The sequence below is a fragment of the Balneolaceae bacterium genome, from assembly GCA_034521495.1.
In the GTDB taxonomy this organism is placed as follows: Bacteria; Bacteroidota; Rhodothermia; order Balneolales; family Balneolaceae; genus Rhodohalobacter.
On the sequence record JAXHMK010000004.1, the window covers coordinates 346,029 to 461,371 of the forward strand.

111 protein-coding genes and 1 tRNA gene (1 of these 112 only partly in view) are annotated in these 115,343 nt (G+C 42.6%); 63 read left to right on the forward strand and 49 right to left on the reverse strand.

The window, feature by feature from the left end; genetic code table 11:
• Both U5K72_02470 and U5K72_02475 read right to left on the reverse strand, forming a co-directional pair.
• Positions 1–397, reverse strand: partial view of an HAD-IA family hydrolase gene (locus U5K72_02470; GenBank protein ID MDZ7717669.1) — the 5' portion only. Its footprint begins 320 nt before the window's first position; only the first 397 of its 717 coding nucleotides appear in the window; it begins with the start codon at positions 395–397; the stop codon falls past the left edge of the window.
• 363 nt (positions 398–760) lie between these two features.
• Positions 761–1,123: a sodium-independent anion transporter gene (locus tag U5K72_02475; GenBank protein MDZ7717670.1), complete on the reverse strand. Its 363-nt coding sequence runs from the start codon at positions 1,121–1,123 to the stop codon at positions 761–763.
• Positions 1,124–1,404: 281 nt separating this feature from the next.
• On the opposite strand from U5K72_02475, the gene U5K72_02480 reads away from it, so the two are divergent.
• Complete coding sequence (locus U5K72_02480; protein MDZ7717671.1) at positions 1,405–2,961, forward strand: long-chain fatty acid--CoA ligase; 1,557 nt, start codon at positions 1,405–1,407, stop codon at positions 2,959–2,961.
• A gap of 117 nt (positions 2,962–3,078) precedes the next feature.
• Here U5K72_02480 and U5K72_02485 read toward each other — a convergent pair whose 3' ends face one another.
• A complete protein-coding gene (locus U5K72_02485) occupies positions 3,079–5,058 on the reverse strand; it encodes a glycoside hydrolase family 3 N-terminal domain-containing protein (GenBank protein ID MDZ7717672.1) in 1,980 nt (659 codons plus the stop codon).
• A 340-nt stretch (positions 5,059–5,398) separates the two neighbouring features.
• Here U5K72_02485 and U5K72_02490 point away from each other — a divergent pair, with 340 nt between their 5' ends.
• The 3 genes from U5K72_02490 (at position 5,399) to U5K72_02500 (ending at position 8,796) form a co-directional block, all read left to right on the forward strand.
• Positions 5,399–5,596 (forward strand): hypothetical protein, encoded by a 198-nt coding sequence (locus U5K72_02490; GenBank protein MDZ7717673.1) that lies wholly within the window; start codon positions 5,399–5,401, stop codon positions 5,594–5,596.
• Between the two features lie 99 nt (positions 5,597–5,695).
• Positions 5,696–7,153 (forward strand): hypothetical protein, encoded by a 1,458-nt coding sequence (locus U5K72_02495; GenBank protein ID MDZ7717674.1) that lies wholly within the window; start codon positions 5,696–5,698, stop codon positions 7,151–7,153.
• Positions 7,154–7,287: 134 nt separating this feature from the next.
• Positions 7,288–8,796 carry a hypothetical protein gene (locus U5K72_02500; GenBank protein ID MDZ7717675.1) on the forward strand — a complete coding sequence of 503 codons (1,509 nt, stop codon included), beginning with the start codon at positions 7,288–7,290 and terminating at the stop codon, positions 8,794–8,796.
• Positions 8,797–9,367: 571 nt separating this feature from the next.
• On the opposite strand, the gene U5K72_02505 is transcribed toward U5K72_02500, so the two are convergent.
• The 4 genes from U5K72_02505 to U5K72_02520 form a co-directional block, all read right to left on the reverse strand.
• Positions 9,368–9,664, reverse strand: a complete 297-nt coding sequence (locus U5K72_02505; GenBank protein MDZ7717676.1) for a hypothetical protein — start codon at positions 9,662–9,664, stop codon at positions 9,368–9,370.
• Between the two features lie 22 nt (positions 9,665–9,686).
• A complete protein-coding gene (locus U5K72_02510; GenBank protein ID MDZ7717677.1) occupies positions 9,687–10,109 on the reverse strand; it encodes an SDR family NAD(P)-dependent oxidoreductase in 423 nt (140 codons plus the stop codon).
• A 219-nt stretch (positions 10,110–10,328) separates the two neighbouring features.
• Entirely contained in the window at positions 10,329–10,751 is a 423-nt protein-coding gene (locus U5K72_02515) for a DoxX family protein (protein MDZ7717678.1), read from the reverse strand.
• Positions 10,752–10,813: 62 nt separating this feature from the next.
• Positions 10,814–13,372, reverse strand: coding sequence for a DUF5916 domain-containing protein (locus tag U5K72_02520; protein ID MDZ7717679.1), 2,559 nt, complete (start codon positions 13,370–13,372; stop codon positions 10,814–10,816).
• Between the two features lie 808 nt (positions 13,373–14,180).
• Between U5K72_02520 and U5K72_02525 the strand changes: the two genes are divergently transcribed.
• The 6 genes from U5K72_02525 to U5K72_02550 all read left to right on the forward strand — a co-directional run bounded on the left by U5K72_02525 (position 14,181) and on the right by U5K72_02550 (position 22,031).
• Entirely contained in the window at positions 14,181–14,735 is a 555-nt protein-coding gene (locus U5K72_02525) for a hypothetical protein (GenBank protein MDZ7717680.1), read from the forward strand.
• Positions 14,708–17,482, forward strand: coding sequence for a HEAT repeat domain-containing protein (locus U5K72_02530; protein MDZ7717681.1), 2,775 nt, complete (start codon positions 14,708–14,710; stop codon positions 17,480–17,482). The genes U5K72_02525 and U5K72_02530 overlap by 28 nt, the downstream gene beginning before the upstream one ends.
• The gene (locus U5K72_02535) at positions 17,466–17,627 is read left to right on the forward strand and encodes a hypothetical protein (protein MDZ7717682.1); all 162 of its coding nucleotides are present in this window, start codon (positions 17,466–17,468) and stop codon (positions 17,625–17,627) included. The genes U5K72_02530 and U5K72_02535 overlap by 17 nt, the downstream gene beginning before the upstream one ends.
• 23 nt (positions 17,628–17,650) lie before the next feature.
• On the forward strand, positions 17,651–18,472 hold the full coding sequence (locus U5K72_02540) for a DUF1080 domain-containing protein (GenBank protein MDZ7717683.1): 822 nt from the start codon (positions 17,651–17,653) through the stop codon (positions 18,470–18,472).
• A gap of 194 nt (positions 18,473–18,666) precedes the next feature.
• Entirely contained in the window at positions 18,667–19,158 is a 492-nt protein-coding gene (locus U5K72_02545) for a hypothetical protein (GenBank protein ID MDZ7717684.1), read from the forward strand.
• 122 nt (positions 19,159–19,280) lie between these two features.
• The gene (locus U5K72_02550; protein ID MDZ7717685.1) at positions 19,281–22,031 is read left to right on the forward strand and encodes a DUF5916 domain-containing protein; all 2,751 of its coding nucleotides are present in this window, start codon (positions 19,281–19,283) and stop codon (positions 22,029–22,031) included.
• 9 nt (positions 22,032–22,040) lie between these two features.
• On the opposite strand, the gene U5K72_02555 is transcribed toward U5K72_02550, so the two are convergent.
• From U5K72_02555 to U5K72_02600, 10 genes are all read right to left on the reverse strand, one after another.
• Positions 22,041–22,676 carry a methyltransferase domain-containing protein gene (locus tag U5K72_02555; GenBank protein MDZ7717686.1) on the reverse strand — a complete coding sequence of 212 codons (636 nt, stop codon included), beginning with the start codon at positions 22,674–22,676 and terminating at the stop codon, positions 22,041–22,043.
• A 54-nt stretch (positions 22,677–22,730) separates the two neighbouring features.
• Positions 22,731–23,402, reverse strand: coding sequence for an HAD family phosphatase (locus U5K72_02560; GenBank protein MDZ7717687.1), 672 nt, complete (start codon positions 23,400–23,402; stop codon positions 22,731–22,733).
• 132 nt (positions 23,403–23,534) lie between these two features.
• Positions 23,535–24,782 (reverse strand): DEAD/DEAH box helicase, encoded by a 1,248-nt coding sequence (locus U5K72_02565; GenBank protein MDZ7717688.1) that lies wholly within the window; start codon positions 24,780–24,782, stop codon positions 23,535–23,537.
• Between the two features lie 387 nt (positions 24,783–25,169).
• Positions 25,170–25,376 carry a MazE family transcriptional regulator gene (locus U5K72_02570; GenBank protein MDZ7717689.1) on the reverse strand — a complete coding sequence of 69 codons (207 nt, stop codon included), beginning with the start codon at positions 25,374–25,376 and terminating at the stop codon, positions 25,170–25,172.
• A gap of 367 nt (positions 25,377–25,743) precedes the next feature.
• On the reverse strand, positions 25,744–26,691 hold the full coding sequence (locus tag U5K72_02575) for an aldo/keto reductase (protein ID MDZ7717690.1): 948 nt from the start codon (positions 26,689–26,691) through the stop codon (positions 25,744–25,746).
• Positions 26,692–27,843: 1,152 nt separating this feature from the next.
• Positions 27,844–27,999, reverse strand: coding sequence for a hypothetical protein (locus U5K72_02580; protein MDZ7717691.1), 156 nt, complete (start codon positions 27,997–27,999; stop codon positions 27,844–27,846).
• 253 nt (positions 28,000–28,252) lie between these two features.
• On the reverse strand, positions 28,253–28,498 hold the full coding sequence (locus U5K72_02585; GenBank protein ID MDZ7717692.1) for a hypothetical protein: 246 nt from the start codon (positions 28,496–28,498) through the stop codon (positions 28,253–28,255).
• A gap of 299 nt (positions 28,499–28,797) precedes the next feature.
• Positions 28,798–29,091 (reverse strand): hypothetical protein, encoded by a 294-nt coding sequence (locus U5K72_02590; GenBank protein MDZ7717693.1) that lies wholly within the window; start codon positions 29,089–29,091, stop codon positions 28,798–28,800.
• Between the two features lie 171 nt (positions 29,092–29,262).
• Entirely contained in the window at positions 29,263–29,982 is a 720-nt protein-coding gene (locus U5K72_02595) for a hypothetical protein (GenBank protein ID MDZ7717694.1), read from the reverse strand.
• Between the two features lie 243 nt (positions 29,983–30,225).
• On the reverse strand, positions 30,226–31,227 hold the full coding sequence (locus U5K72_02600) for an aldo/keto reductase (GenBank protein ID MDZ7717695.1): 1,002 nt from the start codon (positions 31,225–31,227) through the stop codon (positions 30,226–30,228).
• A 293-nt stretch (positions 31,228–31,520) separates the two neighbouring features.
• Here U5K72_02600 and U5K72_02605 point away from each other — a divergent pair, with 293 nt between their 5' ends.
• The 3 genes from U5K72_02605 (at position 31,521) to U5K72_02615 (ending at position 33,986) form a co-directional block, all read left to right on the forward strand.
• Complete coding sequence (locus tag U5K72_02605; GenBank protein ID MDZ7717696.1) at positions 31,521–32,285, forward strand: Mut7-C RNAse domain-containing protein; 765 nt, start codon at positions 31,521–31,523, stop codon at positions 32,283–32,285.
• Between the two features lie 125 nt (positions 32,286–32,410).
• Entirely contained in the window at positions 32,411–33,223 is an 813-nt protein-coding gene (locus tag U5K72_02610; GenBank protein MDZ7717697.1) for a sulfatase-like hydrolase/transferase, read from the forward strand.
• Positions 33,126–33,986, forward strand: coding sequence for a sulfatase-like hydrolase/transferase (locus tag U5K72_02615; protein ID MDZ7717698.1), 861 nt, complete (start codon positions 33,126–33,128; stop codon positions 33,984–33,986). The genes U5K72_02610 and U5K72_02615 overlap by 98 nt, the downstream gene beginning before the upstream one ends.
• A 42-nt stretch (positions 33,987–34,028) precedes the next feature.
• On the opposite strand, the gene U5K72_02620 is transcribed toward U5K72_02615, so the two are convergent.
• The 6 genes from U5K72_02620 to U5K72_02645 form a co-directional block, all read right to left on the reverse strand.
• Entirely contained in the window at positions 34,029–35,327 is a 1,299-nt protein-coding gene (locus tag U5K72_02620) for a PQQ-dependent sugar dehydrogenase (GenBank protein MDZ7717699.1), read from the reverse strand.
• Positions 35,328–35,333: 6 nt separating this feature from the next.
• Complete coding sequence (locus U5K72_02625) at positions 35,334–36,638, reverse strand: PQQ-dependent sugar dehydrogenase (protein MDZ7717700.1); 1,305 nt, start codon at positions 36,636–36,638, stop codon at positions 35,334–35,336.
• A 249-nt stretch (positions 36,639–36,887) separates the two neighbouring features.
• On the reverse strand, positions 36,888–37,229 hold the full coding sequence (locus U5K72_02630; GenBank protein MDZ7717701.1) for a hypothetical protein: 342 nt from the start codon (positions 37,227–37,229) through the stop codon (positions 36,888–36,890).
• Between the two features lie 168 nt (positions 37,230–37,397).
• Positions 37,398–38,117 (reverse strand): SIMPL domain-containing protein, encoded by a 720-nt coding sequence (locus tag U5K72_02635; protein MDZ7717702.1) that lies wholly within the window; start codon positions 38,115–38,117, stop codon positions 37,398–37,400.
• Between the two features lie 202 nt (positions 38,118–38,319).
• The gene (locus tag U5K72_02640; protein MDZ7717703.1) at positions 38,320–39,600 is read right to left on the reverse strand and encodes a prolyl oligopeptidase family serine peptidase; all 1,281 of its coding nucleotides are present in this window, start codon (positions 39,598–39,600) and stop codon (positions 38,320–38,322) included.
• A 409-nt stretch (positions 39,601–40,009) separates the two neighbouring features.
• A complete protein-coding gene (locus tag U5K72_02645) occupies positions 40,010–40,399 on the reverse strand; it encodes a hypothetical protein (protein ID MDZ7717704.1) in 390 nt (129 codons plus the stop codon).
• Between the two features lie 44 nt (positions 40,400–40,443).
• Here U5K72_02645 and U5K72_02650 point away from each other — a divergent pair, with 44 nt between their 5' ends.
• Positions 40,444–40,671, forward strand: coding sequence for a DUF3820 family protein (locus tag U5K72_02650; GenBank protein ID MDZ7717705.1), 228 nt, complete (start codon positions 40,444–40,446; stop codon positions 40,669–40,671).
• A gap of 75 nt (positions 40,672–40,746) precedes the next feature.
• On the opposite strand, the gene eno is transcribed toward U5K72_02650, so the two are convergent.
• Positions 40,747–42,117 carry a phosphopyruvate hydratase gene (eno, locus tag U5K72_02655; GenBank protein ID MDZ7717706.1) on the reverse strand — a complete coding sequence of 457 codons (1,371 nt, stop codon included), beginning with the start codon at positions 42,115–42,117 and terminating at the stop codon, positions 40,747–40,749.
• Between the two features lie 115 nt (positions 42,118–42,232).
• Complete coding sequence (locus U5K72_02660) at positions 42,233–43,237, reverse strand: aminoglycoside phosphotransferase family protein (protein MDZ7717707.1); 1,005 nt, start codon at positions 43,235–43,237, stop codon at positions 42,233–42,235.
• A 133-nt stretch (positions 43,238–43,370) separates the two neighbouring features.
• Here U5K72_02660 and U5K72_02665 point away from each other — a divergent pair, with 133 nt between their 5' ends.
• Complete coding sequence (locus U5K72_02665) at positions 43,371–43,823, forward strand: hypothetical protein (protein MDZ7717708.1); 453 nt, start codon at positions 43,371–43,373, stop codon at positions 43,821–43,823.
• The gene (locus U5K72_02670) at positions 43,823–44,035 is read left to right on the forward strand and encodes a helix-turn-helix transcriptional regulator (GenBank protein MDZ7717709.1); all 213 of its coding nucleotides are present in this window, start codon (positions 43,823–43,825) and stop codon (positions 44,033–44,035) included. Before U5K72_02665 ends, U5K72_02670 begins: the two co-directional genes overlap by 1 nt.
• Positions 44,036–44,631: 596 nt before the next feature.
• Here the strand turns inward: U5K72_02670 and U5K72_02675 are convergent.
• The 3 genes from U5K72_02675 to U5K72_02685 form a co-directional block, all read right to left on the reverse strand.
• A complete protein-coding gene (locus U5K72_02675; protein MDZ7717710.1) occupies positions 44,632–45,723 on the reverse strand; it encodes a DUF2914 domain-containing protein in 1,092 nt (363 codons plus the stop codon).
• A 45-nt stretch (positions 45,724–45,768) separates the two neighbouring features.
• On the reverse strand, positions 45,769–46,773 hold the full coding sequence (gene purM / locus U5K72_02680) for a phosphoribosylformylglycinamidine cyclo-ligase (protein ID MDZ7717711.1): 1,005 nt from the start codon (positions 46,771–46,773) through the stop codon (positions 45,769–45,771).
• A gap of 61 nt (positions 46,774–46,834) precedes the next feature.
• Positions 46,835–47,539: an endonuclease/exonuclease/phosphatase family protein gene (locus tag U5K72_02685; protein MDZ7717712.1), complete on the reverse strand. Its 705-nt coding sequence runs from the start codon at positions 47,537–47,539 to the stop codon at positions 46,835–46,837.
• Between the two features lie 531 nt (positions 47,540–48,070).
• Between U5K72_02685 and dtd the strand changes: the two genes are divergently transcribed.
• Together dtd and U5K72_02695 are read left to right on the forward strand one after the other, a co-directional pair.
• Complete coding sequence (gene dtd / locus U5K72_02690) at positions 48,071–48,511, forward strand: D-aminoacyl-tRNA deacylase (GenBank protein MDZ7717713.1); 441 nt, start codon at positions 48,071–48,073, stop codon at positions 48,509–48,511.
• On the forward strand, positions 48,511–49,431 hold the full coding sequence (locus tag U5K72_02695; protein MDZ7717714.1) for an alkaline phosphatase family protein: 921 nt from the start codon (positions 48,511–48,513) through the stop codon (positions 49,429–49,431). The genes dtd and U5K72_02695 overlap by 1 nt, the downstream gene beginning before the upstream one ends.
• Before the next feature lie 348 nt (positions 49,432–49,779).
• Here the strand turns inward: U5K72_02695 and U5K72_02700 are convergent, their stop codons facing one another.
• The 7 genes from U5K72_02700 to U5K72_02730 form a co-directional block, all read right to left on the reverse strand.
• A complete protein-coding gene (locus U5K72_02700) occupies positions 49,780–50,334 on the reverse strand; it encodes an adenylate kinase (protein ID MDZ7717715.1) in 555 nt (184 codons plus the stop codon).
• A 61-nt stretch (positions 50,335–50,395) separates the two neighbouring features.
• The gene (gene rplS / locus U5K72_02705) at positions 50,396–50,752 is read right to left on the reverse strand and encodes a 50S ribosomal protein L19 (protein ID MDZ7717716.1); all 357 of its coding nucleotides are present in this window, start codon (positions 50,750–50,752) and stop codon (positions 50,396–50,398) included.
• A gap of 24 nt (positions 50,753–50,776) precedes the next feature.
• Positions 50,777–51,472, reverse strand: a complete 696-nt coding sequence (gene trmD / locus U5K72_02710; protein ID MDZ7717717.1) for a tRNA (guanosine(37)-N1)-methyltransferase TrmD — start codon at positions 51,470–51,472, stop codon at positions 50,777–50,779.
• A gap of 2 nt (positions 51,473–51,474) precedes the next feature.
• Positions 51,475–52,014: a ribosome maturation factor RimM gene (gene rimM / locus U5K72_02715; GenBank protein MDZ7717718.1), complete on the reverse strand. Its 540-nt coding sequence runs from the start codon at positions 52,012–52,014 to the stop codon at positions 51,475–51,477.
• Positions 52,015–52,032: 18 nt separating this feature from the next.
• The gene (rpsP, locus tag U5K72_02720; GenBank protein MDZ7717719.1) at positions 52,033–53,070 is read right to left on the reverse strand and encodes a 30S ribosomal protein S16; all 1,038 of its coding nucleotides are present in this window, start codon (positions 53,068–53,070) and stop codon (positions 52,033–52,035) included.
• Between the two features lie 132 nt (positions 53,071–53,202).
• Positions 53,203–54,627 (reverse strand): signal recognition particle protein, encoded by a 1,425-nt coding sequence (gene ffh / locus U5K72_02725; GenBank protein MDZ7717720.1) that lies wholly within the window; start codon positions 54,625–54,627, stop codon positions 53,203–53,205.
• Positions 54,628–54,886: 259 nt separating this feature from the next.
• Positions 54,887–55,225: a cupin domain-containing protein gene (locus tag U5K72_02730; protein MDZ7717721.1), complete on the reverse strand. Its 339-nt coding sequence runs from the start codon at positions 55,223–55,225 to the stop codon at positions 54,887–54,889.
• A gap of 222 nt (positions 55,226–55,447) precedes the next feature.
• On the opposite strand from U5K72_02730, the gene U5K72_02735 reads away from it, so the two are divergent.
• The 14 genes from U5K72_02735 to U5K72_02800 all read left to right on the forward strand — a co-directional run bounded on the left by U5K72_02735 (position 55,448) and on the right by U5K72_02800 (position 68,328).
• Positions 55,448–56,182: a ferritin-like domain-containing protein gene (locus U5K72_02735; protein ID MDZ7717722.1), complete on the forward strand. Its 735-nt coding sequence runs from the start codon at positions 55,448–55,450 to the stop codon at positions 56,180–56,182.
• Positions 56,183–56,220: 38 nt separating this feature from the next.
• Positions 56,221–57,033 carry a ferritin-like domain-containing protein gene (locus tag U5K72_02740; GenBank protein MDZ7717723.1) on the forward strand — a complete coding sequence of 271 codons (813 nt, stop codon included), beginning with the start codon at positions 56,221–56,223 and terminating at the stop codon, positions 57,031–57,033.
• Positions 57,034–57,965: 932 nt separating this feature from the next.
• Positions 57,966–59,102 (forward strand): aldose epimerase family protein, encoded by a 1,137-nt coding sequence (locus U5K72_02745; protein ID MDZ7717724.1) that lies wholly within the window; start codon positions 57,966–57,968, stop codon positions 59,100–59,102.
• Positions 59,103–59,136: 34 nt separating this feature from the next.
• Positions 59,137–60,687, forward strand: coding sequence for an alpha-L-arabinofuranosidase C-terminal domain-containing protein (locus tag U5K72_02750; GenBank protein ID MDZ7717725.1), 1,551 nt, complete (start codon positions 59,137–59,139; stop codon positions 60,685–60,687).
• Between the two features lie 10 nt (positions 60,688–60,697).
• Positions 60,698–61,066 carry an NUDIX domain-containing protein gene (locus U5K72_02755; protein MDZ7717726.1) on the forward strand — a complete coding sequence of 123 codons (369 nt, stop codon included), beginning with the start codon at positions 60,698–60,700 and terminating at the stop codon, positions 61,064–61,066.
• Positions 61,067–61,070: 4 nt separating this feature from the next.
• Entirely contained in the window at positions 61,071–61,412 is a 342-nt protein-coding gene (locus U5K72_02760; GenBank protein MDZ7717727.1) for a hypothetical protein, read from the forward strand.
• Between the two features lie 5 nt (positions 61,413–61,417).
• Entirely contained in the window at positions 61,418–63,097 is a 1,680-nt protein-coding gene (locus U5K72_02765; GenBank protein ID MDZ7717728.1) for a ribulokinase, read from the forward strand.
• 5 nt (positions 63,098–63,102) lie between these two features.
• A complete protein-coding gene (locus tag U5K72_02770; protein ID MDZ7717729.1) occupies positions 63,103–63,294 on the forward strand; it encodes a class II aldolase/adducin family protein in 192 nt (63 codons plus the stop codon).
• Positions 63,275–63,805, forward strand: a complete 531-nt coding sequence (gene araD / locus U5K72_02775; GenBank protein MDZ7717730.1) for an L-ribulose-5-phosphate 4-epimerase AraD — start codon at positions 63,275–63,277, stop codon at positions 63,803–63,805. The genes U5K72_02770 and araD overlap by 20 nt, the downstream gene beginning before the upstream one ends.
• Positions 63,806–63,832: 27 nt before the next feature.
• On the forward strand, positions 63,833–64,969 hold the full coding sequence (locus tag U5K72_02780; protein ID MDZ7717731.1) for a hypothetical protein: 1,137 nt from the start codon (positions 63,833–63,835) through the stop codon (positions 64,967–64,969).
• On the forward strand, positions 64,962–65,240 hold the full coding sequence (locus U5K72_02785; GenBank protein MDZ7717732.1) for a hypothetical protein: 279 nt from the start codon (positions 64,962–64,964) through the stop codon (positions 65,238–65,240). Before U5K72_02780 ends, U5K72_02785 begins: the two co-directional genes overlap by 8 nt.
• 146 nt (positions 65,241–65,386) lie before the next feature.
• Positions 65,387–67,141 (forward strand): sodium:solute symporter, encoded by a 1,755-nt coding sequence (locus U5K72_02790; GenBank protein ID MDZ7717733.1) that lies wholly within the window; start codon positions 65,387–65,389, stop codon positions 67,139–67,141.
• A gap of 460 nt (positions 67,142–67,601) precedes the next feature.
• Positions 67,602–67,823, forward strand: coding sequence for a cold shock domain-containing protein (locus U5K72_02795; GenBank protein MDZ7717734.1), 222 nt, complete (start codon positions 67,602–67,604; stop codon positions 67,821–67,823).
• Between the two features lie 286 nt (positions 67,824–68,109).
• On the forward strand, positions 68,110–68,328 hold the full coding sequence (locus U5K72_02800; GenBank protein MDZ7717735.1) for a cold shock domain-containing protein: 219 nt from the start codon (positions 68,110–68,112) through the stop codon (positions 68,326–68,328).
• Between the two features lie 109 nt (positions 68,329–68,437).
• Here U5K72_02800 and U5K72_02805 read toward each other — a convergent pair whose 3' ends face one another.
• The 3 genes from U5K72_02805 to U5K72_02815 all read right to left on the reverse strand — a co-directional run bounded on the left by U5K72_02805 (position 68,438) and on the right by U5K72_02815 (position 70,367).
• Positions 68,438–68,806: a hypothetical protein gene (locus U5K72_02805; GenBank protein ID MDZ7717736.1), complete on the reverse strand. Its 369-nt coding sequence runs from the start codon at positions 68,804–68,806 to the stop codon at positions 68,438–68,440.
• A 149-nt stretch (positions 68,807–68,955) separates the two neighbouring features.
• Entirely contained in the window at positions 68,956–69,762 is an 807-nt protein-coding gene (locus U5K72_02810) for an anti-sigma factor (protein MDZ7717737.1), read from the reverse strand.
• On the reverse strand, positions 69,759–70,367 hold the full coding sequence (locus tag U5K72_02815; protein MDZ7717738.1) for a sigma-70 family RNA polymerase sigma factor: 609 nt from the start codon (positions 70,365–70,367) through the stop codon (positions 69,759–69,761). Before U5K72_02815 ends, U5K72_02810 begins: the two co-directional genes overlap by 4 nt.
• Positions 70,368–70,728: 361 nt before the next feature.
• On the opposite strand from U5K72_02815, the gene U5K72_02820 reads away from it, so the two are divergent.
• The 6 genes from U5K72_02820 to U5K72_02845 all read left to right on the forward strand — a co-directional run bounded on the left by U5K72_02820 (position 70,729) and on the right by U5K72_02845 (position 76,411).
• On the forward strand, positions 70,729–71,568 hold the full coding sequence (locus tag U5K72_02820; protein ID MDZ7717739.1) for an enoyl-ACP reductase: 840 nt from the start codon (positions 70,729–70,731) through the stop codon (positions 71,566–71,568).
• 62 nt (positions 71,569–71,630) lie between these two features.
• Positions 71,631–72,203 (forward strand): crossover junction endodeoxyribonuclease RuvC, encoded by a 573-nt coding sequence (ruvC, locus tag U5K72_02825; GenBank protein ID MDZ7717740.1) that lies wholly within the window; start codon positions 71,631–71,633, stop codon positions 72,201–72,203.
• Positions 72,204–72,564: 361 nt separating this feature from the next.
• Positions 72,565–73,155, forward strand: coding sequence for a Holliday junction branch migration protein RuvA (ruvA, locus tag U5K72_02830; GenBank protein ID MDZ7717741.1), 591 nt, complete (start codon positions 72,565–72,567; stop codon positions 73,153–73,155).
• A gap of 85 nt (positions 73,156–73,240) precedes the next feature.
• On the forward strand, positions 73,241–73,918 hold the full coding sequence (locus tag U5K72_02835; protein ID MDZ7717742.1) for a response regulator transcription factor: 678 nt from the start codon (positions 73,241–73,243) through the stop codon (positions 73,916–73,918).
• Entirely contained in the window at positions 73,915–74,997 is a 1,083-nt protein-coding gene (locus tag U5K72_02840) for an ATP-binding protein (protein MDZ7717743.1), read from the forward strand. The genes U5K72_02835 and U5K72_02840 overlap by 4 nt, the downstream gene beginning before the upstream one ends.
• 337 nt (positions 74,998–75,334) lie before the next feature.
• Positions 75,335–76,411, forward strand: a complete 1,077-nt coding sequence (locus U5K72_02845) for a mannose-1-phosphate guanylyltransferase (protein ID MDZ7717744.1) — start codon at positions 75,335–75,337, stop codon at positions 76,409–76,411.
• 278 nt (positions 76,412–76,689) lie between these two features.
• On the opposite strand, the gene U5K72_02850 is transcribed toward U5K72_02845, so the two are convergent.
• From U5K72_02850 to U5K72_02860, 3 genes are read right to left on the reverse strand one after another with little or no spacing between them, the layout of a single operon-like run.
• Positions 76,690–77,448 carry an MBL fold metallo-hydrolase gene (locus U5K72_02850; GenBank protein MDZ7717745.1) on the reverse strand — a complete coding sequence of 253 codons (759 nt, stop codon included), beginning with the start codon at positions 77,446–77,448 and terminating at the stop codon, positions 76,690–76,692.
• A 21-nt stretch (positions 77,449–77,469) separates the two neighbouring features.
• Entirely contained in the window at positions 77,470–77,757 is a 288-nt protein-coding gene (locus U5K72_02855; GenBank protein ID MDZ7717746.1) for a hypothetical protein, read from the reverse strand.
• Positions 77,758–77,760: 3 nt separating this feature from the next.
• Positions 77,761–78,417, reverse strand: coding sequence for a hypothetical protein (locus U5K72_02860; protein ID MDZ7717747.1), 657 nt, complete (start codon positions 78,415–78,417; stop codon positions 77,761–77,763).
• Between the two features lie 183 nt (positions 78,418–78,600).
• Between U5K72_02860 and U5K72_02865 the strand changes: the two genes are divergently transcribed.
• The 15 genes from U5K72_02865 (at position 78,601) to U5K72_02935 (ending at position 90,896) form a co-directional block, all read left to right on the forward strand.
• On the forward strand, positions 78,601–79,101 hold the full coding sequence (locus U5K72_02865; protein ID MDZ7717748.1) for a glutathione peroxidase: 501 nt from the start codon (positions 78,601–78,603) through the stop codon (positions 79,099–79,101).
• A 371-nt stretch (positions 79,102–79,472) separates the two neighbouring features.
• A tRNA-Asp gene (locus tag U5K72_02870) sits at positions 79,473–79,546 on the forward strand.
• Positions 79,547–79,603: 57 nt separating this feature from the next.
• Positions 79,604–79,876, forward strand: coding sequence for a GIY-YIG nuclease family protein (locus tag U5K72_02875; GenBank protein MDZ7717749.1), 273 nt, complete (start codon positions 79,604–79,606; stop codon positions 79,874–79,876).
• Between the two features lie 390 nt (positions 79,877–80,266).
• Positions 80,267–81,619 (forward strand): class I SAM-dependent DNA methyltransferase, encoded by a 1,353-nt coding sequence (locus U5K72_02880; GenBank protein ID MDZ7717750.1) that lies wholly within the window; start codon positions 80,267–80,269, stop codon positions 81,617–81,619.
• A gap of 773 nt (positions 81,620–82,392) precedes the next feature.
• The gene (locus tag U5K72_02885) at positions 82,393–82,632 is read left to right on the forward strand and encodes a hypothetical protein (protein ID MDZ7717751.1); all 240 of its coding nucleotides are present in this window, start codon (positions 82,393–82,395) and stop codon (positions 82,630–82,632) included.
• A gap of 12 nt (positions 82,633–82,644) precedes the next feature.
• Positions 82,645–82,950 carry a hypothetical protein gene (locus U5K72_02890; protein MDZ7717752.1) on the forward strand — a complete coding sequence of 102 codons (306 nt, stop codon included), beginning with the start codon at positions 82,645–82,647 and terminating at the stop codon, positions 82,948–82,950.
• 4 nt (positions 82,951–82,954) lie between these two features.
• Entirely contained in the window at positions 82,955–83,356 is a 402-nt protein-coding gene (locus tag U5K72_02895; GenBank protein MDZ7717753.1) for a hypothetical protein, read from the forward strand.
• Positions 83,301–83,714 (forward strand): hypothetical protein, encoded by a 414-nt coding sequence (locus U5K72_02900; GenBank protein ID MDZ7717754.1) that lies wholly within the window; start codon positions 83,301–83,303, stop codon positions 83,712–83,714. Before U5K72_02895 ends, U5K72_02900 begins: the two co-directional genes overlap by 56 nt.
• Before the next feature lie 245 nt (positions 83,715–83,959).
• Entirely contained in the window at positions 83,960–84,604 is a 645-nt protein-coding gene (locus U5K72_02905; protein ID MDZ7717755.1) for a hypothetical protein, read from the forward strand.
• A 606-nt stretch (positions 84,605–85,210) separates the two neighbouring features.
• Entirely contained in the window at positions 85,211–85,804 is a 594-nt protein-coding gene (locus U5K72_02910) for a hypothetical protein (GenBank protein MDZ7717756.1), read from the forward strand.
• Positions 85,723–85,902: a DUF433 domain-containing protein gene (locus U5K72_02915; GenBank protein MDZ7717757.1), complete on the forward strand. Its 180-nt coding sequence runs from the start codon at positions 85,723–85,725 to the stop codon at positions 85,900–85,902. Before U5K72_02910 ends, U5K72_02915 begins: the two co-directional genes overlap by 82 nt.
• Positions 85,899–86,204: a hypothetical protein gene (locus U5K72_02920; GenBank protein ID MDZ7717758.1), complete on the forward strand. Its 306-nt coding sequence runs from the start codon at positions 85,899–85,901 to the stop codon at positions 86,202–86,204. The genes U5K72_02915 and U5K72_02920 overlap by 4 nt, the downstream gene beginning before the upstream one ends.
• 209 nt (positions 86,205–86,413) lie before the next feature.
• Positions 86,414–87,499 carry a Fic family protein gene (locus tag U5K72_02925; GenBank protein ID MDZ7717759.1) on the forward strand — a complete coding sequence of 362 codons (1,086 nt, stop codon included), beginning with the start codon at positions 86,414–86,416 and terminating at the stop codon, positions 87,497–87,499.
• Positions 87,500–87,505: 6 nt separating this feature from the next.
• Entirely contained in the window at positions 87,506–90,214 is a 2,709-nt protein-coding gene (locus U5K72_02930) for a DEAD/DEAH box helicase family protein (GenBank protein ID MDZ7717760.1), read from the forward strand.
• Positions 90,215–90,233: 19 nt separating this feature from the next.
• Positions 90,234–90,896: a type I restriction-modification enzyme R subunit C-terminal domain-containing protein gene (locus U5K72_02935; protein ID MDZ7717761.1), complete on the forward strand. Its 663-nt coding sequence runs from the start codon at positions 90,234–90,236 to the stop codon at positions 90,894–90,896.
• A 12-nt stretch (positions 90,897–90,908) separates the two neighbouring features.
• Here the strand turns inward: U5K72_02935 and U5K72_02940 are convergent, their stop codons facing one another.
• Positions 90,909–92,858: a M12 family metallo-peptidase gene (locus tag U5K72_02940; protein ID MDZ7717762.1), complete on the reverse strand. Its 1,950-nt coding sequence runs from the start codon at positions 92,856–92,858 to the stop codon at positions 90,909–90,911.
• Between the two features lie 193 nt (positions 92,859–93,051).
• On the reverse strand, positions 93,052–93,330 hold the full coding sequence (locus tag U5K72_02945) for a hypothetical protein (GenBank protein ID MDZ7717763.1): 279 nt from the start codon (positions 93,328–93,330) through the stop codon (positions 93,052–93,054).
• Between the two features lie 288 nt (positions 93,331–93,618).
• Here U5K72_02945 and mnmG point away from each other — a divergent pair, with 288 nt between their 5' ends.
• From mnmG to U5K72_02960, 3 genes are all read left to right on the forward strand, one after another.
• Positions 93,619–95,508, forward strand: coding sequence for a tRNA uridine-5-carboxymethylaminomethyl(34) synthesis enzyme MnmG (gene mnmG, locus U5K72_02950; protein ID MDZ7717764.1), 1,890 nt, complete (start codon positions 93,619–93,621; stop codon positions 95,506–95,508).
• Between the two features lie 6 nt (positions 95,509–95,514).
• Positions 95,515–96,153: an RsmG family class I SAM-dependent methyltransferase gene (locus U5K72_02955; GenBank protein ID MDZ7717765.1), complete on the forward strand. Its 639-nt coding sequence runs from the start codon at positions 95,515–95,517 to the stop codon at positions 96,151–96,153.
• Positions 96,154–96,369: 216 nt separating this feature from the next.
• Positions 96,370–97,326: a YafY family protein gene (locus U5K72_02960; GenBank protein ID MDZ7717766.1), complete on the forward strand. Its 957-nt coding sequence runs from the start codon at positions 96,370–96,372 to the stop codon at positions 97,324–97,326.
• A 36-nt stretch (positions 97,327–97,362) separates the two neighbouring features.
• Here the strand turns inward: U5K72_02960 and U5K72_02965 are convergent, their stop codons facing one another.
• Together U5K72_02965 and U5K72_02970 are read right to left on the reverse strand one after the other, a co-directional pair.
• On the reverse strand, positions 97,363–100,197 hold the full coding sequence (locus tag U5K72_02965) for a tetratricopeptide repeat protein (GenBank protein ID MDZ7717767.1): 2,835 nt from the start codon (positions 100,195–100,197) through the stop codon (positions 97,363–97,365).
• 8 nt (positions 100,198–100,205) lie between these two features.
• Positions 100,206–100,772, reverse strand: a complete 567-nt coding sequence (locus tag U5K72_02970; protein ID MDZ7717768.1) for a sigma-70 family RNA polymerase sigma factor — start codon at positions 100,770–100,772, stop codon at positions 100,206–100,208.
• 169 nt (positions 100,773–100,941) lie between these two features.
• Between U5K72_02970 and U5K72_02975 the strand changes: the two genes are divergently transcribed.
• From U5K72_02975 to U5K72_03005, 7 genes are read left to right on the forward strand one after another with little or no spacing between them, the layout of a single operon-like run.
• The gene (locus U5K72_02975) at positions 100,942–101,394 is read left to right on the forward strand and encodes a cupin domain-containing protein (protein MDZ7717769.1); all 453 of its coding nucleotides are present in this window, start codon (positions 100,942–100,944) and stop codon (positions 101,392–101,394) included.
• Positions 101,395–101,428: 34 nt separating this feature from the next.
• A complete protein-coding gene (locus U5K72_02980) occupies positions 101,429–101,701 on the forward strand; it encodes a DUF4242 domain-containing protein (GenBank protein MDZ7717770.1) in 273 nt (90 codons plus the stop codon).
• Between the two features lie 55 nt (positions 101,702–101,756).
• A complete protein-coding gene (locus tag U5K72_02985) occupies positions 101,757–102,206 on the forward strand; it encodes a hypothetical protein (protein ID MDZ7717771.1) in 450 nt (149 codons plus the stop codon).
• A gap of 50 nt (positions 102,207–102,256) precedes the next feature.
• Entirely contained in the window at positions 102,257–103,891 is a 1,635-nt protein-coding gene (locus U5K72_02990) for a hypothetical protein (GenBank protein MDZ7717772.1), read from the forward strand.
• A 39-nt stretch (positions 103,892–103,930) separates the two neighbouring features.
• The gene (locus U5K72_02995; GenBank protein MDZ7717773.1) at positions 103,931–104,665 is read left to right on the forward strand and encodes an NnrU family protein; all 735 of its coding nucleotides are present in this window, start codon (positions 103,931–103,933) and stop codon (positions 104,663–104,665) included.
• 9 nt (positions 104,666–104,674) lie between these two features.
• Positions 104,675–105,214: an OsmC family protein gene (locus U5K72_03000; GenBank protein MDZ7717774.1), complete on the forward strand. Its 540-nt coding sequence runs from the start codon at positions 104,675–104,677 to the stop codon at positions 105,212–105,214.
• Entirely contained in the window at positions 105,211–106,026 is an 816-nt protein-coding gene (locus U5K72_03005) for a class I SAM-dependent methyltransferase (GenBank protein ID MDZ7717775.1), read from the forward strand. Before U5K72_03000 ends, U5K72_03005 begins: the two co-directional genes overlap by 4 nt.
• Before the next feature lie 65 nt (positions 106,027–106,091).
• On the opposite strand, the gene gyrA (U5K72_03010) is transcribed toward U5K72_03005, so the two are convergent.
• The 4 genes from gyrA (U5K72_03010) to gyrB all read right to left on the reverse strand — a co-directional run bounded on the left by gyrA (U5K72_03010) (position 106,092) and on the right by gyrB (position 115,005).
• Positions 106,092–108,563 (reverse strand): DNA gyrase subunit A, encoded by a 2,472-nt coding sequence (gene gyrA / locus U5K72_03010; GenBank protein MDZ7717776.1) that lies wholly within the window; start codon positions 108,561–108,563, stop codon positions 106,092–106,094.
• Between the two features lie 177 nt (positions 108,564–108,740).
• Positions 108,741–110,450 (reverse strand): DNA topoisomerase subunit B, encoded by a 1,710-nt coding sequence (locus tag U5K72_03015; protein ID MDZ7717777.1) that lies wholly within the window; start codon positions 110,448–110,450, stop codon positions 108,741–108,743.
• Positions 110,395–112,890 (reverse strand): DNA gyrase subunit A, encoded by a 2,496-nt coding sequence (gene gyrA / locus U5K72_03020; protein MDZ7717778.1) that lies wholly within the window; start codon positions 112,888–112,890, stop codon positions 110,395–110,397. The genes U5K72_03015 and gyrA (U5K72_03020) overlap by 56 nt, the downstream gene beginning before the upstream one ends.
• A gap of 177 nt (positions 112,891–113,067) precedes the next feature.
• On the reverse strand, positions 113,068–115,005 hold the full coding sequence (gyrB, locus tag U5K72_03025; GenBank protein ID MDZ7717779.1) for a DNA topoisomerase (ATP-hydrolyzing) subunit B: 1,938 nt from the start codon (positions 115,003–115,005) through the stop codon (positions 113,068–113,070).
• Positions 115,006–115,343 lie beyond the last annotated feature (338 nt).

Genomic DNA, 115,343 nt, shown 5'->3' on the forward strand with positions numbered 1-115,343 from the left:
CAAACGGAGATGGATAGCTCAATCCCGCCAGCATTCTCTCAACTTTACCGGGCAGAGCACTCGTTACCAGGCCAATGCGGATTCCGTTTTCTGAGCACTGTTTTATAAAACGTTCCGCGCCCGGAATCATCGGGTACTCTTCCACAGACGCATCATACTCACCACACTCTTTGATAATCTCTTCGCGCGTCTCTTCAGGCAGACCTGCAAACAGATCGTTAACAGTGGGGCGTGCGGGCCGACCGTGAAATCTCTCCTCTCTTTCATTCTCCGGTATGTCAATGTTGTACTCGTCCAGTTTTTGTAGCCAAAACTCTTCAACATGATCTTTACTGTTGATAATCACACCATCCATATCAAAAATTATGGCTTTGTATCGACCGGTATTATTTTTCATCTATCTATAAATCCTGTCAAATTTTTAATTCGTGTTTTCTGCTGTAATCCCAAAACTCATCAATCTCTACATACTGAGAAGTTACCCCGAAATTTTTACTTCTTGAACTGTAAGTATAATAAAATCAGAAGGATACTTTTTTAAACAAGTGGAAATGCTCTTTGTTTGAAAGAAGACTACATAATAAGCCCCTTTCGGGGCTTTTGATCGCAAAAACTCCTTGGTCCCGACGGTTCGGGACGTTTCAAAAACCGAGACAAATTTCATCGTCATTGCTAATTATTTGCTTAAAAAAATGGGGTAACTCCTCCTACATACTCAATTCACAACCTGTCAAACCAGTTTATGATATTGATTCTGTTTTTACATTATGGAGACCCGATAGTTCTTGATTGAATACCGGGATCGCTGAAAAACATCTCTCACAGGGCCTTTCAGTCCTGTAAAAATTATCTCAATATCCCTCTCCTCGTAACTGTCTGCCAGCTCTTTAAAACCTCGCAGAGCACTTGCATCAACCTCGTTTATGCCGATTGCATCAATAATAATCTGATTTAGATTTTTACCGCTTCCAATTGTAAGTATTTCCAGTTGCTCCCTTAAATAAGGAATATTTGCGAAGTATAAAGCCGCGTCTATTCTTACAATAATTGTATTCGTTTGGGTCAGTGCTTCCGGATAGCGATTTAAATCCCGGTAGGTATCTGTGTCGGGGCCTGCGCGCACATCTCTTTTAAGATCGGGAAGATGAACCTCCCGAATTCAATCAGTTACCGGAATAAAACGGTGTAAAAATGATTTTTTTATGGTTCATTTCCTCTGTCTATGTTGAACAAAATAATTTTTTTCAACCGTTTTTCTGGATCACCATTTTCTATAATACGATAAGATCTTTTTTCATTCCAAATTTTGGAATCCTACGTTTACACAGAACTTTTTTTGTCTTAAATACCTGAATAGCAAGCATTGCTCCTGATCTTTTTAGGAAGCAATTGAACCATATTTACATGCAGATTACCCAATATTTAAAACAAGCTGTGCAGATCCATCCTTTGAGACTGGCCACCATTGATATTAAAAATAACCGCCGGCAAACATGGCTGGAATTTGGCACCCGGGTTACCAAACTTGCCGGTGCCCTTCAATCATTTGGCGTAAAAACCGGGGATCGTGTAGCTATACTTACAATCAACAGCGATGTTCATTTAGAATACTATTTCGCCACCATTTGGACCGGAGGAATCTCTGTGCCATTAAATACCCGTCTGGCTTCGAATGAAATCTGGCATATTTTGGATGACTGTGGCGCTAAATTTTTAATTGTGGATGATTCCACCTATCCAACTTTACATGGAAATTTAGAAAACTCATCTTCCATTACGCATACCATTTTTGCAGGCGCGGGAAAATCGCCTGATGGCCTGGTTGCACATGAAACGTTTTTACAATCCTCTAATCCTGTGCCCGGTAAAGATTGCGGGGATGAAGATATTGCTATGATCACCTACACCGGCGGTACAACCGGTCAGCCAAAAGGAGCGATGCTCACTCACAACAACATCATCCACAATTCCCGCTCTGCACTGGCTATTTTAGATGATGACGAACCCTGGACCTATCTGCATGCCGCGCCGATGTATCACATTGCCGATTGCCAGTGGAACACCGGGGTAACGATGGCGGGAGGGACGCATGTTTTTCTTGATAAATTTGATCCTGAAGACGTTCTCACCGCGATTGATCGGTTCAAAATCACTCACACCGCATTGGTTCCCACGATGATTAAAATGTTGTGTGATCTGTCCGACATCGACTCCTTTGATCTATCCAGCCTGAGAAAAATCAACTTTGGCGGATCGCCGATCTCTCCAGAATTGATCAAAAAAGCCCGACAGAAATTCCCGCAGTGTGAATTTATCCAGGGATATGGGCTGACGGAAACCTCGCCGAATATCTCCATGTTGCCGGATAAATATAACAGGCCGGGAAATCCAAAAATTGAGTCGGCAGGGAGACCGGTTCCCGGAATGGATGTAATGATTATTGATGAAAATGGCGATGAAGTACCTCGCGGAATCATCGGTGAAATCATCACAAAAGGACCGCATGTAATGGCCGGGTACTGGAATGATTCCGAGGAGACCGAACGAGTATTGAGAAACGGCTGGCTTCACACCGGAGATTTGGGATATATGGATGAAGACGGGTTCATTTTTGTTGTGGATCGCCTGAAGGATATGATTATAACAGGCGGAGAGAATGTGTATTCTACTGAAGTGGAACAGGTTATTGAAAAACTGGATGGTGTAGAAGTTTGTGCTGTGATTGGAATTCCTGATGAAAAATGGGGAGAAGCAGTGTATGCAATTGTTCTTCCAAAAATAAATCAGAAGTTGAGTGAGGAAGAGATAAAATCACATTGCAGACAATATCTGGCCCATTATAAATGTCCAAAAAGTATTGAAATTCGCTACGAACCATTGCCGGTGAGTGGACCGGGCAAGATCTTGAAACGAAAACTTCGAAAACCGTTTTGGCCGAAGGACGGTCGACAGGTGAATTAGAACCTTCAAGCGTCCGTAGGTCCTTGAAGCGTTCGATTGTGGTTCCTACAAGATTTTCTAAAACTGGCACAGTGTTCAGCGAAGTGTCACTTGTGCCCTTTTAACTTCGGCAACCAATCATTTATAACTCAATCCATACCCAAATGGAAAGAGCGGATCTTCCGAATCAAACGGAACATCTTCTTTCTGATTCAATACAGCTTCCCATGATGACGGCATTTCAAACGGTAGTTTACCCGTTGGATTGAACTCACCGAAGAGAAGATCAAAAATAGCTTCATTGCTGGATCCAAAATTTGCAAGAATGGCTGATGCCGAATCGGCCAGTTCAGGTATCACAGCCGGTCTCGAGAGGTAGGTTGTAATCACCGTCGGCTTCTGATGAATGATCTCCATCACGGGTGCCAGTTCCTCATCGGTGTAGTATAAACGTCCCATCGGGAAAAGGCTCATCCCTGCAAAACTTCCTATATCGGGGTCTTTGGGGGCTTCCAGGTTCAGGATAGCTACATCCGCTTCCTCAACCGTTTCAACAACTTGTCCATATTCAGAAGCAACCTCAGAATCTAAATTTTCAATGTAAATCTTTGTTCCCTGTTGGAGCGGCAAAATCGACTGGCCGTTCACTTTGTTATTGGTCAAAAGTACTTGCGACCGCAATTGAGACTCATATCCCATTTGCATTGCTTCATCTGTACCGGTCCGTTCGTTAACCATTTCAACATCTACATACGGATCATCAAACAACCCTAACCTGAATTTCAGTGCAAGCAGTTTTCGAACAGATAGATCAAGTCGTGATTCGGGAATACTGCCCTCTTTAACAAGCTGCACCACCAATTCCGGAGTGGATTCTCCTCCAAACTGGTCAACCCCTGCATCCAGTGCTTTTTTCACCCGAAGGACCGGCGCCAGATCTTCAACGCCGTAATTTTTTGTGCCTGCAAACGGAATAATATTCTCAATAGGATATCCCAGGATTGTCGTTGTGTTAATCAATCCCCAGTCGGTACAAACAATACCCTCATACCGCAGAGAATCCTGAAGTAAATCCGTAATGATCTCCTTATTGAATGCAAATCCAACCTCTTCGCTGGTTTGACCAACCGGAACTCCATAGTAAGGCATGATTTGTGAGGTGCCAACCTCTATGGCTGCTTCAAACGGAATCAGGTGATAATCAAAGTTATTGCCAGGGTACACCTGGTCTTTGCCGAATCGAAAATGGGCATCCCAGCCGTCTTCCTGCGGTCCGCCTCCCGGAAAATGCTTGGTCATGGTGGATACGCTGCTTGATGTGAGAGAATCTCCCTGGAAACCATGCACATACGCAGCGGTAAGTTTGGCGGAAAGATCGGCGTCCTCCCCAAAAGTTCCGCTGATTCGGGCCCATCGTGGATCGGTAGCCAAATCAGGCATCGGATGAAGTGCTGTGTGAATCCCAACCGCCCGATATTCCTGCGCGGCAATTTCGCCAAACTTGTGAACGAACGCAGAATCGCCAATTGCAGCAAGGCCAATCGGTTCCGTCCATTTCGAAAAACCCTCGATATTGAAACCAACGGTCGCCAATTTCATCGTGGTGTGGCGGGGATCTGAGCTGATAGTAACCGGAATTCCCAAACGCGTTCTCTCGGCAAGTTCCTGAACCTTGTTTTGCCACTCGGCAAGAAGGGCAGCCTCCGGCACTGCAAACAGGTTAAAGAAGTTCATCTGCTTATCAAGCAATGCTTCTTCCAGCGGTAAAAAATTCATGATATTGAATACACCCGCAAAATCTCCGTCCGAGCCGACGGCTGCCGGACTGTGAAACATCAAACCGGCTTTTTCTTCCACTGTCATCTGTGCCAGCAGATCTTCGACCCGTTCATTTACGGAGAGTCGGTGATCTTCATAGGGGTCCAGTTCAGCATTCTTGTTCAGGTCCCGAAAAGTCTTCCCATCAATAGTAAGCGTATTGACAGGTGGACCGGCTTTTTCCATCGCTGCATTAATTTTACCCGTCTGACTGAAATAGAAATATCCAGCCAGAACGGTAATTAATATGATGATTGCCAGTAATAGAATACCAATTCCCTTGAATACTTTTTTTATCATAACTAACCTCTAATCCAATAACGATTCACCAACCCTTTAAGGTTTAATTTAACACGAAATCTCAATAATAATTGAGACATTTATCTACTACTTTTTTAAGATCTTGCAGCAGTTCAAGCAAAATTATTTTGTTCGCCTGATATCAGCTGCTCAGATATTGTTCAGAATTCTTTGTTATTTTCTCTTATTTGAAACCAAATGCCCCTCCACTTTTATGTAACCGATATTTCTCAGAAAACCCAGATTCATACACTTCCAGCCAATTTTATCTGAAAGAATCATGCTTATCTTATTTTTCTGTTAAATTAGATTGAATGAAAACTATCCAAAAATATCTGCCATGATATCAATACATAAAATGAGAGCTGAATATGCGATCACCATATTACTTTCTGTATTGATTATAGTTTTTATCATTCAGCTTAAACCGGTCCTTGCACAACTTGAATTTGAAGAGATTCCGGTTGAAAAGCCGCAGGTACTTGTGCTTTCGGATATTGCCAATGAGCCGGACGACCAGGAATCACTCATTCGATGACCTGGCGTATAGTTTCTAAAATATCAGAACAATCAGAGTATCATTTTTTGGGTTTTATTGACACTTTAGATTTATGAATCATAATAAACGCAGTTGACCATGAATAGATTAAAAGTACACGTTTATCCCCTATTACTCGCGGGGATTACCCTGTTGAGTATGAATCTTGCATACGCTCAAAGCACAACCATTGATAACGCCATCCAACCCTATCACGAAAACCCCTGGTATTGGCAATATAAAGGAGAACCGATTTTGCTGATTGGGGCGAGTGACGAAGATAATCTGTTTCAGTGGACGGGTGAGCAACTGACTGATCATCTTGATTTGATGGAATCAGTCGGTGGCAACTATGTAAGAAATACCATGTCAGACAGAGATGAGGGAAACCTATTTGCAGTAAGAGAAATTGAAGATGGCAAGTACGATTTGGAACAGTGGAATGATGAATACTGGAACCGATTGGAATTTTTCCTCGATGAAACGGAGAAGAGAGATATTGTGGTGCAGCTAACACTATGGGATTGGTTTGACCTGTTATACGGCCGTTTTCCCATTCACCCGCTGAACCCGGAAAATAATATCAACTGGGAACCCGGTACCATTGAAGATACCCGGGATTTCTATGGCGGTTCGCTCTACGAGAATAACGAATCTGTTTTAGATTTTCAGCATCGATACATTGATAAATTGTTATCAATCACCCTGGCCTATGATCACATTCTTTATAACATCAACAATGAGAGCAGCATAGGGGCTGAATGGGAAAACTACTGGGCAACATATTTGAAAGAGGTTGCCGATTCAAGCAATAAGGATATATACATAACCAGTATGCAGCTAATTCCAAGTAATTCATTACGCCATGTCATGACAAACAGGGATTTGTATGCTTTTGTTGATGTGTCCCAAAACAACCAGGATGCGGCCGGTGCTGTTGGGCACAAGCATTGGGAGAATCTGATCTACTGGCGGAATATGATCGATGCCCAGCAAGATGGCCCCATGCCCATTAACAACATAAAAGTATATGGCGAGAGCGTGGGGAATAATGTGAGAGCCGGTACGGAAAAAGAGGCCGTCGAACGATTTTGGAGAAATATTTTTGCCGGTTCCGCATCCACGAGATTTCACCGGCCGGGCATCATGAGTGTTGAAGCCGGAGGATGGGGCATCGGGCTATCCGATAAAGCACAACACACCCTGCAGACCGTTACGATGTTCCTGGATGAGTTCGATATATTCAATGCTGAACCGTATGCAGGGTGCAAAACAATTGGCCCATCCATTCCCGCTGATTACTGCCTGGCTAACGTTGGCGAAGCTTATGCTGTTTACTTTCCCTCCGGCAGATCTTCTGTTGATATCGATCCCTGGGTTTATCTTGATGAAGTAACGATCAAATGGTTAAATGTTACAAGAGGCGAATGGGTGAAAGAGGAAACTAAAAAGTTAGACTGGACAAAAGAAGTCTCATCCTGGTGGGGACCGGACAGGGTTCTGGTTTTAACACCTGAAGATGAAGAATCGTACATTGCCATTATTAAAGCTAAATAGTGTTTGGTAAGAAAAATCATACGGGTGCAAACAATAACAAAACACTTTTCAATATGATTTTACCGGCAGGTTATTATTAGCAAGATTTTTTAAACGAAAAACAATCAAAGCATAAACATCAAAAAAAAACCGATATGAAACCTCAGTCAGCCGGACCGCACACAAAATTAGGATTCAACCAGATTTACCCGGTGTTGACCTCAGCGCTTTTTACAGTGGTACTTATTTTCTTAGGATACCCACAGTTAAGCAGTGCACAAAATCACGAAAGTGAAGCCATTCGTCCTTTCACCGAAAACCCAATGTATTGGCAGTACAAAGGCGAGCCTTTGATGCTAATTGGCGGAACGGATACGGACAACCTGTTTCAGCTTCTGTACCTCGAAGAGCACCTGGATGAACTTAAAGCCGCCGGCGGGAACTATGTTCGAAACACGATGGCGTTTTCGCGCGAAGAGGATGTATGGCCCTATCAAATAAATGATGAGGGACAGTTCGATCTCGATCAGTTCAATCCTGAGTTCTTCGAACGGTTTGAGAGATTGCTGCGAATGGCTTATGAGCGTGATATCATTGTACAGGTAGAAATATGGGCGACGTGGAATTACTATATGGAAGGAGGTGAAGGATATCCGAAAAGAGGCTGGAATCTGAGTCCGTTCAATCCGCTAAACAATGTAAATTATACTGTTGAAGAATCCGGTCTGCCAACAGAAATTGATTACAGCAAGAGCGAATATCCGGGTGAGCATGCTTTTTTCTACACGCGGCCGTCTGAACTGGATCTTGAGATTGTGAGAAAATACCAGGAAGCGTTTGTCGATAAAATCCTGGAGATCGCTTTTCAGTATCCCAATGTGCTGTACTGTATGAATAACGAGGTAAATGAGGCACATTCCTGGGGACAGTATTGGGCCCAATATATTCAGGATAAGGCAGCCGAAAAGGGGATCGACGTACAAACAGCAGATATGTATGATATCAATGCCCTTACCGATCCGCGCCACCGACAGATTCTGGACGATCCCGTCTACACATTTGTTGATATCTCCCAAAACAATTTTCACACCGGTGAGGTGCATTATGAGCTGGTGCGCTATCTGCGTGAGTACAGTCTCGAAGGCCCTAAAAAGCCGTTAAACAACACCAAAATCTACGGCGGTGTGTGGACGTATGATGAAGGCGGAGTGGATGAAGGTGCTGCCCGGTTTATGCGAAACCTGTTTGCAGGAGCCGCTTCCATGCGATTTCACCGCAGAGATGCCGATCCCTATGCGGATGAACTTCGAAATTACTACGGGCTCGGACTGGGCGATGAGGCGAAAGCGGTCATACAAAGCACAAACATGCTTCTTGAAGAGATCAACCCGTGGGACCTGGAACCAACCTACGATCACTTTTTGGCGCGATACCGGAATGAAGCGTATTTTCTGGCCGATCCCGGGAATACGTATGCCGTCTATTTCCAAAACGGCGGTGTGGTAGAGCTCGATCTCCGCGAGCAAACCGGCACCTACACCATCCAATGGCTGGATGTGATGAACTCCACCTGGGCTGATGAAACCCGCGTTGAAGCCGGAGAACTCACCGAAATTGAAACTCCCGGCCAGGGGGATTGGGTAGCTGTTATTAAAAGAAGATAGAAATTACCTGAGTTCGAGATAAGATTTAAAATCGAAAAGCCCCTTAAAGGGGATTGATGAGATAATCTCCCCTCGAGGGGAGTACTCCGTCAATCGACGGAGGGAGGGGTGTACTTCAAAATCTCGCACGAATGTGAACAACTTGTGCGATTACAACGAATTGGGTTCAAGTTAAAAACTTGCACCCGTTCAGAGGGACAACCGTACTAAAACTTCATTAAACGAGGACAATTGCGCCATCGCAGTTCACTTTTTAAAATAATGTTAGAGGTGCCCAACGAAGAAACCATTTGGGACATGAAATTAAAAAAGAGAGCCAGTTGATAACTTCTGTCACTCAATAACCTCACTTCATCAACCATAACCACATGGACTCAATAAAAGCAGGAATATAAACAGCAACAAAGCTCTTCGCTGGCTCTCTTAATCAAAATAAATTGTCAGATCACTATCAATCTTTCGATCACCTTATAAGAGACACTTATACTCTATTTCTAATCATTTGTTTTTTTTAAAACGTGTAAAATTGAGCGGCGGAATATCGGCCCAAATTAAAGATTTGCAAGAGGGATCAGTTTCTACCGGCCGGAAAATGAATACCGGTAACTTCCTCGCAAACAGCAAGAAATTCTTCCTGCAGTTCAGCATCATCTGCCTTTGAATGATAGTTTGCTTCTCGTTTGTGATAAAAATAGCGTCCGTTGACTTTCGCTTTTTCATCGTCACTCACTGCCAGCCACACCTGTGTTTCATATCCTTTTTGGAGATCATCTGTTGCACCTGAGCCGCCCATTTTTGTTGGAACCCAGCCGGGGTCAACAGCATTGGAAAAGACATCCGGCCATTTTCGGGCCACAGCTTTTGCCAACAACAGATCATGGAATTTGGAATCAGAGTAAGGGACCCCTTTTCCCGATTTTATTCTGTCTAAGTGAAGGATTTCCATGCTTATGCATACCAGAACTCAGGTAAATGAGTCGTTTTGGTTTCTGAATCAGGCAGGTCAGGATGTATGGTGCCAATGTGTTTACAGTCATAATCGTCTGTTGATCCGTCCGATACACTCCGGCGTTGTGAATGACCGCATCAAACCGACCCAAATCATTAACATCTTTGGCCAGCTTTTTTGTCTCTTCAATATTTGAAAGATCACCGGTTGCAACACCTTCAGCATTAGGTACATTATCCATTGTATCTTCTGCTCGTTTTTTATTTCGGGCATGCAGGACAACTTCGTGTCCCTGTTGGATCAGGGATTTTGCTGCCAGTTGTCCGAGTCCGGCGGTTGAGCCGGTGATAAATATTCGTGGCATAATAAACGAAATCTTCGATTTACTTTTACTAATAGGAAAAGAGGATCATACTCTCTTTTCAAAACTGCCCATGTGTCTAAAGAAAATTATATTCATATTTAAATGTTGTTGCAGTAAAGATTGATAACTAATGACTCCCAAGTAAACAGAAAGCCAATGAACCCTAAAATTCTATCTGAAAATTGTTTTAACAAATGCATTTAAAGATTAAACCCTCTGTTATTTTAATCCATCGTTGATTTTTGCATCGATTGAGTATTTACCGGCACCTGTCAAAAACAGTGATAAAAATGCTATCAGAAAGAACAAGGGCAACTCCTTATCCCCAAATGGATCACCGGCGTAAACAATAAATACGATTACTACAAAAGTAAATATTAGCGGAATAGTCGCCAACCGTGTCCATAATCCAATCAGTACAAAGATGGCACATATTACCTCAGCAAATGTTGCTAATAACAGAGAAACCGCAGATCCAAGTCCAAGTGGATCACCAAAGCTAAAATCACCATTAATGATCTTTAAAAGTTTTGGAATTCCATGAGTCATAACCAGACAGGCAGTTCCAATTCTTAGAAGCAGGATAGCCAGATCCGGACTCACAATTTCGTTTAAACGAGGAGAGTTTAGTTTTCTAAACATAGTAAGATTTTATTGAGGTTTTTGTCTGCGAAAGTTCTGAATTTAATCTTCAATCCTAATACCTAATAAAGGAACGTATAGTTGATTTTAAGCAAAATTGAATTATCAGGAAGAATATCGAATGTATCATTGATTTGAGTTCCAATCGGCCGGTCGTATGGAGAGGAGCCATAGGGGGAAAGAGGATTGAGTTCATCCGAGAAATTCCTTCCATGAGACCATACCAGAAAGATGGTTGAACCGGGACGATATTCCCAGCGTATGACCATATTTGAGAGAAAACTATTGAATGAAAACTCATCCCGCTTTGGATAGGAGCTGAAATCAGCAAGATTGTCCCGATCTTGCAGTATCTTGAAATTTTCGTATTTACCTCTTGCAAGAAAAAGCTGGTTGTAGATTTGAAGTGACAAATTTTGCGTAAATGTTACCGTACTTCTGAATGTGAAATCAATGGATCGGGTATCTCTTTCCCCAAACACCGGAACATAGTATGCATTATCACCAAAAGGCTCTTTACTTGATAAAATCGGGCTGAGCTCTCCTCCGTCATCAAATGAGCGATATTCATCATTACTCAACCTGGATGGTGGTGCAGATGTTTCCCCAATGAACCAATCTGATCCACTTCGTCGAAAAGATTCATTTGATGTCCAGGCAGTAACGGCTCTTTCCCATTCTCCCTCTACATTTGCAAACAGATCCAACCTCGAACCTACATTCCAGTTTCCCCGCAATCCAAGGGCATATTCATTGCCCCCATCATCATGGTATGTCCATGCAGCTTCCGGCGAGAGTTGCCAGGGCCTTCTCTCATCTGTTTCAAATTCAAATTCAAATTCAGCACTAAATGGCTGGGCATAAGGGCCTAATCCACGTGTTTCAAAAAGATCATAACCACCGAAGATTTTATCGACATTAACATCTGCCCCAATGGACTGAAACGATTTAAACGTCCAGTTTGATCCGGTTCTTAATCCCAAACCAAGATCCAGGCCTTCATCATATGAAACTGATTGTGTAATAAAGGCATCAAGATCCGCTTGTTGAAAAGCTCCAAACGGGCGGCCACCATTGATTTGGTGTTCTATCCTGCCTATCGCTACTATGTAATTATTTTGCCGTAATTGACCAAGATCATTTGGATTAAAGTCGTCACTAAACACTTCCGCACCAACAAATCCCCGCCACGCACCCTGGCGTTTTTCAGTGAATAACTTACCTGCAAAACCAGTTTCGGTTTCATCATTTGCAGTCAATCTCCTGTGAGTGAATGAAGCATATCCGTCAATTCCATAGTTGTTGTCAGCGAATCGAAGATCCCAATCTGTTCCGCCGGAATATGTTCTGCGTCTGCCATCTCCTCCACGAAAAGGACTGTCATAGAATGTTAAAATACCTCCAATCGTTGAGAAATCTCCGATCTGTTGGCTTGCACGAGCTACACCGTAATTCCTGGAGGGATCAAACTCATCCCCGGTCATCGCTCCAAGTACACCAAACGAGAGGCCTTTTTCGGTTCGGCCGGAAAGTTTTGTAGCACCAATAATGGGATCTTCAGCTCCAATTCTTCGGGTATACAGGAGTTCACCACGGCCAACAGAAAATTCATAGATTTCAATACCTTCTACAAAAAACGGTCGCTGCTCCTGGAAAAATGTTTCAAACGCCGTGAGATTTAAAACAGCCGGATCGGCCTCCACCTGCCCAAAATCAGGATTAATCGTTGCATCAAGTGTGACATTTGGGCCTAAACCAACTTTAATATCACCACCAACATCTATATTTGTATCCGTTGCCACTTCTCCGGGATCCGTTGGATTTTCTCCGGAATTAAATCCACTTACCATATATGGACGAACCTGGATATTTGGCTTTGGTTCTACATTTCTAATGTTTTGCAGAAGCCCAAATTGAGCAATCAGATTATCTCTCTCAACCCTTGGAACCAACGGCCACTCTGTAACCTCCCCAAGCCTCGGTATATTCCTGGTGAAATGAATTCCCCAGGTTTGAACATCCGTTTCCGAGAATCGAAGCATGCTGTATGGAATCTGCATTTCAACAATCCACCCTTCATTCGTCACACTCACATCAGAATACCAAACTGCATCCCAGGACTCGTCAACACCCGGAATACCGGGGCCTCCCCCAAAACCACCTGAGCTTCGTATACCATCATATTGAATTCCTGCTGCATTTATTCCAAAAGTAAAAGCATTTTGGCGATTGTAACGCGAATCAAACGAAACAATAAACCAATCGGCACGGTTGTAGTCATCCCGCCTTCCCAAAGCACGTTCAATTTCAGAGGGATTATCATCATGCAGCATGGCTCCAACATAAATACCACCATCTCCATAAAGGATACGAACTTCTGTGTTTTGGGTTGATACTTCACCTTCATCAGGACTGAATTGCCTGAAATCCGTTGCAATTTCAGCCTGATTCCATGCTTCTTCATCGAGCCTGCCGTCAATACTGACAGATGATTCTATTTGATGTGCATTTACACTTGTTTTTTCTTGTGCCAGAGATTGGCTTGAAAACAGCAGAATAACGGCGAGCGAGATGCAGAGACTTATTTTGTTGATAAACAAATTATTTTTGATTCTTCTCATTTACTACTGGTTAACATCCATAATGGAATTGTTTTTCATGATTGTTACAAATTTAAACATTGGAGGAATTTATATCATTTTTATACCTCTTGATTTACATTTAATAACTTTTTTAGGCTTGTTTGAGTTATAACAAGGTAGGCTTCAATTCTGCTGTAAAATTGAATGAATTCTGAAGGAAATTTGATTTTTACTATTTTTTACAGCGCATCTTCTTAGATATCGATTCATTTTTTAAGCAAGCTTTCCAACTATTACACCAACTAAACCAAAGCTTTCGAATTTCCTCTATTTCTGAAAGCGAAAATCCTCAACAAAAAATGAGAAATACGATACAATCTGAATTGCTTTGTTCATCCCCCTCTTTTTTTTTACATCTAAAGGAAGACTTTGCAAAACCGTGGGAATACGTCAATCTGAACTCGATTCAGATTCTCCATTCGTCTTTATAGCCAGTATGTGGAGATCCTGAATCAAGTTCAGGATGACGGTCATAGTTTTGCAAAGTCTTCTAAAGTTGACAAAGCTCTTCATACAGAACAACTTTACTTCTTGGCTACAGTTAAGTTCACTTTATTCGTATTGACTAAAGAACTATGAGTTGATGGATCTCAAAAAAGGCAACGTGTTTTTTTCAAATTGAATTTTTTTAGAAGATTATCGCTTTTTGATCATCATATTGACGACAAAAATCCTGTTTAATGAAGTTTAAAAAATGATTTATAATATCCAGTTAACTTTTTGGTTTTAAGAAGTTACATTAAACCGGTTTATCCCATTATCACTCTTTTACCATAACATAGATTCAATGAGCATTATCAGTTCCTTTCTTACAGATCAAAAACAAATTTTTACCAAACTATTAATTCTGGCGTTCGCTGCAGTTCTATTTCATAGTTGTTCCGGTGAAGATTCCAGTACTGAAGCCGTAGAATTTGAACCCCAGGTTCTTCGCGTTAAACCTGACCAGGCAGCCTCGGAAGCGAATGAAATCACACAAAATACCCAGGCAGAAGTGGCCGAGGGACTTGAATACTCATTATGGGCTTCGGAAAAACTGATTGCCGATCCCATTGCCATTGACATGGATAACCAGGGCCGGGCATGGATCACGGTTACCAACCGAAGCGGTAACTCCGAATTTGATGTTCGCGGTGTAGACGACAGCTGGCGTATTGAATCGATGAAATGGGAAACCGTTGAAGATCGCCGTGAATTTTTACATACCGAACTGGCACCGGAAAAAGTGATCAAAACACCTGGATACCGGACCGAAATGAAGATGGCTCTCACGACTGGCGCGATTTGGCCGTTGTGGAGGAAGAGATCTGGAAAGTGGAAGATACCTCAGGTGATGCAATAGCAGATCAGTCTCAGCTTTATATAAGTGATTTTAATAACGAAGTAACCGACGTGGCCGGAGGACTTACAACATTCAAGAATAATGCGTTCTTGGGTGTTGGCCCTGATCTTTGGAGAATTCGCGATACGGATAATGACGGAATGGCTGATGAAAAAGAGTCCCTAAGCCATGGTTATAACGTACATATTGGTTTTGGTGGCCACGGAATGTCTGGCGTAAAAGTGGGACCCGATGGACGAATTTACTGGGGAATCGGGGATATCGGATTTAATGTAGTGGATAAAGAGGGCAATCGTCATAAGTATCCAAACCGCGGCGCGATTCTTCGGTCTGATCCGGACGGCAGCAATTTTGAAGTGTTTGCCACGGGGGTTCGAAATACCCACGAATTCGATTTTGACAAATATGGAAATCTTATTTCGGTTGATAATGACGGCGACCATCCCGGCGAGCACGAACGATTGGTTTATTTGATTAACGGTTCCGACAGCGGGTGGCGCATCAATTGGCAGTTTGGCAAGTATCGTGATCCAAAAAATAACGAGTATAAAGTGTGGATGGATGAGGAGTATTTTCAGCCCCGGTTTGAGAATCAATCCGCTCACATTTTACCTCCGATTGCTCCATATCATGCCGGTCCCGCGGGATTTGCTTACAATCCCGGAACCGCACTCAGCGAGGAGTGGAAAGAACACTTTTTTGTGATGTCCTTCCGTGGATCGATTGCCAATTCACCCATTTATGGATTTACACTGGAGGAAAGCGGGGCCGGATTTGAACTCAAAACGGATGAGGAAGTGCTGACCGGAATCTTAGCTGTTGGACTGGATTTTGGTCCCGATGGCGCTCTCTACATGACTGACTGGCGAGACGGATGGGATCGAAACGGTGAAGGGCGCATCTGGAAACTCGATGCTCCAGCCGATGCAAATTCTGATATTCGCCTCGAAACCAAGAACCTGATTGCTGATGATTTCACTCAAAAATCAGAAAATGAATTAACCTCACTGCTTGCACATCAGGACATGCGTGTCCGCCAAAAAGCCCAGTTCGAACTTGTAGACAGAGGCGCGAACGATCTCCTGCTTGGGGCAATCGAATCTAACGACAATCAACTTGCAAGAATTCACGGCATTTGGGGGCTAGCACAACTCGGACGGGAAAACATCGAAGCTGTAGAACCTCTGGTTCAGTTTTTGGATGACGAAGATGCGGAAATAAGAGCCCAGGTTGCTAAAATGCTGGGCGATGTTCGATATGAACCGGCGGCCGATGCGATCCTTCCTCTTTTATCGGATGAAGATGCCCGCGCTCGAATGTTTGCCGCCGAAGCTCTCGGAAGAATCGGGTATGAAGATGCCGTGGCTCCAATCGTTGATATGCTGGAAGTCAATAACGATGAAGACGTTTACCTTCGCCACGCCGGTGCTGTTGCCCTGGCACGAATCGGGGATACGGAAGCTGTAAACGATTTAGAAGACCATCCCTCAAGAGCCGTTCGTATTGCGGCCGTTGTAGCATTGAAGCGGATGGGAGATCCCGGTGTTGCCCAATTTTTGGATGATGAGGATGAATTTATCGTAACAAATGCCGCCAGAGCCATCTCCGATGACGCGTATATTGAAGAGGCCATTCCGGCTCTCGCTCAGCTTTTAGATCAAACAAATTTCACCAATGAACCCCTGCTGAGGCGTATCATCAATGCCAATGTGTACAGCGGAACTGCTGAGGATGCCCAACGGCTTGCTCAATTTTCACTGCGGGATGATATTCCGGTTGAATTAAGAGTTGAGGCTTTGAATACACTTGAATACTGGGATAATCCTTCCATATTCGACCGGGTTACCGGACGCTATCGCGGAGAGATCAGTAATAGTCAAAATGATGCGCAGGAAGCGATTGCCGGTGTGATGGAAACACATCTTTCGAATGGAGAGGAGAGCATCAAAGTGGCAACTCTCACTGCAATCGGCCAACTTCAACTTTCAGAAGCGACTGAACAAATATTAATGCTGGCTGAGGATGATCCTTCATCGCAGGTCCGAACTACGGCACTACAAACACTCTCTGACCTGGACTATCGGCAACTGGATGATGCGCTTGCGAAAGCTATTGAAGATTCAAATCAGGAAGTTCGTATGCAAGCAATCAGCCTCCTGGTGGATTCCGATTTTCCATCCGAAACGAAAGTTGCTCTTTTTACAACCGTTCTTGAAGAGGGGACTACAGCTGAGAAAAAAGAGGCGTACGAAGCGTTGTCCAGGCTGAATTCTTCCGGTGCCGAAAAACTGCTGTTGAACGAAATGGAGCTGCTGATGACCGGTGAACTTAATCGCGAAATCCACCTCGATCTGATTTTGGCTGTGGAAAACAGCGATTCCGGTCAACTTCAACAAGCACTTGAGGAATACAATGCTGAAAAACCGGATGATCTTCTTGCTGAGTATCGGGAAACCATGTATGGAGGAAACGCCCAAAACGGCTCAAGAATTTTCTATTCGGATGTTTCCGCGCAGTGCATCCGCTGCCACATGATCGGTGATTACGGTTCAGATGTGGGGCCGCCTCTGACGACCGTCGGGGAAAGATTAGCCAGAGAAGAGCTGCTTCTTTCTATGATCGATCCATCCGCTCAGCCCGCATCGGAATATTCGCCTGTGACTGTTACTAAAAAGCAGTGGCGAAACAGTCCGCGGAGTTTTTCTCGAAGAAACAGATTCCGCTTTGACGTTGTCTCAGCAGAATGAAAAAATAACCATTCCAAAATCGGAGATCTCTGAAATTAGCTATGCTCCGTCTGCCATGCCGGCCGTGGGCGATCGTCTGAATAAACAACAAATTCAGGATCTGGTTGAATTTCTGAGTCAGCTGAGTGGCGAACAGGGCAATTAACTTTCAACAAAACCATCTTTATTTTGAAAAATCTTTTGATTCAAACAGGTATTACTCTTGCGGGAATATTGTTTCTCAGTTTTATTAATACGACGGCAGTTCATTCACAAACCAAAACCGCCCCCGTTACACAAGAGCAGAACTGGGTTCCGCTTTTCAATGGTGAAAATCTGGATGGCTGGACTCCAAAGTTCGCCGGTCACAATCTCGGCGAAAATTACAAGAATACATTCCGGGTTGAAGACGGACTTCTCAAAGTTTCTTATGATGAATATGAAACATTCGATGGCAAGTTTGGTCACCTTTTCTACGAGCAGCCTTATTCAAACTACAGGATCCGACTCGAATATCGATTTGTAGGAGAGCAGATTCCCGGCGCCCCCGATTGGGCCTGGCGAAATAACGGTATCAAGTTTCACTCTCAGCCGCCGGAAACAATGAGTCTTGATCAGCAATCTCCGGTTTCTATTGAAGTTCAATTACTTGGTGGGAATGGAACTGACGAGCGCCCCACCGCTAACATCTGTTCGATGGGAACACACATCGTGATGGACGGCGAGCTTATCACCCCACACTGCACCGAATCGAGTTCAAAAACCTATCACGGCGATCAATGGGTAACTGTTGAGGCTGAAGTTCACGGCGGAGAGATCATTCACCACTATGTAAATGGAGAGAAAGTACTTTCCTACAGTGCCCCTCAGTATGATACGTCTGATGAGCTTACAGAACATCTAATACCTGAAGAGGGCAGCATGATTATTTCCGGTGGCTACATTGCTCTTCAGGCCGAAAGCCATCCCACCCATTTTCGGAATATTGAGATTTTGCCTTTGGGAGATTGATTCTCAACTTTTCTTGTAGTGAAAGGTGTTGATATTGCCATTGCAACTGTTACGCCCCACCCTAAATCCCCATAAGCGCTAACTTAAAATTTTCTTTCAATACATTTAGAGTTTCTAAAGATTTCTCCTTCTTCCTTGCCAAGGAGAGGAATTAGGGGTGGTTCAAACAGGTTCTGTTCATTTTTCACACTTTTATGAAGAAAAAGATTCCGGTCCAACCACCCCAGGAGGGCCGGGGGATGGGGCAATCAGCCATTGCGATTCTTCGCATACTTTGCAGTTTAAAAGGGGACCTGCAAAGAGCGCTGAGTTTTTCTCTGCTCTTTGAGAGAAGACAGAAAGAGCGTAGCGATTCCCACGAAGTAAAACTACCAGTTAATGGAGATATCACCGCATCATTCAATAATATCGGGGATAACCCCATGGCATTTAGCAATGTACAGGGCGATATTGATATAACACTCCCTTCTGATGCCGGTGTTACGGCAAAAATGAGATCGGAGTGGGGAGAGGTTTATACAGATTTTCAGATGGAGATCGACCGGTCGAACCGGGAAAGTATCGAAGCGGATACCGATGTGTACAGAGTATCAATTAACAACTGGATTACCGGGCGAATCAACGGAGGCGGACCGGAGTATATGTTCAAAACGCTTCGCGGTGATATCTACCTGCGGAAGCGATAGAATTCGGAAAACCTGCAGATACTTTTTAAAAGTCTCCTGCCGAGTTCTGAAAAATATTGTAACACGAATCTACGTCCGATTCGTCTGATTAGTGACAAGAATAATATAAATCTGGATGTTCGATGTTTTCTACCAAACTATTATCTGCACTTTGTCTTTTTATTCTCTTACCGTTAACAAGTCTTATTGCCCAGGATATTTCAACTGAGGAGACAACAAGTAACTTAGGAACTGTCGAATCGCGCTCTTTACAGGCCGTTCGAATTTCATCCGACGATGTGATCCGGCTGGACGGAACGCTGGATGAGATGGTCTGGCAGAATGCTCCCGTTGCCACCGATTTTATCCAGCGCATACCGGACGACGGCACGCCTGCCTCAGAAAAAACCGAAGTACGAATTCTCTATACCTCGGAAGCCGTTTATATCGGCGCCCAGGCTTACGATTCCGCGATGGACTCGGTGGCTGCAACTCTCTTTCGAAGGGATGGAACCGGCTACAGCGACTGGTTTTATGTAACCATCGATAGCTATAACGATAATCGTACGGGTTTCTCCTTTGCGGTAAATCCAAAGGGTGTACGAAAGGATATTCTGCTTTTTGATGATGATAATGAAGACCTCCGGTGGGATGCTGTCTGGGAAGCGGAAACATCCATTAATGAGGATAATTGGACGATTGAGATGAAAATTCCGCTTTCTCAACTGCGCTTTAGTCCGCCCGAAAATGGAACAGACACAGAATGGGGAATCAATTTCCAGAGACGAATTGCCCGCAATGAGGAGATCTCTTTTTGGGCACCAACTCCGCAAAATGCTTCGGGTTTTGTATCAAGATTTGGTCAGCTTCAGGGAATTCGTCAGCTCGAATCGCCCCGGCGTTTTGAGGTGAGTCCATATCTCTCTTCAAACCTGACCCGCGCTCCATCCAATAGTTCAAATCCGTTTTATGATGCTAATGATTGGGGCGGATCGATTGGGGCGGACATTAAATATGGCCTCACATCGGATTTAACACTTACAGCAACCATCAACCCGGATTTTGGTCAGGTGGAGGCCGATCCTGCGGTCATTAACCTAAGTGCATTCGAGACGTTCTTCCGTGAACAACGCCCGTTCTTCCTGGAAGGGAATGATATCTTTCAGTTTGGCAGAACGAAGACGTTTAACACCTATGGAAATCCAATAACCTTTTATTCACGTCGTATCGGCCGCGCACCGCAGGGAAACCTGAATCAATACAATGACTATCGGAACGAATCTGTTTATAATCCCGATGCTGTCGATGATATCTACACCAATGCACCGGATCAAACCACTATTGCAGCCGCTGCCAAAGTAAGCGGAAAGACACAATCCGGCTGGTCGATTGGGCTGTTGAATGCGTTTACCACGAACGAATCATCCCCTTACCAGATCAACCAAAACGGCCCCACCGGTGATTTTACCGTTGAACCAGCTACGAACTATCTCGTTGCCAGAACTAAAAAAGATATAAACAGCGGGAACAGCGTTTTCGGTGGATTCTTCAGCGCTGCCAACCGCCGGGTCAACGGAACCTATTTTGAGGATTTTCTCCACTCTTCCGCATACCTGGGCGGCATGGATTTTGAACACAATTGGGATGACCGAAACTGGTCTTTCAGCGGAACCATTTCTGCCAGCCAGGTAAACGGAACACCTGATGCAATAGAACGTACTCAAAAATCATCGACCCGGTATTACAATCGTGTAGATTCAGATAAGCTGAGCGTCGACCCTGATCAAACCAGCCTCAGCGGATTCGCTACAGAAGTGAGTCTTCAAAAATCCGGAGGGGAACACTGGCTCACATCGCTGACCTATTCAGAGGTGAGCCCCGGCTACGAGGTAAATGATCTTGGATTTCAAAACAGGGCAGACTACAGGGCGGGAGCAATTGCTTTGGCCTATAAAGAATCGAACTCAGATTTGATAAGGTTTTATCAATTTTTCATTGCTGCAACATATGCCCAAAATTATGACGGCGACGTAATCTCAAACAATCCTGCAACAGGGGGTGAATTTCGGTTCAACAATTTGTGGTCCTTCAACTTCAATATTCAATATTCAGGTAAACGTTATCTCGATCGCCTGACCCGCGGTGGGCCTGTTTCCGGGCGGCCGAAGGATTACAGTATTAATTTCAATCTGAGGTCCGATCAAACCAAAAAAGTGTCGTACGGTATTGGCGGATTTTACAGAAACGAGGTAAACAGTTACGAAATCGATCGGCGGTTTTGGAGTTTCGTAGAATTTCGGCCTACCTCTTACATTCAACTGGAAATCTCACCGCAATTTGGCTGGGAAATTGAAAGTGACCAATATGTAACCGATGTGGACGATGTGCTGGCAACAAATACTTACGGTACACGCTATCTGTTTTCTGATCTTGATCTCACCTACATCTCCACCAGTATTCGGCTGGACTGGACCTTTACCCCGGATATGAGTCTTCAGCTCTATGCCCGACCTTACATAAACTCTGGCGATTTCTACAACTTTAAAGAGTTCAAAACTCCCCGCGAGTATGAGTTTAATATCTATGGAGAAGATGCCGGTACCATCACCTATTCGGAGGCGGATGAGGAGTACACTGTTGACCCCGACGGAGAGGGGAACGCTGAACCTTTTACGTTTTCTGAGCAGGATTACAACTTCCGGTCCATCCAGGGAAATGCCGTGTTTCGGTGGGAGTACCGGCCGGGTTCCACTCTCTTTCTGGTATGGCAGCACGACCGTTCAAGCAGCGGCCAACAGGATGACTTTCGATTTGGGCGGGATTTCAGAAACCTTTTGGAGGCTGAATCAACGAATATCTTTTTAGTGAAGCTGAGTTACTGGTTTGGTTCGTAAAAAATTTATTTACTCTGCCTTATCAAAAACGAGATAGTAGAACCGATCCGATTCATCCTGAGTATCTATCAACTCAAACCCGGCATTTGTGATCTCTTCAATAACTGTTTCAGGAGTAACTCCATGCTGGTCGCCCGAAGCTCTTTCGCCGGGTTCCGCCTCTTCTCCACGCGGCCTGAAATCGATAATGGCAAGTCGTCCGCCCGGTTTCAGGGATTCCAGCAAACTGGCATTAAAGGATGGGGGATCGCCAATATGATGATAAACCCTTCTCAAAAAAATTGCATCGCAACACGCTTCAGGCAGGTTGGTTTGCTCCGGGTGACCTTCCAGCACAGTTACGTTGCTCAATCCTGAACTTTCAATACTTCTCAGCAGATCATCAATTGATTCTTCACCAAGCTCGGTGCTGTAGATATGTCCTTCCGGCCCAACATATTGAGCCAGTTCAATACTTTGATCTCCATCTCCTGCACCTATATCAGCTACAATTGAACCTTCGGTGAGTTCCAGTGCATCAATCAGCCATTGTACATCTCTTGAATATTCCTGGGCTGATGCGCATCCAAAAAGCAATAGAATTGCAGCAACAGTAAGAGTGCAATTTTTCCATTTTTTTGACCTTGCCAGGATATGAATATTCATTTTTCAAGGATTTTTATTTTGATTATCTACATTAATTAATCCAATTCGTGAAGATTAACGTTCAAAAAGTTGAAAAAGTCGTTCAATAGTCATCTCCTCAAAATCCTTGATCACAATGTGTGCGCCATTAAATTCCTCCGGGGTATGTGTTGTCGCCACGCCCACCACTTTCATATCAGCATTGAGCCCTGCCTTCACCCCGGCCACTGAATCTTCAAAAACCACACAGCATTCCGGTTCTATCTCCAGTCTATCTGCCGCTTTCAAATAAATTTCGGGGTTGGGTTTCCCTTCTGATACATCGGCCGAGTGCAGAAACACATCGAAATAGTGCCGAAGATTGAGGCTGTCCATAATAAAATCCAGGTTTTCGATGGGGGCTGATGTTCCAACTGCGGCTTTGATCTCTCTTCGTTTCAGTTCATCTAAAAAATCAATCAACCCGCTTACCGGTTCTACATCATTTCTATACAGATCGCGGAAAATGGACTCCTTTTCATCGGCCCATTGTTTTCCCTTTTCAGGAGTGTATTTATCGCCAAAAATAAATGGAAATATTTCGGCATTCGTCCGGCCATACACATGATCTTTCAGCTCTTGGTCACTGATAGAGATGTCATGTTTATCCAGAAATATTTTGAACGCTTTTTTATGATAGGGATTGGTATGAACAATTACGCCGTCCATATCGAAAAGTGCGGCGATGGAGGTTGGGGTGTTTGGCATATGGTATTCTGATGCTATTTATTTGGTTTGAAAGTCCTAACAGAATAGACACTAAATCTTCTCAAATCAAAAAAATATCCTGCAGCAGGTATTGCAATCCCTGCTGCTTGATACTTGCAACCTGTACCTGTGTTATCGTCTGCTTCTGAATTTTCGTTTCCGTCCAGAAGGGCGTTTTCTCTTTTTGTTACTACGGCTACTGTTTGAAGATCGCTGATTTTTTTGTGAACCAGACGAACTTCCATGAACCGAAGCATATTCGTGCTCGTCAATCACGGGAATCTGTTTCCCGATCAGTTTTTGGATATCGCGGATGTAGGCTCGTTCAACGGAGTCTACAAAGGAGAGGGCTGTTCCGTCAGCGCCTGCGCGTCCGGTTCGTCCGATACGGTGGACATAGGTTTCCGGCTCATTCGGTATCTCGTAGTTGATTACATATTTCAACTCATCTACGTCAATGCCGCGGGCGGCAATGTCGGTCGCCACAAGTACGCGCGTTTTCTGATCTTTAAAATTGCCCAGTGCCCGCTGCCGTGCTGACTGCGATTTATTTCCGTGAATAGCTTCAGCATTAATATTTCGGCCATTCAACAGTTTAACCACCTTATTGGCATTCCGCTTTGTGCGGGTAAACACCAGGGCAGATTCAATCCCCGCATCCTGTAATATATCGATCAAAAGATTCTTCTTATTTCCTTTTTCAACGAAATAAAGACCCTGGGTAATGGTGTCTACGGTGGGTGATTCCGGTTCGATTTCTACTTTTGTCGGATTATGCAAAAGAGAGTTCGCCAGTTTTAAGATCGTATTCGGCAGAGTAGCCGAGAAGAAAAGCGTCTGGTGTTTTTTGGGCAGAGCTTTCCTGATTTTTTTGATGTCGTGAATAAAGCCCATATCGAGCATCCGGTCAGCTTCATCTAATACAAAAACTTCAACATCTGAGAGGGATATATGACCCTGGTTCATCAGGTCGAGAAGTCGCCCGGGAGTAGCCGTGAGTATATCCACGCCTTTATTCAGTTGTTTTACTTGTCGTTTTTGACTCACTCCACCGTAAACAACTGTACTGTTCAGGCCTGTGTATCGTCCGTAATTTTGAAAACTTTCTTCGATCTGGATGGCCAGTTCCCGTGTTGGGGTTACTACCAAACTCCTGATTTTCTTCTGGCCTCTTTTCTGTGGATTTGCTCCCAGGTTCTGTAAAATCGGGATGGCAAAGGCGGCCGTTTTACCGGTTCCTGTTTGTGCACTCGCCATAAGGTCCCTGCCTTCGAGGGCAATAGGTATCGCTTTTGATTGAATAGCTGTGGGGTTAGAATATCCTTCTTGTTTTAGAGATCTAAGGATAGGATCTGTGATATTCAATGATTTAAATGACATAATATATATAAAATGAAAAAGCCCGCGCTTAAACATTTAAGCCGGGCTAAGAAATAAATGAGCCTGAAGGTACGGATAAAATTGGTGAGGTGTGCTATTTAACATAGGGTCGACGTAAGAATCTTGAATATGACGCTCCCCTCCTGTGTAAGTGTTTTGTTTTGATACATAGGTAAGGAGGGGTTGGGGGAGGTAGCTTTGTGATTTCAGGCTTCAAATCTAATCAGATTTTTGTTTCCCAAACTGGCGCAAGTGTTAAATCCGTTATTTCATAGGATTAATTGAAATCATATAGTCAGTAAATCACGGATGTCACTTGCGCCAAATGGTGTTTACCACCTTAGGCAAAATTAGGAGCCGCCAAGGACAGGAAAGAAGGCTCAGGCATTATTCGGCAAGTTTATCCAGTGATTTTCGGTGTTTTTTACTGATCTGCTGATAAGCGGACTTGGCATCCACTTTTTTAATTAACAATCCCTCCTCGTGCGGAACAATCTCAACTTTATCATCCTCCTCAACCTTCAGGAGTTTCAACAGGGCTTTTTCGAGGAGAATGCCTCGGCTGTTTCCAATTTTTTGAAGTTTTTTAATCATGATAATGTGTGGGTTTGTTCTTACATAGTTCTTACAATGATTATACGAAAAGATTTGGTGAAAAGTATAGGGGAGCTTTTACACAGTGATAAAGACTTTGATCGGATGGCTGCCCCCAAACTGGTGCAAGTTCTAAATCCGGTATTTCAAAGGATTAATTGGAATCAAATGGTCAATGTTTGGTTGGAACAATCATTTTACCATCAGTAGGTCAAGGATGTCACTTGTGCCAAATCTTTTTTGGATAGAGAAAAGGGCACAAGTGACGCTTCGCTTAATACTTGCGCCAGATAGGGGGGTTAGATCTGAAACAGAACAACCAACACAAACCACAGAACCACCAATAACAAGTTAAGAAACCCTCATTCTATTCCCACTCAGGGAATTGAGTCTTATTCAGGTCCAGTGCGGCAATCGCTTGCATATCAGATTCATCAAGCTCGAAATCGAAGATATTTACATTTTCTGCCATATGGGCCTTCTGTGATGATCTTGGAATAGCAACGATGCCCCGTTGGTAGTGCCAGCGCAGGGCCACCTGTGCATTGCTCTTGCCATACTTTTTGCCAATTTCCGCAAGCGTTTCATTAGTAAAATGCCCGTTTCGTCCCTGTGCCAGCGGCGACCACGCTTCATGTTGAATGTTATGATCGTTTAAAAACTTCAGGTCATCGGGCTGCATAAAGAAAGCATGTGTTTCGATCTGGTTTACTGCCGGGGTCACGCTGAAGTTATCCATCAAATCAGTAATCTGTTCGGCTGTAAAATTACTGACACCAATCGCTTTGATTAACCCATCCTTATATAGCTCTTCCATGGCTCTCCATGTACCATTAACATCGCCGCGCGGCCGGTGAATTAGATACAGGTCCAGGTAATCCAGTCCCAGTTTGTTCAACGAAGTTTGAAATGCTTTTTTCGTACTTTCATATCCTGAATCGTCAACCCACAATTTTGAGGTTACAAAAAGCTCTTCCCGGTCGATTCCACTTCGTTTTATCCCGCCTCCTACAGCTTCTTCATTACCGTAAATTGTGGCGGTATCGATAAGCCTGTAACCCAATGAAATGGCATCGGCAACACATCTTATACCGAGCTCATCGTCAAGGTATAGCGTTCCAAACCCAAGAATAGGCATATCTACGCCATTGTTAAGTGTAATGGTTTCAATTGAGGTTGCCATTGGACCGGCATTCGCAGCGCCAAATACTTTGGAAGTTCCCAAACCCATAAACATTGCAGAACCGGCTAACTTTGCTCCGGTTTGTAAAAACTCACGTCGATTCATTCCATTTTTATGATTTTTTTTATTCATGGTATTCTCTTTTGATTTAAAAAAATTCAACTTTAGGCTACCTGACAGACCGTAATACTTATTATATCCTTTCAGAGGGCTTTGCAAAACCGTGGTTACTGGTCAATCTGAACTCGATTCAGATTCTCCATTCGTCTTTATAGCCTGTATCTGGAGATCCTGAATCAAGTTCAGGATGACGGTCATAGTTTTGCAAAGCCTTCTTTCAGATTTCAGGCCATAAAACAGATCTATCGATAAGTCTCTCCTTGTAATGTAAGGACATGAATTACTTTTTGCATTTTTTTTACTCAGGTATCCGGTACTATAGCGGTTATACCTCCATCAATTAATGAGTTGTATTCTAAGCTTTTTCCCAAACGCTTTGGCATACTTCTAAAGAGTGGATAAGCGAATATCCTCCGCATGATTTTCAATTCGGGAAACAACTGCCTTTTTTGGTATTTAATTGTTGGGCCGCTTCATCCTGAGTAAGCCCCGCTTCTATACGGGCCTGTTTCAGAAGCACGCCAATTTTTAAGTTTCGAAATCTCTTGAATGAATATGGTCCTTTTTAGGAGAAAACCCCTCCAAGGGTTCAGAACTCTTGGAGGGGTGAAATATCTAAACCAAGAAGAAGGTAAAATCAAGCCAACTCAAATTCATCGGCTGGTAAGCGGATTCAGCATCAACTTTCTTAATTAACAATCCCTCCTCGTGTGGAACAATCTCAACTTTATCATCCTCCTAAACCTTCAGGAGTTTAAGCAGAGCTTTTTCGAGGAGGATTCCCCGGCTGTTTCCAATTTTTTGAAGTTTTTTAATCATGGTTATCGATTAGGTTGTTCTTACACAGTTCTTACAATGATTATACGAAAAGATTTGGTGAAAAATATAGGGGGTATTTTACAAAGACAACTGGTGTATCGAAAATGAAGTAAAGTTTCTACATAATGACAAAGATTTAACCGGATGGCTGAGGAGTTGCCTTTGCGGGATTATGGGGAAAATCTATAACACGCAATTTAAATTACAATTACAGTGGCGATATAATCCTGTATTTATGATTTGTATATCTTGAGCTACCTCTTGATTTTGATGGCCTGGTATAAAAACTCCCTCTTAGTGCCTAATTTTTACAGTCTGTTTAATCCGTATTTCTACTCTTATATTTCATTTAGGATGTACTTTTATACTTAATAATTTTATCGGGAAATCTGGAGAAACACCTACTTCTTTGCCAAGAGCTTTTATTAATGCTGTTGTTTCTAAATTATGACGAAGTACAAAACGAGTAAGATCTTCTTTAAATCTAAATGAAAATGTCACATCATCACCTCGCTTTAATCTTAATAATTCTTCTAATTGAGAAGAATTGTCACCAAATCCATATTCATATTTAACACGCTTCTCTTCTGGAGTCCATATTCTGCCCTCTGATTAGATATAATTATTGAATATCTACTATCCTCGTAATCTGAAGGATCGATTTTTCTTTCCTCCCCAGTTAATCTACTGTACTCTTCTGCAAGTTCTTCAACTGACTAAGGAATCAATTTCTCTAAATTGCCCTTTAAATTCTTTAAGCGATCCAAAAACAGAAAATACTTTCAACTTTTTTTAAGTATTCATTAATAAATCTAGACTTTTGAGTTTCAGAAGAAGATATTTGAAAATTATTGACATAATGCTCAGTCAATTCAAGGAATTCACTTTCAAATTCCGATTGATCAAATTGATTGCATTGTGCACTTATTGGGCTCTTTATAAATACCAATAATATCCCTACTAACAAGAGTTTTCCTTTGAATAATACTTTTTTGCTCATCTTTTTGATGTTTTCTTTATAATTTAATGAATGAAGATAATGAACAGTAATCAGATGTAAATTCGTATGAATAAGCACCGTATATTTAAAAATTACAGTGAGCTATCGAAATCTAACAAAAATAAATACCGCACTTGTTAAGACAATTATTAACAACACTTCTATTAAAAGCTGCCCGGTATTTATTTGACTTTCCCATTCTATCGTTCCATCCACTGACTTATAATTTTCTTTGTAAAGAGTATCTGAATCTAATTTTGCAGCCTCTCTCTTTGAATTAGTATTATCTTCTGAAAGAATCAAATAGGTAATATCTTGCTCAAAAAATTTGAATGATCAAAAGTCAAGTGGCGGGTTTCTTTAGACCAATTTATATAAGGTGAATCACTTTCACCATGATTACCTGTCGGAATCATCATCCGCCATGGTGCTTCATACCCTAACCTTTGATGTTTTAGTTCATTTAGTGTTTTTAAGTTTTGCCATTGCTCAGCAATTTCAGAGTACCCCTCCATTTTTACCGGTGGATAAATAAGTACCCCAATTAGTAATAAAAAACCAACGCCAAGTATAATTTTCTCTGATGCACTCATTATTGTTCTTTGATTAATATTTAAATCTTAAAGTCCAGCACATAGTAACCGTGGTGATTATAAATAAGTTAGTAAATGGTTTAAAAATTAAATTATTGACTTTCACCAAATGTTTCCAATAACTCGATTATAAATAGGGAAGTATTCTGAGGTATCGGATTTAACACCTGGTTAAAGCATCAAAATATTCACAATGGGACATTTTTGAGGCTTTTTCATCAGAAAATTCCGATATCTGATTCTAGTAGCTAAATGTGATTCTTTATAATATTGTGCTCTCACTTCTAAACCTAAAGGTCTATCGTAAGCCATTATAAATTTTTTGATTGCGGTTTCAATGTTCATCATATGACCATTACACGCAGAAGTACCACATACAAGATTATTCTTCCTCTGGGCACTGCTTGTTGGAATCAAAGAGAAAGCAATTAAATGACACCAATGCCAATCTATTTTATCAGTAGTTTCAATTTTTAATAAACCATTTTCAATGAAATTTAGAGCATGTTTTGATGCACTTTGCCCCATTATTTTTTTTTGAGATGGCTTTCGCTTCCTTTTTGAGTTGCATAATAATTTTAAGTCAGTTGGTTTAATTGTATATCTTTTTTCTTTGGATCTAAAGTTTAAAAAGTTGTCGTCCGTTATAGAAATATTGAAGGCTGGCACTTTACTTGAACTATAAATCACTTTTCCACTATTAAGTATTTCATATTTAGTTGGAAATAGAGGTTCTCCATCAATAAGTAAATGGGATGGCATAGAAAAAACTTTTGTATCAGAAATTTCAATAGAAACTTCAGATTGATTAAGACCAGTAATTTCATCAATCTCATATTTATTGACGTCAAAATAGATTTTAATACTTGACTTATTTTGTAGGCCGAACATAATATTAGAAAGTTGTTTTTGTCTACATGTATTTATCGGACACAATACTTCTCATCCATTGTACCCCATAATAATCGAATACACCTGACAAGGCAACTCAACGCTGAATTTTGCCTGATTAAATTTGATGAATCACCCTCTATGTCTGATAAAAGCGCCGGATAAAATTTTACCGGTGAAAAGTTTTGGATCATTTTTTTCCCAACGAACATCAGGAGATTCTGAATTTCATCAGAATGACAGCTACTTAGTCTGAGCCAAATCAAACTTATCCGCAGCTTTGGTAATCTGCTCCAGTTCATCTTCGGTTAGCGTAAAATCCATCGAACCGGCATTGTCTTTTACCTGTTTTGGATTTCTCGCGCCTACCAGTACGCAACCCATTCCGGGTTGATTGGCGGTCCAGTTTATCACCAGTTGTGCAAATGTCGCGTTGTGCTCTTCGGCAATCGGCTTAATCTTATCCAGCAGATTGTTCACTCGCCGAATGTTTCCATCGGTAAAGTATTTGCTGTCTTTGCGGGTGTCGTACCCTGTGAATTCGTAGCCGGGCGTAATTTTACCGGTCAGCAGTCCTCGCTGCAGCGGACTATAAGGCAGAATGTGCATCCCTTTTTCAATCGCCTGCGGTACAACATCCTTTTCAATTCCACGGTTGATCATACTGTATGGAACTTGGTTTGAGGCAAGGTCAATCGTTTTCAGCGCTTCTTCTACCTGTTCGGTGTTATAGTTGCACACGCCGGCTGCGCGAACTTTGCCTTCATCAATCAGTTCCTGGACGGCTTCCATCGTTTCGGAGATCGGTGTGGTTCCGTCCGGCCAATGGATTTGATAGAGGTCAATCGTTTCAATTTGGAGGCGCCGGAGGCTATCTTCGCACTCTTTTTTCACGCGCTCTTTGGCCGCCCATTTATAAACATCCACGGGTTTTCCATCTTCATCCTGGCTCTTGAAGTGAAATTCGCCATCGTCTGTCTCCCAGTTCAGTCCATATTTGGTTAGGATTTGATAGCTGTCCCGCGGCCGGCCCTTAAGCGCTTTGCCGATCAGTTCTTCGCTTTTTCCATATCCGTAAACGGCTGCAGTATCAATCGTTGTTATACCGAGGTCCACGGCCGTTTGAACAGCTTTAATGGCGTCGTCTTCATCCGCGCCGCCCCACATCCAACCGCCGATGGCCCATGCGCCAAATGCAATTGGAGAACCTTTAATATCTGAGTTACCGAGTTGTCTGAGTTTCATGTGTTTCTATGGTTTGTGATGATATTGTTAACTCGTTCCGAAGCTCCTGCTTCGGAATGGTAAAAAAATCCCCCTTTGAAGGGGGAATGTGAGCAGGACGAATGTCCTGTGAACTCGGGGGATGACACGTCAGCCATGAACTCCAATGAACATCCCTCTGTGATTCTCAAGAACTTTTGAGAATCACTGTCTCCCTTCGAAGGGAGATCTCAATTTAAGGCTTTTCAAAACCGTTTTCAGTGATCTGATAAATTCATCCACCACATCCATGTCTTTGATTCTTATTTTAGGATATGAGCAAGTTATCAAACCAACCCATTCAACCAACCATTCGATTCTATGGAGATCTTTGGGATCTTGTATCGGCCATCGATTCAGATCACAGGATGATCGAGCGTTCTCTTTCGGAACCGACCTCAGTAAAAGATTTGATTGAGGGTTGCGGAGTTCCTCACACAGAAGTGGATTTTATTCTTGCGAATGACGAACCGGTTGACTTCTCATATCGGGTCACCGGTGATGAACGCATCAGCGTGTACCCGTTTTTCAACTCTCTTGATATTCCGGAATCTGAGCGGCTCCAGATTAAAAAACCAGATCAACTTCTATTTGTAGTAGATGTGAACCTTGGAAAACTCGCCAAACATCTGCGGCTGGCCGGGTTTGATACGGCTTACAGGAATGATGCCACTGATTCCGAACTCATCAAACAGATGGAAGAGGAAAACCGAATCTTGCTCACGCGTGATCGAAAACTACTGATGCGAAATGTGGTGAAAATCGGGTATTTGCCGCGATCAGATGATCCCACCAACCAACTGGAAGAGGTGTTCAAGCGGTTTGATTTGTATGATAAGATTCAGCCCTATTCGCGATGTGTCAACTGCAATGGAGTGCTGGAACGTGTCTCAAAAGAATCGATCATAGATCAGCTTGAACCGCTGACCAAAAAGTATTTCGAGGAGTTTTCTCAATGCCCCGAATGCGGACAGGTGTATTGGAAGGGGTCACACCGAAATCGGTTGGATTCGAGGATTGAACGGTTGTTGAAGCTTTGATTTTCTCAATTCACAAGATCCGCGAAGTTTTTGGAAACTTCGCGGATCTTATTTTGAAGTAAACGATTAAGTTCTTAACTCAAGGTTGAAGACCACATTTTTAGAATTCATAAATCATGAATAAAGTGAATAGAAAAAACCGTTTATCCCTGGTGATTCATCTCCTATGTTTCTTATCATTATTTCTTGTCGTAGCAATTACAAACAACGTTAATGCACAATCTCAGAAACCAAACATCATCTACATTTTAGCGGATGATTTAGGATATGGAGAGCTGGGAGCCTACGGACAGGAAAAAATTGAAACTCCCAATATTGATGCTCTTGCAGAAGCCGGAATGAAGTTTACGGATCACTATTCCGGTTCTCCTGTATGTGCTCCTTCCAGGTATATGCTTATGACCGGAAAACACCCGGGAAATGCGTATATCCGATCAAATCACGAGTGGGGTGAACGTGGTGATGTCTGGAGCCACGAAAAGATGGCTGCAAATCCTATGCTCGAAGGTCAATTTCCTATACCGGGTTCAACAGTAACAGTAGGAAAATTACTTCAAAAGGCCGGATATAAAACAGGGGCTATCGGCAAATGGGGATTAGGTGCTCCGTTTTCGGAAGGAGTGCCAACGAATCAGGGGTTCGATTTTTTCTTTGGGTATAATGGTCAACGGCAGGCTCACACTTACTATCCGATCTATTTATGGAGGAATGATAAGCGGGTGGCGTTGAGAAACCAATTGGTTCCACCACATCAGGACCTGCCGGATAGTGCCGACCCGAATGATTCGAAGAGTTATTCTCTGTTTCACGATCAGCCCGATTATTCCCCTGACTTGATGCATGATGAAGCGATCGGGTTTATCGAGAGAAATCAGAAACGAACCCTTTTTCCTGTATCTGCCAACACCCATTCCTCATGTATCTTTACAGGCTCCTGAGAGGTGGATCAATTATTACAGGGAGAAGTTTGGTAACGAAGAGCCGTATACAAAAGGGAGTTATGTGCCGGTTCAATATCCCAATGCAACCTACGCCGCGATGATCTCTTATATGGATGAAAAGGTGGGAGAAATTGTTCAGAAGCTTAAAGAATTGGGGCTTTATGAAAATACACTGATCATTTTTTCAAGCGACAATGGACCCACATATACAGGAGGGGTTGATCCGGATTATTTTTTGAGTGCCGGACCCTTCCCGAATTATGTGAATGGTGAGTCAAGGATAAAAGGCCATGTGTATGAGGGAGGAATTCGGGTGCCGTTGATTGCCAGTTGGGACGGGGTGATACCTGCCGGAACTACAACAAGTCACATATCGTCTTTTTGGGATGTGTTACCAACTCTAAGCGAAATAGCAGGCGCTAAAACGCCGGAAGATATCGACGGCATCAGCTTTTTGCCGACTTTAAAGGGTGAACCAAATAATCAAAAACAGCATGAATTTCTCTATTGGGAATTTCCATCCTATGGAGGGCAACAGGCCGTTCGTATGGGGAAATGGAAAGGTGTTCGAAAAAATATTATGATTGATGGAAACCTGGAGATCGAACTCTACAATCTTGAAGAAGATATCAGGGAGGAGAGAAATCTGGCTGATCAACATCCTGAAATTGTGAAAAGAATTCGGGAAATCATGAAAGAGGAACACACGGTTCCTGAATTAAGTCGATTTAAAATGGAGGCTTTGGGTGATTATGAATAATTGATAAACCAATGCCTGTAATCCATAAAAAAGTTTACTTAATTAGCTGCCGGTATAAATAATTCTCCACATTTTTCCATGCTTTGAATCTACCACGTAAAGAGAACCGTCGGGTCCCTGGGCAAGCCCCATAGGCCGATGTTCTGCTTCAACCGGAGACATCAGAACTGCTTCTCCGGCAAATCCGTCTGCGAAGGTCTGATACTCGCCATTGATTGGGTTCGCTCCATCAAAAGGGACAAAAACAACTTTGTATCCCTGCTGGGGCATCGGTGCCCGATTCCAAGAACCGTGAAAAGCAATAAATGCACCGTGGTGATATTCAGATGGAAACTGATTCCCGGTGTAGAAAAGCAGGTCATTGGGCGACCAATGGCCGGGAAATGCCATAAACGGGTCTTTATATTTTCCGGTGGGAGCGGGTGTTTCGCCATCGCCTCCATATTCAGGGCTTAACATTTTTTGGCCTCGCAAGTGATCGTAATAGGTGTATGGCCATCCGAAGTTATCTCCATCATTCACTTTTATAAACTCTTCGGCCGGAAGCTCAGCATTTTCTTCTATGGTAAAAAGGTCCGGCCACAAAACCCGCAGTTGATCGCGACCCTGTTGAACAACGTAGAGTTGATTTTCCTGTCCATTCCAATCCAGAGCAACAGCATTTCTAATTCCGGTAGCATATCGATACCCATCTTCTTGCAGGGTTTGGTTTAAACGGTTGGCATCAAATCTCCAGATTCCCGCATGCCATTCCAACTGTGGACAAGGATCCATCCCCGGAGCTCCTATCGTTCTTGGCTCTTCCTGGCAGGCATTGGCGGGAGCACCAATTTTCACATATACATTTCCCTCCTTATCAAATGTAATCGCCTTGTCTTTCTTCTCATTTTGCTCAAGAAATCCTGATACAATCATTTCCGGTTCAGATTCAGGAATGAGTTTGTCATTTATCAGAGAGTATCGGTATAGAGTCTTATTCCCTGCGAAGTACAGATTATCGTTTTTTATATCGATTCCGGTTCCGGGATACTCCCCAAAATAGACTGTTGAATCGGCTACACCATCATCGTTTACATCCCGAAGTGCGGCTATTCCATGCCCGTTATGAAGATCGTAGAGTGCCACATAGATATCTCCATTTTCCCGAACTGTAATATGTCGTGCATAGCCAATGCTGTCTGTTACAACAACGGCTCGAAAGCCATCAGGCAGGGTGAGACCTCCATTATTTTCAGAGAATTTAAAGTAAGGAGGTTCTTCCTCAGGTGTTGAATCTGTTGAGCAGGAGACGGATAGAAATCCCAAGAGAAAAATCAGATATCCTATCCATCTGCACTGCATATCTTTTTATTGGTTATCTGAACCGGTGTAAAATACCCGCCAGATTTTACCTTGTCTTGAATCTACAATGTAAACGGATCCGTCGCTTCCTTCAGCTAACCCCATCGGGCGGTGTTCGGCATTACCAGGATTCGAGAGTGAATCGGTTCCGGCAAAACCATTGGCAAAAGTCTGATAGTCACCGGCAACTTCTGTACCGTTGAAGGGTGTGAATGTTACTCTGTAACCCTGCTGAGGAAGAGGAGCGCGATTCCACGATCCGTGCCACGCAATCAATGCCCCGCCGGAGTATTCTTCGGGGAACTGGCCGCCGTGATAAAAGATGAGATCATTCGGAGCCCAGTGACCGGGAAATGCCTGGATTGGATCTTCAAACTCATCGCCGGTGTATGGCGTTTCACCATCGCCTCCATATTCTGGATTCATCATTTTCTCACCTCTGAATCGATCATAATAGGTATATGGCCACCCGAAATTATCCCCATCATCTACTTTGAAAAATTCTTCGGCAGGCAGTTTTGCATTATCTTCGGCATCAAAAAGATCCGGCCACAGTGTATTCATCTGATCGCGGCCATGTTGTGCAAGGTATAGATTGTTAGCGCCGGAGTTCCATTCGAGTGCTACAGCGTTCCTGTATCCGGTGGCGTATTTGTAACCGTCTTCCTGGAGCGTTTGGCCGGTTGTATTGGCATCAAACTGCCAAACACTTCCCTGCCATTCAAGTTGTGGGCAGGGATCCATTCCCGGCGATCCGGGCGTTCTCGCCTCTTCCTGGCAGGCATTGGATGGCGCACCAATGTTTACATACAAATTGCCTTGCCCGTCGAACGTAATCGGTTTAGCGGCATGGCTACCCTGATCTGGAAAGCCGGTTACAACCATTTCCGGCTCTGATGTAGGAACTAAATCAACTCCTTCCATTGAATATCTTACAATGGCCGTATCCGGAGCGAAATAGAGATATCCATTGTGCAAGGCGATTCCGGTTCCGGTGTACTCACCAAAGTACTCTGTTCGATCGGCAACACCGTCACCGTCGGTATCCCGAAGTGCGGCAATTCCGTTTCCATTATGTTCGTTGCTTAGAGCTACGTAGATGTCACCATCTTCATCTACAGTCACTTGTCGGGCACTTCCCACACTATCAGTTACAACAACAGCCTGGAATCCATCAGGCAGTGTTATTCCTCCATTGTCAGGAGAAAAGTCCATGTTTTCGTAAGCAGTTGAAGAATCGTTGCTCGAAGAGCATGCAACCATCAGCGATAAGAAAAAAAGAAGTAAAAAGTATGTTGATTTTCGAAGCATAGTTTGTTGGATAAGTTAGAATTGAGCAATTGAAAGTCATTCACTATTCATACAATCAATTCTATTATAAAAGAATTTGTTGTCAAATCGAATCTAACTTCAATATTAATTTATAAATAGAGGCAGAAAATTTGATTTCTATTCATAAATCCTTGAAAAAGAAGTGAATCGATCGCCAAACCAATATGTTACGGGGGTAAAAGATTGTTTCATCGGAAGAAGAAATTTTCTTTTCGCAATGATTTTTATCTAACTCACTAATTTCAATAGTTCTTCTGGCACATCAACATTCATGCGAAGAAGGGTAGAAGCATGCGTTTTTCCCTGGGCATCGAGTTTCAAAGATACAGTTCCGCCGCCCCCGAGGCTTTCATTCAGGATAAAATTCAACGCTCCAAGATTGGGCAGTTCATAGCGCTCCACATCTCCTTTGCAGATATGCTTCATGTATTCTTTCACGCGATCGGCTGTCAGTGTTTCTTTCAAAAACGGATAGATTTCAGGATGACGAGCAATAATTCCCACATTACTACCATTTCCTTTATCACCGCTGCGGCCATGGGCTATTTTTATAAGTTTAACTGTGGGCATGGATTTTTCTTTGAGTGAAAAGTAAAAGCGCAAAAGGCAGAAGTCTCAATGATGGCGCAAGTGTCTCACTTGTGCCTCTTACAACGATTAAGCACAAGCGAGACACTTGCGCTATTACAATACGGTTAATCTTTTCACTTTTGCGTTTTGCCTTCTGCCTCAATATATCTAATCAGACAGGTAATAAACAATTGTGGAAACAACTCTTACTTTTTTGATGTGCGGATTGTTGTTATCCCTTTCTGAAATAGAAAACTGTCCCTGCGATGCGGTTTTTATTTTACCGAGCTCGCTGTTGGAATCTTCAGCAAATTTCTGAGCCACGGCTCTTGCTTCTATCGTGGCTTGTTCAATCATCTCTGGTTTGATTTCGTTAAGTCTCGTAAACAAATATTCCGGCCGAACCTGGTATTCATCTCCGCTGAGGGTAACTCCCTGTTTTCCCAGTTCAACCAGCTCACTCATAACCCGGCGAATCTCTTGTACATTTTTCGAATAGACCGTAGCTGTCTGCGTTGCTACATATCTGTATTGAAAATTCTCCATTCCTCCATAACGCTGAGCGGATTTATCCGTCAATAGAGGCGTGGAAAATGAGATTTCATCCGGTGGAATTCCTTCGTTTTCAAGAAATGAACTTATTTTCTGCGCACTGTTATCGAGTGCCGTGTAGGTTCCGTCCAGCGTGTTTCCAGCTTCTGTAAACTGAATGGGCCAGATCACAACATCCGCTACATGTTCCTGCTCGGCCAGGCCTTTTACCGTTACAGATCGTTCATATTCTTTTACGGAGATTGCTGCATTTCTGGCAAAATATCCCAAAACAAAAAGTCCCAGAAAAATAGACAATCCAATTACAATAAAACCCAGTTGCTTATTTTCTTTCATGGTATGGTTTAATGTTTTTTTGGGTGTGATTTGAACACTCTTTTACACACTCCTTTTCCCCCTCTCCCTGATAAAAAGCATCGGGACAGGCAAGAGGGAATTTCTATAATGTTCATTTTAAATCATTAATGAATTTAAATTATAGATTGATAAATTGTTCCAATCTACTTTTGCGTTTTGCCTTTTCACTTCTTACTCCTGCTCACTTCGACTGACCTGCCATCCACTCCATAATCGTTACCGGTTCTCCATCCAGTTTCACCAGGCTTCCATCGTAATCCCGTCTGGCATGATTGGCATGGGAGTAGATCCAGCTCCAGTGACCCGGGTAGTGATATCCGTCTCCGCCAAAAAATCCGGTGATGTCAACCACATGATCGTAATATGTAAAATGTACGTTTGGAGCATCTGCATCCATCAGCTTGTTGTAAACCGGAAGTACGGTTTCTTCCGGCACAGTAGTTCCATCATCTGCTGAATGGATAAACCACATTGGAATATCTTTAACACGATCCACTTGTTCATCCGTAAAATAGGCCCCTCTGTAAGCCAGGGCGCTTGGAAATGCCGCAGCAAAGAACTCGGGATATTCTATGATCAGCTTAAAGGCCAAATAGCCACCATTCGAGCAACCTCCTACATAGATGCGATCCGGATCTACATCGGGATTTTCAGCAATATATTGATCAATCAGAGCCTTTACCGCTTCAAAATAAATGTCATCCGTTTGACCGCTTGTGGATCCTTCGCCACTGTCCATCCAGCGTGTTGGGCTTTGCGGTACGAGAACATGAGCTCCTTCAAAAATGGCTTGAATTTCATCGGAGGCATAATTCGCCGCTTTGTTTGCCACAAGCGGAATGGAAGGATCCGTGCCGCCTTCTCCCCCGCCATGTAACCAAATGATCAGCGGAGATTCATCATCATTTTCGGGACTATAGGAAGCATACGACATGGTGATATCTCCGTGAGAAAACGTTCCGGATAGATCAAACCGATCAATAATCGGCATTATCCGATTCACTTCTTCGTTCCAGATCATTCCCTTGGTCTCATTCCGAATGGTCATATTATAGTCAATCCAGTTGTTTCCGCTGCAGCCTTCCTGTTGTGAATATTGGATGGGTGAGCCAATCGGCTGATTGGGTGCCACAGCCAGCACCAAGGTAACGTGATTGCCTTCTTCCAATCTCGTGCCGTCAGCATCAGAAACATACCCGGCAATCACTCTCCGGCTGCCGAGTCTCTGACCGGCAGGAATCGCCGGACAATCGGACGAACGTTGAACCATCACGTTATAATCATTCCAGTTAACAGACGCGACCGGCTCTTCCATAGTCAGAATAACTTTGTTAACCGCCGGCCCCCAGTCAAAGCCTTCAATGACAACTCCATACTCGCCATTTGTTTGAGCCTGAGTTGTGAATAGCCCGCTCAGCGATACAAACAGAACCGTAATAAATAGTAAAATTATCTTCTTCATAACATTTTAAATTTAATTAGATCAACTTTAAAATCAATCTAATTGACCATTGTCTAAAATCAAAACAATGAATTCACTTCTTTATCATTTATACTCATCGAAAGAAGTATCCAACAGTCGCGGGCTGATGTAGCAGCCAACCTGTTAACGAATATCGGGGGACGTTTGTGGTGAGAACTTCGTGTTCAACAGCATCACTTTTAAAAAGAAGCAGTCTTTTTGCAATGGGTTCAACCAGAATCTCATTCTCTTCTTTATAGATTTTCAGTTCGCCGCCGTCACCTTTTTTCCAGTGTTCGTTGAGATAAATGAGAACGGTATTTTGGCGGTTGGATCGTTCGTTAAATTGATCTAAATACCGATCATAGTGCGATCCTTCCGGATATTTTGCGATATGAAATTCCGATCCTTACAAGCTCATAAAACAGTGCCTTCTCAGGGATTCGATCAACTCATCCATCAACCCAAAAAAGGGATCTAATTCAGAATCGCGTTCTCTGTCCAGCCAATGAATGAAATCTCCACGGATAGACGCATTCACCTGGAACTCTCCCGATGACCCAATCCCCGCTTTTTTAAGCTGATTCCTCTGCTCTTTCTCATGAAAAAAATTCATGATCAAATTAAACATCTTATCACTGATTAAATCATCTGCGACTACAAAGTCATCAATCGCCAGCTCATCCATCCATCGAATCCACTGATCTTCTGAATATGTTGTGTCTTTGGTCTCCATCTCTTTTGTAAATAGGTTTGTGCGGAAGGAAAGCACTCCGCCTTTTAAAAAGGTAGAATGCAAAATTACTACTTTATCTAATTTTTAGGAATAGGTATGTTTCATTTATGAAATCAGATTTTCTTATCAAACTGGTTCGCGCCCGAATGCCATTCGGCCAGTATAAAGGCCGGTATATCACACAACTGCCTGTTCATTACCTGGAATGGTTCAACCGTAAGGGGTTTCCAAAAGGTCAGCTCGGGCAGTATCTCGCAACCATGTATGAAATCAAGACAAATGGTTTGGATCAGATTTTGAGGCCGATTATTAAGGAATATCGAGATCGGGAGTAATAACTTAGCATCCTGGCAGTGACCATGCTTTTCGGTCTCCTGCCAGCCTTGCGAAAAGTTGCAGCTTTAATTTTTTTAGGGGCCAAAACCCGAACTCTGAGAGGACCTCCATTGCATTTCTGACTCTGTCAGGTTCTCATTAGTAAAGTCATTCCCCTGTTCTCCCTTCCAAGTTGGAGAATATACTCGCGGCCCTATAAACCTTGCTTTTTCTCCTAACTCCCGTTCTATTCGCAGAATCTCATTCCATTTCACCATTCGTTCTGACCTGGAAAAGGACCCTACCTTCAACTGACCTGCATTTGTTGCAACAGCCAGATGTGAGATAAATGGGTCCTCGGTCTCCCCGGATCGTGCTGAAACAACTGGTGACCATCCAAACTTTTGGGTTTGTTTGATGCATTTGATCGTCTCAGTAACCGTACCGATCTGATTCAGTTTGATTAAGACACTGTTCGCCAATTTTTCGGCTTTTCCATCTTCTACTCTCTTAATATCCGTTGTAAACAGATCGTCACCGACAATCTGAATTTTATCACCAAACTCTTTGGTAAATCTCTTCCAATTTGGCGTGTCGGTCTCGGCGAATGGATCTTCAATGGATATGATCGGAAATTGATCACACCATCCGGAGATCACCTTGTAAAATTGATCCCCCGTGAGGAATCTGTCTTCAAGGCTCAGATGATATCGCCCATTATCATAGAATTCTGAGGCTGCAATATCGAGAGAGAGATGAATATCTTCACCGGGTGAATAGCCAGATTTTTGAATCGCCTTCAACAGAATTTCAAAAACTTCTTCGTTGGAATCGAAATCAGGCCAGTACCCACCTTCGTCCGCTACTCCGGCTAATTTTCCTTTATCCTGTAAAAGCTGACCACATTGATGATAGACGTTAAATGTCATCTCCAGACATTCCTGATAGGATTTAGCACCGGTACAGATAATCATAAAATCCTGAATGTCGATGCGCCCGTTTGCATGGGCGCCACCTCCAAGAATCTGTATTTCCGGGAGAGGAAGAAGCGTTCCATCCTCATCTGTTAATGTTTGAAAAAGCGGCTTCTTTTGAGCGGTTGCCGAAGCACGGGCAATCGCCATTGAAACTCCGAGAATAGCATTCGCTCCAAGTCGATCTTTCTTTTTTGTACCGTCGAGGTCAATCATCAACTTGTCCAGCTCTGCTTGTTGATGAACATCTTTTCCAATCAGTTCTGAGTGAATTTCTCCCTTCACGTTTTCAATCGCTTTGTTTACCGATCTACCGAGAAATTTCAATGGATCACCATCCCTCAACTCATGTGCCTCAAACTGGCCGGTGGATGCCCCCGATGGAACGACGGCTGAACCTTTCATTCCATTCTCCAATTCCACAAAAGCCTCAAGTGTTGGATTGCCACGGGAGTCGAACACCTGGATTGCATCAATATTTTTAATCTTCACTGAACTTTTCTTTTAGGATTATGTCAACTATAAACCTGTCGGGTTTGACTCATTGAAAACTTGTTTTAAGATTCATATTTATCAAAACCCGACAGGTTTCAGTTCCGCAATATTTTTAATCTTTACCGAATCTTTGTTTTAATTCTTCCTTCCAATTTTTATTAATCTTTGAGTGAGAGAATTGTCCAACAGGCAGAACCTTTTTCACAAATGATCTCACAAATTCCTGCTGATCGGCTTCTAAATACTCAACCGGAGATTTTCCATCCATTCGGGCCAGCATCATCATAAGAAGCAACCGTATCGTTCGCTCTTCCATCTGTTGAAATATCTGCTCTCCCATTTGATTAAAATAGGTGGTCCAGGCGATATTTGTCAGATCCTGAATCTCACCGGTTTTTTTGAAATGATAAAGCATCTTTAAATAGAGATGATTCAGAAAAAAAGCGAGATCAAATGCGGGATCTCCAAACCAGGCCACTTCGTGATCTAAGAGAACCACGCGGCCGTTCTTGACCATAATATTTTTGGGACTAAAATCTCCATGCACAATCGCTTCCTGATGCGATTTCAATCGCTCCACCTCATCAAAAAAGTGATCTTTCAGATCGGGATAGCGCTGACCGGTTGTGACGAGATAAGGCTCTGTTCGCAGTTCGTAAAAGTTATCCGCTTTATTAAATTCCTTTTTTAAATCTTCATTCTTCCAAGATTCCTTATGGATCGTTGCCAACAACGCTGCCGATTTCTCAGCGATCTGAGGATCAAAGACTCCGTTCAACATCTGCTTTTTCCAGTTCTTAAACTCCTCATCCAAAAACTCCATCACAAAAAAGGAGTGCTCTGAATTACTGTAGAGAAGTTTAGGAGAGGCATCCGGTTTAATCCGCCTTAAAAATCGTAAAAATTTCTGTTCGTTTTCATTTCTGGAGATATCGGCATACCAATCATCTTCTACATTCAGTTTCGGGAGTGCCTGTTTAACGACAACTGAACTCTCTCCATCCGAAACGAGAACAATATCAGAAGAAACGCCTCCTTTCAATGGTTTAAATTTAATGTTAGAACCTGAAATCAGATTCTCAGTCCTCAGTAAAGCCGTAATTTTATCTCTGTCCATACTGTATGATAACAGTTCTGATTGTTTCTTTTCACACCAACATGACAAATGCACCCAGAAATTTTTATTAATATGTAACATATTTTTTACATCACGTAAAGAATAGTATACATTCACTAAACGTTGTACTAATATGTCGAAACAAGAAATTTTATCGTGGACCTCTTTTGCCACATCACTGTCCGCAATTATTTTTTATGTGATACTGATACTCGGCTGGCCCGGATTTTTACCGGATGTTTCAGATGACCTGTTCCAGATCTTTTTCAACATCTTTTGGATTGCCGTTGGTATTGAAATCGTGGTAGAGATAATCTGGGAGAAGAAAAAAGTTCAGAGTGATGAACGGGATTTCAGAATTGAAGCGATCGGGAATAAGTTTGCCTATAACTTTATTGTAGTAGTGATTATAGTTGTACTCGGTCATCTTTTTCTTTCCGGAATTTTCGGATCTGTAAATGAATTCTATTCCACAATTGACGAGAAACGAGTACTCTTTCATCTACTGATCCTTTCTCTTTTTACATCATCTCTGATCCGAAGAGCAATTATGATTTACCACTATCGAAAAGATTTTATTATCTGATGAAAGACGGGAAAATCATAAATAATATCCGGGTTTTGAGATTCCAACATGGCGAGATGACCCAGCAGGAACTTGCTGATGAGGTGGGCGTCACCCGACAGACCATCAACGCACTGGAAGCGGCTAAATATAATCCCTCCCTGGAGCTGGCTTTTAAGATTGCTGATGTGTTTGATCGTCCACTGGAAGAGGTTTTTAAGTATAAGAAGTGAAAATCCCTCTTTGAAGGGGACTGAGGCTGCCCAAAAAGAATGTAAGAAAAATCAATATTCTCATTTTTGTCATACCGGACTCGATCCGGTATCTCCACACTGATTAACAATTGGAGATTCTGTCCCAAGGACTCCTTTGGAGAATCAAAATCAAAATGACATCCTTTTTGGACAACCTCAGAGGGATATTTTCGCAATCTGTGGAATTCTTTATTAAAATGCCGAAAACTGTAGAGAAGCAGAGCTTCTATCTGACATCCCGAAGCTGGAGCTTCGGAACGAGTTTCCATATTAATATATATTAACTACTATTACTTATATAAAGTATAACATTAAAATATGTTCAACTACTGATATTCAACCAATACAAATCTCATTTGGAGTGAATACCCTTAACCCTTTATATTGATAGTAATTGATCAAAACAAAAAGCCCTTCAACGATCAATCCTCTCAAAGAAATCTTTCCAAATACCACTATACCTGATTCAAATTTTTTCTTTCTGATATCAGACAAGTCATTCTAAGAAATTTGCTAACAGCTGCTCGGTTGAGTACAACTATCTAAAGGAGATCAGATAAACCAAAATTTTTTGGTTAAAATACCTGCGTTTCCAGCTCTATGTGTTGTGTGGTTGAATCGATCTCTATCTCAAAGTCTATAATTCCCAAAACAAGCCCCTCTTCTGTTATTACATCTACTTTCCAGGAACCTTCCCAAACGTTGTTTTTGTATGTAAAACCCCTGTAGCCATGATCGCGGCCTCCCATAATTTCATACGAAATGGTATCTGCCACCTGCCATTGATCGGTAGCCGGATCAAACCATTTCCACCGGTGTGCCACTGATTTTTGGAGATCCGTTGGAGCAAAAATTGATGTAAACAGATATACATTCGAACCAGGTTCCTGAAGGTAGGTCAGGCTGTTTTCTCTCCAGAACTTATACCAAACTTCCTTTTGATAGGTAACCTCGTAATTGCCATTCACCTTCTCAACATTATGAGCCACTATTCCAGATTCAAGAGCAAGGGGTACAGGCGGTATCATGTTGAAATAGTAGAACGTATTAATCATCAAATATATACCCACCACCAAACCGAATATTTTCCCTTCGTGAATTTCTCTTCTTGTGGATGGGCTGACAGCATAAATATAGATGATTAAAGCCATCGTGGTTCCGAGGCTGATCAAACCGGATATGATGAATATCGAAGTGCTCATCTGCTTGATCAAAACTGGGATGAAAAACGTACAGAATGTAAAGTTCACAAAGAAATAGGCACTAAATTGCAAGTATTTATTTGATATTCTCTGCTTTAACAATTCATTGCCAAACAGAAGAATCACCAGGATCACAAAAAAGGAGAGTGTTTTTGTAAACGAGACACTTCTTGAGAAATAGATCACAAACGCACTGCACAACGCCCCGAGGAAAAACTGAATGGCCAGGGGAAGATACTCCTCATATTTTTCAAAGAAGGTGTCTTTCCATTTTCCGTCATCTGCCACATTAAACATATAAATCGCCACACTCAGCAGAATCATATAGGTGGAGAGAATGGTGCGGTCGTAGAGCCGGTCGATACGGCCAAGGGTGAGGGAATCCCATATAAAGCCGCCAATAAAGAAGAGAACAGGAGCGTACTTTTGATGCTTTCTGAGAAAGGCAAGGAAACGGCTGATCATAAAATTATTTTGTTCTTATGAGTTTATAACCGCTTTCTTTTTTGATTATATGACTGATCCGATTTCAAGAAATTCTTCATCCAACTGACTACAAATTTCTTCAACTTTTGTAACAGCCGATTCTGAAACCACCGCAATCAAACCTATCCCAAGATTAAAAGTAGCACGCATATCGTCTTCCGGTACATTTCCTGTTTTTTGAATCAAATCAAAAATGGCGGGTCGTTTCCAGCTGTCCCAATCTATATCCAGTTTTAAACCATCCGGCAGAATCCGTTTGGTGTTCCCAACAATTCCACCGCCGGTGATATGGGAAAATCCGTTTACTCCATCAATCTCTTTAAGTTCCGAAATTACCTTGAGATAGGATCTGTGAACCTGGAGCAATTCTTCGCCAACCGTTCTATTCAATTCCTCAGGCTGATCATTTACATCATACTCACTAAACAAAACCTTTCGTGCCAGGGAATATCCGTTTGTGTGAATCCCGGAACTTTTAAAGCCAATCAGCAGATCTCCTTTTTGAATCTTTTCACCGGTTATCAACTGATCTCTGTCAACTACTCCAACAATGGTTCCGGCCAGGTCAAATTCACCGGAATCATAAATGTCAGGCATTTCGGCCGTTTCGCCGCCAATCAGTGCCACGCCGTTCTCTTTACACGCTTTGGCAAATCCGCTGACCACATCAAACCCAACCTGCTGTTCCAGTTTTCCGGTTGAAAAGTAGTCGAGAAAGAAAAGGGGAGTGGCTCCGCAAACGGCAATATCATTCACACAATGGTTTACCAGATCCTGTCCAACTGTATCATACTTTTCAGATTTAAATGCTACAATCAGCTTGGTTCCAACACCATCCACGCTGCTTACAAGAACGGGATTTTTCATAGATCCAAAATCAGCAGTAAAGAGTCCGCCAAATCCGCCGATGTTACTTACCACATTGGCGTTGTGTGTATCTTTTACCACATCTTTGATGGAATTTACCAGGTCTTCCCCGGCTTTGATATCGACACCTGAGTCTTTGTAGGTAATTTTTTTATCTGACACGTGTAATTTTTTTAGTATTAAATTTTACTTCTGCGTAGTTACCCCTTTCAAAAGGAAATATTCATTCATCATCAATCCAAACAAAGTCTGAGACAACGGGAAGATGATCGGAAGCTTCTGTTTTCGGAATCCAAGTGGAATCGGGTTTTATATCACCTTTAAAAAAGATATAGTCAATTCGTTTTGAAGGGTCATTAGCAGGTATTGTATATCCATTTTTATTACCTGAAACTACCCATGCATCTTTAAATTCCTCAAGCAATTTCTGATACATCCGGCTGGTTGGAATATCGTTAAAATCCCCTCCAAATAGTACCGTATCTGCACCGTATAACGGTAAAATTTCATTTTGTGCTTTTTCTGCATACAGGAATCGTTCTGAATCTCCTTCTGTATGATCGAGATGTGTATTCAGTACTAAAAGATTATTACCATCTATAGAAATTTCAGTTGCTAAAATACCTCTCTGTTCAGGGCCTATCTTCTCAAATTGAAAATTTTCTGAAGTTGAAATTGGAAACCTGGATAGTGTTGCATTTCCATAAGCTCCATTTTCAATATCAATATTTTTTCCAAATACAGAGTAACTTAAAGCTGTTTTATCAGATAAATATGTTGGTATGTCTATCTTTTGGGATCTTTCTAAGTTTACATCTACTTCTTGTAATAAAAGAATATCCGGGTTTTCTTTGTTGATGACTGAGGCAATTCGATTGAGATCTGTTTTACCATCTATCCCTTCTCCGTGATGGATGTTATAAATCATAACCCGAACAGTCTTTGAACGGTCCCGGGATAGTTGTTCGTTAGAAAAAGAGAAAATCACTAATAAACAGATCAGAAAACCAATCGAGTAAATTACTGTTCTGATATATGATATTTTACGGTATGATAATATCACGTTTTCTTTTTTTTGATTCGTGAGTTTTACTCAGGTTATCCACAAGTATATACAATAGAAATGAGATTTTTAATTTTGTTGTATTGTAGTAGGACATGTGGAAAAGTGAATAACTTTTTTATAATGATTGCACAAATGGATCTTAACGAGATGTGAATAATTATGTTGATAAATTAGCCAGTAAAATCAATAAGTTATAGAAAGTAAATTTAAGTAATCAACATTTTATATTTATTACACCTATTCATACATATGTTTTTTTCAACACTAAAAGTTATTCTTTTTCACTGTTGATAACTGTTTTTAATTGTGGATTGATGTGGATAGATTCGATGAAAATAAGCAGTTTCTTTTTATGAACAGAAATTTTAAAGTTTTCCACACAGTTACTCACATATGAAAGTAGTAGTACAAAGAGTAAAAAATGCGAGTGTAACCGTTAATGATGAAGTAACCGGCAGTATTGAAAATGGTCTTTTACTACTGGTGGGTATTCATGAATCCGACACAAAAGATGAGGTAGACTGGTGCTGCAGAAAAATTCCAACTCTTCGGATTTTTGAGGATGATGAGGGAAAAATGAACCGGTCTGTAACCGACGTAAAAGGTGGAATTTTAGTGGTATCCCAATTCACTCTTTATGGTGATGCAAGGAAAGGAACCAGGCCCAGTTTTATTGAAGCAGCAAAACCGGAAAAGGCAGAATTATTATATGATTATATGATTGATGTACTGAAACGCGATAGTGGATTACAAATAGAATCCGGAGAATTTGGTGCGATGATGGATGTGGAGTTCATCAACAGCGGGCCGGTGACGCTAATCCTGGAGAAGTAATGGCTGTCTGTTTTATTTTTGTTGATGGAATTGGAGTCGGACCAAAAACGGAGTTTAATCCACTTGCTACTTCCAATCTAAAATTCCTCTCATTTTTTACCGGGAAAGATGGACTTTATGATTCTTGCGAAGAAAGAGATAATGATTCTCTTCTATTTAAGAAAATAGATGCCAACCTGGATCTGAAAGGCCTACCCCAAAGCGGAACGGGGCAGACGGCTTTATTTACCGGCGAGAATGCTTCAAAGGTAGTGGGACGTCATTTTGGTCCGTATCCTCATTCTAAAATTAAACCATTGCTTAAAAAAAGAAGCCTTTTTCATAAAGTGATTGAGATGGGGAAAAAGCCTCATTTTTTAAACGCTTATCCAGACCTGTTTTTTGAGAAATCAAAAAAGAGAAACCGATGGAGTTGTACAACGTTGATGGCTCGTTCTGCCGGAGTCAGGCTCAATCGGCTTGAAGATGTTGTAGAGGGAAGAGCCGTAACGGCCGAGATCATACAATCAGCCTGGAGGAATAAACTAAAGTTGGATGTGCCCGAAATTGAACCGGAAGAAGCATCAGGACGAATGTTAAAGGCGTTGGATCAATATGACCTGGTGCTGTTTGAATATTACCTGACAGACAAAGCAGGTCATGAGCAAGACAAGGAGATGGCAGATCGTGTGTTAAATATCCTGGATCAATTTATCACAGAAATTCTGGAAAATATAGATAAGGATGATACACTGGTTTTAAGCAGTGATCACGGAAACCTTGAAGATCTGTCAATCAAAACGCATACCCGGAATCCGGTTCCACTGTTTGTAAAAGGAAATACAAATCCGTTTAAAAATGCGGAGAGCATTCTGGATGTAACTCCGGGGATATTGGAGGTTTTGAAAAACTCCCCCTTTGAAGGGCGCGCAGGGGGATGACCTATCGATAGTGTTATTTTTTTGTAGCTAAATATCCGGCTGTTTTGCCACGAAAACACCAAATCACTAAAGTATAATTTTTGTGTTTCTGTGCTTTTGAGGCATCCTAATTGGTGAGGAAAAATCTATTGATTGCGAAAAGAGGGGAGACAGAGTTTTTCAAAAGTTCTTGAAAAACTCAGAGGGGTGTACTCGAGATGTGGATCGTAAGAACATCCCCCGAGTTCATTCGCTAAACGCTCATTTCACGTAACCCCTTCAAAGGGGGAATTCTATTTTCTCAGTAATGGCGCAAGTGTCTCGCTTGTGTCCTGTTCGAAACACGAGCGGGACGCTCGCGCTATCCACCTACGAAACAGCGTCCTTAATCCTCTCAAAGATCTCATCTACATCGCCAACACCGTCTACTTCTTCAACTACGCCCTGCTTTTTGTAGTAGTTTAAAACAGGTTCTGTTTCGTTTCTGTAGACTTCTAAGCGAGTTTTTATTTTCTCGGGAGTGTCATCTGTACGTCCTTCGCCGCGGCTCAAAATTCGGTCGATCAGCTCTTCTTCAGGTACATCCAGAGTGACAAATGCGTCGACTTTTTTACCGTTTTTATCCAGGTATTGATCCAGTGCTTCTGCCTGGCCAACGGTTCTTGGAAAACCATCGAAAATGACGCCCTCCTCATACTTTTCTTTGTCCAGTTCATCGGCAACCAGTTCCACAACGGTTTCATCAGGAACAAGCTCTCCCGAATCCAGAATAGATTTTACTTTTTTTCCTAAAGGTGTTTCATTCTTGATGTTTGCCCGAAAGATATTCCCGGTTGAGAGATGGGGAAGATCAAAATGGGTAACTAATTTTTCTGCTTGTGTACCTTTACCTGCCCCGGGAGGCCCAAATAAAATTAGGTTCATGCTTCTTTGTTCGTCTGAATTAATAGGTTAATGTTTGATACAAAAAAAGAATCAAACGGAATTACTCTTGTTCTCTGCTATCTTTTTCCTTGATTCGGGCAGCTTTTCCTTTTCTGTCACGCAGGTAAAAGAGTTTAGAACGACGAACTTTACCACGTTTTTTCACTTCAATTTTTGCGATGAATGGTGAATAAAGCGGGAAAATACGCTCAACACCAACATTTGAAGAGATTTTTCGAACGATAAACGTCTTATTTGAACCAGAACCTCGTTCATTAATTACAATACCTTCATATTGCTGAATACGTTCTTTCTCTCCCTCACGAACACGATAATGCACATTTACAGTATCGCCTGCTGTAAACTCCGGCAGGTCGTCTCGCATTATTGTCTGTTCTACTAATTGCATTTTATCCATTTTGATTTCCTCGTTAGTGGGATTTTAATGTTTCTTATTAAATTTTTTGTATAAATCGGGTCGCTTTTCTTTGGTCCGTTCTTTGGCTGTTTCAAAACGCCATTCTTCAATTTTTTTATGATCACCGGACAACAACACACCGGGAACTTTTTTTCCTCTGAATTCGGCCGGTCGTGTATACACAGGAGCTTCCAACAAGTTTTCCTGGAAAGAATCATTCAGGGCGCTTTCCGCATCCCCCAAAACACCAGGCAACAGGCGAACAATCGCATCAGTCATAACCAGTGCCGGAAGTTCGCCGCCGGAAAGCACATAATCACCAATGGAGTACTCTTTGGTAATCAGTTCATCCCGAACGCGCTGATCAACTCCTTTATAATGGCCGCAGAGAAAAATAAGATTCTGTTTGATGGATAACTCATTCGCATCTTTCTGCTCAAATGTGTCTCCATCGGGCGCGGTAAAAATAATCTCATCATACTCACGCTCGCCAGTCAGCTTTTCGATACAGTCGAAAATGGGCTGAGCCGTCATCACCATTCCGGCACCTCCGCCATACGGATAATCATCAATCTTGCCGTGTTTATCGTCGGTGTAATCCCGCAGATCATGAACGTGAATCTCAACCCGTTTTTTTTCCTGTGCCCGGCCAACTATGCTGGTCTCCAGCGGGCTTGTAAGCAGACCGGGAACACCGGAAAGAATATCAATTCTCAGCATGATTATAAATCTGTTAATTGATTCAGATTAATGCAGAAGATGATACCATTTTCATGATCCATTTCATCCACATACTCATCAACCATCGGGATTAAAATTGTACCGGCACCATGTTTTACTTCCAGAATGGGATGAGCAGGATTTCTTAATACATCCAACACTTCTCCAAACTCTTCGCCATTGTATTGAATTCTGTAGCCGAATAACGAGTCATCCTCTTCAGCGGGTTCTGCAACTTCATCAAACAGATCCGCTTTTATGAAGACAGCTTTATTCTGAGCCTCTTCCGCATCTGTCCGGTTGGCAATCATATCAAATTTTACAAAGAACGTTTGATCATTTCGTTTGGCCTCCACATACACGGAATCAATCCTTGATGGGACCAGATCGGAGCGTTCATTTTTCATATAAAAAAGATCGACCCGATCGAAAAGATCATCTACAAAATTTTGATTCGGCATAAAGCGGACAACACCTTCCAGTCCGCGGGGCCTGCCGATTCGGCCTATCTCTACAAACCGGTTTCGCATGGATTGGTCCATTACCGGTTCCTTACAATTTTATTCAGAGTCAGATTGTTTGCTATCCCAGGCGCGCTGAACCGTTACCCGATCTTCATCATCAGGTACAAAACCTTCCAGCTCTTCGAGTGGAGTATTTTTGATGTGATCGATCGCTTCGGTTGCATTCATATCCGTAGAAACCGTCCCGGCTTCGGCTTTTTCTTCCTCTTCATCTTTTTCTGATTCTTCAGACTCGGCTTCAGCTTTCGCTTCTTCTTCGTCCTCGTCTTCATCTTCTTCATCAGATGCAGCCGCTTCCTGTTTCTCTTCTTCGGCTTCGGGCTCTGCTTCTTCCTCAGCCTCTTCAGCATCCGCTTTTGCTTCAACCTCTTCTTTTTCTTCAGCCTCTTCCTCTTTGGCTTCGGCAGCCCCTTCTTCCTTGGCTTCTGTTTCCTCTTCAGCGTCGGTTTTTACCTCTTCTTCAGTATCTTCGTCTGCTGTTTCTTTTTCGGGTGAAGCTTCAGCTTTTTTCTCCGTTTCTTCTTCATCGGATTTTTCAGCTTTTTCTAAAGCAGCTTCAATTTCACCGGCCGGTGTTTTCGGTGCTTCGTCTTCTTCTGATTCTTCAGCTTTGGCTTCTTCCAGTTTCTTCTCCCGTTCAAGCTCTTTGGCTGCTTTTGCAGCTTTTTCTTCAAGCTGCTTCTTATATTCTTTCTCTTCTGCTTTAAGCAGCTCTTGTTGTTGGGCTTTCCGGCTGGTGTCTTCTTCAGCTCTGGCTTCGCGAGCTTCTTTCCACTCGGTTAATGCTTCTTCAATTTCTTCGTCGGATTTGCCCCATCTCATCAGGTGCATTTTGTACATAATACCTTCATGCTTCAAAATATTTCGAACGGTATTACTTGGTTGAGCACCAATTTTCAGCCAGTGAATAATTCGCTCTTCATCGTAGGTGAGCTCTTTACTTTCAGTTGCATTGTCGTATCTGCCCAATCGTTCGATAATCCGCCCATCTCTTGGAGATCGGCTGTCCGCTGCTACGATATGGTAATACGGCCGTTTTTTTCTTCCTCGTCGTTGTAAACGTAACTTAATCAATGATGTACTCCTGTATTGTTATGTTGGTAAATTTGTTTTTATTTCGTCATTCCGAACTCGATTCGGAATCTCCAAACATCAACCGAAGGAGGAGATTCTGAGTCAAGCTCAGAATGACTGTATATGTAATTATTATTTGCCGAAAGGCAGATTTTTGAGTCCCTGCATTGCCTGACCCATTTTACCCATATTGCTCATCGACTTCATCATCTTCTTCATCTGGTTGAACTGCTTGATCAACTGATTGATCTCGCGAACACTTGTACCAGAACCGTTTGCAATTCGGCGGCGACGGGTTCCATTCAATATTTCCGGGTTATGTCGCTCTTCCGGTGTCATGGAATTGATAATCGCCTCGATAGGTTTGAATGTATCTTCACTTAAATCTGCATCTTCAACAGCTTTTCCGGCTCCGGGAATCATTCCTACTAAATCAGAAATGTCTCCCATCTTTTTGATTTTCTGGATTTGATCGTAAAAATCAACAAGATCAAATTTGTCAGAAGTTATTTTTTTCTGGAGTTTTTTGGCTTGTTTCTCGTCGTACTCCTGCTGGGCTTTTTCCACAAGGGAAACTACATCACCCATCCCCAAAATTCGCTGTGCAAGCCGGTCGGGATAAAATGGTGAAAGCGCGTCGAGCTTTTCACCGGTACTCATAAATTTAATAGGTTTTTCAACAACCGAACGGATAGAAAGTGCAGCACCGCCGCGGGTGTCGCCATCCATCTTTGTTAAAACCACACCATCAAAGTCGATGGTTTCGTTAAATGCTTTTGCTGTGTTTACCGCATCCTGGCCGGTCATGGCATCTACGATGAACAGGATTTCATCCGGCTCAACCGAACTCTTAATCTCTGCTACCTCATCCATCATCTTCTCATCCACATGCAGGCGGCCGGCGGTGTCAATAATTACCGTATCAAGTGCCAAACTTTTCGCCATCGATACCGCCTCTTTTGCTACCCGAACGGCATCTTTCTGTTCAATGGAATAGACCGGAACATCAATTTCACCGGCCAGTGTTTTGAGTTGGTCAACTGCCGCGGGACGATAAACGTCGGCTGCGGCTAAAATTGGATTTCGATTATTCTCTTGTTTAAGATAGCGTGCAAGCTTTGCTGAAAACGTTGTTTTCCCCGATCCCTGTAATCCTGCAATCAAAATAACGGTCGGTGGATTTTGAGCTACGGCGATATCTGAGCGCTCTTCTCCCAGAATTTTCACCATCTCGTCGTACACAATCTTGGTAAACTGCTGCCCGGGGTTTACACTTGTCAGAACATCCGAGCCCATCACGTGTTCTTTAATATCGTTGGTAAACTGGCGGGCAACTTCAAGGTTTACATCTGCATCGAGGAGAGCTCTTCTGATCTCCCGAACGGTTTCGGCGATGTTTACATCAGTGATACGCGCCTGACCTTTCAGGGACTGTACGGCTGATTCTATTTTAGAAGACAAATCTTCAAACATTACACAGGTACATTTAAGTAGAAGTAGTATTTCAAATATTGCAGAGTCTCCAAAAATACGTACATCCGGAAGTATTATCAACATCAATGTGGATAATTTTTTCCTGGGGTGATTTGAGGAGACTTTTTACTCACTCCTAAGCTCCTGCTTGAGAATGCTGTGGTTGAAACTACAGCTGCATATAATGGATGATCAAATATCATATTCTTTACAGAGATGAAAGCAAGAGCTTCCAGTCGCGGCGTTACGAAGGAGGACCTTCGTAACGAGTATAAATGAATATTCTACTTTATTAGGTATAAACAAAGTGGAGGAATTATTTGGAGAGTATGGAATTAACAGATTAGTCTGTAAGAAATTCCTCTCGTAAAGGAGTAAAAACGTCCACCAGTTTTACTTTTTCTGAAAGCGTTTGAATGCTGTGAGGAACATTTGATGGAACTAAAAATAGATCTCCCTCTTCCAGCAAGTGCTTTTCCTCTCCTAAAAAAAGATAGAGAGATCCTGCCGCTACATAACTCACTTGTTCGTGTGGATGGGAATGAGGCTTATCGGGCTGGTCCATCGGTCCCCCGGTAAATTCAATAGTTGCCGCCATTATCTTCTCAAGATGAGCAATTTTACGGAATACCCCGGGAGCAATTTCTTTACCATGTTTATTGTCGGATTTATATACAGGCATAATAAATTTTTTTAGTTCTGTTTATTGTGGTTAAAAGGTACTCAAAAATTTTGATACTGACTTAAGTTACAACTGCCAAGCCCCCTCTCTAAAACAGGATGTGTTAAGATTTATTAATTATTTGTTCTGAAATCCAATCTGCTTCTCTGTTCACTTCGTACTCATTAGTGAAGACAGTAATAAATCATAAATCAAAACAATGAAATAACAGAGGAAATCAATATGTCTGACGTAAATAAGAACTTTTTGGATGAAACAAAGAACAGGGGATTATCGAGAAAGAAATTCCTGAAGTATGCCGGAACATCAGCAGCTACTGTTTTAGCATTTGGCCTGGCTGCTTGCAGTGATGATAACCCCATGGGTGTGGACGACGATGAAAACGAGAATGAGATGGTAAATCTCGGCTCGGGAGATGTTGGGGTATTGAATTATGCATATGCTCTCGAACAGCTCGAAGCAGCTTTCTACATTGCTGTTTTGGATTCTGCTTATAGCGGAATGAGCGCCGAGGAGGGACAAATTATGGAAGATTTACGAAATCACGAAGTGGCCCACAGGGACTGGTTCCAGGCTGCTATTTCAAGTGTTGCACCAAACGGCATTATTCCCGGCCTGACACCTGATTTCAGCTCGGTTGATTTTTCTGATCGTGCAAGTGTACTTGGCACAGCCCAGGCTTTCGAAGATTTGGGAGTTTCTGCTTACAACGGCGCGGGACAACTCATCGAAAATACAGATTATCTCGTGGAAGCAGGTAAAATTGTATCTGTTGAGGCACGGCACGCCTCTGCTATTCGATCTCTCATTGGCAGCAGCAATACTTCATTTGCAGGTGATGACATCATCGACGGAAATGGACTTGAGTTGACAAGAACCCCAAACGAAGTTCTTGGAATGGCTCAAAACTTCATTACCGAGCAGATCGATGGAAGTAACCTGCCACAACCTCAATAAACAATTTTTGAATTTTAAAGACCTTAGGAGATAATATTATGAGTTTAATTAATTTTTTAGATCAGTTTAACGACAAAGAGCTCGATTCAGAAGCGAAGGACAAATTCCTGAGCCGAAAAGATGCGTTAGGAAAGATGACCGATTTCAGCAAAAAGCTTGCATTATCGGCCATACCACTGGGGGCTATTTCTGCTTTCTCAACACCGGCAAAAGCACAATCCACAGAGAACCTGATAGGAGTTTTAAATTATGCATTGACCCTGGAGCATCTTGAAAATGAATTCTATGCAATGGGGAATAATCAAACCGGTTTAATTCCAAGTGGCAAAGAAGCAGATATCTTCATGCAGATTGGCAAACACGAACAACAGCATGTGGATTTTCTGCTTGATACGATTGATACCCTGGGTGGAACCCCAATCGAAAAACCTGAATTCGATTTTACAGTAGGCGGTGCGTTTGATCCGTTTAACGTGTACGATCAGTTCCTGGCACTTTCACAAGCATTTGAAGACACCGGAGTTCGTGCGTATAAAGGTCAGGCGCCAGCCGTTCAGGGAGCTCCACAAGTATTGACCGCAGCCCTGGCTATTCATTCCGTAGAGGCACGCCATGCATCAGAAGTGCGAAGACTCCGGGGCTTGAAAGGATGGATTACTCAAGCTGAACGCGGTGCAGGCATGCCTGAAGCAACGCAGGCGGTTTATGCCGGTGAAGATCAGACCTCACAATTAGGAGTTGAAGTTACATCCGTGACGGATGTTGATGCTGATGGTGTGACTGAAGCGTGGGATGAATTCCTGACAATGGAAGACGTAACAAACATCGCCAGTTTATTTATCTCTTCGTGATTCCCCTCGCCTGGACTCTTCCTTTTTTAGGGTGGGTCCAGGTTTTCTAATTACCTGAGTTCGATTCATAAATTAGATTCTTGATAGTCCCCCTTAAAAAAGGGGGAAATAGGGGGATGTCCATCAGAATATCTGCGAAACACAATGAACACCCCTCTCGCCGAAGGCATCCCCTGGGGAAAATCTCCCCTTGTTAGGGGAGACTTTTTCATACGTTTTTATTAATCGAGCTGAGGTTAATTAATAATTCTGCTTTTCTGCTGCGTTGATAAAATTAAAGCTATGAATATTCAACCTGGTGGTTGAGGTTGCTAAAAAGATGAAGATGTTGATTGAACCCGAATTATTCACGAAAAAGTATAATATAGAATTTAAGCCACTGATAATATTTCATGTAGCGGGAAATGATGGTAGGTCAATTTTGAGTGTTGTGGCAAATGGCTACGAAATTTGCCCGTGCACTGCGTTAAAGTTGAAATGCTTTACTCAGGGTACTCAGGTACCCTTCCGTCACCATTTCCTCTTCGCCTTGTGCACAACCAAATTTCTTGGTGCATAATCCGGGTGAAGTTACTTCTAAGACTACATCAACATTACATTCGTCCGAAGGTCCAAGGGAAGTCAGGCATGAGATGTCTGGCTTCTCTTTTATTATTACTCCACCTATCTCGATAAAGCCATTTTAACTTTGCGTATTTAAAATGGTGTAATTGCCCACCCAAAATATTCTGCCGATATAAGAGAGAAATTTCCAGAACTGTTTGTTTGGCAAAAAAGCGCTTGCAAATCCCATTCAGGTTCTGTTACTTCTTATAAGTGTAAAATTTACACCTTTATTAGTTTATTCAATTTTTGAGGCAGTGGATCTACAGAATCTCGGAGATATGTTGATTGGATATCTGCCCAAATCGAAATATGAAATCATAAATTTGATGAAAATAGGAAAAGAAAAAATAGTTCAGTTTTCTGCATTTTTGGTTCTGATGACAGCTTTTTTTGCTTGTACATCGGAACAGAATCAAATGGCTGAACAACAGGTTGAAACAGAGGAGTTTGGAGCGATGGATGACGGATCAACAGTACAACTGTTTACATTAACAAATTCAAACGGTATGGAAGTTTCCATTACCAATTACGGTGGAATTGTCACTTCAATAAAAGTGCCTGATGAAGATGGAAATATCGAGAATGTTGTGCTTGGTTTTGATAATCTGGAACAGTATAAATCAGGCCATCCATTTTTTGGGGCTATTGCCGGCCGATATGCCAACAGGATTGCCAACGGCCAATTTGAACTCAATGGCGAAACCTATCAACTCGCAACAAACGATGGGGAGAATCATCTCCACGGAGGTGAAGAAGGGTTCGATAAAAAGCTTTGGGATGCGGAAGTTAATGAGGATGAAAATTCAGTTACGCTCAGTTACCTCAGTCCCGACGGCGAAGAGGGATATCCCGGAAACCTGGATGTGGAGGTTACCTATACTCTAACTGAGGAGAACGAACTACGAATTGATTACCACGCTACAACCGACAAGGCAACAGTCGTTAATTTAACCAACCATTCTTATTTCAATCTAAGTGGTGATCCGTCACAGGGTATTTTGGATCATCTCTTAATGATTCATGCGGATAGATACACTCCGGTTGATGAAGGCCTGATTCCTACCGGAGAACTGCGTCCTGTAGAAGGAACACCCTTTGATTTTACCGAACCTGAAACTGTGGGTGCTCGCATTGAGTCAATACCACCGGGATACGATCACAACTTTGTTTTGAATGATCCCAATTCAGGCATTCGACAAATTGCCACGGTTGAACATGAAGAGTCCGGCCGCATTATGGAAGTGTATACGGACCAACCCGGAGTTCAGCTATACACCGGCAACTTTTTGGATGGAAGTTTAACGGGTCACCACGGCGTGCCAATTGAACAGTATGCAGCTCTTTGCCTGGAAACCCAGACTTTTCCCGATTCCCCCAACAAACCTGATTTTCCATCAGCAGTGTTAAATCCAGGCGAAACGTATGAAACCACTACAATCTACCAGTTTAAAGTAAGTGAATAGCATCTTATCTATTCGAAATTAAAACTTCTCTGCCATGAAAAAATCAATATGTATATCTCTATTTCTGAGTTTGGCAATTATATTTACAAGTCAGGCCCAGGATAATAAAATCATTATAAATGCCGACCAGGAAGTAAGCACTATCAGCCGCCATATTTATGGTCACTTTGCTGAGCATCTGGGCGAGGGGATCTACGGTGGTGTTTGGGTGGGTGAAGATTCCGATATCCCGAATACCAATGGCTATCGAACCGATGTACTGGAAGCTCTGCAGCATTTAGAAGTTCCCAATATTCGCTGGCCCGGCGGTTGTTTTGCGGATGAGTACAACTGGAGAGATGGAATTGGCCCGATGGATGAACGTCCAAATTCCATCAATACGCACTGGGGAATGGTGATTGAAGACAACAGTTTCGGAACTCATGAATTTTTGAACTTCACGGAAATGCTCGGAGCCGAGCCGGTTGTGGCGATGAATGTTGGGAGCGGCACTCCCCGCGAAATGCAAAACTGGATAGAGTACATGAACTACGATGGCGACAGCGATCTGGCAAATCTCCGTCGTGAAAATGGCCGAGATGAACCCTGGGGTGTGAAGTATATCGGTATTGGGAATGAGAGCTGGGGATGTGGCGGAAATATGGACCCCGCGTACTATTCTGATCTGTACAAACGATTTGCAACCTATGTACGCGACTACAGCGACACAGAAATTACAAGGGTAGCAAGCGGGTATTCCAACGAACAGTATTATTGGACGGACAAAGTAATGGAGGAGGCATCTCACATGATGGATGCTATCTCCCTCCATTACTATACTATTGCCGGAGAGAGCTGGACGAACAAAGGCGCTTCCGTCAATTTTGGAGAAGATCTTTACTTCGATGGACTTCGGAAGGCCCTACGCCTCGACGAATTTATTCAAGGCCATAAAAACCGGATGGACGAGTATGACCCGGAAGGACGTGTGGGGCTCTTTGTGGATGAATGGGGAATCTGGACCGATCCTATTCCAGGTTCAAACCCCGGATTTTTACAGCAACAAAACTCACTTCGGGATGCGCTGATCGCCGCCATTTCACTGGATATTATGAATAAGCACAGCGACCGCGTTCGGATGGCAAATATCGCACAAATGGTAAATGTGCTTCAGGCAGTGATTTTGACGGAAGGCGATCAAATGATCAAAACACCTACCTATCATGTGTTTGATCTCTATCGTGTTCATTTTGATACCGAACTGCTTCAAACAAATACAAACATTTCCAGCTACGGACACAATGGTGAGGAGATTCCGTCTGTCAGCTTAACTGCTTCTAAAAGCGACGATGGACGGATTAACCTCACCATTACAAATTTAGATGCGAATAATGCCCAGGATGTTGAGCTCGATTTTCGTGGAATTGATGATCTTGGAAATGTCTCATCAGGAAAAATTCTTACGGCTGATGAAGTTAGTTCCGTGAATACATTTGACGATCCGGAGAATGTTGTTTTGAATGATTTTAGTGATCATGAAATGGATGGAACCATGCTCTCGATCTCGCTTCCATCCAAATCTGTAGTAATGTTGACCATTGAATAAAACAGCCAAGGTGTCTCCAAAACAATACGAAAATATTGATCGGTTCCCGGTTGCTCTTGATACCATAATTTTCGGTTTCGACCGGGAAAACCTCAAGCTGTTGCTGATAAAAAGGGATTTTGAACCTGAGAAAGGAAAGTGGTCATTGATGGGCGGATTTCTCGAAGTGGATGAAAGCCTCGATGAGGCTGCTTCAAGAATCCTTAAAAAACTAACCGGGTTACGAAATATTTACCTGGAGCAGCTATATGGATTTGGTGAAATTGACCGTGACCCGGTTGAACGAACCATTTCCATCGCCTACTACTCATTGATAAACATTCACGATCACGACAAGGAGCTTAGTAGAAAAATACAGTGCCCGCTGGTTCCCGATTGATGATTTGCCGGATCTGATTTTTGATCATCATAAAATGGTAGATGCAGCCAAAGCCCGGCTTCGGCATAAGGCAGCAACACAACCTGTTGGATTTGAACTGCTGCCGGAAAAATTTACACTGCCGGAACTCCAGCAGTTGTATGAATCGATCTATGAAACGGAATTGGACAAACGAAATTTTCGGCGACGAATTCTTTCGATGGATGTTCTTGAAAAGACGAATGAGAAACAGAAGAAATTTTCAAAAAAAGGAGCCTATCTATACAGGTTCGACAACAAAAAATTTGAAAAACAAAAGGCAGATGAAAATGGTGCCGCGTTAAGTTTTAAACCACCAAAAGTGTGACAGGAATGAGTTCAGCCAAAACAAAATATGTAATTGGGGTTGACTTCGGGACGGATTCAGTTCGGTCAGTGCTCATCAGTACCGGCGGGAAATATATCGGGGATGCCGTTCATTATTATAGCCGCTGGAAAGAGGGGTTATATTGCGATGCGTCAGCGAATCAATTCCGCCAGCACCCGCTCGATTACCTGGAAGGATTGACGGAGACGATTACTCAGGTTTTGGATAAAGCGGGCGATGAAATCAGAAAAAATGTAATAGCTATTTCGGCTGATACAACCGGCTCAACTCCGGTAGCTGTCAATAAACAGGGAACGCCTTTGGCATTGACTGAAGGATTTGAAGAGAATCCCAACGCAATGTTCATTCTCTGGAAAGATCATACAGCGATTAAAGAAGCTGAAGAGATCAATGAACTGGCGGCAAATTGGGAGATCGATTATACAAAATATGTGGGTGGTGTGTACTCCTCCGAATGGTTCTGGGCAAAAATTTTACATACGCTTCGTGTGGATGAAAAAGTAAGGCAAAGTGCCTGGAGCTGGGTAGAACATTGCGACTGGATTCCTTTCGAGCTAACCGGCGGAGATGATATCACAAATATGAGAAGAAGCCGTTGCGCAGCCGGACATAAAGCGATGTGGCATGAAGAGTTTAATGGTTTGCCAGGCCAGGATTTTTTAAGTGAATTGGATCCGCTGCTGGATGGAATTCGAAGTCGCATGTTTAAGGATACATACACCGCTGATCAGCCTGTCGGTACACTTTCTAAAGAATGGGCAAAGAAACTTCGACTTAGTGAACAAGTTGTGGTGGGCGTGGGCGCATTCGATGCCCACATGGGTGCCGTAGGTGGAGAGATAGAACCCTATTACCTGAGCAAGGTAATGGGCACCTCCACTTGCGACATGCTCATTGCTCCGCACGAAGATATGGAAGGAAAGCTCATAAAAGGAATTTGCGGACAGGTTGACGGATCTGTTGTTCCCGGAATGATGGGGCTCGAAGCCGGTCAGTCTGCGTTTGGGGATGTGTATGCGTGGTTCAAAGAAATTCTTCTCTGGCCGGTTCAAAACAGCCGGGTGATTGATGATGAAACCAGGCAAAAGCTACTCGATGAGCTGGATGATTCATTAATTCAAGAATTGGAAAAAGCCGCTTCAGAAAATCTCACCGTTGATAATGATAAATACCTTGTTGCGCTGGACTGGCTCAACGGCCGCCGTACTCCGGATGCCAATCAAAATCTAACCTCAGCCATTGAAGGGATGAATCTTGGAACCACCGCGCCGGATATGTACCGGGCATTGGTTGAATCGACCTGTTTCGGTGCGAAAGCGATTGTGAATCGATTTGAGGAGGAAGGGATTCCAATTAAAGGAATTATCGGGATGGGAGGTGTGGCGAAGAAATCTGCTTATGTGATGCAGATGTTAAGCGATGTGCTCAATATGCCGATTAATATTGTAAAATCGGATCAAGCGGTTGCGTTAGGAGCAGCGATGTTTGGCGCAACGGCCGCAGGAATTTTTTCGAGTGTTGAAGAAGCTGTTGAAGCGATGGGAGCAGGTTTTGAAAAAACGTATGAGCCGAATCCCAAAATGGTTGATCACTATCGCGAAAAGTATGAGAGTTATCAGTCTCTGGCTCAAACAGTAGAAGAAAGAATCGCTAACAAAAAATAGGTAAAATGGGCAAATACGATTCCATCAAACAGGCCGCCTACGATGCCAATATGCAGATTGACGAATTGGGATTGGTTCTGTTTACCTTTGGTAATGTCAGTGCTGCCGATCGGGATGAAGAAGTGTTTGCCATCAAACCAAGCGGTGTTCCGTATGCGGATTTAACGCCGGATAAAGATGGTGATTGTAGATTTTGATGCGAATGTGGTTGAAGGCGATCTTCGTCCCTCATCTGACACAAAAACTCACGCCGTTCTCTACAAACACTGGCCTGAAATTGGCGGAATTGCCCACACGCATTCCACTTATGCAACGGCTTGGGCTCAGTCTCTGAAAGATATCCCGATTCTTGGTACCACCCATGCCGATCACCTGACGGTAGATGTTCCTTGTGCTCCGCCAATGGCCGATGAGATGATCGAAGGAAATTATGAACACCAAACGGGATTCCAGATTCTGAATCTGTTTGAGGAGCGAAATCTATCCTACAAAGAAGTAGAGATGATGTTGGTGGGAAATCACGCACCGTTTACCTGGGGTGATTCGGCCGGAAAAGCGGTTTATAATAGTGCCGTTTTGGAACAGTTGGCCGAGATGGCGTTCCTCAGTTTACAGATCGATCCGGATGTTTCGCGCATGAAGGATTCGCTCATCAAAAAACATTACGACCGCAAGCACGGCGATGACGCCTATTACGGCCAGGAATAATTATGAACCTTTGATAAGAATTCGATTATGACAACCATCCAAAAAAGAAAACCCAAAATTGGATTGCTGGGCATCATGCAGGAACTGTATGATAAGTCGCTGCCGGGGATTACCGAGCGGCAGGAAAAGTATGCCCGCAAGGTGTGTGAACAGTTGGCCGATGTGGCTGATTTTGATTTCCCGAGAGCCGCCCGAAACCGTGATGATATTGAAGAGATCCTGGGAGATTTCAATCACAAAGGGTTGGATGGGGTGATGATTGTGATGCTGACCTACGGTCCGGCCATGCGAACGGTTCGAGCTCTTCAAAAGAATAATCTGCCGATTCTCTTAGCCAATATTCAGCCCGAACCGGAAGTGACCACCGATTGGGATATGGCCGATCTGACCTACAACCAGGGAATTCACGGCGCGCAGGATATGGCGAATGCGATCATCCGAACTCATGGGGACAATTTTGAAGTGATCTCTGCTAACTGGAAAAGTGAAGAATTTAAAGAGCATGTAGGCAATTGGGCGAAAGCGGCACAAACGGCAGCCGCTTTGAAGAGAATGAGAATCGCGGCTATTGGTAAGATGCATGGAATGGGCGATACACTTTCGGATGAAGCGGCTTTCACACGAGTGATCGGACCGGAAGTGAACCGAGAATATATCGGGGAGATCTACCGGTTGATGGAAGCGGTGAGTGATGAGGAAATTGATGAGCGTGTTATGATTGAGCAAAACCGGTTTGATGTGGATGATGATATGCCGGAGAAGAATTTGCGGTATGCCGTCCGGATGTATCTCGGATTCAGGAAGTTTTTGGAAGAGTATAATTACCAGGGATTTTCCGCTCATTTCGACACGTTTAAAGGCGACGGCCGGTTTGAACAGATCAATATGCTGGCCGCATCGAACCTGATGGCGGAAGGCTACGGGTATGCCGCCGAAGGCGATACCAACACGGCGAGCATGGTTGCGGCAGGGCATGTTCTGGAAGACGATGCACACTTTCACAGAAATGTATGCGATGGATTTCAAACGAGAATCCATGTTGATGAGTCATATGGGCGAAGGAAATTGGAAAGTAGCCCGAAAAGACAAACCCATTCGCCTCGCAAATCGGGTTTTGGGAATTGGAGATCTGGAAAATCCGCCCACGACCGTTTTTATGGCTGAACCGGGTCCGGCTACCATCGTTTCATTAGTTCATTTGGTTGGTGAAGAGTTCCGGCTTGTGGTTGCTTATGGAGATGTTCTCGATACCAAAGAATATCCAACGATTGAGATGCCTTATTTCCATTTTAAACCGGAAAGTGGTTTAAGGGATTGCAATGATGGTTGGCTGAAAAATGGAGGAACACATCACCAGGTTATGCATCTCGGTGATCAGAGAAAGAAATGGAAAATGCTGTGTAATATTTTGGGAATTGATTATAAAGAAGTCTGATAAAGAACCTGCCAGAGTCCGAGAGGTCCTGGCAGAGTTCTGGACAGAAATCCCGCGACTCTTGCAGGATCCCGAAAAAAACATCGGGAACTCTGCCAGGTCGCTGAAAGAGAAGAAATTCAACGAATACTTAATCAGAAAAAACTATGGGAACACTCGCTGTTATTGATTGGGTTGTAATCGCTGCCTATTTCCTTGTGATTCTGGGAATTGCCTGGTGGGTCATCAAACAAAAAACCGACACTACAGATGATTTTTTCCTCGCCGGCCGACATTTAGGATGGTTTATCGTGGGAACATCGATTTTTGCTTCGAACATCGGCTCAGAACACCTCGTTGGCCTATCAGGTTCAGGAGCCACCGATGGCGTTGCACTTGCCCATTATGAGTTGCATGCCTGGTGTTTGTTGATATTGGCTTGGGTGATGATTCCCTTCTACATCCGCTCAAAAGTATTTACCATGCCTGAATTTTTGGAACGGCGCTTTTCTCCGCTTGCAAGAACTCTGCTTTCCAGTGTTTCATTGATTGGGTATGTACTTACAAAAATTGCTGTAGGTATATTTGCCGGAGGCGTGGTAATGAGTGTCCTGATTCCGGAACTGAATTTTATGGGATTAAATAGTTTCTGGATTGGTTCGATATTGGTCATCATCTTTACTGGAATTTATACGGCTCTTGGAGGTCTTCGTGCAGTTGCATATACAGAAGCTGTTCAGGCGGTTGTGCTTGTTCTTGGTTCTCTCTTTGTATTGTTCTATGGGTTACAGGCCGTTGGCGGCTGGGCGCAACTCGTAGATATTGTTGGTCCGGAAATGTTCAATCTTTGGAAACCACTGGTTCCCGACGGAGTGGCCAGTACATGGGCGCCGGTTAATACGGGTGAGGAAATGGCGTGGTATTTTAATGACCAATATCCATGGCTGGGAATGCTTTTTGCCGCACCAATTGTGGGTTTATGGTACTGGACCACTGACCAATATATCGTTCAAAGAGCCTTGGGTGCACCAAATGAAGAGCAAGCCCGGCGAGGGAGTATTTTTGCAGCATTTCTCAAACTGTTTCCTGTTTTCATCTTCATCATTCCGGGAATAATTGCATTTGCATTGGCCAAATCGGGACATATTGCCGAGATGCAGCAATACATGATCGGAGCGGATGGTGAAGTGATTCGTGAAAATGCCCAGGCCGCTTTTCCTCTGATGGTGGCACACATTTTACCTGTGGGGATCCGGGGTTTGGTTGTTGCCAGTTTACTTGCGGCATTGATGAGTTCGTTAGCGGGTGTTTTTCACGCTTCGTCCACTCTGTTTACCATGGATCTTTACAACAAATTGAAACCCAATACGTCCGACAAGGAGCTGGTCTGGGTGGGAAGAGTGGCCGTCATCGCGATGATTATTATTGGCTTGCTCTGGATTCCGGTTATACAGGGAAGCCGTGGCTTGTATGATTACCTGCAAAATATTCAATCGTATTTGGCTCCACCCATTTTCGTGGTATTTTTCATGGGGATTTTTAACAGCCGTTTGAACAAACAGGGCTGTCTGACGGCTTTGATTGTTGGAATTGTATTGGGTCTCTTTCGATTGGCCGTGGATACACCAGCATTTTTGATGGAAGATTTTGCCTATACCGAAGGGTCATTCTTATGGATCATTAATAATATATTCTTCCAGTATTACAGTTTGGGAATGTTTTTGATCTGTATTGCTGTGATGGTTGGAGTGAGTTACGCAACCTCAGCACCAGATAGAGAAAAGATCTCTGGACTTACGTATCAAACATTGACGGAAGAGGACAAGAAAGAATCCCGCGCAAGCTGGACCTGGAAAGATGTGGTCAGTTCGGTGGTATTAATGGCGATTATTGTTGTGATTTATCTTTATTTCCGGGGTTGATAAATTGAGACGTATAAAATTTTTCTCGAGTGATTCAGGGAAAAGACTTGAGTTTGCTCAATTCCTGAGTGTTACAAACTACTTTTTGTAAGATTGATCCATTTTAGTTGTTACGTACTATATCATGATCAGAGTAATCAATTGAAAAACTCCCGGTGTAAAGCAAAGCCACATATCTGTTTTTAAACTTTTCAGAACTATTGGTTTTTAAAATAGAGCAGGCATTAGCAATCACTATAGATGGAAAAAAGCTTAACGTTCGTAAAACGTGCAACCTAATACTTTCCAAAATTATCAGTTTACATTCTGCAAAAAACCCCTTAGTTTTATAATTCAATTTAATTCACACCTACGGCAGGTGTAAAGTAATCTTCTCTGAAACGATTTTGGTAACGCAATTCCTTTTAGCACGGATGAACGCCTGAACGTACGTGTAGTAACTTTATACTATTACAATACTATTATGCCACAACAAGGAAAAGTAAAATTTTTTGACACACAAAAAGGATTTGGATTCATCAAGCCGGACGACGGTGGAAAAGATATTTTTGTTCACAGAAACAATATTCCCAATCTTGGACCCAACCAAGGGTTAGAAGATGACGAAAGCGTAGAATTTGAGGTTGAAGATACCCCGAAAGGACCCAGCGCAGTAAATGTAGAGAGCCTGGACTACGTATAAACATTCGGATTCAATACTATAAAAATTAAGCCGTTCCAATTTTTGGAACGGCTTTTTTATTTTAGACAAGGTATTCAAACTCTTTCCCGGATGGAGAAACGCTTATTTCAATCAATTTAAACTATTAGTAGGTATTCTCCTTAAAGCCCCGTATTATAATAATTCAATTTAATTCACACTTACAAGAGGGTTGATAGTAATCTTCTCTGAAATGATTTGGTATTACAATTCTTTTTAGCCAGGATGAACAACCGTATGTACGTGTATAAAACTCTACATTATTATTATGTCACAACAAGGAAAAGTTAAATTCTTTGACAAAACAAAAGGCTTTGGATTTATTAAGCCCGATGAAGGCGGAAAAGATATTTTTGTTCACAGAAACAATATCCCGGATCTCGGACCTAATCAAGGGTTGGAAGATGGTGAAAAGGTAGAATTCGATGTTGAAGATTCTCCCAAAGGCCCTAGCGCTGTAAACGTCAAGAGTTTGGATTACGAATAAATATTCGAATTCAATACCTGTTTATAAATGAAAGCCGCATCTGTTCAGTTGCGGCTTTTTTTATACAAAAAATTTACTCAAAATCATCCGGAAGCTGATTCAGTAAACTCTAAACGGATATGTCTTCAATATCTAACGAGGCTTGTTTGTAGTCGGTAAGCAGGCTTGCAATGATAATAATGGCACCCATCGCGATATAAAAGGTGCGAGCTGTTTCATTAAATCCCAAAATAAAGGGCAGAAGAAGCACGAGAGGGCCCACAACTGTTTCAATCCAGCCGTGTGTTTTAATTGGAATGAGTTTGGCAAAACCCAGGGAGAAATCGGTGAGAATGGTCATCAAGAGGTGGATTGCCCCTAAAATATAGGAGAAAATTGCAGATAATCCTTCAAGGCCTAAAAGAAGAGGGGCTATAAGGAAAATAGCTACTGTCAGATAATCCAAATAACCGTGAAATCGCGGTGTAAGTATTTTCATCTTTATACCTCTTTTGATTTTTTGGACATTCTTTATAAATAATTCTGAAGTATTTCTGAGATCTTACAACCAATACGACCTTATTAGATCGATTAAGAAAACTTCAATCTTTAACAGTTGGATACGTTTAGAGTTTCCTACACAAACTCTTACTGTTGCTCACCAAGTAAGAACATATCACCGGTAGGTTGAGGAACTCCACCCTTCGGTTCAAGGGTTACCGCAAATGTATTAGATTCCTCCGAAGGCTCTTCATTCAGTTTTTCAACACGGAAAAACAAGTCAGTAGATGGCTGCTCAAAATTAAAAACACCGGCGCTAATTGGATTCTGACCCGCTTTAATCAACCAGAGTTGGTAATCTTTGTTTTGCGGAGGTGCAGGCAAATTAGCCAGTTGCAAAATGGCTTCACCCTGGTTGGGATCCCAGATAATTTTTCCATAACCTTCGGGGCTTGGATCCAAGCCATTCATATTCACAAGTGTAACTTCCCGTCCGGACAGAACGGTTAAAAGCTGTTCCTGACGATCAAGTTGACTCTGTAGTTCAGAAATTTGTGATTGTTGAGAATCAACAGTTTCAGACAGATCAAATGTAATGTATACAAAAGTCAGGGAAGCAATAAGCAGGATTGCTGCAGCCGCCCGGTATGCCCATATCGGTATTATGTTTGTAGAACCGGATCTGTTTTCAGCCTCATCAGGTTGTTGTTTTTCAGGCTTATCCGTGATGGCTGCCATAATATCCTCTTCAACGTGCGGCGAAGGTGATATTGGTTCAGAAGCAAGAGCCAGTTCATCGCGAATTTCCATCATCTCCTCAAACAGTTGAATCTGTTCGGGAGTGGCATTGCGCAGCATCTTCTCAAACTGGCGGTTCTCCTCATCCGTCAGTGCATCCAGCACATAGCCGGCACAGAGAGCTTCAAAGTCGTTATGTTGTTCTTGTTCTGTCATTGTTGATCGTCGGGTACAAGCATGTCGCGGAGTTTTATCATTCCCTGGCGCATCCGGTATTTAACAGTACCAAGGGGAATGTCCAGCTTATCTGATATTTCAGACTGGCTCATCCCATTAAAATAGGAGACATACAATACTTTTCGTTCTTTTTCACTTAGCTGATTGAGTGCACTGCGCACTATTTTTGCACGTTCCGTAAGTTCCATCTGCTCATGTGGATTGTTGAACTCACCCTCAAGCGTTAACGTAAAATCGTTGATAATGTGATCTTCTTTTTCTGAATCTTTGTACGCTCTTGAACGGGTTCTGTCAATTGCCTTGTTGCGTGCCATTGTTACTAAGAATGTATACACTTTTCCTCTCGAGGCATCAAATTGATCGGCCTTCTCCCATGCCTGGGTAAAGACTTCCTGCAGGCAATCTTCAGCTTCTTCCCGGTTTTTCAAAATGGAGACAATGAGCCCGAACAGAAGATTTTTATACTTATTATATAAAAGCTTCATAGCGGTTGTATCCCCATTTTGAATTTGTTGCATCCATTCCTCATCCTTTGTGGAATGTTTTGCAAAAGCGATAAAAGTTACCAGCCAGTAGAGGATCACTTGCTATCTATATATACGTAGTGAATGTATGTCCCGGATTGGGATTAATTTACACATTGAATCTAACATAAACGAAGTTGACATTTCTCCCAACTATTAAATTGAAATTTTTGAAAATTACATGATTAAAAAACCACCAACTCTATCAGAGGGCTTTGCAAAACCGTGGTTACTGGTCAATCTGAACTCGATTCAGATTCTCCATTCGTCTTTATAGCCAGTATCTGGAGATCCTGAATCAAGTTCAGGATGACGGTCAGAGTTTTGCAAAGCCTTCTATCACATATTTTCAATTTCGATGTGATGCCCGAAGGTGTTATTTTCAAATTAATTAACTAATAACCTTCAAATAGCTTAATGAATGTCTGAAGAAAAAGGATACGGATTACTAAAAGGGAAGAAAGGAATTATTTTTGGAGCTCTTGACGAACGAAGTATTGCATGGAGAATTGCGTTAGCTTGTAAGCGTGAGGGAGCAGATTTCGTTTTGTCAAACGCACCCATTGCTTTGCGCCTTGGTGCGCTTGATGAACTGGGTGACAAAACAAATTCCAAAATTTTGCCTTGTGATGTAAGCAAAGAGGAAGATGTAGAAACCCTGATGAACGACACGAAGGAAGAGTTGGGTAGTGTGGATTTTATTCTGCACGCCATTGGCATGTCACCCAATATCCGAAAGAAAATAGAGTATAAAGACCTGAACTATGAATGGTTCAATCAAACATTGGATATTTCGGCAATATCGCTCCATAAGATTCTACATTATGCAGATAAAACCGGCCTGTTGAACGACGGGGGCAGTGTGGTTGCCCTCACCTATATTGGGGCGCATCGCATTTTTTCAAAATATTCTGATATGAATGATGCCAAGGCTCTTCTTGAAAGTATCGCCAGGAATTACGGAAGCCGTCTTGCGGAGCGTGGAATTCGGGTGAATACCATTTCCCAGGCACCAACGAAAACATCCGCCGGTACCGGAATTAAAGGATTTGACGGCATGTTCACCTTTGCCGATAAAATTGCACCGCTTGGAAATCCCAGTGCGGATGAATGCGCAGACTACTGCGTAACTCTCTTTTCCGATCTGACCCGTAAAGTAACGATGCAAAATCTCTATCACGATGGTGGTTTTGTAACTTCAGGCATTTCCGAAGAGATGATTGACGGGCTTGTGAAGCTTTATGCGGAAGATGATGAATAATGAACACCGAATATCTAATGATGAATATCGAAGGGACTTTGTAATTCGATATTTCCGGTTTTATGGCTAAAAAAATTCTCGGTATCGATCCCGGTTCCCGAGCAACGGGTTATGCTGTGCTTGTTCAGGAGAATACATCCTATTCGGTTGAGGTTTGTGATGTCCTCCGGATGGCTAACATGGATAGTCATAATGACCGGCTTCAATACATCTTTGATGAAATCACGAAGCTGATCAAAAAACATAATCCGGATGAATGTGCTGTAGAAACACCGGTTTACGGAGTTGATCCGCTGGCAATGTTAAAACTCGGACGGGCACAAGCCGCCGCAATTTTGGCGATTACCAACCAGGGACTACTGGTGGCAGAGTACTATCCCAAAATGGTGAAGAAAGCCATTACCGGGAATGGAAATGCCAGCAAACAGCAGGTTGCATTTATGCTGGACAAAATGGTGAAGATGCCGGAAGGAAAATTATCGCAGGATGCCACGGATGCTCTTTCAGTAGCGTGGTGCCATTTTACCCATGCCGACAGGAATTCTGCTCAAACGGGATCAAAAAAGATGCACCAAAACAACAGTAAATCCAGTTGGGCACAATTTGTGCAGGATAATCCTGACCGGGTGAAATAAAACAGATAGCGCGAGCGTCTCGCTCGTGCTTGCAGTAGGGGGCACAAGCGAGACGCTTGCGCCATCTCGTGAAATAGAATTCCCTTTCGAAGGGGAAAGAATCAACAAAGTTGATTTAGGGGGGATGATCCTTGCTACAGCTGTGAACACCCCTCTGAGCTTCTCAAGAACTTTTGAGAAGCTCTGTCTCCCCTGGAAGGGAGATAATGGAAAAATGTAGTTGGTGCCCCGAAACGTTGGGGTGCCCTTCATTACAGGAATACGAGCACGAGCGAGACGCTCGCGCTATCCTGAAATTTTAATGATAATCCCATGGGATCGTTCGTTGACTCCATGGCTGATTCAAATCAATCAAAAAAATATGATCGCTTATCTTAACGGAATACTTCAACAGAAAACAGAAGATGAGTGTATCATTGATGTGAATGGAGTTGGATATCGTGTGGAGATATCAACTCAAACATTAGAAACGCTACCGGAATCGGGTGAAAAATTGAAGCTCCTGATTTACCATCACATTACTGATAATGATCAGCGGCTTTTTGGTTTTGCATCCAATAAAGAGAAGAATTTATTTGAGAGATTGATAACAGTAAAGGGAATCGGCCCAAAATTGGGATTAACAACTTTATCAGGAATGCCGGCACCGGCGCTGATGGAGGCCATTGTAACGCAGGATATTAAAGCTCTTTCTACAATTTCAGGAATTGGGAAGAAAACGGCAGAGAGAATGGTTTTGGAATTGAAAGATAAGTTATTTGATGAATCTCAGCCCTCTGTTGTATCCGGTTCAACAGAAACCAGAAGTAAACGCGAAGAAGCAACTTCAGCCCTGGAAGCCCTGGGTTTTTCAAAGAATAAGGCGGTTAAAACGGTCAATCAAATTTCCGGCAAGAATCCTAAAGCTACAGTCTCACAAATAGTAAAAGAGGCATTGGCAACATTAAAATGATAATATTGTCTTAATCTTTGTTCGTTATCTTTAATCAGTGAAGCCGTTAGTTTATTACCGAATCGAAATTAAATACTGACATATTTTGTCTAAACAAACTATTCTTGTAGTCGACGATGAACAGGACCTGCTGGATCTTATTGAATACAATCTTCGTCAAGAGGGTTATGATGTTATAAAAGCCGATAACGGCAAAGATGGTATTCAAATGGCCAAAGAGCATATGCCCGACCTGGTGCTCCTCGATATCATGATGCCCCAAATGGATGGTATTGAAGTATGCGACAGAATGCGGGAGGACTCAACACTGTCGCACATTCCCATCATTTTTCTAACCGCCCGGAGTGATGAAAAAACGGAGATTGAAGGGCTCAACAAAGGTGCAGATGATTTTATCACAAAGCCAATCAGTACGACTAAACTGGTATCAAGAATTAAAGCTGTGCTGCGTCGTTTTGACGAAACGGAGGAGAAAGTACAGAAACTGAGTGTACACGATCTTGAAATTGATAAGGATCGATACATCGTAACTCGCGGCGATGAGGAGTTTCAGCTCCCCAGAAAGGAGTTCGAACTTCTTTATTACCTGGCCAGCAAAAGAGGGAAAGTACGCGACCGGCAAACGCTGCTCAATAAGGTTTGGGGAGATAATATCTATGTTGTGGATCGCACTGTGGATGTACACGTAAGAAAAATCAGAGAAAAACTCGGAGATCATTATATTGAGACTGTAAAAGGTGTCGGTTACAGGTTTAAAGAATGAGCTCCTCTGATACAAAAAAAAGAATACTTTCCTCCATATCGATCAGAACGGCGTTTCCGTCAGCTCTGATTTTAGCTTCTTTTGTTGCTGTTGCTCTTTATGCAATTACTACTATTTCCCTTATACAGATTGCGGGCGTAAGTGCGGGCCTTTTTGCACTCAGTTTTTTGATTGTCTATTTGATTTCGGCTCGTCTGCACAAGCAACGAATTGAAACCCTTTATAAGGTCGTTAAGAATATTCCCCGAAAAAAGTTCAAAGATTATGACGGTGAGCCCGAAATTGTAAAAGATGAACTGGATCTGTTGATGCAGCGATCCATCCGTGCCAGCGATACCGTTAGCAAGGAGCTTACCCGCCTTAATAAAATTGAGAACTATAGGAAAGAGTTTATCGGGGATATTTCTCATGAACTGAAAACGCCTATTTTTGCAATACAGGGCTTTATCGAAACTCTGTTAAATGGGGCCATTCATGATGAAAACGTCAACGAAGTATTTCTGAAAAAAACGATGAGAAATGTGAATCGCCTCATATATCTCACGAATGATCTGATGGAAATTTCACGGCTGGAGACGGGAGAACTGAAATCAAATATTAAAGATCTGTATTTGAGGGATGTGGTTCTGGATGTGGTTGAGAGTCTTCAGTATAAAGCGCAGAAAGAGAACATAGAGATTCGGGTGAAAGATTTTGACAAAAACATCCAGGTGCGGGCGGATCGGAACCAGGTAAAGCAGGTGCTTATCAACCTGATTGAAAATGGGATGAAATACAACAAACCCGGCGGATATGTTGAGATTGGCGTGACTGATTATAAAAAGAATAAAAATAAGCTGCTTCTGTATGTGAAGGATACAGGAATCGGTATTGAGAAGGAGGACCTGAAACGGGTAACCGAACGATTTTTTCGGGTCGACAAATCACGATCCCGGGAAAAGGGTGGAACCGGTCTTGGGCTTGCTATCGTAAAACACATTGTGGAAGCGCATGGAGAAAAACTTTTCATAGATAGTTCGCCTGAAGAGGGCTCGACCTTCAGTATTACATTGACGCAGACAAATCCCGTTTTGGTTTGATTCGGTTTTGCCTACCTTTCAAGCATCTCAATTTTGTATTGAGCTGGAGCATAAATTTGTAAGGATCTGTTCTGTGAATACTCGTAAATAACGTACGTTCGAGATAAAAACTCTGAATTTGAATGTTAAAAGTGTGGCTTCCTAAAATGGATGTGAGAAAGACCACCAAAATCAATTCTGTCATGCCGGACCCCGATCCGGTATCCCCGAGCTTGATGAAGAAGAGGAGATTCTGAATCAAGTTCAGAATGACATCCATTTTGGAGAGCCACAAACTTTTCCACTAAATTTTTATTTTGAATTCCGGTTAAATAGGTGAATCAAAAATAATTCAATAATGGTATATGCAGTTATTATGGCGGGAGGAGCGGGAACGCGCTTTTGGCCGAAAAGCAGGGAGTCGAATCCTAAACAATTTTTAAATCTCTTTGGTGAGACATCTATGATCCAGAAAACCGTCGAAAGGTTGGATGGATTTGTGGATGGGGAACAGGTAGTGGTGGTTACCAATCAGGATTATGTTTCACTTGTCCAGAGTCAGCTTTCTTCCGTTGAACCGATTCACATTATCGGTGAACCGGTGGCCCGAAATACAGCTCCTTGTATCGCTTCTGCAGCGGCGTTATTGAATAAAAAAGATCCTGAATCCGTAATGATTGTACTTCCTGCTGATCATGTTATTGGTAAACCGGAAGAGTTCAAGAGAGTTCTAAATACGGCTGTTGAGACGGCAAAAACTCAAGATAGCCTGGTTACAATTGGCATCAAACCAAACCGCCCGGAAACTGGATATGGCTATATTCATCGTTCGGAGGAGACTGTAGTAGAGGGGTTTTCACATCCTGTGTACCGGGTTCAAAAATTTACCGAGAAACCGAATATCGAGAAAGCAACAGAGTTTTTTGAATCCGGTGATTACCTGTGGAACAGTGGAATTTTTATCTGGAAGACGAGTACTATTTTAGAAGCATTTAAAAATCATCTCCCGGAGATTTTTACTCAAGCAGAAAAGCTGAAAGAATCAGATTTTACGAAAGAAGATGTCCGAGAATTTTATGAATCCTGCCCGTCGATCTCTATCGATTATGGAATCATGGAAAAGGCCGACAAAGTTCACGTAATTCCGGGCGACTTTGACTGGAATGACGTGGGAAGCTGGACAGCTGTCCATGAGCTGTCAGATAAAGATTCGGAAGAAAATGCTACTGTGAAGGGAAAAACATTATATGTAAACTCATCCGGAAACTATGTGTCCACAAATGGCAAAAAACTGGTCGCTTTTGCCGGTGTGGATAATGTAGCCCTCGTAGAAACGGATGACGCTATCCTGGTTGTAAACCTGGATCAAGCCCAGGATGTAAAAGAGGTAGTGGAAGAGTTGAAGAAAGACGAAGAGATGAGGAAGTATCTTTGAAGAAGTACAACGGGCAGCCTGCCCGTTACTTTGCCCTTTTGATTCAACTGCTGCTTAGTGTATTGGAAAAAACGTCAATCCACATTTATTACAAGAGGGCTTTGCAAAACCGTGGTTATTGGTCAATCTGAACTCGATTCAGATTCTCCATTCGTCTTTATAGCCAGTATCTGGAGATCCTGAATCAAGTTCAGGATGACGGTCAGAGTTTTGCAAAGCCTTCTACAAGAGATAATGAATTTAGGTTTTGAGGTGCCGGACAGGCTGTCCGGCGTACATCAAATCTCAATCTCAAGCTGATCATAGGCTAATCGAACATGTTCAGGTAGTTTTTTATTACTGTCCGCGTGATTGACGTATGAATTCATATGTATTAAGTATGTTTTTGGAGCGCCAATCTCATTTGCAATTTCAACAGCTTCAGGGATTGTGAGATGAGTTGGATGCTCGGGACCCCATCTCAATCCGCTCAATACGAGAACTTTGCTTCCCTTGATTTTTTCCTTCGTGGAATCGGGTATCTCTTTTACATCTGTCATGTATGAAAAATCATTAACACGGTATCCAAGAACGTCAATATGCCCATGATTGTAGGGAAGGGGAGTGATGGTGAGATCTTTGAACGATTCCGTGTTGTCAATCAGATCCAAATCCAGAGATGTTGAACCGGGGTATTTATTCTCGCCAAACATGTAATTAAAACGCATTTTTATGGAATCAATAACTTGCTGAGAACTTAGAAGCGGTATCGGGGCTTGTTGTGCGTAGTTAAAAGATCGAAGATCATCCAGGCCCGCAATGTGATCCATATGCTCGTGAGTAATCAGCACGAGATCAATCTGCCTTATATTGGATCGAATTGTTTGAATGCGGAACTCCGGTCCTACATCAATCACAACTGAAGATTCTTCTGTTTGCAACCACACCGAACAGCGTGTACGTTGATTTCTTGGATCATTTCCAATCTTTTCGCGTCCAAATCCGCCGGCTACAGGAACTCCCATGGATGTACCGGTTCCAAGAAATGTACATTTCATCAGTTATGAATGTTCTTTTTTTTAAGATTCATCTTCAATCTGGTCAAACTTCTCCAGTCTTTCCCAAATCTTATTAAGTTCTTTACGCACTGCAGGTTTAATATAGAGGGTATCAGGACCAATATGATCAATCACCCTGGCCAGGATAACAGTTTGCGATTCCACCGGCCGGTTTTTGTTAATTACCACCAATTTCTCTCCCTCTATGATGCATTGATCTCCTTTAAAGGTTCCGCGCTCTTTACGAATGGTAAATCCACCCCGTTCACATAAACTTTCAAGTTCAAGCAGCAGCTTTTCAATTTTCATAAATTAAAATGCATATCCGATGGTTACAGAGTGCGAAGTATAATCATAATCATTCAAATTCCCCTCAATTCTGTAGGTTCTGTAATCGAAGTGGTACCCAAAAGATAAAGCGTTTGAACCGAACAAATCATCAATAAACAGAAGTCCTTTTCCATCAAACCGAAAAAGGTTTCCTCCAAATAGTGAACCCTGTGAAAAACTAAATCCATAATTTGGAGTGGCTTTGATATTAAAGCTAATTCGATCCCCCAGGGAAAAGAAAGTTGATACTCCCGTTCCAAGTGAAAGTGAACTTTGCAAAAACTCAGCTTCTGAACGGTTTTGCTGCACTTGTTTTAGGTCTGAAGTAATCTGCAATGGAGCTAACAGCATAAAAGATTCCGACCGAATCAACGGAAAACTGTTAAAAAGACGCCCGCTAACGTTTACATAGGATGTATTATCCATGCCGGTTAACGAGCCCCCAAAACCGAGGCTGAGGTCCAGTCCCTGGCTCTCGAAACGGAAACGGAGAATGCTATCATTAAAATCGAGCCGTTCCTCTTCTGTTGCTCCCTGGCCTGCATAGGAAAAATCGCCCACTTCCCAGCTTGCACCAATCATGGTAAAAAGATTAATACCCCGATCTTGTTCCGGCTCGTCCTCATCTATTGAAAACATCTGGGCCTCGACCGTGATGGGTAAAAGCATGTAAATTGTAAAAAGCAGAGTAGGGAAGTAAAAAAATTTCGAATAATTTTTCATCGTTGGAATGATATGATACCAAAATGTAGTTAAGCCTAAAAATAGATGGAACGTCTTATGAAAACAATATTTCTGATACTAACTTCGATTTCTTTTTTAATGACATTAACTGAACGAACAGAAACAGTATACCAATATGAATTAAATTCAATTGATGGCGAAAACATTTCGCTGTCTGATTACGAGGGCGATCTCTTGCTGATTGTAAATACAGCCTCGGAGTGTGGATTCACACCCCAGTATGAAGGGCTGCAGGAGTTGTACGAAACATATTCCGACCAAGGTTTTAAAATACTGGGTTTCCCGGCAAATAATTTTGGCGGACAGGAACCCGGCTCAGATGAAGAAATTGCCCGGTTCTGCCAAGCCAATTATGGGGTTACATTCCCAATGTTTTCTAAGATCTCTGTGAAGGGTGAGGATCAACACCCGCTGTTTGCGTACCTGACCGATGCAAAAAATCCTGATTTTACAGGAGAGATTTCGTGGAATTTTGAAAAATTTTTGGTTGATCGGAACGGAAATGTAGTGAGAAGATTTAAGAGTAAAGTAGAACCAATGAGTGAAGAGTTAACAAGCGCTATCTCAAATAATTTGTAAACAGGTTTTCCTTACATACATCCCATCCCGATAAAGGGCTTCGGTTGATCCCGGAGCCCTTATTTTTTATTTGAAATTGTATTGACTTCGTACTCATAAGGTCTTTATATTTCAGTCTGTCAAAAAATTGACATATTGATTTATTGGTCCGGTAGTTCAGCTGGTTATCCGTCGGCTGACGGATCCCTTCGGGGGAACGCCTGTCCCGACGGCTCGGGAAGGTCACGAGTTCGATGACCGGATGATTTTTGAGAGAAGATATTTGACATATTGGTCCGGTAGTTCAGCTGGTTAGAACGCCTGTCCCGACGGCTCGGGAAGGTCACGAGTTCGATGACCGGATGATTTTTGAGAGAAGAAGTTGACATATTGGTCCGGTAGTTCAGTTGGTTAGAACGCCTGCCTGTCACGCAGGAGGTCGAGGGTTCGAGTCCCTTCCGGATCGCTTTGAAGGTTGCTCAATGTAAAATTGGGCAGCCTTTTTTCATTTAAAGAGGGTTAAATGCACTATCTGTACATTTTATACAGCAAAGAGATCGATCAATATTACACGGGCCAAACAAAGAACGTGGAAAAGAGAGTTAGAAAGCATAATAAAGGTCATTCTGTTGCAACGAAACGTGGAGTTCCCTGGAAATTAAAGAAAGCAGTAGAGTTTGAAACCAAAACTGAAGCTATACAAGCTGAGAACTGGATTAAGAAAATGAAAAGTAGAAGGATAATTGAACAAGTTATTGGTGATGAGATTGATTTAAAAGAAATTATCAATGGGTAGAACGCCTGTCCCCGAGGCCGTCGGGAAGGTCGAGGGTTCGAGTCCCTTCCGGATTGCTTTCCGTAAAGCCTTGTGATGCATATATTTATAGCGTTACAAGACTTTTTATTTCTGTATATTTTCTCTCCCATCTCATTCGGTTACAAGGTGGTTACAAGGCAATTGTAATTGACCCGCCCATTTAGAGGCAAATTTTCAAAGCGCTTTATTTGTGCTAATCTCCCAATCGAAGAGGCCCTAGAGCTATCTTTTTTGAAATTGCAGCATTCGTTCAGAAGAATGAAAATTCGTTTCGACATTCCTTAAAGAATTTATAAAAGGTTGTTGGGAAAGCTGGCTATTCTTTATGATTCAGATCCCTGAACGCATTACGAATGGTCAGCAATGTTCATGCTGATCAATTCATTCATTCGTAACTCAACAATCCAACCATGCTCACAGGCGAACTACGAAACAAAGTCGATAAAATCTGGGAAACGCTTCTGGACGGCGGGGATTTCCAATCCGTTAACGGTCATCGAGCAGCTGACCTACCTGCTGTTCATCAAAGGGCTGGATGACCAGCAACTGCGGGAGGAGAAGAAAGCCGAACGAACCGGGGAACCGATTGAAAATCCGACGTTCGGGCCGGACGATGAACACCTCCGCTGGCACAACCTGAAACAACTGGACCCGGAGACTCTGTTTGAACGAATACGCGATGAGGTGTTTCCTTTCATCAAAGAGCTGGGCGGGAAGAACGGCAGCACGTTTCGGAAGCATATGGAAGATGCCATGTTCCTGTTTCCGAAGCCGTCAACCCTGGCGCGGGTGGTGGAGCTGCTGGACCAGATGGAGTTGCGGAACCGCGACACCAAAGGAGATATGTACGAATATATGCTTTCCAAGCTGAGTGTGGCGGGACAGAACGGGCAGTTCCGAACGCCGCGGCATATCATCAATATGATGGTGGAGCTGATGCAGCCCAAACCGCTGGAGGATGTGGCTGACCTGGCTTGCGGTACGGCCGGATTTTTGGTGGCTGTTGGTGAGTATATGCGAAACAACCACGCGAAAGCGATGGTGGATGACAAAGCTCGAAAACATTTCCAAACCGAGATGTTTACCGGCTACGATTTTGACCACTCCATGCTTCGCATCGGGAATATGAATATGGTGATGCACGGTTTTGACGGGGCCACGATTGATTACAAGGATTCCCTCTCCAGCGAAAGTGGAGAATTGCGCGAGCAGTTTGATTTAGTCCTTGCCAATCCGCCGTTTAAGGGAAGCCTCGATTATGACAGCGTGGCCAGCGACCTGCTGCAAACGGTAAAGACCAAGAAAACCGAACTGCTGTTCATTGCGCTGTTTTTGCGGGCGCTGAAAGTGGGCGGACGCGCAGCCGTGGTGGTGCCGGACGGCGTTCTGTTCGGAAGCTCCAAAGCGCACAGGGAGATCCGGCGCATTTTGGTGGAAGAGCAGCAGCTCAACGCGGTGATCTCCATGCCGAGCGGTGTGTTTAAACCGTATGCCGGAGTGAGCACGGCGGTGATTATCTTCACCAAAACCAATTCGGGCGGCACGGAAAACGTCTGGTTTTACGATATGAAAGCCGACGGCTACTCGCTGGATGACAAGCGCGACAAGATTGAGGATAACGACATTCCCGACATCATTGAACGCTACCACAACCTGGTACGAGGAAGCCGAGCCGCAAGCGAACCGACAAAAGCTTCCTGGTACCCAAAGAGGAGATTGTAAACGAGAAGTACGACCTCTCCATTAACCGCTACAAAGAGATTGAATACGAAGAGGTGGAGTACGACTCTCCCAAAACCATTATTAACGGAAAAGAGGGTCAGCCGGGACTGCGGCAGCTTGCTGAAGAGCGACTTCGAATTCTGGATGAGTTGGAGGGGATGGTTTGAGAGAAGTTTCACTAACCTGAAATATGCAGAGAATGGGAAGTCGGTAAAACACCATCACGAAAAGATCGAATACTATTAGATGGCAGTATACCTTGTAGCTAAATGCAGGCTGATCTGAATAACGGAGTATTGTTACAGAAGCTGAAGACTATATTACTGAAAAAAGACTTAGAGATCTATTCAGCAAAGTAAATTGCACAGTAAAGGTTACTTTATTGGTTGCAATGTACGGAGCAACTGCTGGAAAAGTAGGTTTGCTATGAATTTGATAGGTTCAATTTGAACCAGGTCGATCATGCTTTATAAGACCAGACGGAAAGAGTCTGATGTCAAGTATTTATACTATTATCTTTATGTGAAGAATTTCAGAGACTAGTTGATAAGACGTGAAGGTAGTGCAGGACAACCAAACGTATAGTCACAACGATTCTAAAAAGTTTAGACAATTCCCCTCCCAGCTCTCGACGAACAAAAAGCCATCGTTGCGAAGCTGGACCGGGCGCAAGCGGCTAATCGACATCGATAAAGAGATATTGGCCAAATACGACGAACTGATCCAAAGCGTGTTTTTGGAGATGTTTGGGGATCCGGTTACGAGTCCGAAGGGTGGGTAAACTTCCATTCAAAAAAATTGCAGAAATTGATAAGGAGTCATTTGATCCTACAGATTTTGAAGGAAGTGTGAAGTATGTTGGATTAAATAGCATTGTCGAAAATTCAGGTAAAATAATAGATGTAGAAACGATTACAGAAGGTGATGTTAAGAGTAATAAATACAAATTCTCACCTGAACATATTTTGTATGGGGAAATTGCGTCCCTATTTGAACAAAGTAGCCTTTCCTGATTTTCATGGAGTATGCAGGTACTGACATTTTGCCCATGCAAAGCGGAGGAAGGAATTTCAACAAAGACATTTATTGGGTATCTATTAAAAACTAAGGAGTTTGTAAATTATGCTGATAAAAATGCTTCAGGAGCTAATCTTCCAGAATTAAGTCCTAAAATGATAAAGAGGTTTGAAGCAGTTCGTCCACCATTGGACTTACAGAAGCAGTTTGATGAATTTGTGGGGAGAGTTAATTCAGAGAAGCAAAGAACAGTGAATTCTTCAAAAAAATCAGAAGCGTTGTTTTTGTCGTTAGTGCAGGAGGCGTTTGGGTAATAACATGGTATTCGAAAAGCCGGAAATATTCTACAAAGTTTTTCCCTATAAATACTGGCTCTATAAAGCTGAGGTGCTTTATAAAATGATTGAGGGCGATAGTCTGGAATATCATGATGGAGACGGTAACCTTGAAGCTTTAGGTGGGAGTGAAAAGGAGTTTGTGCTGATGTTGAAGTATGAACTTCATTTCACTTATTATCATCAGGCAGAGGCTTTGTTTGAGCTGATTTTTGCTCTTGAAAATGTTGTGAGTGATAGCAAGTATATCTGGCTTGAAATGAGCCAATATAAGTCCGGGGACATGCGTCGGTTCGCAGAAAAAATTAAACGGCTTGCAAAAGGGAGCGATGAGTTACGAGGTAAAAATAAACTTGACGGACGGGCGAGATATTTCATTCTATGAATGGCTGATCTTCGATACCTTTGCACCTAAAATTGATAAGAGTGAGGAACAGGTTAAATTATCTACAGAAAAGGCAGATGAGATTATTCAATTTGCTGCCGAAGATCTGGCAGATAAAAAGGAGTACAATGCATTTAAACATGGAATGAGAATTCTGCATCTTTTTGACAATTTTAGCATAAAGGATAAAGAGAAGAACAAGTTTGATTTTAAGTTCGATCTGAAAAATAGTTTTACATATGTGAACTACCCAAAAGACAAGCAAAGAAGTGACGGTAAAGCAGGTGATGTTCAGGCTGTAACTGAAGGATACAATCCGAAACAGGATCTTTTGAAAATAAAGCTCATCACATACTAATGAGTGGAATAATCGAGATCAGAAAAATGAGATTTTTTGGAAATGGCAGGTTTATAGAATTCGAGGAATTTGACATAATTAAAAAGCTGAATGAGCTAAGACCTCAAACAGAGCATATTACCTACACACTTCATTCAAAATCTGAAAATGATGATTGATTTGAAGGTAAAATCAGAAGTGCTAATTTAGTCATTGTTGCAGGAGGGGTTTAGGTGCGCTATTTCAATTAAAAATTTCAAATTATCATGAGTAGAGCTCCAAGAACACTTGATCTATCGGATGATGAGGTAAAAGTTGCACAAGAAGTGTTTCAAAAATTTAACCAATCAAACTTAGAAGCGAAAAGATTATTCGATTTATTCAAAGAATGGCAGACATTAAAAACTCGATCACTTAAAAGGTTTGTGCTGTCTTTATCCTTTCTATTGACGATTTCATGGTTGATTAATGTTGATATCACGGATATAAAACCTTTGGGGATAAACGTTTCAGGGGCGGATGAAACTCTGTTTCTTATTTCGTTGCTTATAATTCACGTGGTAACATTTATTTATTATCGAGTTCAAAGGTCAATTGATCTAAATGTTAATGAAGCTGAAATAAGTTTATTTGAAGAAGAATTAAGTCAATTTATAGAACTATCGGACTTCATTGACGAAATCATAAAAGAAGGTAGAGCGAAATCACTTAGAGATTTAATGAATGATGTACATGGTAGTATTAGACTTTCAGGGAGAATGCCAAAAGTACAGGATGTTTATAACGCAGTTATATTCTTCAAAAATAGACTTAGGCAAGAACAGGCTAAAAAGAAATGGACTGAGAAAATTGAAACTATCTCAATTTACGCTTTGTCAATTGCTGACATATCGATCATAATATCATTTTGAATAGATGAGTTCACTTAAAGATAAAGAGAGTAGAAGAAAGCGAGGCCAGAGACAAACTCGCCAAGTGTTCGCCGCGAATGGTGCCAGGGGGAGTTCGGCTGGGCGGGCGGTGAAGGGTATGGCGCTACTTCGTGGCCGGATGCCCGCCCGTTTCCACCATTGCCCTGTCATCTCGACCGAGAGCGCAAGCGGAGTGGAGAGATCTCCCTTTGGAAGGCAATGAGTCTGAACAGGGAGATCTCTCGACTTCGTCCCGCCAGAAAGGCACTGTCGGGACTTCGCTCGAGATGACAGTGCGTTGCTTTTTCATGGGCGGCGTATCAGGTTTGGTGGCTTGCGGGGTTTTGTGCGACGCCGCCAAGAGAGTAAATTCCCATTACGGCGGGCGATGGGTAACTTTGATCTGCATTGGAATTTGATGCCCGCCGCTTTTTCCTACACGTTCCCTGTCATTCCGAGCGAGCGGAGCGAGTCGAATCTCCCTGAAGAAGGCTGTGAATCGAACAAGGAGATCCCTCGATTTCGACCAACAGACAATAGATAGTATGTGTAATACGTGTAAAATTATTTTCGTTATATTCAAATAAGCCAAAACAAACTTCTGTTATGACCACTGATTTCGCAGCCATAAAACCACAATTCAGGAAAAGGGATCTATTCCATCCCGGACGCCGCGGCTATTTTAAATATGCCGATGGGGTAAAGTCGCGGCGGTGGATAAAAAAATACTGGGAATTGGAATTTTTACAAGACGTTGAAGACGGATATACCTGGGGTGAAAGCCGGGAAAAAGCTTTTTATTTTCTAACGCTTATCGAAATAATAGCCGTCGACTCCTTTCGGGAGATTGGAGTAAGCTTTCCAAAAATTAAGTTGGCACACGCTAAACTTTCTGAGACGCTGGAAACCAAATATCCATTTGCCCACGCCGAATTAATGACCGACGGCAAGCGCATTTTCTTCACTGAATTGTTAGATACTTCATTATCAGAAGTGGACGAAAAACAACAGTTATCATTTAACAAACTGGTGGCTCCCTACTCCGCAAAAAAATCGACTTCCAGGATAAATCTCATCTTGCTGAACGCTTCTGGCCGCTGGGCAAAGATCATCAAATCGTGGTCGATCCGCATCACAGCTTTGGTCAGCCGGTTATCAAAGGGACAAATACTACAGTTGAAACCATTTACAGTATGCTGAATGCCGGTGAATCACCGGAGTTCATCGCAACGGTGTACGAAATTGATCAAAAAGAAGTAGAAGACGTCCGTTTGTTTATGAAGCGAATGGCTGCATGAAATTCTACTTTGATGAGAATATCACTCCTCAAATTGCAAAAGCCCTGGCTATTCTCCAGGAACCAAGGCCGGTAAATGTAGAATATTTACTATCAAAGACGCTTTTGGGCCAGGGAACTCCCGATGAAGAGTGGATACCCAAAGTTGCGGAGGAAGATGGCGTTGTGATTACTCAGGATTTCAATATCCAACGAACCAGGCATCAAAGAGAACTTTATCGGCAGTATGGCCTTGGTGTTGTTTTCTTAAAACCTCCCAAAAAGAGCCGTTTTGGTTATTGGGATATTGTTAACAAGCTCTGAAGCTTGGCCGGAGATCAAAAAGATTGCCAAAAGAGAGAAAAAGCCGTTTGCTTACGTTATAAGACCAAGATCTAAAAGTTGGAAGCATTGTAGGTTATCTGTCGTGTAAAGAAAGTTACATTAATTTGGTATGTCCTTCTTTTATGCAAAGAAATTTGGAATTTTTTTACATATACTGTCTGATATGTAAAAATATAAGCTATTTTTTTATGTCAGATGAACCGAAAGAGTGGGAATGGAGTCCGCTTCCACCTGAAATAGAGTTGGAAACACCCGAGGTGCTCAAGAAAGCCCTGGAAGCTCAGCGGTATTTGTCGGAGCTAAAAGGCATTTCTCAAACCATTCCCAATCAGGGCATTTTGTTAAACACGTTGCCTGTCCGGGAAGCCAAAGATTCCTCTGAAATCGAAAATATTGTTACCACCAGCGATGCTCTTTATAAAGCGGATGTAGAAAAGGAGAAGAAAATTGACCAGACTACCAAAGAGGTTCAACGATATGCCTTTGCGCTGCATGAAGGATATAGCCGGGTGTTAAAAGATGGCCTGATTACAATCAAGGATATTCTTGCCATTCAGGAGCGTTTGGAGGATAACGATGCCGGCCTGCGTTCTCTTCCGGGAACGACGTTAGCCAATCCTTCAACAGGTGAAATTGTATTCAAGCCGCCACAGCACAAAGACATTATAATCGATGCCCTGAAAAACCTGGAAACCTATATCAATGACGATTCAATATCGAACGTACATCCGCTTATAAAAATGGCGGTTATTCATTTTCAGTTTGAGAGTATCCATCCATTTTATGATGGAAACGGCAGGACGGGCCGTATCATCAATATGCTGTACCTGGTTCAAAAAAACCTGTTAAACATTCCTGTTCTCTACCTGAGTCGATATATCGTTCAAACAAAACCGGATTATTATGAGTTATTGCAAAAAGTCCGAACAGATCAGGATTGGGAAAGCTGGATTTTGTATATGCTTGAAGGGGTGGCCCAAACCTCAAAGGGAACCATCGAGGATATCATCAATATCCGGGAGCAGATGATGCAGGCCAAGCATCAAATTCGAAAGCAGTTTTCATTTTACAGCCAGGATCTGATCAACCACATTTTCAGGCATCCCTATACAAAGATCAATCACCTCAAAGAGGATTTAAGGGTCAGTCGACCAACGGCAACCAAATATTTGGATGAACTCTCAGATGCCGGTTTTTTAGATAAGGTTAAACAAGGAAGAGACAATTATTATATTAACAGTAAGCTATTGGTAGTGTTAACGGGGAAAAAGTAGAGACGCATGTCAAATTTCAAATTTCTTGATAAAGATTGGCCGGAGTTTTCGGGAGACGCAAAAGCAGTTGAGCGTCTTGTTACTTTTGATCCGCGCGGAGCATGCGGCCGGGCCAGGCATCTTATTGAACAGGTGGTTCTCTGGATGTATGAACATGATGAAGATTTGACGCTTCCCTTCGATACCAGCCTGTACAATATCACCGATGATATCACTTTCAAGAAAATTGTAGGCTACACGGTTTACAACAAAATTAATGTGATTCGGAAGAGCGGTAACCTTGCACTGCATGAAAAGAAACGAATCACAGAAGAGGATGCGCTGCGCATTTGCAAGGAAGTTTTTCATGTGATGTACTGGTTATACCGGACCTACACCACAGACGATCAACCAAAGCCGGAACTTAAATTTCAGGCAGATCTGGTTCCAAGGATTGATGATCAGCCGAAAATATCTCACGACGATCTGGAAGCTCTGAAAAAGGAGATGGAGGAGGAGGCTGACAAACTTCGGGAGCTTCAACAGTCCCTCAAAGATAAAGATGAAAAGCTTGAGCAGCGCAATCGGGAGATCAAACAGATGCGGCTTCAAACCCGCAAGTTCGCAGATAATCACGATTATAATGAGGCCGAAACCAGGGAGCTTCTGATTGATGTGATGCTTCGGGAATCCGGTTGGGATCCGGCGAAAAGAGACGTTCGGGAGTACAAAGTGGAAGGCATGCCAAACGATTCGGGAATTGGGTACGTGGACTATGTGCTGTGGAATGACGATGGCAAACCACTGGCATTGGTGGAAGCGAAACGAACGACACGAAATTATGAGGAAGGCCAACACCAGGCAAAGCTTTATGCGAATTGTTTGGAGAAGCGATTTGGTGTTCGTCCCATCATATTCTTGTCGAATGGGTATGAGATCTGGATCTGGGATGACGGTGAATATCCGCCGAGAAAAATTTTAGGTTTTTATACCAAAGACAGTCTTCAAACACTGTTCTTTCAAAAGAAGAACAAAGAGCCTCTGCATAAAGCCGATATTAACCATGATATTACAGAACGTTATTATCAGATTGGAGCCATTCGGCGGGTAGGTGAGCGATTCCAGGAAGGTCACCGGCGCGCACTGTTAGTGATGGCTACCGGTACCGGAAAAACACGAACATCTATTTCCATTTCGAATATGTTGCTTCAGAACAGGTGGGCGAAGCGTATTCTATTCCTGGCCGATCGGAATGCGTTGGTCAGGCAGGCGTACAGAGCGTATGCAAACCATCTTCCGTCAGTTCCGATTGTTAATCTTGTTGAAGAGAAAGACGATACGGCAGCTAAAGTAGTATTTTCGACCTATCCGACTATGTTAAATCAAATTGAGAATCTGGAAGAAGGCCAGCGAAAATTTGATCCGGGATACTTTGATCTTGTCATTATTGACGAAGCGCACCGCAGTGTGTATAACAAGTACAAAGCTATCTTTCACTATTTCGATTCGCTGCTGCTTGGTTTGACGGCTACGCCTAAAGAAGATGTGGATCATGATACCTATGAACTTTTTAATACCGAACAGGGGAATCCTACTTTTGCATATGGCTTGGAACAAGCTGTAGAGGACAAATATTTACGACCGCCAAAGAAGATCTCTGTTCTTGGTAAATTTCTGACTGAGGGAATCAAGTATGATGATCTGTCTGAAGAAGAAAAGAAGCAATACGATGATCTGTTAGCAGACGACGAAACCGGCGCCATTCCGGACCACATTGATGCTTCACAACTCAATAAGTGGTTGTTCAATGAGGACACGGTGGAGAAAGTCATTAAGCAGCTCATGGAAGATGGGTTAAAAGTAGAAGGTGGAGATCGGTTGGGAGATACCATCATTTTTGCCAAGAACCACAAGCACGCCGTGTTTATTCAACAGGTCTTTGATAAGAACTATCCACACTATGCCGGTCATTTTGCACAGGTCATCGATAATAAAGTGGAAAAATCACAGGATCTGATCGATAAGTTTTGCTCCTCTGAACATAAAAATCCAACGATTGCCATTTCTGTGGATATGATGGATACGGGGATCGATGCGCCCGATGTGGTCAATCTTGTGTTTTTCAAACCGGTTCGTTCGAAGACAAAATTTAACCAGATGATTGGCCGCGGAACTCGCTTTCGTCCTGATCTTTTTGGTCCTGGTGAAGACAAGAAATATTTCCTGATCTTTGATTACTGTGGCAACTTCGAGTTTTTTGATCAAAATCCGGATGGGTATGAAACTGCTGCTGGGCCGTCCGTTAGTGCTCAGATTTTTGAAAAAAGGTTATTGCTCACTGCCAAATTAAAGAACGAGCCCTATAAACATGATGAAGAGTTACAGGAGTACAGAAAAACTTTGCTGGACCAACTTCATCAGCAAGTCTCAAACCTGGAAAGGCAAAGTGTTCAGGTTCGTCCACACCTCAAATTAGTTCACAAACTGGAGGACAGGGCGGTTTGGGAGCATCTTGAATCTCATGAAAGAAAAGAGATTGTACGGGAGCTGGCCGAGATTCTCCCGGTGGACATGAACGAAGATGAAGTTCGCCGGCGGTTTGATCTGCTGATGCTCGTTTTGCAACATGAGCTTTTAGATGGAATTCTGAATGAAAAAGCTACAAAGAATAAAGTCATCGATATGGCCGAGCACCTCTATTCCAAAGAGCCATATTCCTGCCATCAAAAAAGTTAAACCCACACTCGTGAAAGTTTTGAGTGAAGAATTTTGGGAATCACCTACTGTGATAGATTTGGACGAGGTTCGGTCACACATGAGAGATATTGTTGAACTCATTGACAGAAAGAAACAGGCGCCGGTATATACCGATTTTGAGGATACATTTAGTGAAGTGATCGAAAGAGATTCGGACTTTACAGTGGGTGATTCAGCGATCGATCCAAGACGCTACAAGCGTAAAATGGAGAAGTTCATTGAAGAGCATAAAAATCATCTGATCATTGAGAAAATTCGAAAGGCACAACCTCTTACGGATAAAGAGGTAGAAACACTGGAAGAGTTTCTAATCAATGCAGATCCAAATATTAGCCCCAAAGACTTTCATGAAATATTGGGAGAGGGAATGGAACTGGTAACATTTATCCGGGCGGCTTCAGGGCTTGAAAGAGAAGCAGTGATCAAAGAGTTTGAAGATTTTCTGCAAAACCGAAATTTGAGTTCCAATCAGATTCAGTTTATAAACCAGATGATTGAATTCTACACACAGAAAGGTCACTTGGAGATTGCTAATCTGTATGAACCACCTTTTGATTTTATAGATCAAGAAGGCATTGATGGCGTATTCCGAGATAAAAGTAATGTTGTAGATTTGCTGATTGGGAAAGTGAAGAAGTTGAATGAGGTTAAGGTTGGATAGTCTCTCCAATATTTACTTCGCCAGCAACATCTTTTCAACCCTCATCCCCTGGTCCGTTACCATCCTGTAAAAATACACGCCGGATGAAAGACCTCCTGCCTGAAATGGAATTTCGTAGTAGCCTACGGTAAATTCTTCATCAACAATAGTTTGAACGAGTGATCCGACGGAATTGAAGATATCCAACCGAACCCTTGATTGTTGAGGAACCACAATTGGGATTTGGGTTTGATTGTTGTAGGGATTAGGAAAGTTGTTGCCGAGAGTCAGCTCGCCTTCAGAAAAAAGAAACTCGATTTCAATTTCGCTGTTAAGTATTAGTCCTTCCGCTGAGACGCTGTACTCAACAACTTCTTCGGCATTATTGGTGATTGAGAAACTTGCCATACCTGATGCATCTGTATTGGTTTGGGAAGGTGATATAGATGACGAACCTCCCTCAGCTTCAATTTTAACATCTGCATCGGCAACAGGATCGCCATTACTGTCTTGAACAAAAACGGTAACAATACTTTGCTGTATCCCTGTTGCCAAGACCCGATCTCTCGATAAAGTAACTTCTGAATTCGAAAGGCTGATATCGGTAGTAGTGATCTCCCTGACATTTGAATTCTCACTTTGTGTGGTTTCGGCACCACTTCGAACACGGTAGTAATAATGGTTCCCGGGCATAAGATCATCTACCAAAAATTTAGTTCCATTTCCAACATTCCAGTCTTCGTACTCGTTGACGAAGGAATTGAAATCCGGGTCTGTCGATACATCCAGGAAATATCGTTCGGCAGCGGGTACTTCAGACCAACGAGCAGTAAATGAGACAGCATTCACTGAGGCGGGAAACAAGGCTTGTGGTTTTTGGAGTTCAAGGGTTGTGAATGGTTTACTTTCTCCATAGCCAATTCCGGCTGTGTTTGTTGCGTAGGCCTGAACAAAGTAATTGCTGTTTTGATCTAATCCCGTCAACTTATATTCAAACGATCCAACACCGGAGCCGATATTTTGACACTCTCCATTTAAAGCCGGGTTCTCTTCGGAACCCCAGCAAATTCCACGTTGTGAAACATCAGCACCGCCGTCAAAGCTTACGGTACCGCCAACTGTTGCCAGGGAATAAGAGATTTCCGAGGCGGGCGCTGTAGATACTGTAGGCACACTTATATCATTCGATTGTGTTCGATAATTTTCGATAGCGTGCCGAACTTCATTCATGCTCCGGGCATTATCAGCAGGTGAATATTCACCATCATACGAACCTGTGGGAACCCCCTGGTATAATATGTTGGGATTGGAGAAATAATTTACGGCTACGGCCCCCTCTCTGTATGTCATTACGGAGGCGTACTCAGTTGTATTGTTTCCAAACCACCGCCAACCGGTAGAGTAGGGAAAGAGTCCGCCGTCGCTGCCGGCAGCTGAAGAATTTTGATTTCTGCTGTGAGCGTTCCCAAAGTTGTGGCCCATCTCGTGCGCATGCGTTCGTCCGGCTGCTTGCTGAACACGTGAAAGAGAAAAACCATATCGAGGCAAACCGTTTGGGTTGTTGATCACCCAGGCAATTCCGCCCACGTCCGATGTGTTTGTAAAAAGAGCCACAAGATCGGCTGAGTGATTATCTCGTATTTGATGGACTTCATCTAAGAAACCGGCATTTTCTGATCCCCAAAGATTAAAGGAAGGGGAAGCAGTGAGTCTCTGAAGATCAGTCAGTGAATTTCCAGATTCCTCATATTCAACCAGTTGCGAGTGAACCAGACGAAATTCAATATGTACGTTAGAGTTATCGGCAGCAAGCTGGGCTGTGGCCATCGATTGATTTATGATATTTTGAATTCCGCTTGAGTTGGTGTTCGCCCAGTTCATAGCGGATGGAGTATAGACTATTAAAACATCAACTGTAGAAGGGCCGTGATCTTGTTCCGGCATTAAATTTTTTATTGGAGAATTTCCTGTTTTAATACTCATATCATGATTCTGTCCACACTCAAGTTCCTCAGTTTGATGAGGATCTTTTTCAATTAGCAGATGCTGATTCAATGTGGGCGCTAAACGAATTTCATAGAAGGTGTGTTGAGACGGAATATCAATTGAAGAGATTACTTTCTCATCAGAGGGAGAGTAGGAAAGAATGAATGAATTTATAGGCTTATTGTTGATTTTACCAATTGCCGACCATCCTCCATTGTGATAAGTGTATCACTCGTTCAATGGCTACATCAAAAAAATTACCTTTTATGCCGGGTACAGATATCAATTCTGTTTGGCCTGTTTGAATTGAGCGAAGAACGGACCGGTTCATCTCAATGGGAATTGATCTGAGATCACCACCTTGCTTTGCAGTCCATTCAGTTTGTACTTGCTTACCTGTTTCAAATAGTAACGGCGATGAATTTTGTGCAGAAATAACAGTTGCAAATACGAGCAAGTAGAGCTGCAAAAATAGGACTTTATAAATGTTTGAAGACCTGATAGTGAATGTAATTTGTTGTAGTTCTGTAAACGTCTCTGTTCAACAGTATAAATAAATAGCAGAATCTATTAACTGAAGAGTAATATAAAAGTAATCTGAAGTGTAAGCAGTAGAAATTAATTGGGCAAGAAAGCATATATTCTGTCGTTTTTCAGCATTCAGAACCGACATTTAAAAAAGTGCTTAGAAAGCTCTATTTTTGTAGATGTTCGGATAGAATTATAATATATATAAATAAAATAAAAACAAGGGTTTATGAAAAGTTTATATCCCACATATGATGTAATTGTAGTGGGTGCCGGCCATGCCGGAAGCGAAGCAGCTGCAGCTTCTGCAAATATGGGAGCAAAGACTCTCTTGATTACAATGAATTTAGATGCTATCGCAAAAATGTCTTGCAATCCCGCGATGGGCGGTGTGGCCAAAGGTCAGTTAGTCAGGGAGATTGATGCACTCGGTGGTTTAAGTGGAAAAGTGGCTGACAAAAGTGGTGTTCAATTCAGGATGCTAAATAAAAGTAAAGGGCCGGCGATGTGGAGTCCTCGTTGCCAGAGTGATCGTGCCCTCTACTCCAAAACAATGAGAGAGGAACTGGAGAAGATTCCTAATCTCTATTTCAGGCAAGACAATGTAGTTGAAATACTGACAGACGATGATGGAAAAGTTGTTACCGGAGTGGTAACACAAACAGGGCAGAGTTTTGAGTCGAAGTCAGTTGTATTGACGAGTGGCACATTTTTGAATGGACTGATTCATATAGGAGAGAGTCAGTACGGTGGGGGACGATCTGGTGAACGAGCTTCTGTTGGCGTCTCTGCATCACTGGAAAAACTCGGTTTTGAGGTTGGTCGATTAAAAACTGGAACGCCTCCAAGAATTGATGGTCGCTCTGTCGATCTCTCACAACTCGAAATTCAATATGGGGATGAGGATCCGAGTCCGTTTTCGTTTATGACAGATGAGCTTCCGGATAAAGATGATCAGTTGACCTGCTGGATTGGATATACAAACAACGAAGTTCATGAGATGCTAAAGACCGGTTTTGACCGAAGCCCGATGTTTAATGGTCGTATTCAATCGGTGGGTCCGCGTTATTGCCCAAGTATTGAAGATAAAATCAATCGTTTTGCAGATAAGGATCAGCATCAGTTATTTCTTGAACCAGAGGGATGGGATACATACGAGATGTATCTTAATGGTTTTTCAACATCTTTGCCCGAAGATGTACAATATCATGCACTTCGTACTATTCCGGGATTTGAAGAGGCTGTGATGCTTCGGCCAGGTTATGCCATTGAATACGATTATTTTCAGCCTTACCAGGTAAAACGATCTCTTGAGACAAAACGGGTAAATGGGCTTTTCTTCGCCGGACAAATTAATGGAACAACCGGATACGAAGAAGCAGCATGCCAGGGATTGATGGCCGGAATTAATTCAGCCCAATATGTTCTGGAAAAAGAACCTTTTATTTTGAAAAGATCTGAGGCATATATTGGTGTTTTGATTGATGATCTTATTAATAAAGGTACAGAGGAGCCTTATCGAATGTTTACATCAAGAGCTGAGCACCGAATTTTGTTGAGACAAGATAACGCTGATCTGCGTCTGACGGAACTCGGAAAGCGAATCGGTTTAGTTGAGGATGAACGTTATGAACGATACACTCAAAAGAAAACCGAGATAGACAGGTTGTATGATTTGATCAGTGATTATACGGTTTATCCTGAAAAAATGGATCCAATGCTGGTGGAAAATGGCACATCTACACTTTCACAGCCAGTAAAAGCAAAAACTTTAGTTCCTCGTCCAGAACTTCATTTGCAGGATATTTTAAATGCCGATGAAGAACTTCAACAAAAAGTGAATGATATTACCAAAAGTACATATGTCATTGAACAGGTTGAAATTCAAATTAAATATGATGGTTATATCAAGCGGGAATTTGAGATGGTAGAGGAGATGAGCAAGCAAGAGAATACTGAAATACCTGAAAAGATTAATTACGATAAAATTCAAAGCCTTTCTTCGGAGGGAAAATCGAAACTCACAAAAATCCAACCCGAAACCATAGGCCAGGCTTCAAGAATAAGTGGAGTTTCAGCAAGTGATGTTGCAGTATTAATGGTCTATTTAAAAGGGTAGTTTCACGTGAAACATTCTATAAACACCATTCAGGTCGGTCCGGATAAGCTTCAACAAGCCAGGAATCTATATTTTGAACATGAGACAGAGATGGAAACCTATCTTGATGAGCTTCTAAGTTGGAATGAAAAAATTAATCTTGTGAGTCGTAATGTTTCACGTGAAACGATTCGGGAACATATCATTCATTCGCTTCTGCCAAAACCGCTCGGATTAATTCAATGGCATGAGAAATGGATCGATTCAGGGACTGGCGGCGGACTACCGGGGATACCATTAGCTATTTGTGAAAAAGAGATCAGGTGGTATTTGAACGACAATGTCCGAAAAAAAATGAAAGCCGTTGGGGATATTGTAGAGACAATGAAGCTTAAAAATACTGAGGTCATTCCGAAAAGTATTTCATTGGTAGATCTTGAGGAGGGAACTGGAATCGTAACGAAACATGCTTTTAAGATAAAAGATCTACTGAGATTATTGGGGTCGGCTCCATGGCAAACCATTTTAATGTGGAAAGGGGTGGAGGATGTAGAAGAGGAAGTTCGACGAACTCATAAAAATCTGAAGGTGTTAATCTACGAATTCAATTTTGGAAAGGACGAGCCTTTCTATGATGGAAAAGGAATTATAAAAATTGAGAGATAAGCGGCAAAACTTCCTTTAGAATAGGAATAAACCGATAGAAAAATATTGCACATCTTGAATCCGGCGCGTGAGTTCTCTTCGAAAGTGCAGAACTATATTGGGATGTAAAACCATGTGGATTCAGAGCAAAATTCATAAAATGGTTTTTCGATCTTCTTTAGAATAGAATGACATTTCTTACCTTTCAAGTCGTACGATAATCAATCTAAAATATATATGTCCCGACTTAAAAGTTCCGAACGTCGAATGAAATTGATCCTGATGCTGCAGGAATCAAAAAAGAGACTTACTGTTGATGAACTCGCTGAAACATTTGGAGTCAGCAGGCGAACTATCTTCAGAGATTTCAATGTTTTATCGGAAATAAATGTACCCGTTACGTGGGACAAATATAGCGGGTATGGAGTCATGGACGGGTACAAAGTCCCGCCCCTTATGTTTACCGCTCAAGAGCTGGCCACTATTATGGTTGGCCTTAATTTTGTAAAATCCCAGGTTGATAAACAGCTTGTAGATGATGCCAAAGGAGTGGAGTTGAAAATCAAAAATACGATTCCCGATGAGCTGAAGGAATTCATGGATTCACTTAATGACAGAACCGTTGTCGATCCATTTCTTCATTTTGGCCACGAAAAAAAAGAGGGGGGAAACTGGTACCTGATCAGCAGTGCGATTTCACAATCGAAATCTCTGGGATTTTCATACCAAAGTAAGGGTGACAAAAAAGTGACAGATCGGATTATCGATCCGTATCTTCTCATTTTTTACCGCGACCACTGGAACGTTATTGGATTTTCTCATAAAAGAGAGGCAATTCGGAATTTTGTGCTCGACCGGATGAATGAAGTAAAAATTTTGGATCAAAAATTTGACCGAAAATCCGAAATCGACATAGAGGGCTTAATTTTTGGATCTAACGAATCTGGACAATTAATAGAGGTATTGGTACATGAATCCGCCGATCGCGCATTCAGAGCCAATCTGCCGACAAAAATATTTAAGGAAAACCCTATTTCAGCTAAAAAAATTAAGGTTAGTTTTAAATTCGAAAATTTAGACTATATCAATGAATGGCTCCTTCAATTTGGTGATAAGGTTGAGATTATATCTCCGGAAGATTTGAAAGAAAAAAGAAAAGATATTTTGAAGGAGATGATTGCGAAAGTTACATGAGATTCGAAATGACAGAAAAATTTATAAACGTCCATTTTATTGAGAATCTTCAGCAAGTAGGTTTTTGAACTCTTCTAATTTTTCAGGTTTCGTCCACGAATCATAGAGTGTAACAAGATTTTCAATAGCTGTGTGTGTTCGGCTATGAGTATCGCCCAGTTCTTCTGCAAGAATTTTATATCCTTCAATCAAAAGAGGTTCTGCTTCTTCGAACTTCTCCATTGCGGTAAGACACCTGCCCAATCGGCTTTTTATCAAACCGACCATCCAGTGGTTCTCGCCCGAAGAGGAGATTTGAATATCCAATGTTCTTTGAAGCAAGGGTTGAGCCTTTTCGGGTTCCCCGGTATCCAGGTGAATATGGGCAAGCCCAAGAAGCGGATAAGTAATCATGGGATGGTCATTCTCAAAATTTTGCAATAAAACATCGAGAGATTGCTCAAGATACTGTCGGGCCTCCGTGTATTGTTCCTGTCTGATCAGAGTCAACCCGAGGTTGTTCATCGTAAGTCCCGATTCTGAATGGGTTTCACCCAACCGGCTTTGCTGAATCTCAAGCGATTTTCTATAATAATTTTCAGAGGCTTTATAATTTTCTATTCGTCCCATCAAAATTCCCAAACTATTAAGAGTCTGTGAGATATCTGGATGCAGTGAATCAAGAACGTTTTTCTGAATATTAAGTGCTTGTTTTAAATTAACTTCTGACTCTTTGTATTCTTCAATATCAAGCAGAGCTGAGCCCAGGTGATATAAACTTTCTGCAATATCCGGATGTTGCTGATCAAAAATATTTCTTCTTATTTTCAGAGCATCTCTGTGATACTCTACAGCTTTTTCAACCTTTCCCATACGTTCACTAACACGGCCAAGATTGGTAAAGCTTGCCGCTATTCTCGGATGAGTGTCTCCAAAAAGTGTCCGATATAAATTCAGTGATTCAAGGTAATAATCGCGGGCTTCGGTGTATTCTCCCTGGCTTTCCATAAAATTACCAATATTATTGAGATCGTATGCAACTGACTCATGTGATTCGCCAAAAATTTCACGGTTCATGTCCAGCGCCTGCCGATAATATGGTTCGGCCTCATCAAACTCCCGTAGCTCTTTTAAAACGATGGCCAGGGAAGTCATTGTATTGGCAATGGATTCGTCACTCTCTCCGTAAAGCTCGCGTTCCATTTGAAGAGCATCTCTGAGATAATTTTCTGCTTCTGAGTACTGGGCTCTATTCCAATAAAGAATTCCAAGGTTGTGGAGACTTTCGGCTATGTCATTATGGGGCGGAGTAAAATGATTTTCGCGAATCTGGTAGGCCCTGTTTAAAAGCTCATCCGCTTTTTCATACTCTCCCAGGTTCATGTACACACGTCCGGTAAGATCAAGCATTTGTGCCTGCACTTCCGGCTGTTCTTGTAACTGTTCGGCCTGATTAATACCACTTTCAAGAAGTTGGCGGGCAGTAACATTCTCACCCAGGGATTCGGAGGGATCACTGGCCTCAAACATACCCATCATAAATTCAGTTACCTGTTCCGCTTTCTCAGTTTCTTGTTCCGCTTGTTCCAATGCAGTTTGCGTGCGCTGGGAGTGATAGGTGATGGTTACTGCATAACCGATCAATAGAAGAATAATGACAGCAGTTGAAGCGACACCAATTTTATGGCGCTTTATAAATTTTTGGCTGCGATACAGGTATGAGTCGGGATGAGCGGAAACTGGCTTCCCCTGAAGGTAATTGTTGATATCAGATGCAAAGTGTCCGGCGGATTCGTACCTGCGATCAGGCTCCTTGTGCATTGCTTTGAGAACAATGATATCTAACTCTCCGCGCAACTGGCGCTGAAGCTGTTCGGGATCTGTTTTTCGAACAGAACCGATTTGCTGAGGAGTTACGGTTGAATCTTGATCAGGAATTTTGGTAATAGCTGTACTCGGTCGGGTGGGGATACTTTCACAGATAATATGTTCGATTTCACTGGGCGACCGGCCGGAAACATTGTAGGGTGTACAACCCGCAAGAAGTTCATAGAGTAAAACACCAAGCTGATAGATGTCGGAAGCCGTTGTAATGGATTCACCACGAATCTGTTCCGGGCTTGCATATGCAGGAGTCAGCGGCAGTAAACCGGTTTTTGTGACGGGCCTCGAACCTCCCAGGATTTCATCAGGTTTCAGGGCCTTGGCAATTCCGAAATCCAGCAGTTTCACGGATCCGTCATCTTCCACAAAAATGTTGGAAGGCTTGAGATCCCGGTGAACAATCAATTTTTGGTGAGCAAATTGAACGGCATTGCAAACATCTTTAAAAATCTCAAGCCGTTCTTTTACTGTAAGATGATTTTTGTCACAATATTCGTCAATGGGCAATCCTTCCACGTACTCCATGGCAAACCAGGGCTGACCGCTTTGCGTGATTCCGCCATCCATCAAGCGAGCGATGTTTTTATGAATCAGGGAAGCAAGGATTTGTCTTTCGGCCAGAAACCGCTGTTTCTGTGTATCCGAAATAAAACTGGTCCGAAGCAATTTCAGCGCTACTTGTTGATCATATTGTCCATCAGATCGTCTGGCCAGGAAGATACTTCCCATACCTCCATGCCCTATCTCTCTGATTATTTTGTATTTACCTATAACCTGATCTTTGTATGAATCTGTTTTAAACCGGGCAAACAGTGATTGCTTTAATTCCTCCGGCGATTTATCAAGAGGCCCCGGGTTTTTATGGGCGTCAAGCAGAGATTGGACCTCTTCCAGCAATTCCCTGTCATCCCCGCAGGCTTCCTTCACAAAACTTTCCCGTTCTGATGATTCAACTTCCAGGGCATTCGAAAAGATCTGTTTGATTTTTTGCCAGTTCTCAGTTGCCATAATATTAATTAGTTACTGTTATCAGCCAGCTCCCGATTTAACCAGGCACGCGCCATTTTCCAGTCGCGGCTGACGGTAGGCGTTGATATGCCGAGCGTTTCAGCAGTTTCCTCAATCGTTAGTCCTCCAAAGAACCGGCATTCAACCACTCGAACCTGCCTTTCATCCAATTTTTCAAGCTTTTTGAGTGCTTCATGAACAGAAAGGAGGTCATGTATATTCATTTCTGTAATGGCGTCCGCTTCTCCCAGGGTTACTCTCTGTTGCTTCCCACCTCGTTTTTGAGCCTGTTTTTTTACTGCGTAATCCACAAGAATATTTCGCATAACCTGTGATGCGATACCAAAAAAGTGAGATCGGTTTTGCCAGTCAATCCGGTTAAAGTCTACCAATTTAAGATATGCTTCGTGAACCAATGCTTTTGTGCTTAAAGTGTGGCCTGCCCGTTCACCCAAAAGACGCTGGTGAGCCATTTGCTGCATTTCATTGTAAACAAGTGGCATTAGCTTATCCAGAGCTTGGTTTTCGCCAGATGCATGGGCCTCAAGAAGTTTTGTAATTCTATTTTTCTCCATTCACCTCTCTGTGTTTTGTGACCTTTTTTTAATTCTCTCACGTGGTAAAAAATTAAATGATAAAGAGTTATCGTTTTTTCGGCTTTTATAAGTGAGAGGATGTTTTAACTAAATCATTAAAAATCATTAACACTATATAATTAAACAAACAAAACAGACTATTACCATTATGAACCAAATATTTAAAACAACTATAAATCTGAGTATAATCATTTTTCTAATTCCTACAGCAATTCTGGCTCAAAGTGAAAGTCCTGAGAAGGCTTTTACGACAGAAAAAGAGTCCGCGAATCTTGAATGGGGACCGTGTCCTGAATTTATGCCGGAAAGTTGCAGTATTTCTGTTCTTCAGGGAGATCCATCTCAGCCGAATACAGATATCTTTTTCAAAATGCAGGGGAATACCAAAGTTCCGAATCACTGGCACAACTCAGCCGAACGGATGGTTCTCATAGCAGGAGAAATGACGGTAGATTATGAAGGACAATCGCCGGTTACAATAACCACTGGAGAGTATGCATATGGCCCACCGGAATTGCCACATACTGCTTCTTGCGAATCGAGTGAGCCATGTGTGCTTTTCATTGCATTTAACGAACCTGTAGATGCTTTTGAAAAATAACTATAAGTGATTTAAATACAGCTATTTAGAAATCATGAAAAAATATATTATTGAACGGGAAATCCCCGGAGTGGAAAAGCTTTCAGAACGTGACACAAAAGCAGCCGCATTACAATCAAACCGGGCCCTCGCCGAATTGGGTCCGGATATTCAGTGGCAGCACAGTTATATCAGCAAAGACAGAACTCACTGTGTGTACATCGCCAAAGATGAAAACATTATCAGAAAACATGCGGAGAAAATAGGCACTCCGATTATATCCGTCACAGAAGTAAAAAGCATGTGGGACCCGACAACTTCAGATTGATAAATGATGAGATCAAAAAAGAATCTTATTCCATTTAACCAAAAACACCGATGCCATGACTACCCAAAAATTAAAAAAGATCAACACAGTAATTTTCTCAATTTTCTTAATTCCGGTTACCATTTGGAGTCAGCCACATTCAGACATAACAGTACAGGGGGAGGTATCAGGATTTGACTGCGCGGTGGTTGAAGTTCTATGTCCCACAACCCATCGAGGTGCCGATTATACGAACGGTATATTTACCGAAGAAAAGGAGTTCTTCTTTGTGGTAAATATTCCACAAAGCTTTCTGCGCCAATATTTTCGTGAAACGTTTGTGGTAGAAGGCGCCATGTATGAGCCATATACCAAAGCTGTAGAACCAGAAACCATTCAGTTGATCGAAAATGGTGAACGGCGTCTTGTTTATGAATCCGGCTACTTTATTGATGGAGAAGGCCGACGCGCAACATTCCAGGATGGTGTGGTGCAAAATGGTGAATGGACTGTAGAGGAAGAATAATATCACTCTATAAATAACAGAAATAGATAATCTTAAAAAAAGAGAGAGTTATGAGTAATTATAAGCATCTAATTATTAGCATTATCATATTGATATCATTGATTATATCCCACAGGTTAAGTGCACAAGAACATATGCACGAGGAATTTCCTGTTGGAGAGGATACCCCAATTGGAGAGGTGAATTTTGAAGCCAATTGCAGTGCGGAGGTTCAGGATGATGTGAATCGGGCTTTGGGGATGCTGCATCACATGATGTACGAAACATCCCGGAGCTATTTCGAAGCCATTTCAGAAACCGATCCCAATTGTGCGATGGCTTACTGGGGAGTTGCAACTACTCTGTTTCAACCTCTTTGGGGAACCCGTCCAAGTGAAGAAGATATTCAGCAAGGCTGGCAAACCATCAACAAAGCGATAGATGTGGCCGAATCGGAACGCGAAAAACTGCTGATTCAATCAACTGCCGGTTTTTTTCGTGAACCGGAAACGGCCGATTTTCAAACCCGGATCCGGCGATGGACGGAGGGAATGGAGGATGTATATGAATCTTATCCCGATGATCTGGACATTGCAGCATTTTATGCACTTACACGGCTTACAATTGCACAGTTTGCAGAGAATTCTTCCCCGCTTCTTGATGAAGCTGAAACGATTCTTCGTGAGGTTTACGAACAGGAACCCACACATCCGGGTGCCATTCATTACACAATACATGCAACCGATATCGACGGACGTGCAGAAAATGCCCTGGATATCGTTGAAGCATACGGTGAAATTGCCCCGGACGTTCCCCATGCACTCCATATGCCCACGCATATCTATGTTCGGCTGGGTGACTGGCCAAATGTGATTGACTGGAATCTGAGGTCAGCCGAAGCGGCTCTGAATCATCCGGTAAATGGAGCCGAATCCCACCATTACCTCCATGCAATGGACTATTTGGCGTATGCCTACCTGCAACAAGGTAAAGACGACATGGCTGAAAAAGTATTCAAAGAAGTGTTGAATAAAGAGAAGCACCAGGCGTCATTTGTAAGCGCATTTCACTTATCTGGAATTCCCGCACGCTTGGCCGTGGAACAAAGAGACTGGGAGCGGGCTACAGAACTGGAGCCGCGAACTCCGGCTTATCTGCCCTGGGATGCATCTCCCTGGCCTGAAGGAATGACGTGGTATGCGAAAGGACTGGGGGCCGTGCACACCGGCGATCTTCACTCTGCAAAAAAATCGGAACAGAAACTCCGTGAACTACGCGACCGGGCAAGTGAAAGTGGATCCGATAATATGGCCAATTATATAGAAATTGAGCGCCGGGTTTTAGAAGGCTGGATTGCACATGAAGAGGGCGATGCTGACCGGGCGGTTGAATTGATGAAATCAGCAGCCGATCTGGAAGAAACCGTTGAAAAGCATCCGGTTACGCCGGGAGCGTTGCAACCGCCATACGAAGCTCTTGGTGACCTGCTCCTGGAACTGGATCGTCCGACCGAAGCACTGAATGCGTATGAGGCCTCTGATGACATCTGGCCGGGCCGAATGAATACTCTTCTGGGTGCTGCCGTTTCAGCCAGGGTGATTGGTGAACATCAGAAAGCCAGAAGCCACATTGCAAAATTGTTGCAAAGTAGCAGAATACAGGAAATCTCATCAAACACTGAATTCATTGGTGAAGTGGATAGATGACAAAGAAATAATCAAAAAATCAAACGAGGTAATTTTACAATGGGACGAATACTCTCTTTTATCTACGGCATTGTAGCTTATGTTATTTTTTTAGGATCCTTTCTCTATGCCATCGCATTTGTTGGCGACTTTTGGGTTCCCAAAACGATCAATACGGGAACAGACGCTTCTTCGTTGGGAACTGCTTTACTGGTAAATGCCGGATTGCTTGGGCTGTTTGCCGTTCAGCACTCGGTTATGGCACGGCAGGGATTTAAGAAATGGTGGACCCGTATCATTCCAAAACAGATAGAACGCAGCACCTACGTGCTCATCAGCAGTTTGCTTTTGATATTGCTTTTCTGGCAATGGCGTCCACTGCCGGAGGTAATCTGGAGTGTAGAATCCGGTTTGGGATATTATCTGTTGATGATACTGTTTTGGATTGGATGGGCAATTGTATTGCTTTCCACATTCATGATCAACCACTTCGACCTGTTCGGCCTGCGGCAAGTTTACCTGCATTTTAAAAAGGAAGAAATCACGCCGGTGGAATTTAAAGAACCCGGAATGTATAAGTATATGAGGCATCCGCTGATGTTTGGATTCCTGGTTGCTTTTTGGGCCGCTCCAACCATGACTCTCGGTCATCTTGCATTTGCGATTGCTACAACAGGGTATATTTTTGTGGGAATCTGGTTTGAAGAGAAAGATTTGATTCGATTTCACGGAGAAAAATATAAGGAATACAGGAAGCGCGTAAGAATGCTTCTACCGATTCCAAAAAACAAGTAAGAATGGCTTATGACGAATACCAAAACCATTAAAAAAGCTTTTGAACGAATTCGAACGCTTGTAAAAAAGAAACCTGAAATCGGTCAGAAAACAGTTAGCACCAACGTGCGGCTGAAAGAGGGAACCACCTGCGAAGTTGTACACAAAGACTGGACTTTCAAGGTTGATATTGGGCAATCAGAGGGAGGCAATAATGCAGGCCCCGGTCCGGGTTTGCTTCAGCGAGGAGCGCTGGGCGGTTGTCTTGCAATCGGATATGTGCAGCAAGCGGCGGTTATGGGTGTGCCAATCAACCATATTGAAGTAGAAATTGAAGCCGATAAGGATTTACAGGGCAGATTCGGGATTAACAACTCATCGCCCGGAAGTTTGCAGATTCGATATAATATTAAAATTGAAAGCCCGGCTTCGGAAGAAGATATCCATAAGGTTGTTGAAGAAGCCGACCGGTTTAGTCCTGTTTTGGATGATTTTCGAAGGGCTGTTCCCGTTGAAAGAAATTTGGAAATTCGTAAAACCGAACAAAAGAGTAAGGAGGAACACCAATGAAACCAGCACTTCAACGACGTGTTCAGCGATATGGTTGGGATAAGGCTTCTGCAGTTTATGAGGATTCCTGGAAAACCCAGTTAAAACCTGCACAGAACAAACTACTGGAGATGGCTGATCTGAAACCCGGTGAAACGGCTCTGGAAACAGCCTGTGGCACAGGCTTGGTCACATTTCGAATTGCAGAGGCTGTGGGGCCCTCAGGCGAGATTGTAGCCACGGATCTTTCGGAGGAAATGATAAACCTGGCCCAAAAAACTTCGGAAGAGAGAGGAATAGAGAACGTAACCTATAAAAGAATGGATGCGGAAAAGCTGGATTTAGAAGACAACCGGTTCGATGTTGCGATCAATGCGCTCGGATTGATGTACATACCCGACCCGGTTCAATCTTTAAAAGAGATGCACAGGGTTTTAAAACCTCACGGACAGGCCCTGATTGCCATTTGGGGAGAGCGAAAAAACTGTGGTTGGGCCGAAATTTTTCCAATCGTTGACAAACGAGTGGAATCGGATGTTTGTCCGTTATTCTTTCAACAAGGAACCGGAAATACAATTGAGATTTCAATGTCAGAAGCTGGTTTTAAAGAGATTAAGACAGAACGGTTTTCTGCAGATTTGTACTATCCTTCAGATGAATTAGCACTCTCGGCGGCTTTTGCGGGCGGACCTGTGGCTCTTGCTTATAAAAAATTCGATAAAAAAACCCGTGAGGAAGCTCATCAGGAATATCTTGACTCTATTGCTGTATATAAGAGTGACAAAGGCTACAATATTCCCGGAGAATTTGTAGTGGCTGCAGGAGTAAAATAACGTGAGTATAAAAAAAAGGCTCTCAAAAAATGAGAGCCTTTTTAAGTTTATATGCGAGTAATAAATCAGCTTACGACGGGTGGATCGGTTTCATCATCCTCTTCATTAACAACTCTGGTGATCGCTGCAATCTTACCGTCGTCATCCAGTCTCATGATTCGAACACCCTGTGTATTTCGACCCATTGTACGGATTCCTTTACACTGCATCCGAATCACTTTACCACGTTCGGTGATTACCATCAGGTCGTCATTATCAGAGACCTCTTTGAGTGCAATCAGGTTCCCGGTTTTTGGAGTCACTTTTAAGGTGATGACCCCTTTACCTCCACGGCTTTGCTCACGATAATCATCAACCAGTGACCGCTTTCCGTATCCATTTTCTGAAATGGCCAGAACCGTTGCCTCATGTGTATTTTTAATGACCACCATATCCACAAGCTCATTATCTTTGCCGAGGGTCATCCCGCGAACACCGGAAGTGTTTCGTCCCATTTCGCGAGCTTCCTCTTCATGGAAACGAATAGCACGTCCTTTCTTATTAGCAAGAATAATATTGCTGTCTCCATCTGTGAGTGCAGCTTCTAAAAGACTATCACCTTCCCGAATATTTATAGCAATTATTCCATCTCTTCGCGGTCGGCTATAGGCTTCAAGAGATGATTTCTTCACCTGCCCCTCTTTTGTTGCCATGATGATTGAGTGGTTGTTGATGTAATCTTCATCATCAAGAGTTTTGACAGGTACGAAAGTTTTTATGGTATCATCTTTCTCAATATCAATAAGATTTACTATGGCACGGCCTCTGGATAAGCGCGAGCCTTCAGGAATTTCGTACACTTTCAGCCAGTAACAATTTCCTTTCTCTGTAAAGAACAGAATATAGTTATGATTGGTTGCCACAAAGAGATGTTCTACATATTCATCATCTTTGGTTGTGGTTCCCTTCATACCTTTACCGCCTCGACGCTGTCGCCGATATCCACTGACCGCCATTCGTTTGATAAATCCCTTATTGGAGATTGTTACAACAACGTCTTCGTCGGCAATCATATCTTCTACACTGAAATCGTCGGCTGAGTAGATGACTTCAGTCCGGCGTTCGTCTCCGTACCGGTTTTGCAGTTGTAACAGTTCGTCTTTAATAATCCCTTTTTGTTTGTCACGATTGGAGAGAATAGATCTGAATTCTGTAATTTTATCAACAATATCTCTGTATTCCTGATCTACTTTCTCACGTTCGAGGCCTGTCAATTTTTGAAGTCTCATATCCAGGATCGCTTTTGCCTGGATATCGGTGAGAGCAAATTTTCTGCGAAGCTCTTTGTTTGCTTCCTGTGGATTGTTGGAAGCACGTATAGTTTTGATAACTTCATCAAGATTGTCGAGCGCAATCTTCAGGCCTTCTAAAATATGAGCTCTGGCTTCCGCCTGATCGAGATCATAAATAGTTCGGCGGATGATGACTTCAACCCTATGATCAATAAACCGTTCAATTAACTCTTTGAGCGGCATTACTTTAGGGCGACCTTTAACCAGTGCAAGATTAATCACACCAAATGTTTGTTGCATCTGTGTGTACTTGTAAAGCTGATTTAATACGATACCCGCATTTGCATTTCGTTTGAGAACAATAACCATTCGAAGTCCTTCACGGTCTGACTCATCCCGAATTTCTGATATTTCCGAGATCTTTTCGTCGTGTACTAAACGGGCAATTTTTTCAATAAGAGTTGATTTGTTGACCTGGTATGGAATTTCGGTAACAACAATCTGTTCTCGATTGCCACGTAACTCTTCTACATTAGCACGGGCGCGCATTGTTATTTTTCCACGGCCGGTGTTATAGGCTTCTTTCACGCCTTCATATCCGTAAATAATACCGCCGGTTGGAAAATCAGGTGCGGTAATATGTTGCATCAACTCCTTTGTCTCTATCTCAGGATCATCCAAAACAGCAACCGTTCCATCAATAACCTCATTTAGATTGTGAGGTGCCATATTGGTGGCCATTCCCACGGCAATACCGGAAGCTCCGTTCAGTAATAAGTTGGGTAGCATTGAGGGCAGAACAGTCGGCTCGGTAAGTGTATCATCAAAGTTGTCCTGGAAATCAACCGTGTCTTTATTGATATCGGTGAGAAGCTCTTCTGCAATTCTCTGCATCCTTACTTCTGTGTACCTCATGGCCGCGGCGGAATCACCATCAATAGAACCGAAGTTCCCCTGACCATCTACAAGCGGGTAGCGAAGTGAAAAATCCTGAACCATGCGAACAATCGAATCATATACCGCCGAATCGCCATGGGGGTGATACTTACCCAAAACCTCACCAACAATACGGGCACTCTTTTTATAATTTCGGTTGTGAAGCATACCCAAATCGCTCATTCCATAGAGAACGCGCCGGTGTACCGGTTTCAAACCGTCTCGCACGTCCGGCAGAGCCCTGGATACAATCACCGACATCGAGTAATCGATGTACGACGATTTCATTTCATCTTCAATTGTTATTGGAATAATCTTTTCACTTGCCATGTATGTAGATATTTAGTCTTGAGTCGTGTGTCTTGAAATTCTTATTGTTTTAAATATATCATTCAAAAGTGGTACGGATGTATATTGTTTGTGTCAGGCATGATTTGAAGCACCAGCGGGACGCTTGCGCTATCTTATAAAAACACTTTTCACTTTTGCCTTTTTAGTTTTCACTCATTAAATGTCGAGAGTAGCATATTTGGAGTTTTGTTCGATGAACTCTCTTCGTGGTTCAACATCTCCTCCCATTAAGGTAGAGAACATCTTATCTGCAGCAGCAGCGTTTTCCACAGTTACCTTCTGTAAAGTTCTTGTTTCGGGATCCATTGTGGTTTCCCAGAGTTGTTCGGGGTTCATTTCTCCAAGACCCTTATAGCGTGAAACATCAAACTTAGTTCGTGATTTTTTGAGTTCTTTAACGAGCTTATTTCTTGTCTCCTCATCCCAGGCATATTCAATTTCGCCGCGGCTTTTTGTGATTCTGTACAGAGGGGGAGTGGCAATGTAAACATGACCGTGCTCAATCAGTGGATGCATATACCGATAGAAAAAGGTCAAAAGCAATGTCCGGATGTGAGACCCGTCCACATCAGCATCTGTCATAATGATAATTTTATGGTAACGAAGCTTCTCTAATTCAAACTCCTCTTCGTGGCCAACACCCGTTCCGAGTGCGGTAATCATCGCCTGTATCTCCTTGTTTTCAAGGATCTTATTAATCTTGGCTTTTTCTACATTTAAAATTTTACCACGCAAAGGTAGAATGGCCTGAAAACTTCTGTTTCGCCCCATTTTTGCAGATCCGCCGGCAGAGTCACCCTCAACGAGATATACTTCACTGTGAGCCGGATCTTTAATTGAACAATCCGCCAGTTTTCCGGGGAGTCCGCCGCCGCTCATTACACTTTTACGCTGGATCAACTGGCGCGCTTTTCGTGCAGCTTCGCGAGCTTCGGCTGCAACAATTACTTTCTCCAGGATTTTTTTGGCGGTTTTTGGATTCTGCTCGAGATACTCACTCAATTTTTCATAGAGAATAATCTCAACAGCGCTTTGAACTTCCGAGTTACCAAGCTTGGTTTTGGTTTGGCCTTCAAACTGCGGTTCAGCAACTTTAACACTGAGAACGCATGTCATCCCTTCGCGAAAATCTTCGCCCGATACCTTAATTTTGCTGTTCGATTTAATAATGTTGTTTTTATCTGCATAATTCTTAAAGCACCGGGTTAATGCACGCCGAAAACCTGAGATATGCGTTCCGCCTTCGCGCGTATTAATATTGTTAACGTAAGAGTGGACATTTTCGGTGTAACTGTCATTGTACTGGATTGCCACCTCAACGGGCACATTATCCTCCTCGCCTTCAATATACATCGGCTCATCCATTAGAGGCTCACGTGATTCATCAAGATATTTCACAAAATCTTTTACACCGCCGGAATAGTGAAAGCTAACTTTTCCTTCATCTTCCTCTTCAGCTCGTTCATCAATAATATCAATAGAAATTTGCGGATTCAGGAAAGCAAGCTCCCGCATTCGGTCTGCAATAATATCAAATTTAAACTCAGTTGTTTGAGTAAAAATCTCCGGATCGGGCTTAAATTTGATAACAGTTCCGGTGTCTTTAGTTTTGCCGGTCTTCTTGAGAGGCACCTTTGTGCCGCCCTTTTCAAATTCCATTACATAGATCTCTCCATCCCTGTGAATTTCTGCATAAAAATGGGCAGAAAGCGCATTCACACAACTGACACCAACACCGTGCAAACCACCGGATACTTTGTATGATTGCTTATCAAATTTTCCGCCGGCGTGCAGTTTGGTCAAAACAACTTCAACAGCGGGTAGATTTAGTTTTGGATGAGTATCTACCGGAATCGGTTTCATCATCCTCTTCATTAACAACTCTGGTGATCGCTGCAATCTTACCGTCGTCATCCAGCCTCATGATTCGAACACCCTGTGTATTTCGACCCATTGTACGGATTCCTTTACACTGCATCCGAATCACTTTACCACGTTCGGTGATTACCATCAGGTCGTCATTATCAGAGACCTCTTTGAGAGCAATCAGGTTCCCGGTTTTTGGAGTCACTTTTAAGGTGATGACCCCTTTACCTCCACGGCTTTGCTCGCGATAATCATCAACAAGGGAACGCTTTCCGTATCCATTTTCTGAAATGGCCAGAACCGTTGCCTCATGTGTATTTTTAATGACCACCATATCCACAAGCTCATTATCTTTGCCGAGGGTCATCCCGCGAACACCGGAAGTGTTTCGTCCCATTTCGCGAGCTTCCTCTTCATGGAAACGAATAGCACGTCCTTTCTTATTAGCAAGAATAATATTGCTGTCTCCATCTGTGAGTGCAGCTTCTAAAAGACTATCACCTTCCCGAATATTTATAGCAATTATTCCATCTCTTCGCGGTCGGCTATAGGCTTCAAGAGATGATTTCTTCACCTGCCCCTCTTTTGTTGCCATGATGATTGAGTGGTTGTTGATGTAATCTTCATCATCAAGAGTTTTGACAGGTACGAAAGTTTTTATGGTATCATCTTTCTCAATATCAATAAGATTTACTATGGCACGGCCTCTGGATAAGCGCGAGCCTTCAGGAATTTCGTACACTTTCAGCCAGTAACAATTTCCTTTCTCTGTAAAGAACAGAATATAGTTATGATTGGTTGCCACAAAGAGATGTTCTACATATTCATCATCTTTGGTTGTGGTTCCCTTCATACCTTTACCGCCTCGACGCTGTCGCCGATATCCACTGACCGCCATTCGTTTGATAAATCCCTTATTGGAGATTGTTACAACAACGTCTTCGTCGGCAATCATATCTTCTACACTGAAATCATCGGCTGAGTAGATGACTTCAGTCCGGCGTTCGTCTCCGTACCGGTTTTGCAGTTGTAACAGTTCGTCTTTAATAATCCCTTTTTGTTTGTCACGATTGGAGAGAATAGATCTGAATTCTGTAATTTTATCAACAATATCTCTGTATTCCTGATCTACTTTCTCACGTTCGAGGCCTGTCAATTTTTGAAGTCTCATATCCAGGATCGCTTTTGCCTGGATATCGGTGAGAGCAAATTTTCTGCGAAGCTCTTTGTTTGCTTCCTGTGGATTGTTGGAAGCACGTATAGTTTTGATAACTTCATCAAGATTGTCGAGCGCAATCTTCAGGCCTTCTAAAATATGAGCTCTGGCTTCCGCCTGATCGAGATCATAAATAGTTCGGCGGATGATGACTTCAACCCTATGATCAATAAACCGTTCAATTAACTCTTTGAGCGGCATTACTTTAGGGCGACCTTTAACCAGTGCAAGATTAATCACACCAAATGTTTGTTGCATCTGTGTGTACTTGTAAAGCTGATTTAATACGATACCCGCATTTGCATTTCGTTTGAGAACAATAACCATTCGAAGTCCTTCACGGTCTGACTCATCCCGAATTTCTGATATTTCCGAGATTTTTTCGTCGTGTACTAAACGGGCAATTTTTTCAATAAGAGTTGATTTGTTGACCTGGTATGGAATTTCGGTAACAACAATCTGTTCTCGATTGCCACGTAACTCTTCCACATTAGCACGGGCGCGCATCGTTATTTTTCCACGGCCGGTGTTATAGGCTTCTTTCACGCCTTCATATCCGTAAATAATACCGCCGGTTGGAAAATCAGGTGCGGTAATATGTTGCATCAACTCCTTTGTCTCTATCTCAGGATCATCCAAAACAGCAACCGTTCCATCAATAACCTCATTTAGATTGTGGGGTGCCATATTGGTAGCCATTCCCACGGCAATACCGGATGCTCCGTTCAGTAATAAGTTGGGTAGCATTGAGGGCAGAACAGTCGGCTCGGTAAGTGTATCATCAAAGTTGTCCTGGAAATCAACCGTGTCTTTATTGATATCGGTGAGAAGCTCTTCTGCAATTCTCTGCATCCTTACTTCTGTGTACCTCATGGCCGCGGCGGAATCACCATCAATAGAACCGAAGTTCCCCTGACCATCTACAAGCGGGTAGCGAAGTGAAAAATCCTGAACCATGCGAACAATCGAATCATATACCGCCGAATCGCCATGTGGGTGATACTTACCCAAAACCTCACCAACAATACGGGCACTCTTTTTATAATTTCGGTTGTGAAGCATACCCAAATCGCTCATTCCATAGAGAACGCGCCGGTGTACCGGTTTCAAACCGTCTCGCACGTCCGGCAGAGCCCTGGATACAATCACCGACATCGAGTAATCGATGTACGACGATTTCATTTCATCTTCAATTGTTATTGGAATAATCTTTTCACTTGCCATGTATGTAGATATTTAGTCTTGAGTCGTGTGTCTTGAAATTCTTATTGTTTTAAATATATCATTCAAAAGTGGTACGGATGTATATTGTTTGTGTCAGGCATGATTTGAAGCACCAGCGGGACGCTTGCGCTATCTTATAAAAACACTTTTCACTTTTGCCTTTTTAGTTTTCACTCATTAAATGTCGAGAGTAGCATATTTGGAGTTTTGTTCGATGAACTCTCTTCGTGGTTCAACATCTCCTCCCATTAAGGTAGAGAACATCTTATCTGCAGCAGCAGCGTTTTCCACAGTTACCTTCTGTAAAGTTCTTGTTTCGGGATCCATTGTGGTTTCCCAGAGTTGTTCGGGGTTCATTTCTCCAAGACCCTTATAGCGTGAAACATCAAACTTAGTTCGTGATTTTTTGAGTTCTTTAACGAGCTTATTTCTTGTCTCCTCATCCCAGGCATATTCAATTTCGCCGCGGCTTTTTGTGATTCTGTACAGAGGGGGAGTGGCAATGTAAACATGACCGTGCTCAATCAGTGGATGCATATACCGATAGAAAAAGGTCAGAAGCAATGTCCGGATGTGAGACCCGTCCACATCAGCATCTGTCATAATGATAATTTTGTGGTAACGAAGCTTCTCTAATTCAAACTCCTCTTCGTGGCCAACACCCGTTCCGAGTGCGGTAATCATCGCCTGTATCTCTTTGTTTTCAAGGATCTTATTAATCTTGGCTTTTTCTACATTTAAAATTTTACCACGCAAAGGTAGAATGGCTTGAAAACTTCTGTTTCGCCCCATTTTTGCAGATCCGCCGGCAGAGTCACCCTCAACGAGATATACTTCACTGTGAGCCGGATCTTTAATTGAACAATCCGCCAGTTTTCCGGGGAGTCCGCCGCCGCTCATTACACTTTTACGCTGGATCAACTGGCGCGCTTTTCGTGCAGCTTCGCGAGCTTCGGCTGCAACAATTACTTTCTCCAGGATTTTTTTGGCGGTTTTTGGATTCTGCTCGAGATACTCACTCAATTTTTCATAGAGAATAATCTCAACAGCGCTTTGAACTTCCGAGTTACCAAGCTTGGTTTTGGTTTGGCCTTCAAACTGCGGTTCAGCAACTTTAACACTGAGAACGCATGTCATCCCTTCGCGAAAATCTTCGCCCGATACCTTAATTTTGCTGTTCGATTTAATGATGTTGTTTTTATCCGCATAATTTTTAAAGCACCGGGTTAATGCACGCCGAAAACCTGAGATATGCGTTCCGCCTTCGCGCGTATTAATATTGTTAACGTAAGAGTGGACATTTTCGGTGTAACTGTCATTGTACTGGATTGCCACCTCAACGGGCACATTATCCTCCTCGCCTTCAATATACATCGGCTCATCCATTAGAGGCTCACGTGATTCATCAAGATATTTCACAAAATCTTTTACACCGCCGGAATAGTGAAAGCTAACTTTTCCTTCATCTTCCTCTTCAGCTCGTTCATCAATAATATCAATAGAAATTTGCGGATTCAGGAAAGCAAGCTCCCGCATTCGGTCTGCAATAATATCAAATTTAAACTCAGTTGTTTGAGTAAAAATCTCCGGATCGGGCTTAAATTTGATAACAGTTCCGGTGTCTTTAGTTTTGCCGGTCTTCTTGAGAGGCACCTTTGTGCCGCCCTTTTCAAATTCCATTACATAGATCTCTCCATCCCTGTGAATTTCTGCATAAAAATGGGCAGAAAGCGCATTCACACAACTGACACCAACACCGTGCAAACCACCGGATACTTTGTATGATTGCTTATCAAATTTTCCGCCGGCGTGCAGTTTGGTCAAAACAACTTCAACAGCGGGTAGATTTAGTTTTGGATGAGTATCTACCGGAATACCACGTCCATTGTCCATAATTGTAATGGAGCCATCATCATGGATGGTTACTTTAATATAATCGCAATAGCCGGCGAGAGCTTCATCGATAGAGTTGTCAACAACCTCATTGATTAAGTGGTGGAGACCACGCTGAGCGGTATCTCCAATATACATAGAGGGTCTTTTCCGAACAGCCTCAAGTCCTTCTAATACCTGAATATTCTCTGCTTTATAATCGGATCCTTTTTTTCTTGCCATTAAACGGGGGTTGAGTGTTATTGTAGATAGCCTCTGTAACGCATAAAATTACCGTTTATAAGCGCAAATTCAAAAAAAGAATGGTATTTCTTCAAAAAATTATGATAGTCGGTGAGGGGTAATTTCTAAGCTGTGTGAGAGGCGGTTTAAGTCTTATTTAATTCAAACACATTATACCTAATAATTGAAAAAAAATGAAGTGTTTTATTGAGTCTGGTACTTTCCTGTTTGAAAACACGATGTGCGATTATAATCCCCATCAAAATGCAACGTGTTAAGTGAGTTAATTATGGAGTGAATCTATTTGATGAATAATATTTAGCCCGTCCCGGATCTTA

Bases quoted from the DNA above. Each gene is read 5' to 3' on its own strand.
- U5K72_02480 (MDZ7717671.1), top strand. From the start codon at position 1,405: ATGCAGATTACCCAATATTTAAAACAAGCTGTGCAGATCCATCCTTTG.
- U5K72_02485 (MDZ7717672.1), bottom strand. From the start codon at position 5,058: ATGATAAAAAAAGTATTCAAGGGAATTGGTATTCTATTACTGGCAATC.
- U5K72_02490 (MDZ7717673.1), top strand. From the start codon at position 5,399: ATGATATCAATACATAAAATGAGAGCTGAATATGCGATCACCATATTA.
- U5K72_02495 (MDZ7717674.1), top strand. From the start codon at position 5,696: ATGAATAGATTAAAAGTACACGTTTATCCCCTATTACTCGCGGGGATT.
- U5K72_02500 (MDZ7717675.1), top strand. From the start codon at position 7,288: ATGAAACCTCAGTCAGCCGGACCGCACACAAAATTAGGATTCAACCAG.
- U5K72_02510 (MDZ7717677.1), bottom strand. From the start codon at position 10,109: ATGCCACGAATATTTATCACCGGCTCAACCGCCGGACTCGGACAACTG.
- U5K72_02515 (MDZ7717678.1), bottom strand. From the start codon at position 10,751: ATGTTTAGAAAACTAAACTCTCCTCGTTTAAACGAAATTGTGAGTCCG.
- U5K72_02520 (MDZ7717679.1), bottom strand. From the start codon at position 13,372: ATGAGAAGAATCAAAAATAATTTGTTTATCAACAAAATAAGTCTCTGC.
- U5K72_02525 (MDZ7717680.1), top strand. From the start codon at position 14,181: ATGAGCATTATCAGTTCCTTTCTTACAGATCAAAAACAAATTTTTACC.
- U5K72_02545 (MDZ7717684.1), top strand. From the start codon at position 18,667: ATGAAGAAAAAGATTCCGGTCCAACCACCCCAGGAGGGCCGGGGGATG.
- U5K72_02550 (MDZ7717685.1), top strand. From the start codon at position 19,281: ATGTTTTCTACCAAACTATTATCTGCACTTTGTCTTTTTATTCTCTTA.
- U5K72_02555 (MDZ7717686.1), bottom strand. From the start codon at position 22,676: ATGAATATTCATATCCTGGCAAGGTCAAAAAAATGGAAAAATTGCACT.
- U5K72_02560 (MDZ7717687.1), bottom strand. From the start codon at position 23,402: ATGCCAAACACCCCAACCTCCATCGCCGCACTTTTCGATATGGACGGC.
- U5K72_02565 (MDZ7717688.1), bottom strand. From the start codon at position 24,782: ATGTCATTTAAATCATTGAATATCACAGATCCTATCCTTAGATCTCTA.
- U5K72_02570 (MDZ7717689.1), bottom strand. From the start codon at position 25,376: ATGATTAAAAAACTTCAAAAAATTGGAAACAGCCGAGGCATTCTCCTC.
- U5K72_02575 (MDZ7717690.1), bottom strand. From the start codon at position 26,691: ATGAATAAAAAAAATCATAAAAATGGAATGAATCGACGTGAGTTTTTA.
- U5K72_02585 (MDZ7717692.1), bottom strand. From the start codon at position 28,498: ATGAGCAAAAAAGTATTATTCAAAGGAAAACTCTTGTTAGTAGGGATA.
- U5K72_02590 (MDZ7717693.1), bottom strand. From the start codon at position 29,091: ATGAGTGCATCAGAGAAAATTATACTTGGCGTTGGTTTTTTATTACTA.
- U5K72_02595 (MDZ7717694.1), bottom strand. From the start codon at position 29,982: ATGTTCGGCCTACAAAATAAGTCAAGTATTAAAATCTATTTTGACGTC.
- U5K72_02600 (MDZ7717695.1), bottom strand. From the start codon at position 31,227: ATGAAACTCAGACAACTCGGTAACTCAGATATTAAAGGTTCTCCAATT.
- U5K72_02605 (MDZ7717696.1), top strand. From the start codon at position 31,521: ATGAGCAAGTTATCAAACCAACCCATTCAACCAACCATTCGATTCTAT.
- U5K72_02615 (MDZ7717698.1), top strand. From the start codon at position 33,126: ATGATGAAGCGATCGGGTTTATCGAGAGAAATCAGAAACGAACCCTTT.
- U5K72_02620 (MDZ7717699.1), bottom strand. From the start codon at position 35,327: ATGCAGTGCAGATGGATAGGATATCTGATTTTTCTCTTGGGATTTCTA.
- U5K72_02625 (MDZ7717700.1), bottom strand. From the start codon at position 36,638: ATGCTTCGAAAATCAACATACTTTTTACTTCTTTTTTTCTTATCGCTG.
- U5K72_02630 (MDZ7717701.1), bottom strand. From the start codon at position 37,229: ATGCCCACAGTTAAACTTATAAAAATAGCCCATGGCCGCAGCGGTGAT.
- U5K72_02635 (MDZ7717702.1), bottom strand. From the start codon at position 38,117: ATGAAAGAAAATAAGCAACTGGGTTTTATTGTAATTGGATTGTCTATT.
- U5K72_02640 (MDZ7717703.1), bottom strand. From the start codon at position 39,600: ATGAAGAAGATAATTTTACTATTTATTACGGTTCTGTTTGTATCGCTG.
- U5K72_02650 (MDZ7717705.1), top strand. From the start codon at position 40,444: ATGAAATCAGATTTTCTTATCAAACTGGTTCGCGCCCGAATGCCATTC.
- U5K72_02660 (MDZ7717707.1), bottom strand. From the start codon at position 43,237: ATGGACAGAGATAAAATTACGGCTTTACTGAGGACTGAGAATCTGATT.
- U5K72_02665 (MDZ7717708.1), top strand. From the start codon at position 43,371: ATGTCGAAACAAGAAATTTTATCGTGGACCTCTTTTGCCACATCACTG.
- U5K72_02670 (MDZ7717709.1), top strand. From the start codon at position 43,823: ATGAAAGACGGGAAAATCATAAATAATATCCGGGTTTTGAGATTCCAA.
- U5K72_02675 (MDZ7717710.1), bottom strand. From the start codon at position 45,723: ATGATCAGCCGTTTCCTTGCCTTTCTCAGAAAGCATCAAAAGTACGCT.
- U5K72_02685 (MDZ7717712.1), bottom strand. From the start codon at position 47,539: ATGATTTATAACATCCATCACGGAGAAGGGATAGATGGTAAAACAGAT.
- dtd (MDZ7717713.1), top strand. From the start codon at position 48,071: ATGAAAGTAGTAGTACAAAGAGTAAAAAATGCGAGTGTAACCGTTAAT.
- U5K72_02695 (MDZ7717714.1), top strand. From the start codon at position 48,511: ATGGCTGTCTGTTTTATTTTTGTTGATGGAATTGGAGTCGGACCAAAA.
- U5K72_02700 (MDZ7717715.1), bottom strand. From the start codon at position 50,334: ATGAACCTAATTTTATTTGGGCCTCCCGGGGCAGGTAAAGGTACACAA.
- rplS (MDZ7717716.1), bottom strand. From the start codon at position 50,752: ATGGATAAAATGCAATTAGTAGAACAGACAATAATGCGAGACGACCTG.
- trmD (MDZ7717717.1), bottom strand. From the start codon at position 51,472: ATGCTGAGAATTGATATTCTTTCCGGTGTTCCCGGTCTGCTTACAAGC.
- rimM (MDZ7717718.1), bottom strand. From the start codon at position 52,014: ATGGACCAATCCATGCGAAACCGGTTTGTAGAGATAGGCCGAATCGGC.
- ffh (MDZ7717720.1), bottom strand. From the start codon at position 54,627: ATGTTGATAATACTTCCGGATGTACGTATTTTTGGAGACTCTGCAATA.
- U5K72_02730 (MDZ7717721.1), bottom strand. From the start codon at position 55,225: ATGCCTGTATATAAATCCGACAATAAACATGGTAAAGAAATTGCTCCC.
- U5K72_02735 (MDZ7717722.1), top strand. From the start codon at position 55,448: ATGTCTGACGTAAATAAGAACTTTTTGGATGAAACAAAGAACAGGGGA.
- U5K72_02740 (MDZ7717723.1), top strand. From the start codon at position 56,221: ATGAGTTTAATTAATTTTTTAGATCAGTTTAACGACAAAGAGCTCGAT.
- U5K72_02745 (MDZ7717724.1), top strand. From the start codon at position 57,966: ATGAAAATAGGAAAAGAAAAAATAGTTCAGTTTTCTGCATTTTTGGTT.
- U5K72_02750 (MDZ7717725.1), top strand. From the start codon at position 59,137: ATGAAAAAATCAATATGTATATCTCTATTTCTGAGTTTGGCAATTATA.
- U5K72_02765 (MDZ7717728.1), top strand. From the start codon at position 61,418: ATGAGTTCAGCCAAAACAAAATATGTAATTGGGGTTGACTTCGGGACG.
- U5K72_02770 (MDZ7717729.1), top strand. From the start codon at position 63,103: ATGGGCAAATACGATTCCATCAAACAGGCCGCCTACGATGCCAATATG.
- araD (MDZ7717730.1), top strand. From the start codon at position 63,275: ATGGTGATTGTAGATTTTGATGCGAATGTGGTTGAAGGCGATCTTCGT.
- U5K72_02780 (MDZ7717731.1), top strand. From the start codon at position 63,833: ATGACAACCATCCAAAAAAGAAAACCCAAAATTGGATTGCTGGGCATC.
- U5K72_02785 (MDZ7717732.1), top strand. From the start codon at position 64,962: ATGGCTGAACCGGGTCCGGCTACCATCGTTTCATTAGTTCATTTGGTT.
- U5K72_02790 (MDZ7717733.1), top strand. From the start codon at position 65,387: ATGGGAACACTCGCTGTTATTGATTGGGTTGTAATCGCTGCCTATTTC.
- U5K72_02800 (MDZ7717735.1), top strand. From the start codon at position 68,110: ATGTCACAACAAGGAAAAGTTAAATTCTTTGACAAAACAAAAGGCTTT.
- U5K72_02805 (MDZ7717736.1), bottom strand. From the start codon at position 68,806: ATGAAAATACTTACACCGCGATTTCACGGTTATTTGGATTATCTGACA.
- U5K72_02810 (MDZ7717737.1), bottom strand. From the start codon at position 69,762: ATGACAGAACAAGAACAACATAACGACTTTGAAGCTCTCTGTGCCGGC.
- U5K72_02820 (MDZ7717739.1), top strand. From the start codon at position 70,729: ATGTCTGAAGAAAAAGGATACGGATTACTAAAAGGGAAGAAAGGAATT.
- ruvC (MDZ7717740.1), top strand. From the start codon at position 71,631: ATGGCTAAAAAAATTCTCGGTATCGATCCCGGTTCCCGAGCAACGGGT.
- ruvA (MDZ7717741.1), top strand. From the start codon at position 72,565: ATGATCGCTTATCTTAACGGAATACTTCAACAGAAAACAGAAGATGAG.
- U5K72_02840 (MDZ7717743.1), top strand. From the start codon at position 73,915: ATGAGCTCCTCTGATACAAAAAAAAGAATACTTTCCTCCATATCGATC.
- U5K72_02845 (MDZ7717744.1), top strand. From the start codon at position 75,335: ATGGTATATGCAGTTATTATGGCGGGAGGAGCGGGAACGCGCTTTTGG.
- U5K72_02850 (MDZ7717745.1), bottom strand. From the start codon at position 77,448: ATGAAATGTACATTTCTTGGAACCGGTACATCCATGGGAGTTCCTGTA.
- U5K72_02855 (MDZ7717746.1), bottom strand. From the start codon at position 77,757: ATGAAAATTGAAAAGCTGCTGCTTGAACTTGAAAGTTTATGTGAACGG.
- U5K72_02860 (MDZ7717747.1), bottom strand. From the start codon at position 78,417: ATGTTTTCAATAGATGAGGACGAGCCGGAACAAGATCGGGGTATTAAT.
- U5K72_02865 (MDZ7717748.1), top strand. From the start codon at position 78,601: ATGACATTAACTGAACGAACAGAAACAGTATACCAATATGAATTAAAT.
- U5K72_02875 (MDZ7717749.1), top strand. From the start codon at position 79,604: ATGCACTATCTGTACATTTTATACAGCAAAGAGATCGATCAATATTAC.
- U5K72_02880 (MDZ7717750.1), top strand. From the start codon at position 80,267: ATGCTGATCAATTCATTCATTCGTAACTCAACAATCCAACCATGCTCA.
- U5K72_02890 (MDZ7717752.1), top strand. From the start codon at position 82,645: ATGCAGGTACTGACATTTTGCCCATGCAAAGCGGAGGAAGGAATTTCA.
- U5K72_02895 (MDZ7717753.1), top strand. From the start codon at position 82,955: ATGGTATTCGAAAAGCCGGAAATATTCTACAAAGTTTTTCCCTATAAA.
- U5K72_02900 (MDZ7717754.1), top strand. From the start codon at position 83,301: ATGAGTTACGAGGTAAAAATAAACTTGACGGACGGGCGAGATATTTCA.
- U5K72_02905 (MDZ7717755.1), top strand. From the start codon at position 83,960: ATGAGTAGAGCTCCAAGAACACTTGATCTATCGGATGATGAGGTAAAA.
- U5K72_02910 (MDZ7717756.1), top strand. From the start codon at position 85,211: ATGACCACTGATTTCGCAGCCATAAAACCACAATTCAGGAAAAGGGAT.
- U5K72_02920 (MDZ7717758.1), top strand. From the start codon at position 85,899: ATGAAATTCTACTTTGATGAGAATATCACTCCTCAAATTGCAAAAGCC.
- U5K72_02925 (MDZ7717759.1), top strand. From the start codon at position 86,414: ATGTCAGATGAACCGAAAGAGTGGGAATGGAGTCCGCTTCCACCTGAA.
- U5K72_02930 (MDZ7717760.1), top strand. From the start codon at position 87,506: ATGTCAAATTTCAAATTTCTTGATAAAGATTGGCCGGAGTTTTCGGGA.
- U5K72_02940 (MDZ7717762.1), bottom strand. From the start codon at position 92,858: ATGAGTATTAAAACAGGAAATTCTCCAATAAAAAATTTAATGCCGGAA.
- mnmG (MDZ7717764.1), top strand. From the start codon at position 93,619: ATGAAAAGTTTATATCCCACATATGATGTAATTGTAGTGGGTGCCGGC.
- U5K72_02960 (MDZ7717766.1), top strand. From the start codon at position 96,370: ATGTCCCGACTTAAAAGTTCCGAACGTCGAATGAAATTGATCCTGATG.
- U5K72_02965 (MDZ7717767.1), bottom strand. From the start codon at position 100,197: ATGGCAACTGAGAACTGGCAAAAAATCAAACAGATCTTTTCGAATGCC.
- U5K72_02970 (MDZ7717768.1), bottom strand. From the start codon at position 100,772: ATGGAGAAAAATAGAATTACAAAACTTCTTGAGGCCCATGCATCTGGC.
- U5K72_02975 (MDZ7717769.1), top strand. From the start codon at position 100,942: ATGAACCAAATATTTAAAACAACTATAAATCTGAGTATAATCATTTTT.
- U5K72_02980 (MDZ7717770.1), top strand. From the start codon at position 101,429: ATGAAAAAATATATTATTGAACGGGAAATCCCCGGAGTGGAAAAGCTT.
- U5K72_02985 (MDZ7717771.1), top strand. From the start codon at position 101,757: ATGACTACCCAAAAATTAAAAAAGATCAACACAGTAATTTTCTCAATT.
- U5K72_02990 (MDZ7717772.1), top strand. From the start codon at position 102,257: ATGAGTAATTATAAGCATCTAATTATTAGCATTATCATATTGATATCA.
- U5K72_02995 (MDZ7717773.1), top strand. From the start codon at position 103,931: ATGGGACGAATACTCTCTTTTATCTACGGCATTGTAGCTTATGTTATT.
- U5K72_03000 (MDZ7717774.1), top strand. From the start codon at position 104,675: ATGACGAATACCAAAACCATTAAAAAAGCTTTTGAACGAATTCGAACG.
- U5K72_03005 (MDZ7717775.1), top strand. From the start codon at position 105,211: ATGAAACCAGCACTTCAACGACGTGTTCAGCGATATGGTTGGGATAAG.
- gyrA (MDZ7717776.1), bottom strand. From the start codon at position 108,563: ATGGCAAGTGAAAAGATTATTCCAATAACAATTGAAGATGAAATGAAA.
- U5K72_03015 (MDZ7717777.1), bottom strand. From the start codon at position 110,450: ATGATGAAACCGATTCCGGTAGATACTCATCCAAAACTAAATCTACCC.
- gyrA (MDZ7717778.1), bottom strand. From the start codon at position 112,890: ATGGCAAGTGAAAAGATTATTCCAATAACAATTGAAGATGAAATGAAA.
- gyrB (MDZ7717779.1), bottom strand. From the start codon at position 115,005: ATGGCAAGAAAAAAAGGATCCGATTATAAAGCAGAGAATATTCAGGTA.